The 115,343-nt window shown below is 66.9% G+C and carries 104 protein-coding genes and 1 pseudogene (2 of these 105 running past the window's edge); 55 read left to right on the forward strand and 50 right to left on the reverse strand.

Annotated elements, in window-relative coordinates; genetic code table 11:
- Positions 1-1,392, forward strand: the 3' portion of a protein-coding gene (locus OSB52_RS05550) for a class I adenylate-forming enzyme family protein (protein WP_266060621.1). 309 nt of this gene lie to the left of the window's left edge; 1,392 of the gene's 1,701 nt are visible here — the last part of the coding sequence; the start codon falls outside the window, past its left edge; it ends in the stop codon at positions 1,390-1,392.
- Here OSB52_RS05550 and OSB52_RS05555 read toward each other — a convergent pair.
- From OSB52_RS05555 to OSB52_RS05575, 5 genes are all read right to left on the reverse strand, one after another.
- The gene (locus OSB52_RS05555; RefSeq protein WP_266060623.1) at positions 1,367-2,518 is read right to left on the reverse strand and encodes an acyl-CoA dehydrogenase family protein; all 1,152 of its coding nucleotides are present in this window, start codon (positions 2,516-2,518) and stop codon (positions 1,367-1,369) included. The two genes, OSB52_RS05550 and OSB52_RS05555, sit on opposite strands and share 26 nt — an antisense overlap.
- A 45-nt stretch (positions 2,519-2,563) precedes the next feature.
- Positions 2,564-3,226, reverse strand: coding sequence for a TetR/AcrR family transcriptional regulator (locus OSB52_RS05560; protein WP_372512336.1), 663 nt, complete (start codon positions 3,224-3,226; stop codon positions 2,564-2,566).
- Complete coding sequence (locus OSB52_RS05565) at positions 3,219-4,412, reverse strand: thiolase family protein (RefSeq protein ID WP_266060624.1); 1,194 nt, start codon at positions 4,410-4,412, stop codon at positions 3,219-3,221. Before OSB52_RS05565 ends, OSB52_RS05560 begins: the two co-directional genes overlap by 8 nt.
- Positions 4,413-4,553: 141 nt before the next feature.
- Positions 4,554-4,874 carry a putative quinol monooxygenase gene (locus tag OSB52_RS05570; RefSeq protein ID WP_235722952.1) on the reverse strand — a complete coding sequence of 107 codons (321 nt, stop codon included), beginning with the start codon at positions 4,872-4,874 and terminating at the stop codon, positions 4,554-4,556.
- Between the two features lie 106 nt (positions 4,875-4,980).
- The gene (locus tag OSB52_RS05575) at positions 4,981-5,601 is read right to left on the reverse strand and encodes a TetR/AcrR family transcriptional regulator (protein ID WP_266060626.1); all 621 of its coding nucleotides are present in this window, start codon (positions 5,599-5,601) and stop codon (positions 4,981-4,983) included.
- A 54-nt stretch (positions 5,602-5,655) separates the two neighbouring features.
- On the opposite strand from OSB52_RS05575, the gene OSB52_RS05580 reads away from it, so the two are divergent.
- From OSB52_RS05580 to OSB52_RS05600, 5 genes are all read left to right on the forward strand, one after another.
- On the forward strand, positions 5,656-5,946 hold the full coding sequence (locus OSB52_RS05580) for a hypothetical protein (protein ID WP_235722950.1): 291 nt from the start codon (positions 5,656-5,658) through the stop codon (positions 5,944-5,946).
- Between the two features lie 87 nt (positions 5,947-6,033).
- Complete coding sequence (locus OSB52_RS05585; protein WP_235722949.1) at positions 6,034-6,654, forward strand: hypothetical protein; 621 nt, start codon at positions 6,034-6,036, stop codon at positions 6,652-6,654.
- A gap of 57 nt (positions 6,655-6,711) precedes the next feature.
- A complete protein-coding gene (locus OSB52_RS05590) occupies positions 6,712-7,734 on the forward strand; it encodes a Rieske 2Fe-2S domain-containing protein (protein ID WP_266060628.1) in 1,023 nt (340 codons plus the stop codon).
- Positions 7,734-8,822 carry an NAD(P)H-dependent amine dehydrogenase family protein gene (locus OSB52_RS05595; RefSeq protein ID WP_266060630.1) on the forward strand — a complete coding sequence of 363 codons (1,089 nt, stop codon included), beginning with the start codon at positions 7,734-7,736 and terminating at the stop codon, positions 8,820-8,822. Before OSB52_RS05590 ends, OSB52_RS05595 begins: the two co-directional genes overlap by 1 nt.
- Positions 8,823-8,844: 22 nt before the next feature.
- Positions 8,845-9,330, forward strand: a complete 486-nt coding sequence (locus OSB52_RS05600; protein ID WP_266060632.1) for a PPOX class F420-dependent oxidoreductase — start codon at positions 8,845-8,847, stop codon at positions 9,328-9,330.
- A gap of 3 nt (positions 9,331-9,333) precedes the next feature.
- Here OSB52_RS05600 and OSB52_RS05605 read toward each other — a convergent pair whose 3' ends face one another.
- Positions 9,334-9,897 carry a type 1 glutamine amidotransferase domain-containing protein gene (locus OSB52_RS05605; RefSeq protein ID WP_235723048.1) on the reverse strand — a complete coding sequence of 188 codons (564 nt, stop codon included), beginning with the start codon at positions 9,895-9,897 and terminating at the stop codon, positions 9,334-9,336.
- 105 nt (positions 9,898-10,002) lie between these two features.
- Here OSB52_RS05605 and OSB52_RS05610 point away from each other — a divergent pair, with 105 nt between their 5' ends.
- Positions 10,003-11,094, forward strand: coding sequence for an NAD(P)/FAD-dependent oxidoreductase (locus OSB52_RS05610; RefSeq protein ID WP_266060633.1), 1,092 nt, complete (start codon positions 10,003-10,005; stop codon positions 11,092-11,094).
- 31 nt (positions 11,095-11,125) lie between these two features.
- Here the strand turns inward: OSB52_RS05610 and OSB52_RS05615 are convergent, their stop codons facing one another.
- A complete protein-coding gene (locus OSB52_RS05615) occupies positions 11,126-12,346 on the reverse strand; it encodes a PucR family transcriptional regulator (protein WP_266060635.1) in 1,221 nt (406 codons plus the stop codon).
- 109 nt (positions 12,347-12,455) lie between these two features.
- On the opposite strand from OSB52_RS05615, the gene OSB52_RS05620 reads away from it, so the two are divergent.
- The gene (locus OSB52_RS05620) at positions 12,456-13,967 is read left to right on the forward strand and encodes a flavin-containing monooxygenase (protein WP_266060637.1); all 1,512 of its coding nucleotides are present in this window, start codon (positions 12,456-12,458) and stop codon (positions 13,965-13,967) included.
- 12 nt (positions 13,968-13,979) lie between these two features.
- Here the strand turns inward: OSB52_RS05620 and OSB52_RS05625 are convergent, their stop codons facing one another.
- Positions 13,980-14,519 carry a hypothetical protein gene (locus OSB52_RS05625; RefSeq protein ID WP_235722942.1) on the reverse strand — a complete coding sequence of 180 codons (540 nt, stop codon included), beginning with the start codon at positions 14,517-14,519 and terminating at the stop codon, positions 13,980-13,982.
- A 29-nt stretch (positions 14,520-14,548) separates the two neighbouring features.
- Here OSB52_RS05625 and OSB52_RS05630 point away from each other — a divergent pair, with 29 nt between their 5' ends.
- The 3 genes from OSB52_RS05630 (at position 14,549) to OSB52_RS05640 (ending at position 16,671) form a co-directional block, all read left to right on the forward strand.
- Complete coding sequence (locus tag OSB52_RS05630) at positions 14,549-14,845, forward strand: hypothetical protein (protein WP_235722941.1); 297 nt, start codon at positions 14,549-14,551, stop codon at positions 14,843-14,845.
- An 86-nt stretch (positions 14,846-14,931) separates the two neighbouring features.
- Complete coding sequence (locus tag OSB52_RS05635; RefSeq protein ID WP_235722940.1) at positions 14,932-16,257, forward strand: NAD(P)/FAD-dependent oxidoreductase; 1,326 nt, start codon at positions 14,932-14,934, stop codon at positions 16,255-16,257.
- 93 nt (positions 16,258-16,350) lie between these two features.
- A complete protein-coding gene (locus OSB52_RS05640) occupies positions 16,351-16,671 on the forward strand; it encodes a hypothetical protein (RefSeq protein ID WP_235722939.1) in 321 nt (106 codons plus the stop codon).
- Positions 16,672-16,693: 22 nt separating this feature from the next.
- Here the strand turns inward: OSB52_RS05640 and OSB52_RS05645 are convergent, their stop codons facing one another.
- Both OSB52_RS05645 and OSB52_RS05650 read right to left on the reverse strand, forming a co-directional pair.
- On the reverse strand, positions 16,694-18,706 hold the full coding sequence (locus OSB52_RS05645; protein ID WP_266060640.1) for an HNH endonuclease signature motif containing protein: 2,013 nt from the start codon (positions 18,704-18,706) through the stop codon (positions 16,694-16,696).
- A gap of 567 nt (positions 18,707-19,273) precedes the next feature.
- Positions 19,274-20,053 carry a sulfite exporter TauE/SafE family protein gene (locus OSB52_RS05650; RefSeq protein ID WP_266060642.1) on the reverse strand — a complete coding sequence of 260 codons (780 nt, stop codon included), beginning with the start codon at positions 20,051-20,053 and terminating at the stop codon, positions 19,274-19,276.
- A gap of 67 nt (positions 20,054-20,120) precedes the next feature.
- Here OSB52_RS05650 and OSB52_RS05655 point away from each other — a divergent pair, with 67 nt between their 5' ends.
- From OSB52_RS05655 to OSB52_RS05670, 4 genes are all read left to right on the forward strand, one after another.
- Positions 20,121-20,543, forward strand: coding sequence for a CoA-binding protein (locus tag OSB52_RS05655; protein ID WP_266060644.1), 423 nt, complete (start codon positions 20,121-20,123; stop codon positions 20,541-20,543).
- 18 nt (positions 20,544-20,561) lie between these two features.
- Complete coding sequence (locus OSB52_RS05660; protein WP_266060645.1) at positions 20,562-21,326, forward strand: hypothetical protein; 765 nt, start codon at positions 20,562-20,564, stop codon at positions 21,324-21,326.
- Between the two features lie 131 nt (positions 21,327-21,457).
- Entirely contained in the window at positions 21,458-21,937 is a 480-nt protein-coding gene (locus tag OSB52_RS05665; RefSeq protein ID WP_266060646.1) for a hypothetical protein, read from the forward strand.
- A 22-nt stretch (positions 21,938-21,959) separates the two neighbouring features.
- Positions 21,960-23,363, forward strand: a complete 1,404-nt coding sequence (locus OSB52_RS05670) for a ClC family H(+)/Cl(-) exchange transporter (RefSeq protein ID WP_266060647.1) — start codon at positions 21,960-21,962, stop codon at positions 23,361-23,363.
- 11 nt (positions 23,364-23,374) lie between these two features.
- Here the strand turns inward: OSB52_RS05670 and OSB52_RS05675 are convergent, their stop codons facing one another.
- Positions 23,375-23,902: a DUF1697 domain-containing protein gene (locus OSB52_RS05675; protein WP_266060648.1), complete on the reverse strand. Its 528-nt coding sequence runs from the start codon at positions 23,900-23,902 to the stop codon at positions 23,375-23,377.
- A gap of 50 nt (positions 23,903-23,952) precedes the next feature.
- Between OSB52_RS05675 and OSB52_RS05680 the strand changes: the two genes are divergently transcribed.
- Positions 23,953-24,111 carry a hypothetical protein gene (locus OSB52_RS05680; RefSeq protein WP_235722931.1) on the forward strand — a complete coding sequence of 53 codons (159 nt, stop codon included), beginning with the start codon at positions 23,953-23,955 and terminating at the stop codon, positions 24,109-24,111.
- A 133-nt stretch (positions 24,112-24,244) separates the two neighbouring features.
- Here OSB52_RS05680 and OSB52_RS05685 read toward each other — a convergent pair whose 3' ends face one another.
- Complete coding sequence (locus OSB52_RS05685; protein ID WP_266060649.1) at positions 24,245-25,471, reverse strand: glycoside hydrolase family 183 protein; 1,227 nt, start codon at positions 25,469-25,471, stop codon at positions 24,245-24,247.
- Positions 25,472-25,620: 149 nt separating this feature from the next.
- The gene (locus OSB52_RS05690) at positions 25,621-26,745 is read right to left on the reverse strand and encodes a citrate/2-methylcitrate synthase (protein ID WP_266060651.1); all 1,125 of its coding nucleotides are present in this window, start codon (positions 26,743-26,745) and stop codon (positions 25,621-25,623) included.
- A 94-nt stretch (positions 26,746-26,839) separates the two neighbouring features.
- Between OSB52_RS05690 and OSB52_RS05695 the strand changes: the two genes are divergently transcribed.
- The gene (locus OSB52_RS05695; protein WP_266060652.1) at positions 26,840-28,072 is read left to right on the forward strand and encodes a citrate synthase; all 1,233 of its coding nucleotides are present in this window, start codon (positions 26,840-26,842) and stop codon (positions 28,070-28,072) included.
- 21 nt (positions 28,073-28,093) lie between these two features.
- Here the strand turns inward: OSB52_RS05695 and mgtE are convergent, their stop codons facing one another.
- Positions 28,094-29,431: a magnesium transporter gene (mgtE, locus tag OSB52_RS05700; protein ID WP_372512338.1), complete on the reverse strand. Its 1,338-nt coding sequence runs from the start codon at positions 29,429-29,431 to the stop codon at positions 28,094-28,096.
- Positions 29,432-29,551: 120 nt separating this feature from the next.
- The gene (locus tag OSB52_RS05705; protein WP_266060653.1) at positions 29,552-30,319 is read right to left on the reverse strand and encodes a methyltransferase domain-containing protein; all 768 of its coding nucleotides are present in this window, start codon (positions 30,317-30,319) and stop codon (positions 29,552-29,554) included.
- A gap of 179 nt (positions 30,320-30,498) precedes the next feature.
- Between OSB52_RS05705 and rnhA the strand changes: the two genes are divergently transcribed.
- The 3 genes from rnhA (at position 30,499) to OSB52_RS05720 (ending at position 32,198) form a co-directional block, all read left to right on the forward strand.
- Positions 30,499-30,939 carry a ribonuclease HI gene (gene rnhA, locus OSB52_RS05710; protein ID WP_266060881.1) on the forward strand — a complete coding sequence of 147 codons (441 nt, stop codon included), beginning with the start codon at positions 30,499-30,501 and terminating at the stop codon, positions 30,937-30,939.
- Positions 30,936-31,868 carry an NAD(P)-dependent oxidoreductase gene (locus tag OSB52_RS05715; protein ID WP_266060654.1) on the forward strand — a complete coding sequence of 311 codons (933 nt, stop codon included), beginning with the start codon at positions 30,936-30,938 and terminating at the stop codon, positions 31,866-31,868. Before rnhA ends, OSB52_RS05715 begins: the two co-directional genes overlap by 4 nt.
- Positions 31,869-31,991: 123 nt before the next feature.
- Positions 31,992-32,198: a cold-shock protein gene (locus OSB52_RS05720; RefSeq protein WP_266060655.1), complete on the forward strand. Its 207-nt coding sequence runs from the start codon at positions 31,992-31,994 to the stop codon at positions 32,196-32,198.
- A gap of 82 nt (positions 32,199-32,280) precedes the next feature.
- Here OSB52_RS05720 and OSB52_RS05725 read toward each other — a convergent pair whose 3' ends face one another.
- Positions 32,281-32,418, reverse strand: coding sequence for a hypothetical protein (locus OSB52_RS05725; protein ID WP_266060657.1), 138 nt, complete (start codon positions 32,416-32,418; stop codon positions 32,281-32,283).
- Between the two features lie 293 nt (positions 32,419-32,711).
- Here OSB52_RS05725 and OSB52_RS05730 point away from each other — a divergent pair, with 293 nt between their 5' ends.
- Both OSB52_RS05730 and OSB52_RS05735 read left to right on the forward strand, forming a co-directional pair.
- Entirely contained in the window at positions 32,712-33,503 is a 792-nt protein-coding gene (locus tag OSB52_RS05730) for an SDR family oxidoreductase (RefSeq protein ID WP_266060658.1), read from the forward strand.
- Between the two features lie 70 nt (positions 33,504-33,573).
- The gene (locus OSB52_RS05735; protein ID WP_372512339.1) at positions 33,574-34,260 is read left to right on the forward strand and encodes a hypothetical protein; all 687 of its coding nucleotides are present in this window, start codon (positions 33,574-33,576) and stop codon (positions 34,258-34,260) included.
- A 9-nt stretch (positions 34,261-34,269) separates the two neighbouring features.
- Here the strand turns inward: OSB52_RS05735 and OSB52_RS05740 are convergent, their stop codons facing one another.
- From OSB52_RS05740 to OSB52_RS05775, 8 genes are all read right to left on the reverse strand, one after another.
- Positions 34,270-34,908 carry a potassium channel family protein gene (locus OSB52_RS05740; RefSeq protein WP_266060660.1) on the reverse strand — a complete coding sequence of 213 codons (639 nt, stop codon included), beginning with the start codon at positions 34,906-34,908 and terminating at the stop codon, positions 34,270-34,272.
- Positions 34,909-34,933: 25 nt separating this feature from the next.
- Positions 34,934-36,292: a TrkH family potassium uptake protein gene (locus OSB52_RS05745; protein WP_266060662.1), complete on the reverse strand. Its 1,359-nt coding sequence runs from the start codon at positions 36,290-36,292 to the stop codon at positions 34,934-34,936.
- A gap of 30 nt (positions 36,293-36,322) precedes the next feature.
- Positions 36,323-38,299, reverse strand: a complete 1,977-nt coding sequence (locus OSB52_RS05750) for an ABC transporter ATP-binding protein (protein WP_277614936.1) — start codon at positions 38,297-38,299, stop codon at positions 36,323-36,325.
- Complete coding sequence (locus OSB52_RS05755; RefSeq protein ID WP_266060663.1) at positions 38,296-40,029, reverse strand: ABC transporter ATP-binding protein; 1,734 nt, start codon at positions 40,027-40,029, stop codon at positions 38,296-38,298. The genes OSB52_RS05750 and OSB52_RS05755 overlap by 4 nt, the downstream gene beginning before the upstream one ends.
- A gap of 222 nt (positions 40,030-40,251) precedes the next feature.
- Positions 40,252-41,061, reverse strand: a complete 810-nt coding sequence (locus OSB52_RS05760) for a family 1 encapsulin nanocompartment shell protein (RefSeq protein ID WP_266060664.1) — start codon at positions 41,059-41,061, stop codon at positions 40,252-40,254.
- A 45-nt stretch (positions 41,062-41,106) separates the two neighbouring features.
- The gene (locus OSB52_RS05765) at positions 41,107-42,132 is read right to left on the reverse strand and encodes a Dyp-type peroxidase (protein ID WP_266060666.1); all 1,026 of its coding nucleotides are present in this window, start codon (positions 42,130-42,132) and stop codon (positions 41,107-41,109) included.
- 41 nt (positions 42,133-42,173) lie between these two features.
- Positions 42,174-43,835 (reverse strand): FAD-binding dehydrogenase, encoded by a 1,662-nt coding sequence (locus tag OSB52_RS05770; RefSeq protein WP_266060667.1) that lies wholly within the window; start codon positions 43,833-43,835, stop codon positions 42,174-42,176.
- Positions 43,836-43,902: 67 nt separating this feature from the next.
- Complete coding sequence (locus tag OSB52_RS05775; protein ID WP_266060668.1) at positions 43,903-45,390, reverse strand: amidase; 1,488 nt, start codon at positions 45,388-45,390, stop codon at positions 43,903-43,905.
- 328 nt (positions 45,391-45,718) lie between these two features.
- On the opposite strand from OSB52_RS05775, the gene OSB52_RS05780 reads away from it, so the two are divergent.
- Positions 45,719-46,681: an alpha/beta hydrolase gene (locus tag OSB52_RS05780; protein ID WP_266060670.1), complete on the forward strand. Its 963-nt coding sequence runs from the start codon at positions 45,719-45,721 to the stop codon at positions 46,679-46,681.
- Between the two features lie 111 nt (positions 46,682-46,792).
- Here OSB52_RS05780 and OSB52_RS05785 read toward each other — a convergent pair whose 3' ends face one another.
- From OSB52_RS05785 to OSB52_RS05820, 8 genes are all read right to left on the reverse strand, one after another.
- Positions 46,793-47,779, reverse strand: a complete 987-nt coding sequence (locus OSB52_RS05785) for a type IV toxin-antitoxin system AbiEi family antitoxin (protein WP_266060672.1) — start codon at positions 47,777-47,779, stop codon at positions 46,793-46,795.
- Positions 47,780-47,840: 61 nt separating this feature from the next.
- Positions 47,841-49,292 carry a cell envelope lipid trafficking protein PgfA gene (pgfA, locus tag OSB52_RS05790; protein WP_266060673.1) on the reverse strand — a complete coding sequence of 484 codons (1,452 nt, stop codon included), beginning with the start codon at positions 49,290-49,292 and terminating at the stop codon, positions 47,841-47,843.
- 108 nt (positions 49,293-49,400) lie between these two features.
- A complete protein-coding gene (locus OSB52_RS05795; RefSeq protein ID WP_277614963.1) occupies positions 49,401-50,792 on the reverse strand; it encodes an ABC1 kinase family protein in 1,392 nt (463 codons plus the stop codon).
- Positions 50,793-50,848: 56 nt separating this feature from the next.
- Positions 50,849-51,670, reverse strand: a complete 822-nt coding sequence (locus OSB52_RS05800) for a metal ABC transporter permease (protein ID WP_372512350.1) — start codon at positions 51,668-51,670, stop codon at positions 50,849-50,851.
- Between the two features lie 38 nt (positions 51,671-51,708).
- Positions 51,709-52,491, reverse strand: coding sequence for a metal ABC transporter ATP-binding protein (locus OSB52_RS05805; RefSeq protein WP_266060677.1), 783 nt, complete (start codon positions 52,489-52,491; stop codon positions 51,709-51,711).
- Complete coding sequence (locus tag OSB52_RS05810) at positions 52,478-53,422, reverse strand: metal ABC transporter substrate-binding protein (protein WP_266060679.1); 945 nt, start codon at positions 53,420-53,422, stop codon at positions 52,478-52,480. Before OSB52_RS05810 ends, OSB52_RS05805 begins: the two co-directional genes overlap by 14 nt.
- Positions 53,423-53,592: 170 nt before the next feature.
- Entirely contained in the window at positions 53,593-53,958 is a 366-nt protein-coding gene (locus OSB52_RS05815) for an ArsR/SmtB family transcription factor (RefSeq protein WP_266060681.1), read from the reverse strand.
- A 44-nt stretch (positions 53,959-54,002) separates the two neighbouring features.
- Entirely contained in the window at positions 54,003-55,274 is a 1,272-nt protein-coding gene (locus tag OSB52_RS05820; RefSeq protein ID WP_266060683.1) for an MFS transporter, read from the reverse strand.
- A gap of 185 nt (positions 55,275-55,459) precedes the next feature.
- Between OSB52_RS05820 and OSB52_RS05825 the strand changes: the two genes are divergently transcribed.
- The 24 genes from OSB52_RS05825 (at position 55,460) to OSB52_RS05940 (ending at position 80,899) form a co-directional block, all read left to right on the forward strand.
- Positions 55,460-56,503 carry an NAD(P)-dependent alcohol dehydrogenase gene (locus tag OSB52_RS05825; protein WP_266060684.1) on the forward strand — a complete coding sequence of 348 codons (1,044 nt, stop codon included), beginning with the start codon at positions 55,460-55,462 and terminating at the stop codon, positions 56,501-56,503.
- An 11-nt stretch (positions 56,504-56,514) separates the two neighbouring features.
- The gene (locus OSB52_RS05830; RefSeq protein ID WP_266060685.1) at positions 56,515-57,309 is read left to right on the forward strand and encodes an alpha/beta fold hydrolase; all 795 of its coding nucleotides are present in this window, start codon (positions 56,515-56,517) and stop codon (positions 57,307-57,309) included.
- A gap of 190 nt (positions 57,310-57,499) precedes the next feature.
- Positions 57,500-57,844, forward strand: a complete 345-nt coding sequence (locus OSB52_RS05835) for an NADH-quinone oxidoreductase subunit A (RefSeq protein WP_235723042.1) — start codon at positions 57,500-57,502, stop codon at positions 57,842-57,844.
- Entirely contained in the window at positions 57,835-59,031 is a 1,197-nt protein-coding gene (locus OSB52_RS05840) for a hypothetical protein (RefSeq protein WP_266060687.1), read from the forward strand. The genes OSB52_RS05835 and OSB52_RS05840 overlap by 10 nt, the downstream gene beginning before the upstream one ends.
- The gene (locus OSB52_RS05845) at positions 59,024-59,959 is read left to right on the forward strand and encodes a complex I subunit 1 family protein (protein WP_235722902.1); all 936 of its coding nucleotides are present in this window, start codon (positions 59,024-59,026) and stop codon (positions 59,957-59,959) included. Before OSB52_RS05840 ends, OSB52_RS05845 begins: the two co-directional genes overlap by 8 nt.
- A gap of 2 nt (positions 59,960-59,961) precedes the next feature.
- Complete coding sequence (locus tag OSB52_RS05850; protein ID WP_266060690.1) at positions 59,962-60,525, forward strand: NADH-quinone oxidoreductase subunit J family protein; 564 nt, start codon at positions 59,962-59,964, stop codon at positions 60,523-60,525.
- Positions 60,522-60,824 (forward strand): NADH-quinone oxidoreductase subunit NuoK, encoded by a 303-nt coding sequence (locus OSB52_RS05855; RefSeq protein ID WP_266060692.1) that lies wholly within the window; start codon positions 60,522-60,524, stop codon positions 60,822-60,824. Before OSB52_RS05850 ends, OSB52_RS05855 begins: the two co-directional genes overlap by 4 nt.
- 7 nt (positions 60,825-60,831) lie before the next feature.
- Positions 60,832-62,679 carry a proton-conducting transporter transmembrane domain-containing protein gene (locus tag OSB52_RS05860; RefSeq protein ID WP_266060694.1) on the forward strand — a complete coding sequence of 616 codons (1,848 nt, stop codon included), beginning with the start codon at positions 60,832-60,834 and terminating at the stop codon, positions 62,677-62,679.
- A 2-nt stretch (positions 62,680-62,681) separates the two neighbouring features.
- A complete protein-coding gene (locus OSB52_RS05865) occupies positions 62,682-64,187 on the forward strand; it encodes a complex I subunit 4 family protein (RefSeq protein ID WP_266060696.1) in 1,506 nt (501 codons plus the stop codon).
- 15 nt (positions 64,188-64,202) lie between these two features.
- Positions 64,203-65,597, forward strand: coding sequence for an NADH-quinone oxidoreductase subunit N (locus OSB52_RS05870; protein ID WP_266060887.1), 1,395 nt, complete (start codon positions 64,203-64,205; stop codon positions 65,595-65,597).
- An 89-nt stretch (positions 65,598-65,686) separates the two neighbouring features.
- Positions 65,687-67,315 (forward strand): L-aspartate oxidase, encoded by a 1,629-nt coding sequence (gene nadB / locus OSB52_RS05875; protein ID WP_266060698.1) that lies wholly within the window; start codon positions 65,687-65,689, stop codon positions 67,313-67,315.
- Between the two features lie 76 nt (positions 67,316-67,391).
- Positions 67,392-68,273: an alpha/beta fold hydrolase gene (locus tag OSB52_RS05880; protein WP_266060700.1), complete on the forward strand. Its 882-nt coding sequence runs from the start codon at positions 67,392-67,394 to the stop codon at positions 68,271-68,273.
- A 214-nt stretch (positions 68,274-68,487) separates the two neighbouring features.
- On the forward strand, positions 68,488-69,471 hold the full coding sequence (locus OSB52_RS05885; RefSeq protein ID WP_266060702.1) for a hypothetical protein: 984 nt from the start codon (positions 68,488-68,490) through the stop codon (positions 69,469-69,471).
- 121 nt (positions 69,472-69,592) lie between these two features.
- The gene (locus OSB52_RS05890) at positions 69,593-69,886 is read left to right on the forward strand and encodes a metal-sensitive transcriptional regulator (RefSeq protein WP_235722894.1); all 294 of its coding nucleotides are present in this window, start codon (positions 69,593-69,595) and stop codon (positions 69,884-69,886) included.
- Positions 69,887-69,997: 111 nt separating this feature from the next.
- Positions 69,998-70,201 (forward strand): heavy-metal-associated domain-containing protein, encoded by a 204-nt coding sequence (locus OSB52_RS05895; RefSeq protein ID WP_235722893.1) that lies wholly within the window; start codon positions 69,998-70,000, stop codon positions 70,199-70,201.
- On the forward strand, positions 70,198-70,362 hold the full coding sequence (locus OSB52_RS05900) for a hypothetical protein (protein ID WP_266060703.1): 165 nt from the start codon (positions 70,198-70,200) through the stop codon (positions 70,360-70,362). Before OSB52_RS05895 ends, OSB52_RS05900 begins: the two co-directional genes overlap by 4 nt.
- Positions 70,363-70,368: 6 nt before the next feature.
- Entirely contained in the window at positions 70,369-72,627 is a 2,259-nt protein-coding gene (locus OSB52_RS05905; protein ID WP_266060704.1) for a heavy metal translocating P-type ATPase, read from the forward strand.
- 145 nt (positions 72,628-72,772) lie between these two features.
- Positions 72,773-74,248, forward strand: a complete 1,476-nt coding sequence (locus OSB52_RS05910; protein ID WP_266060705.1) for an FAD-binding protein — start codon at positions 72,773-72,775, stop codon at positions 74,246-74,248.
- A 52-nt stretch (positions 74,249-74,300) separates the two neighbouring features.
- A complete protein-coding gene (locus OSB52_RS05915) occupies positions 74,301-75,854 on the forward strand; it encodes a molybdopterin-dependent oxidoreductase (RefSeq protein ID WP_266060706.1) in 1,554 nt (517 codons plus the stop codon).
- A gap of 410 nt (positions 75,855-76,264) precedes the next feature.
- The gene (locus OSB52_RS05920; RefSeq protein ID WP_235722888.1) at positions 76,265-77,347 is read left to right on the forward strand and encodes a Re/Si-specific NAD(P)(+) transhydrogenase subunit alpha; all 1,083 of its coding nucleotides are present in this window, start codon (positions 76,265-76,267) and stop codon (positions 77,345-77,347) included.
- Complete coding sequence (locus OSB52_RS05925; RefSeq protein ID WP_160902001.1) at positions 77,347-77,652, forward strand: NAD(P) transhydrogenase subunit alpha part 2; 306 nt, start codon at positions 77,347-77,349, stop codon at positions 77,650-77,652. The genes OSB52_RS05920 and OSB52_RS05925 overlap by 1 nt, the downstream gene beginning before the upstream one ends.
- A complete protein-coding gene (locus OSB52_RS05930; RefSeq protein ID WP_235722887.1) occupies positions 77,649-79,178 on the forward strand; it encodes an NAD(P)(+) transhydrogenase (Re/Si-specific) subunit beta in 1,530 nt (509 codons plus the stop codon). The genes OSB52_RS05925 and OSB52_RS05930 overlap by 4 nt, the downstream gene beginning before the upstream one ends.
- A gap of 170 nt (positions 79,179-79,348) precedes the next feature.
- Complete coding sequence (locus tag OSB52_RS05935; RefSeq protein WP_266060709.1) at positions 79,349-79,774, forward strand: DoxX family protein; 426 nt, start codon at positions 79,349-79,351, stop codon at positions 79,772-79,774.
- An 84-nt stretch (positions 79,775-79,858) separates the two neighbouring features.
- Positions 79,859-80,899 (forward strand): YdcF family protein, encoded by a 1,041-nt coding sequence (locus OSB52_RS05940; RefSeq protein WP_266060889.1) that lies wholly within the window; start codon positions 79,859-79,861, stop codon positions 80,897-80,899.
- A gap of 46 nt (positions 80,900-80,945) precedes the next feature.
- On the opposite strand, the gene OSB52_RS05945 is transcribed toward OSB52_RS05940, so the two are convergent.
- Positions 80,946-81,704: a metallophosphoesterase gene (locus OSB52_RS05945; RefSeq protein ID WP_266060711.1), complete on the reverse strand. Its 759-nt coding sequence runs from the start codon at positions 81,702-81,704 to the stop codon at positions 80,946-80,948.
- Between the two features lie 214 nt (positions 81,705-81,918).
- On the opposite strand from OSB52_RS05945, the gene OSB52_RS05950 reads away from it, so the two are divergent.
- The gene (locus OSB52_RS05950; RefSeq protein ID WP_266060890.1) at positions 81,919-82,944 is read left to right on the forward strand and encodes an alcohol dehydrogenase catalytic domain-containing protein; all 1,026 of its coding nucleotides are present in this window, start codon (positions 81,919-81,921) and stop codon (positions 82,942-82,944) included.
- A gap of 20 nt (positions 82,945-82,964) precedes the next feature.
- On the opposite strand, the gene OSB52_RS05955 is transcribed toward OSB52_RS05950, so the two are convergent.
- Complete coding sequence (locus OSB52_RS05955; protein ID WP_266060712.1) at positions 82,965-83,681, reverse strand: dienelactone hydrolase family protein; 717 nt, start codon at positions 83,679-83,681, stop codon at positions 82,965-82,967.
- 55 nt (positions 83,682-83,736) lie between these two features.
- Positions 83,737-86,118, reverse strand: coding sequence for an ATP-dependent DNA ligase (locus tag OSB52_RS05960; protein ID WP_266060714.1), 2,382 nt, complete (start codon positions 86,116-86,118; stop codon positions 83,737-83,739).
- 71 nt (positions 86,119-86,189) lie between these two features.
- Here OSB52_RS05960 and ku point away from each other — a divergent pair, with 71 nt between their 5' ends.
- Complete coding sequence (ku, locus tag OSB52_RS05965; RefSeq protein ID WP_235722882.1) at positions 86,190-87,164, forward strand: non-homologous end joining protein Ku; 975 nt, start codon at positions 86,190-86,192, stop codon at positions 87,162-87,164.
- A 19-nt stretch (positions 87,165-87,183) separates the two neighbouring features.
- Here the strand turns inward: ku and OSB52_RS05970 are convergent, their stop codons facing one another.
- The gene (locus tag OSB52_RS05970) at positions 87,184-88,371 is read right to left on the reverse strand and encodes an MFS transporter (protein ID WP_266060716.1); all 1,188 of its coding nucleotides are present in this window, start codon (positions 88,369-88,371) and stop codon (positions 87,184-87,186) included.
- 152 nt (positions 88,372-88,523) lie between these two features.
- On the opposite strand from OSB52_RS05970, the gene OSB52_RS05975 reads away from it, so the two are divergent.
- Together OSB52_RS05975 and OSB52_RS05980 are read left to right on the forward strand one after the other, a co-directional pair.
- Positions 88,524-89,576: an alpha/beta hydrolase gene (locus OSB52_RS05975; protein ID WP_266060892.1), complete on the forward strand. Its 1,053-nt coding sequence runs from the start codon at positions 88,524-88,526 to the stop codon at positions 89,574-89,576.
- A gap of 209 nt (positions 89,577-89,785) precedes the next feature.
- Complete coding sequence (locus OSB52_RS05980) at positions 89,786-94,048, forward strand: non-ribosomal peptide synthetase (RefSeq protein ID WP_266060717.1); 4,263 nt, start codon at positions 89,786-89,788, stop codon at positions 94,046-94,048.
- Positions 94,049-94,068: 20 nt separating this feature from the next.
- Here the strand turns inward: OSB52_RS05980 and OSB52_RS05985 are convergent, their stop codons facing one another.
- Complete coding sequence (locus OSB52_RS05985) at positions 94,069-94,305, reverse strand: CDGSH iron-sulfur domain-containing protein (protein ID WP_235722879.1); 237 nt, start codon at positions 94,303-94,305, stop codon at positions 94,069-94,071.
- Between the two features lie 89 nt (positions 94,306-94,394).
- On the opposite strand from OSB52_RS05985, the gene OSB52_RS05990 reads away from it, so the two are divergent.
- Complete coding sequence (locus tag OSB52_RS05990; protein ID WP_266060719.1) at positions 94,395-95,411, forward strand: iron-containing redox enzyme family protein; 1,017 nt, start codon at positions 94,395-94,397, stop codon at positions 95,409-95,411.
- On the opposite strand, the gene OSB52_RS05995 is transcribed toward OSB52_RS05990, so the two are convergent.
- The gene (locus OSB52_RS05995; RefSeq protein WP_235722877.1) at positions 95,338-96,027 is read right to left on the reverse strand and encodes a phosphatase PAP2 family protein; all 690 of its coding nucleotides are present in this window, start codon (positions 96,025-96,027) and stop codon (positions 95,338-95,340) included. The genes OSB52_RS05990 and OSB52_RS05995 overlap by 74 nt on opposite strands.
- 154 nt (positions 96,028-96,181) lie before the next feature.
- Here OSB52_RS05995 and OSB52_RS06000 point away from each other — a divergent pair, with 154 nt between their 5' ends.
- Entirely contained in the window at positions 96,182-97,627 is a 1,446-nt protein-coding gene (locus OSB52_RS06000; RefSeq protein ID WP_235722876.1) for a sensor histidine kinase, read from the forward strand.
- Here OSB52_RS06000 and OSB52_RS06005 read toward each other — a convergent pair.
- Together OSB52_RS06005 and OSB52_RS06010 are read right to left on the reverse strand one after the other, a co-directional pair.
- A complete protein-coding gene (locus OSB52_RS06005) occupies positions 97,588-98,277 on the reverse strand; it encodes a response regulator transcription factor (protein ID WP_235722875.1) in 690 nt (229 codons plus the stop codon). The genes OSB52_RS06000 and OSB52_RS06005 overlap by 40 nt on opposite strands.
- A 43-nt stretch (positions 98,278-98,320) precedes the next feature.
- Positions 98,321-98,800: a DUF2231 domain-containing protein gene (locus OSB52_RS06010; RefSeq protein WP_266060721.1), complete on the reverse strand. Its 480-nt coding sequence runs from the start codon at positions 98,798-98,800 to the stop codon at positions 98,321-98,323.
- Positions 98,801-98,896: 96 nt separating this feature from the next.
- Here OSB52_RS06010 and OSB52_RS06015 point away from each other — a divergent pair, with 96 nt between their 5' ends.
- A complete protein-coding gene (locus tag OSB52_RS06015; RefSeq protein ID WP_266060723.1) occupies positions 98,897-100,195 on the forward strand; it encodes an MFS transporter in 1,299 nt (432 codons plus the stop codon).
- A gap of 38 nt (positions 100,196-100,233) precedes the next feature.
- Here OSB52_RS06015 and OSB52_RS06020 read toward each other — a convergent pair.
- Together OSB52_RS06020 and OSB52_RS06025 are read right to left on the reverse strand one after the other, a co-directional pair.
- Positions 100,234-102,120: pseudogene (locus OSB52_RS06020) on the reverse strand (alkyl/aryl-sulfatase).
- Between the two features lie 87 nt (positions 102,121-102,207).
- Positions 102,208-103,125 (reverse strand): LysR family transcriptional regulator ArgP, encoded by a 918-nt coding sequence (locus OSB52_RS06025; protein WP_266060725.1) that lies wholly within the window; start codon positions 103,123-103,125, stop codon positions 102,208-102,210.
- A gap of 80 nt (positions 103,126-103,205) precedes the next feature.
- On the opposite strand from OSB52_RS06025, the gene OSB52_RS06030 reads away from it, so the two are divergent.
- The gene (locus OSB52_RS06030) at positions 103,206-103,826 is read left to right on the forward strand and encodes a LysE/ArgO family amino acid transporter (protein ID WP_266060727.1); all 621 of its coding nucleotides are present in this window, start codon (positions 103,206-103,208) and stop codon (positions 103,824-103,826) included.
- A gap of 19 nt (positions 103,827-103,845) precedes the next feature.
- Here OSB52_RS06030 and OSB52_RS06035 read toward each other — a convergent pair whose 3' ends face one another.
- From OSB52_RS06035 to OSB52_RS06070, 8 genes are all read right to left on the reverse strand, one after another.
- Positions 103,846-104,859 (reverse strand): AraC family transcriptional regulator, encoded by a 1,014-nt coding sequence (locus tag OSB52_RS06035; protein WP_266060730.1) that lies wholly within the window; start codon positions 104,857-104,859, stop codon positions 103,846-103,848.
- 10 nt (positions 104,860-104,869) lie between these two features.
- The gene (locus OSB52_RS06040; protein ID WP_235722870.1) at positions 104,870-105,538 is read right to left on the reverse strand and encodes a hypothetical protein; all 669 of its coding nucleotides are present in this window, start codon (positions 105,536-105,538) and stop codon (positions 104,870-104,872) included.
- A 60-nt stretch (positions 105,539-105,598) separates the two neighbouring features.
- Positions 105,599-107,008, reverse strand: a complete 1,410-nt coding sequence (gene gad / locus OSB52_RS06045; RefSeq protein WP_266060732.1) for a glutamate decarboxylase — start codon at positions 107,006-107,008, stop codon at positions 105,599-105,601.
- Positions 107,009-107,092: 84 nt separating this feature from the next.
- Positions 107,093-109,057 (reverse strand): YhgE/Pip domain-containing protein, encoded by a 1,965-nt coding sequence (locus OSB52_RS06050; protein WP_266060734.1) that lies wholly within the window; start codon positions 109,055-109,057, stop codon positions 107,093-107,095.
- A gap of 1 nt (position 109,058) precedes the next feature.
- Positions 109,059-109,814: an ATP-binding cassette domain-containing protein gene (locus tag OSB52_RS06055; protein WP_266060736.1), complete on the reverse strand. Its 756-nt coding sequence runs from the start codon at positions 109,812-109,814 to the stop codon at positions 109,059-109,061.
- 823 nt (positions 109,815-110,637) lie between these two features.
- Entirely contained in the window at positions 110,638-111,912 is a 1,275-nt protein-coding gene (locus OSB52_RS06060) for a threonine/serine exporter family protein (RefSeq protein ID WP_266060738.1), read from the reverse strand.
- A gap of 4 nt (positions 111,913-111,916) precedes the next feature.
- Entirely contained in the window at positions 111,917-113,155 is a 1,239-nt protein-coding gene (locus OSB52_RS06065) for a metal-dependent hydrolase family protein (RefSeq protein ID WP_266060739.1), read from the reverse strand.
- Positions 113,156-113,455: 300 nt separating this feature from the next.
- Positions 113,456-115,343, reverse strand: partial view of an MMPL family transporter gene (locus tag OSB52_RS06070; protein WP_266060740.1) — the 3' portion only. 353 nt of this gene lie beyond the right edge of the window; the window shows 1,888 of its 2,241 coding nt (coding positions 354-2,241); its start codon lies beyond the right edge, outside the window; it ends in the stop codon at positions 113,456-113,458.

Genomic DNA, 115,343 nt, shown 5'->3' on the forward strand with positions numbered 1-115,343 from the left:
GCGATCAGTCCGATGAGCAAGGTGGACGAGTTCACCTGGTTCCTGCAGCGTTACCGGCCGGCGGCGTTGCTGGCGCTCGATGATCTGTACCTCGAGGTCGTCCGGCCCGCGATTGCCGATGACCCGGGCATCGCGGTTCCGGTGGTGGTGACGGTCAGTGGGTTGGACGGACAGACGCGCGACGATCCGCGGCTGTTCGCGGGTCGGCGTCGCCATCGGCCCCCGGACACGATCGACCTCGCGGCACTCGTCGCCGGGTTCGATGGTCCGGCACCGCGGCGGCGACCCGTGGGTCCGGCCGATGTCGCCGCGCTGTTGCCGACGTCGGGCACGACCGGCTTTCCCAAAGGCGCCCGGATCAGTCATGCCAATCTGACGTTCAACACCCAGATCTACCGCGAATGGACCGGAGTCGACGTCGGGGAGCCGATTCTGGCGCTGGCGCCGGTCTTTCACGTCACCGGTCTCGTGGGAGCGGTGACCCTGGCGATGCTGCTCCGGTCGCCGGTCGTGGTGACCCATCGCATCCTGCCGGCCGTGATGGCCGACGCGATCCGCGAGTGGCGGCCGGTGTTCGCGGTCGCCGCGATCACCGCCTACATAGGTCTTGCCGACGAGTCCGACATCACGCCGGCGGAAATGTCCTCGCTGCGTTTGCGTTACTCGGGCGGCGCGCCGATCGAACCTGCGGTGGCGGAGCGGCTCGAGGAGGCCCTCGGCGGATACGTGCACAACATCTACGGACAGACCGAGACGACGTCACCGTCGCACATCGTGCCACCGGAACTGCGTTCGCCGGTCGACGAGGAGACCGGGGTGCTGTCGGTCGGGGTGCCGGTGTCGAGCACGGTGGTGCGGGTGGTCGACGACGACGGCCGCGATCTTCCGGTCGGTGAGATCGGCGAATTGGTGACGAGCGGACCGCAGGTCATCGACGGCTACTGGGACGACCCGACGGCCACTGCGGCCGCACTGACCGGCGGCGAATTGCGTACCGGCGATATCGGTTTCATGGACGATGCCGGCTGGTTCTATGTCGTCGACCGCAGGACCGATGTGATCAACGCGGCGGGCTACAAGATCTGGCCGCACGAGGTGGAAGCGGTTCTGGCCAAGCATCCCGATGTCGCGGAAGCGGCGGTCGTCGGCATCCCGGACGACTATCGCGGTGAGTCGGCGAAGGCGTATGTGGTGTTGCGCGCGGGCTCGCCGACGACCGAAGCCGATCTCGTCGAGCACTGTCGCGTCCGGCTTGCGGCCTACAAGTATCCGCGGGAGATCGAGCTGGTGGGTGCGCTGCCGCGTTCGGCGACCGGAAAGTTGTTGCGACGCGAGTTGCGTGGTCAGGCTGCGGTGCGACCGCGATCTACAGACCCAGATCCCGGCCGATGATGTCCTTCATGATCTCGGTGGTGCCGCCGAAGATCGTCTGGATACGAGAATCGGTGTAGGCGCGGGCAACCCGGTACTCGTTCATGTAGCCGTAGCCGCCGTGCAGCTGCACGCACTGGTCGATGACGCGCTTACCCAGCTCGGTGCACCACCACTTGGCCTTGGAGGCGTCCACCGCGGTGAGCTCACCGTCGACGACGGCCTGCAGGCAGCGGTCGATGTACTGCTCGGCGATGTCGAGTTCGGTGGACATCTCGGCGACGACGAACCGGTTGTGCTGGAAGGTGCCGATTGGCTTGCCGAAGGCCTTGCGGTCCTTGACGTACTGCAGCGTCTCCTCGTACACGGCGCGGGCACCGGCGATGGCGCCGACGGCGATCGACAGCCGCTCCGAGGGGAGGTTCTGCATCAGGTGGTAGAAACCCTTGTTCTCCTCGCCGAGAAGATTCTCCCGGGGGACGCGCACGTCGTTGAAGTGCAGCTCGGCCGTATCGGCGGCCTTGAGGCCCATTTTGTCGAGCTTGCGTCCGCGCTCGAAGCCCTCCATGTCGCGCTCGACGACGAGCAGCGAGAACGCCTTGTGGCCGGCGGCCGGGTCGGGATTTGTGCGGCACACCACCACGACCAGATCGGAGTTGATGCCGGCCGAGATGAAGGTCTTGCTGCCGTTGAGGATGTAGTGGTCGCCGTCGAGCTTGGCCGACGTCTTGATGCCGGCGAGGTCGCTACCGGCGCCGGGCTCGGTCATCGCGACCGCGAGGATGGTCTCGCCGGTGGCCATCCCGGGCATCCAGCGCTTGCGCTGCTCGTCGTTGGCCAGGTGCAGGAAGTACGGGACCAGAACATCGTTCTGCAGGCTCAGGCCGGGTGCCGCACTGCCGAAACGCGCGAACTCTTCGACGACGACCGCGTTGAATCGGAAGTCGTCGTCGACGCCACCTCCGCCGAATTCCTCGGGGATGTTGAAACCGAGCAATCCGGCCTCGCCCGCTTTGGCATATGCCTCACGGTCGACCTGCCCTGCGGCTTCCCACTTCTCGACGTGCGGTGCGCACTCGCGGGTGAGGAACTCGCGTGCGGTCTGGCGGAGCTGTTCGTGTTCTGCTTCGAAGACTGTGCGCTTCATGTGGTGAACTCCTTCGTGATTCGGGTCTGGTGACGATCGGTTTGGTCAGGTCGCCGGGCGCGATCCCACCGCCCGCAGCGATGTCGCGGCGTAGGAGACCGCGACCTGTTCCGGGGTTCGTGGCCCGTCGGGCCGGTACCAAGTGGTGATCTCCTGACAGGCGCCGAGCAGATAACGCAACACTTCCCGAGCATCGCCCGGTATCTGGAAATCACCGGAGGCGATGCCGCGCTCCAAAACATCCGCCAGCAGGTCCTCCATCTCGGTGCGCATGCCCACGTAGTGCTGTCGATGCGGGTTGTCGGTGTCGAGATAGCGCAATTCGCGTCCGACGCTGGCGAGCTGAAGATCGGCCGTCATGTGCAGAACGATGGTCTCGATCGCGTTGGACAGCTGCTCGGACGGCGTGTCGCCGTCGGCGATGGCCGCGTGCACCCGGGTGAGGACCGACGACATGCCCGCCTCGAGCAGCGCGACCAGGATGCCTTGCTTGTTGTCGTGGTGGTAGTACAGCGTGGGGAGGGAAACGCCTGCACGCGAGGCGATGTCGCGGATCGACGTGCCGTGGAAGCCGCGTTCGTGGAACGCGTCCTTGGCGGCGACGAGGGTGATCGGCAGATGCAGGGGTTCCAGCTTGCGCCAGTCACCCGGTGCGGAGGTCGCCGCACCGGGCTCACCGGTCGCCGCGGTGGACACGGTCTCAGACACGCTCGATGATCGTGGCATTCGCCATGCCAGCGCCCTCACACATCGTCTGCAGGCCGTAACGGCCGCCGGTCGCTTCGAGGTGGGTGACCAGCGTGCTCAGCAGACGGGTGCCCGACGAACCGAGCGCGTGGCCCAGTGCGATGGCACCACCGCGCGGGTTCAGCTTGTCCGGGTCGGCACCGAACTCGTGGGCCCAGGCCAGCGGAACGGGCGCGAAGGCCTCGTTGACCTCGTAGGCGTCGATGTCGTCGATGGTCAGACCCGAGCGTTCGAGGATCTTGCGGGTCGCCGGGATCGGAGCGGTGAGCATGAACACCGGATCGTCGCCCGCCAGCGAGAACGAATGGAACCGGGCGCGCGGGGTGAGACCGAGCTTGGCGGCCATGGTGTCGCTCATGATCAGCGCTCCCGACGCACCGTCGGTGAGCGGCGAGGAGTTGCCGGGGGTGATGTGCCAGTTGATCTCCGGGAAACGCTTCGAGTACTCCTCGGAGTAGAACGACGGCTTCAGGCCGGACAGCCCCTCGGCGGTGGTCGAGGCCCGCACCGTTTCGTCGACGGAGTGCGTGATCGTCTGGCCGTCGGCGTTGGTGACGTCGATCGGGATGATCTCGCGGTCGAAGAAGCCCTCGGCCGCGGCCTGCGTGGCTCGGCGATGCGACTCGGCGGCGAAGTTGTCGAGGGTCTCACGGTCGAATTTCCATTTGGCGGAGATCAGTTCGGCCGAGATGCCCTGACCGACGAGTCCGTCGGGATAGCGGGCAGCGATACTCGGTCCGTACGGACTGCGACCCACCGTGGTGAACCCCATCGGCACACGGCTCATAGATTCCACACCGGCGGCGATGACCACGTCGTAAGCGCCGGCGATCACGCCCTGCGCGGCGAAGTGGGCGGCCTGCTGGCTCGATCCACACTGCCGGTCGACGGTGGTGGCGGGCACGGATTCGGGGAATCCGGCCGACAGCAGCGCGGTGCGGGAGATGTTGAGGGCCTGCTCGCCGGCCTGGCCGACGCAGCCGCCGATGACGTCGTCGACGAGGGCGGGGTCGATGTCATTGCGCTCGACCAGGGTGCGCAGCACATGCGCGAGAAGCTCGACGGGCTGGGTTTCCGACAGCGCGCCGCCGGGCTTGCCCTTACCGGAGGCGAGACGGGCGACGTCGACGATGACGGCTTCGGGCATGTGGGTCCTCCCAGGTGTGATGGTGAGTCGAATCGGCAGGTGACATTGCCTGAGTGCACCCCGATCTAACGCTCGTTCTACCTGTCTAGCACGCCGGAACCCGCCGGATCAACAGATCGGCGGGTTCGAGGGCGAACGTCGCTAGATGGCGCCCTGGTCCGCTTCGCCGGCAGGCGTCGCGGTGAAGGTCTTGACGTCGAGCGGGCCGGCAAGCAGATTGCCGATGGCCTTGCCGAGTTCGGCGAGCGCCTCGGCCTGGCCATGCGTGCCGAGCGCTTCCATCGATTCCCACTTCTCGATCATCACCAGGTCGGTCGAGTCGCCGGTGGCCTCGTGCAGTGCGTACTTGAGGCAGCCCGGTTCGGCATGCACCTTCGGGATGGCGGTGAGGACGGCCTCCTTGACGGCAGCTTCCTCGCCGGGCTTGGGGGAGATGGTGGCGACGACGATAACGGGCGACATGGCTGTCTGGCTCCTGAAAGTTGAGGGACGAAACGATCTCCGCTGACGTTAGGGCACGTGTGGCGCGGCGTGGCGGGCTTCGATGGAATCGGCGCTACCGCTTCTGTCAGGACCCGAGATAGGCGACGATGGCATTGGTCAGGCCGCGGCGCGCCTCGTCCAGGTCGGAATAGGTGCCCAACTGCGCCTCCGACACGAGCCCACGCATGGCGCCCGGGATGAATGCGGCGACTTCGCGCACCCGTGCCGGATCGACCTCGAGGTCGGCGAATGCCTTCTGGCAGGCGCGGGCCCAGCTGTCCTTCCACGAGGCGAGTTCGGCTGCGGTGTGCGGAAAGAGTCGTTCGAGTTCGGCGGGATCCCGCGGCAACGCGGCACGCAGCGCCTCGATGGCCCGGGCTTCGGTGGAGGTCAGCCCCGCGAACAGGGTGTCGACGATCTCGGCCACCCGGTCGGGCAGCGGCGCGGTGTTGTTCTCGCGGTAGGGCAGCTCTCCGCGATGCTCGGCGGTACGGCGCAACACTGCTGCCCACAGGCCGTCGACGTCACCGAACTGATACTTCACCGTGCCCCAGGTGGCGCCGATCTCCTTGGCGATCCGATTGGCCGACACCGAACCCGGCTCGCCCGAGGCCAGCGCGGTCACCGCCGCGTCGAGCATCGCCTCGCGGGTGGATCGTCCCCGACGGTTGGTACGCCGTCCGGAGGTGTCGGCGTCGGTGGTCATGACGCCTGATCCTAACGGGGATACCGTCGCGGTCTTGGTCCGTACGATCAAGGGATGAGGGAATCTGACGGCGAATACTACGTCACGGCCGACGAGCTGAAGGCGTTCTGGGAATCGGGCCGCAAGCACTGGTACATGCGCGAGGACGGGTCCACCGATCTGTACTCCGACGAACTCGACATCACCCACGGCTGGCCGATCTACCTGCGTGATCGCGACGAAGCGTGGCTCGCGAAGTGGGACGGCAACTTTCAGAAGGCGGTCGAGGAGGAGCTCAACCCCAACCTCATCCGGCACTTCGAAGAGCTGACAACCCAGGGAAACTGGCCGCACCAGCAGGACTGAGCGACTGGGCACCGGCCCACTTCGGTATCAAGTCAACTCCAAGTGGGGTGCGCGATGCTTCTCGGCACACACCACCGAGGAGAACCCATGACTGTCGCCGACCCGTCCACCATTCCCGTTCCCGCCCGTCGAGTGCCGACCACGGCTGCCGGTATCGCGCTCGCCTGCAGCGCCCCGATCTGGGCGATCAGCGTCGCCGCAGTCGGCGACCACGAAGGCTTCGGCGCAGCCTCGGTGTTCGGCGGTCTCGCCGCCCTCGCCTTCCAGCTATCTGTGCTCGCGCTGCTGTCGGTGCAGCAGCGTAGCCACGCGATGGGCGCGGGCCGGGTGGCCCGCGTGGGCTACCGCGTCGAGGTGGTGGTGCTCGGTGGTGCGCTGGTGTCGACGATCCTCGACATGTTCTGGCTGGTCCATGGGTCGGTCGTCTGGATGATCTTCGACATCTGCTGGCCGTTGTCGATGCTCGGGATGCTGATCATCGGCATTCGGGTCGCGATCGCGGACCGATGGACCGGTGCGCTTCGCTGGCAGACGCTGTTCGCGCAGAGCTGGCTGGTGTGGGCGTTGCCGCTCGGCGCCATCCCCGGTGTCGGGCTGTGGGGTGCCGTCGTGCAGACCATCCTCGGGTATGGCGGTCTGGGTCTGCTGCTCGCACGCAGGCAGGTGATCACGGCGTCGGCGCCGGTTTCGCAGAACCCCCTATCATAGTTACGTAGAACCCACTATGGTTCTTTCTCGGAGGGTGCGCGTCCGGAAGGAGAACCGATGGCCAGGACCCCGTTGTCGATGGAGCCGACCGGGTGGTTTCAGGTCGCGTGGTCGGCCGAGATCCGGGTCGGCGCGGTGCGCAAGATGAAGTACTTCGGCCGGGAGATGGTCGCGTGGCGCTCGGCGTCGGGAGTTGTGGCCGTATTTGATGCTTACTGTGAACATCTCGGCGCGCATCTCGGTTACGGCGGACGGGTGGACGGGGAGAACCTCGTCTGCCCGTTCCACGGGTGGGAGTGGAACCGTGATGGTCGCAACGTCTGCATCCCGTACGAGAAGCATCCCAACAAGGGGCGTCGCATCCGCAGCTATCCGGTTGTCGAACGCAACGAGGCGGTCTGGATCTGGTACGACGTCGAGGGGCGACCGCCGACGTTCGACGTCCCGGACATCTTCGGCGACTTCGACGACGACCGAACGGCTGATGATTACTATCCGCCGATCGCGGCGGCCACGCTCTTTCGCGAGGGCCTCGAGATCCATCCGCAGTACATCATGGAGAACGGCGTCGATTTCGCGCACTTCAAGTTCGTGCACAAGACGCCGTTCATGCCGGAACTCACCCGGCACGACTTCAGCGGTCCGGTGTCCTATGTCGACTTCACGATCGCCTTCGATGAGGGAGCAACCCTCGAAAATGCCACCAGCGGGGTCGAATCCATCAATGCCGGCCTAGGCTGTTCGGTCACCAAGAGTTGGGGCATGGTCGACAACCGGACGATGCCCGCGGTCACCCCCGTCGACGACCACACCTCCGATGTGCGGTTCACGGTGTGGATCGGACGCAAGCCTGGTGAGGAATCCGGTCCCATCACCGACTACGGCAAGACGATGGCCGACTTTGTCATTGAGCAGTTCGAGGCCGACATCGAGATCTGGGCGCATCAGCGGTATTCCGACCCGCCAGCGTTGTCTCGCAAGGAATATCAGGGCTTCACGGCACTGCGCGCCTGGGCTACCCAGTTCTATCCGGACGGTCCGACGGCACCCGTCGGCTCCGATGACCGAAAGGCGATGTGATGACGGCTCCCGCACCGAGAATCCGCGTGTTCCAGGTGGCCACCGGCAACGTCGGTACCGAGATGATCGGCCGGATCGCCGGCCACCCTGACCTGGAATTGGTGGGCCTGCACTGTTATTCACCGGACAAGATCGGACGCGATGCCGGTGAGATCGTGGGCGCCGACCCGATCGGCGTCATCGCGACGGGAACCGTGGCCGAGATCATCGCGGCGGCGCCCGACGTGCTGACCTTCCACGGCGTCTTCCCCGACGAGGAGCTGTATGTGCAGGTGCTGGAGGCCGGCATCAACATCGTGACCACCGCGGACTGGATCACCGGCTTCCACCGCAACACCAATCACCCGCATCCGAGCGGCCGCAAGACCACCGAGATCCTCGCGGAGGCCTGCGAGAAAGGTGGTTCCACCTTCTACGGCACCGGTATGAATCCGGGTGCCGCGCAGGTGATCGCGGTGGCGCAATCAATGGATGTCGCCGATATCGAGAATGTCACGGTCACCGAGTCGGTGGACGTGTCGTGTCACCACTCGGCGGAGACCTGGCAGGCGGTCGGCTACGGCCGTCGGGTCGACGACCCCACCATCCCGGACTCTTTGCGCCGCTACACCGAGGTGTTCGCCGACTCGGTGTACCTGATGGCGGACTGTTTCGACCTCGAACTCGACGAGGTCGCCTTAAGCTACGAGCTCGGCGCCTGCACCAAGGATGTCGATCTGGGGTGGTACTTCCTGCCGGCGGGATCGCTGGGAGCCAACTACATCAAGTATCAGGGCATGGTCGACGGCGTGGCGCGCGTGGAGACCCACCTCGAATGGCAGATGACGCCCTTCACCGATCCGGCGTGGGACATCAAGGGCTGCTACATCACCCACATCACCGGCGATCCGTCGGTCTACTCCAAGCACATGATCTTCCCGAAAGCCGGTGTGGACCTGTCGGACCCGTCGTCATTCGCATCGATCGGCATGACGGTGACGGGTATGCCTGCGCTGAACGCCATCAGCTCGGTGGTAGCGGCCCGGCCGGGCATCCTCACCAGCGCCGATTTGCCGTTGCGTGGCTTCGCGGGTCGGTTCAAGCGCTGAACTCGCGCGTATGGTTGACGCCATGGCCAGAACAGTTGCGAAAGCCGATGCCGTCGACCGCACCGAACTCCTGGATTTTCTGCGGTCACGTCACCAGATGATCCTGAGCACCGTTCGTGCCGACGGGACCCCGCAACTCTCGCCGGTCACCGGCGGCGTCGACCAGGACGGTCGCATCGTCATCTCCACCTACCCGGGCCGGGCGAAGGCGGTCAATATCCGTAACAACCCGGTGGCCAGTGTGTGCGTGCTGTCCGACGAGTTCAACGGGGCGTGGGTACAGGTGGACGGGCACGCCAAGGTACTCGACATGCCTGATGCCGAAGACGGCCTCGTCGACTACTTCCGATGCATCTCCGGAGAGCATCCGGATTGGGACGAGTATCGGGCCGCGATGCGGACCCAGGGCAAGTCGCTGATCCGGATCCGGCCGACCCGCTGGGGACCCATCGCCACCGGCGGCTTCCCGGCCGATGTCGCCGAGCGTCTCGACGCCCAGGACGGCTGAACCTCAGGCAGGTGTCTTGGCGAACTCGATGGTGAGTTTTGCGTTGAACGCCGGGAGGTCGTCGGGATTGCGGCTGGTGATCAGCGTGTTCGGCCCCGATCGGCACACCACAACTTCCTCGTCCTGCCAGGTGGCTCCGGCATTGCGGAGATCGGTCTGCAGGCTGGGATAGGAGGTCATCGTGCGACCGCTCACCACGCCGGCCTCGATGAGGGTCCATGGGGCGTGGCAGATCGCCGCCACGGGTTTCCCGGCGTCGAAGAACGCTTTCACGAACGCGACCGCGCTCGCATCGGTGCGCAGGAAATCGGGATTGGCCACGCCGCCGGGCAAGACGAGCGCGTCGAAATCGTCGACGCGGGCGGTGTCGGTGGTGGCGTCGACGGTGAAGGTGTCGCCACGGTCGAGGTGATTGAACGCCTGCACCTCGCCGTCGGAGGTCGACACCAGTGTGGGGTTGCCGCTCACCGCCTCGACCGTCTTCCACGGCTCGGTCAGCTCCACCTGCTCGGCACCCTCGGGTGCGACCAGGAAGGCGATGGTGGTACCGGCGAGTTCCTCGGGCATGTCGGTTCCTTTCTCGACGATGGTCGAAATGGTCTGTGGCATCGGGTACCCGGGTGGACGAGCGCGCAAACCACGCAGGCGGGGTGGCGCGGGTAGCCTCAGGTCATGTCCGTCACGTCCGACGTTGCCGTCATCGGGGCCGGGATCATCGGCCTGTCGACGGCCTATCAGCTGTCCCGCCAGGGGTATTCGGTCACGGTGTATGAGGCGGGTAGGCCCGGATACGGACAATCCGCCGGGCAATCGCGCATCTTCCGCCACGCCCACGACGATCCGCGGTTGATCCGCCTAGCGGTGCGGGCGCGTGATCAGTGGCACGGGTGGTCCGACGACCTCGGTGTCACCACGGTGTCCGACGACGGTGCGTTGGCGTTGGGCGAGACGGCGGGACGTCGGCTGCCGTTGCTCCGTGAGGCCGGCGTGGCGGCGGAGGCGATCGATGCCGATGCTGTGGCCGAGCTGCTGCCGATGCTCGGCGCGTACGAGGGCACCGCGGTGTTCGACCCGGGTGGCGGTTCGATCGACACTCGGGCCGTCATCTCCGCGTTGGCGAGTCGGGTTGCCGACAGCATCGTCGGCGAGCAGGTGATCGCGACACATCGAGACGGCGACGGGATTGTCGTGCGAACGCCGACGACGCGGGGTGGTCACGGGTCTGTGGTGATCTGCGCGGGACGCGGCACCGCCGCCTTGGCGCGCGGAGCAGGGATCGCCGTGCCCGTACGTCTCGGAGCTCATGTGCGCGTGTCGTTCTCGGTGCCAGGCGAGACATCACGACTGCCGACGCTGCAGGACGGCAGCGGCCACTTCGGAGCCACCGGCGTATACGCGGCCGCCTATCCTGACCGTTCGGGATACGGTCTCGGATTGTCCGATCACGTCGACGCCAATGACGACGGCGCCATCGTCGACGGTGCACGTCTCGGTGAGTTGGCGGACGCGGCAGTCGAGTACGTAGGTTCGGCGTTGCCGGGGTTGGACCCCACGCCGCGTGAGATCGTGCACTGCTGGGTGACCACGTTGCCGTGGGGCGATGACGGGATGGCGATCTGGCGGGACGGTCCGGTCGTCGTGATGGCCGGGCACAACCTGTTCAAACACGCGCCGGTCATCGGCGAAGCGCTCACCCAGACGGTGATCAACGCAGCGGTACCGCACGACTTCAGGCCCGATCAGCTTCTCGGTGCCGCGGGTTGAGGCCGACCTCCCGCTTCGTCCATCGGTGACATCACCGATGTTCGACCGGGCGCCACCGCAGGATCTCCAGGGCTGCCGCCACATCGACCAGGTTCTCCGCCAGCGGGCGAGGCAGCAGCGTGTCGGCCCGTGCGATACGGCGGATCACCGTGTTGCGGTGGGTGTAGAGACGAGCCGCGGTCCGTGAGGTGTTGCATTGCTCGGCGATCCAGGTGCGGACCGTATCGACCGTGTCGCGGTCGGCGGAACCGAGTTCGCCGAGTGTGTCGGCAAGGAACTCGTCGGTGGCGACGTCGTCGGTGGTGAGCAAGGACACGAGCCGCAGGTCGTCGTAGTTCGCCACCTGGTGACCGTCGGGGTACCGGGCCATCAGGCGTTGGGTGGCCAGCGCCTGGAAGTGGCTGCGGCGGAAGCCGTCGAGGGAATGACCCGGCAGTCCGACGGCGATCCGCACTCCCGGGTGCTCGGGCAGTTCGCGCAGGTCAGGTGTCCGCGATTGCGGTAGCCACACCCACAGGGTCGAGGCGCTCGCCATGACGGTGAGGCGGTCGCGGCTGTGGTTCGACTTGGTCAGTGCGTCGGCCGCCGCCTCCAGGTCACGAGCGGCCGCGGCCCCCGGGTCGCTCCAGATGACCGCGGCCACCTGCGGTCCGTCGAGTCGGTGCCCGAGCTGGGATTCGGCGCGGGTCAGTGGGATCGGCGCTCCCTCCAGCAGCAGCGCGACGGTCTGTCGGCGCTCCGCGTGGGTGCCGCGTGTGAGGTCGGCGCGTTCGGCGGCCATCCGCTGCGACATGGCGCCGACAGTGTCGTCGATGAATGTCGAGATCGACAACGACGACACGTCGAGGAGCGCGCGGAGGTCGGCGGGATCGTCGGTGAGGTCGAAGCAGATCTCCATCCAGCGTCGCCACGCGACGCTCTGCGCCGTGCGGTAGGAGTCCAGCGATGACTCGCCGAGACCGCGTCGCACCAGGTCGCGGGCAGTGTCGAGGACCTCGCCACCGAGATTGACCGGTACCCGGCGTCCGGGATCACGCACGTTGGCCGCCGCCCAGTGCAGCATGTTGGCGCTGTTGGTGCGGCGGGTGGCTTCGGCGAGCACCGGGTCGTCGGCGACAGCGGTCATCCGCACGCCGCCAAGTGCGGCGTCGTGCATCTCGCGAACCCACGAGTCGGGTGGGTTCAACGCGATCTCCGCGCCGCGGCGCAGCAACTCACGCACGCGGGGCGATATGTGTGGCCACTCGGACATGGCAACATTTTGCACCACTGAATGACCTGTGGAGTTGCAGATTGACCCTGGCGGTGTGGTCGTCGACTGAGCATGCTGGTAGCAACGCCTACGAGTACAGGAGCATCAGGTGACCACATCGAGCCCCGTCGACGGTGCCGCCGCCGTCGACACCGTCGACGTCCTCATCATCGGAGCCGGGATATCCGGTGTCGGCGCCGCGCGCTACCTCACCACCGAGCATCCCGCGAAGTCCTTCGCGATCGTGGAGGCGCGGGATGTCGCCGGTGGTACCTGGGATCTGTTCCGTTACCCGGGTATCCGGTCGGATTCCGATCTGTACACCTTCGGCTACGAGTTCAAGCCGTGGCGTGACAAACAGTCGATCGCCGATGCGCCGCACATCCTGGACTACCTGCACGAGACCATCGACGAGAACGGTCTCACCGACCTCATCCGGTACCGGCACAAGGTAATAGCCGCGGCATGGTCGTCGGCCGATGCGCGCTGGCTGGTCGACATCGACCGCACCGACACCGGCGAGCGGGTACAGATCAGTGCGCGCTGGATCTTCTGCGGTTCCGGCTATTACGACTACGACGACGGGTTCAGCCCGGACTTCGCCGGGCGGGAACGCTTCACCGGCCAGATCGTGCATCCGCAGCATTGGCCGGAGGACCTCGACTACGCGGGTAAGCGGGTGGTGGTGATCGGCAGCGGGGCGACTGCGGTGACCCTGCTACCCGCCATGGCCGACGACGCCGAGCACATCACGATGCTGCAGCGCACGCCGACCTACATCATCCCGTTGCCGCGGGAGGATGCGCTGGCCAACACGCTCAAGAAGGTGCTCGGTGACGAACGCGGCTACGCCCTGACCCGGCAGAAGAACGTCGCCCAGCAGCGGTTGATATTTGAACTGTGTCAACGATTTCCGAAGGCCGCCCGGCGTGTCATCCGAAGGATCAACGAGTCGCAGCTGCCTGACGGTTTCGACGTCGACAAGCACTTCAATCCGCCGTACAACCCGTGGGATCAGCGGCTGTGCGTGGTGCCCGATGCCGATCTGTTCCGCACCATCCGCAAGGGCAGAGCGTCGATCGTCACCGACCGGATCGACACGTTCACCGAGAACGGCATCCTGCTCGAGAGTGGTGAGGAGCTCGAGGCCGACATCATCGTGACCGCGACCGGCTTGAACATCAAGGTGATCGGTGGGATCGACCTCAGCGTCGACGGCCGGCCGGTGGCGCTGCCGGACACGGTGGTCTACCGCGGCATGATGCTATCGGGGGTACCCAATTTCGCGCTCGCGATCGGCTACACGAATGCCTCGTGGACTCTCAAGATCGGCTTGCTGTGTGAGTACTTCTGCAAGCTCCTCGGATACATGGATGCGCACGGCCACGACAGCGTCTGGGCCGTCGCCGATCCTGATCTGCCGACGCGCCCGCTGCTCGATTTCGGCGCCGGCTACGTGCAGCGCGCTCTGGACACGCTGCCGAAGCAGGGGCCACAGGCGCCGTGGGTGATGTCGATGAGCTACTACGCCGATCGTCGGCTGTTGCGTGGTGATGTGGCCGACGACAATCTGCGGTTCGCGAAGGCGACCGATCGGGCCGGCGTGGCCGCCGGTGTCTGACGCACCGACGGCTCAGTGACTGTGTGCGAGTACCTGGATGCCGAGCACGATGAGACCGATCAGGACGAGGGTGATCAGGGCGGCGAGCTTCTGTAGCCAGGTGATCTGGGCCCGGCGTACCGCCAGCCAGCCGACCAGGCCGAGTACACCGATGTAGACGAAGCCCGCGATGAGCAGTGCGGTGTCGAGTTCCAGAATCCCGATCCAGGCGGCCACGATGAGCCCGAGAGGGATCGTCAGTGTGCCCAGCGCGTTCGTCGAGATCCGGACCAGGGTGCGGAAGTCCCTGCCGTGCGGGAATTGCCGGTGCACGGCGAGGTGGGCGATGCCGTCGGAGGCGAAACCGGCCAGCACCACAGCCAGGACGCCCAGCGCCAGGATCTCGAAGGCGTATGCGGCGCTGTGGTGCCCGGCGCCGTTGTAGAGAACCAGCACGATGGCCAGTCCGGTGAAGCTGGCGTAGACCCGTTCCTTGAGGTACATCGTGGCGATACGTTTGGGGTTGGTGAGGTCGTCGTCATCGATCGGATCGGCGGTACCCGTAGAGCTCATGTGCCAATTGTGAGCCTATTGTGGCCGTCATGCGCCTCAACCCCACAGTTCCGGTCTCTTCCCTCGGTTTGATCGGCGGCTATGCGGCCGCTCGATTCACCGGACGGCGTGAGCTCGGCGGCGTCGTCCTCGCCGCTACGGGCGCATGGTGCGCGCGGGAGTGGAGCCAGCAGGGGCCGGTGGTGACGGCAGGCCTGCTGGGCACGTACCTGGGCGCGTTCGGCGCCTCGCATCCGCTGGCGAAGAAGATCGGGGCATGGCCGTCTGTGGTGGCGGTGGCTGCCGCGACTGCCGGAGTCGCCTACGTCGCGACCCGGGAGTCGTGATTGGACCGGGTCGGCTGCGCTGGTGACACGCACTGGCGGCCCGGTTGGGCGATATCGTCGCGTGCTGTCTGGAACAATCGGTAAGCGTGTCTCGGCAGACGAACGCGACCAGTAAGCCTCATGTGGTGATTGTCGGTGCGGGGCTGGGTGGCCTGCAGGCGGCGCGCCGGCTCAAACGGGCCGATGTCCAGGTCACCGTGGTGGACCGCGGCACCAGTCATCTGTTCCAGCCGTTGCTGTATCAGTGCGCCACCGGTCTGCTGTCCGAGGGTGCGATATCGAGTCCGATCCGGCATCTGCTGCGGCGGCAACGAAACGCGAGCGTCGTCCTGGGCGAAGCCGATGCCGTCGATGCGCAGGCTCGCACGATTTCGGTGTGTCGACCGGATGAGTCGACGATGACGATCGACTACGACTACCTCGTGGTCGCGGTGGGTATGCGCACGGCCTATCACGGCAATGACTCGTTCGCGCAGTTCGCGCCGGGGATGAAGACTCTTGATGACGCGCTGGCGATCCGGCGGCGGATCATCGGTGCGTTCGAGGTCGCCGAGACGTTGCCCGACGCAGCGCAACGCCGGCCGTGGCTCACGTTCGCGGTTGCCGGTGGCGGGCCGACCGGTGTCGAGATCGCCGGCCAGATCCGTGAGCTGGCCACCCTGGCGTTGGAGGACGAGTTTCGGACCATCGATCCCACCGAGGCGCGAGTGTTGTTGCTGCACGGGGGTGATCGCGTCTTGCCGTCGTTCAGTCCGAAACTGTCGGAGCGTGCCCAGCGAACCCTGGATGAACTCGGGGTGGAGACGGTTCTGGGCGTGCACGTGACCGATGTGACCGCCGAGGACGTCGAGACCACCAGCAAGGCCGAACCCCACGAGGTGGTGCGCTACCCGACTCGCACGACGCTGTGGACCGCCGGCGTCGAGGCGGTTCCGTTCGCCGGTGTGGTAGCTCGAGCCCTCGACGTCGAGCAGGACCGTGGCGGGCGTATCCCGGTCGAGGCCGATCTGTCCGTCGCCGGTCATCCGGAGGTATTCGTGGTGGGGGACATGAGTTCTCGCGACAAGCTACCCGGGGTGGCGGAGGTCGCGATGCAGGGTGGACGTCATGCGGGGGCCGTGATAGCGCATGCGGCGGCGGGAGGTACCGAACGGGAGCCGTTCAAGTACCGCGATTTCGGCAGTGCAGCGTATATCGCCCGCAGACATGCGGTGGTGGAGACCGGGAAGCTGAATCTGTTCGGCTATCTGGGTTGGGTGGCCTGGGGCGTCATCCACATCGCGTTCCTCGCCGGGATGCGCAACCGACTTGGCACAGTGATGAGTTGGAGTGCGACGCTGTTGACCGACTCGCGTCGGGAACGGGCGATCACGTTCGGGGACCCGGAGACCGCTCGGCAGCCCTATCGGTGAGGTGCTGCTGCTCGGCGATTACCTCTGAGGTAGTGGTTTTCAGCCCTCGGTGAGCGGAGGATGGAGGCATCCGGTAGCTAGGAGGTTCCCGCGATGTCCCAGAGGTCGGTTCCTGTTCCCGCCCACGCGCCGACACCATCGAGCCCGCGCTGGCTGACGATCGTGATGCGTTGTGACCGTTGGGGTTCGTACTGGTACATCGCTGTCGGCTTCTTGTTCGCGCCGGCATTGCTGATCCTCGACCCGTGGCCCGGCGCGGTGATGGTCGCCTGGGTGCTCATCTCATCGGCTGGTCTATGGCTGGGTCTGTTGGGGATTCTGATGGCATACGGACTCGCGAAAGTTCTCCGCGCGGGAGAGGAGATCTCCGAGGAATTCTGGTGGTCGCTGCTCGGGCGGCCACCGGGAGGCTGAGGCTTGATGGGCCCCTGCCCGGTCAGCGCGGGTAGGTGACGATGGTCTGTCCGGTGCGGGCGTTGCGCCAGGTGATGGTGCGGTCGGTGTGCATGGTCGGTATCCACGGCCCGTCGTGTTTGCGGTCGTGGTCGGGTCGGCATAGGGGTGCGAGGTTGAAGGCCACGGTCCAGCCACCGGCCAACGGGTCGGCATGGCAGAACTTGTGTAGGTGGTCGAGTTCGCATTCCTCGGATGGTCGGCCGCAGTAGGGGTAGCGGCAGCGCCGGTCGAGTTGAATGATTTCCGCGCGTAGCGCGGCTGACGGTTTGTAGGTCAGTGCTCCGGGTGGTGGGGTGGCGAACCCACCGTGCCCGGTCGGGTCGATCGGTGGGGCCGGTGTGCGGCTGCCGAAGATGATCAGTCCGCTGGCGGTGCGGGTTTCACTCGGTCGGGCGGTGACGGTCGTGGCGTGCGGTGCGATCCGCGCGGCGTGGGCCGGATCGATGGCGCCGTAGCCCATCAGGCGGGTCGGGTCGAGACCGGTGGGGTCATGGAGCAGGGTCAGGCCGGGCACGACGAGGCCGGGATCGGCGTCCGCGTCGGAGTCGGAGTCGCTGTCGGTTTCGACGGAGTCGTCGGCCGGTTCCGCATCGGCAACATCGGTGTCGTGCTCGGCGGGTGGTGCGGTGATGAACTCTCGTCGCGGCTCTGGAGAGGGCGCGGCATCCTGAGTGGTGTCAACGGCATGGGTTCCGGTGCCGGATTGGCTACTCTCGCCGTTGTTGTCGATGTTCGAGTCGCTATCGCTGTCGCTGTCGACGGCAGTGTCGTCGTCGAGGTCGGCGAGGGTGATCGGCTGTTCTTCTGCCGAATCAGGCCCACCCGTCTCGGGTTCGTTGGCGGTCTGGCCGGATGCGCTGGCGTCGTCAGCCGTGCTGGTGTCGACCGACGAGTCGCGCTCACTGTCGGTGACTGAACTCGGGGTGGCATCCGTGGTCTGCCCCCGGTTGCTGGTACGAGTCTGGCGGGCGGGGCAGGTGTCGTCGCCACAGTGGCAGCGCAGCTTCGCGCCGGGGGCTTTGATGATTTCGGCGAACGCGGCCACGCGTTGGGCTTTGATGCTGCGCCCATCACGGCGGCAGACCCGTCGTCCGATGAGGGCGCTGATGCGGTCGCGCAGGTGTACGCCGTGTTCGGCGGGGATGCAGGCATCGACGGTCATGTGCCCGAACGCTTCGTTACCGATCGTCACATCCCCGAACAGGTCGGTGATGTCATCGCGCGTCTCGGCGGCTCGATCGGGGTCGAGGCTGATGATGATGGCGTCGAGATCATCTCGCAGGGCGGTGTCGGTGGTGGGTCGGCTGGCCAGATCGAGCACCACATCGTCGAAATCCCACGGCTCATCCTCGTCGGCATCGTCGGCGGCGGGATCGTCGGTGGCGGCAGGGTCGGTCTCGGACGCAGCCTCATCGGAGCCGCCATCATCAGTGCCGTCGCCGTCGGAGCCGTCACCGTCGGTGCCGGGATCGAGGTCAGCTTCGGGGTCGTCGAGGTCGAGGGTGAGTTCCTCGTCGACATCCTTGCTGTCGGTGTCGGGTTCGTCGGTGGTTTCGGCGTTGTCGGCGAGTTCGCCCAGTCGTGCTCGCAGATCGCCGGTGGGGCCGGTGGCGGCGCCGCGGATGGCCACACCCAGCCGGTGAGGTCTCAAATCTCCGGCGCGGAAGGCGTCACGGATCTTGGGGTGTTCGTCGAGTAGTTCGTCGAGACTGACCCATTCGCCGGCTTGACGTCTAGAAATACCCAACTGCAGCGAGATTTCGCCTTTCGCGGCCTTGTCGGCGGCGTTGCGCACTCGGTTCGGAACGAAATCGTTGTACCCGGCCAGGCGCTCGTTGTAGGTGGATTGCCCGATCTGGCGGGCGATCTGCATCGCGATGGCTTGAGCTTGATTACTCAACCGCAACAAATCGCGACCATGCTGCGCCAACTCATCGAGACTACTGGAGGCCAGCAGAGCGTCGTCGGCGGCACGGTCGGTGAAGGTGAACACAAGACGCTCCTTTCCAGCGAAGACAGTCTCTGAGGTCGGGATGGGTTGGCGGGGGATCGAACTGCTATCAGACTATCGGGTGGGTCTGACAACTTTGGTGCGCTGCAAGTGGGCTGTGGATGGACTTGTTCGGCGACGTGTTGGGTTCAGGATAGCGGCGGGGTGTGACAGCTTTTCGTGGGTGAGTGTGGTTGCGTGGGTGGACCCTTCGTGACGCGGCCTCGCAGGCTCGGACGCTCCTCAGGGATCAGGGGGCATCGCTTGTTCGTCGCTGCACTCTTCGTGATTCATGGCTAGGGCGTCCTCTCCGATTCTCTAGTGTTCGGGAAGCGCTGGTGGGGAATCGAACTGCTAACAGACTATCGGGTGGGTCTGACAACTTTGCGGCGCTGCAAGTGGGGTGTGGATGGACTTGTTCGGTGAGGTGTTGGGTTCAGGATAGCGGTGGGGTGTGACAACTTTTCGTGGGTGAGTGTGGTTGCGTGGGTGGACCCTTCGTGACGCGGCCTCGCAAGCTCGGTCACTCCTCACGGGCTAGGGGTAGGTGCGCACAGGGGCACCTGCGGCTCACGCGAGCAGTCTCCAGAGGCCGACGAGGCCGACGACGACGATCACGCCGCGCAGCACGGGCGGGGACAGGCGTCGACCGTAACGGGCGCCGATGAATCCACCGATCAGCGATCCGATGGCGATGACAGCGGCTGCCGCCCAATTGATTCGATCGAACGCGACGAGACTGTAGACCACGCCGGCAACGATATTCACCACCAGTGACAGCAGGTTCTTGGCGGCGTTCATCCGCTGTAGGTGGTCGGGAACCACCACACCCAGCACGCCCATCAGCAGAATGCCTTGCGCTGCAGTGAAGTAGCCGCCATACACACCGACGGCGAAGGTGGCGATCGCCATGGTCGCGATGCGTGGGCCACTCAACGGGGCCGGATGATCGGCGGGGCCGACCGAACGTCGACCGACCCACTTCTGAATCCATGGCTGGGCCACCACGAGGATCAGGGCGGCGACGAGAAGCACGGGGACGACCGACTCGAAGACCGTCTCGGGCAAGTGCAGCAGCAGCCAACAGCCCAGAATCGCGCCGGTGAACGATGCCGGGATCTGCCACCGCAACTGGCTCCACTGGCCCTCCAGCTCCCGGCGATACCCCCACGTCCCGGACACCCCGCCGGCGACGAGTCCGACCGCATTGGACATCGTGGCGGTGACCGGTGGCACGCCGAAAGCGACGAGGGTGGGGAAGGTGATCAGCGTGCCGCTGCCGACCACCGCGTTGATGGCGCCCGCGCCGACACCGGCGAGCAGCACGGCGAGCAGTTCCCATGTCGTCACACCTCGAGCCTGCCCGATACCCGCACGATCGCCCTGCGCGGGTCCTGGGCACCACTAAGCTCGACGTATGAGCACAACCGATGAGGTAGTCGAACAGATTCTGAGTCGCTACGACACCATCACCGTGGTCGGCGCCAGCGCCAATCCGGCGAAGGCCGCCAACGAGGTGCCGGCGTACATGCAGCAACACGGCTGGCGCATCATCCCGGTGAATCCGCACGCGGACGAGATCGTGGGCGAGAAGGTGTACCGCACTCTCGCCGATGTCCCGGAACAGGTGGGTCTGGTCGATGTGTTCCGGCCGTCGCAGGACGCCCCCGAGGTCGCCCGCCAGGCAGTCGCGGCCGGCGCCACCGCCCTCTGGCTGCAACTCGGTATCGCGTCCGCAGAAGCACGTGCCATCGCCGAAGACGCCGGACTGCTCTACGTCGAGGACCGCTGCCTCATCATCGAACAGCGCCGTACCGGTCTGGTACCCGCGACTTCCTGATCGCCCGCGCCGACCATCGTGCATCTCGATATCGCGGGCGCGGCCAGCGGTAGTCACCTTCCGCTGTTCTTGCTGTTCCTGGCGTTCTCGCTGACCTTCCTCGTCACCCGGACCATCACCCGGCTGATCCGCGCCGGCCGTGGCCCGTTCCGCAACAACGTGCGCGGTGGAGTCCACATCCACCACGCGGTGCCGGGGATCATCCTCACCGTCGTGGGTGCGTTCGCGTCCGTCGCCGCCGACGGCGCATCCCCGGGTGCGGAGATCAGTGCCGTGGCCATCGGGATCGGGACATCGCTGGTGCTCGACGAGTTCGCGCTCATCCTTCGCCTCGAAGATGTGTACTGGTCGCGCGAAGGCCAGTTGTCGGTGCAGGTGGTGTGCCTGACGGTCGCCGGACTCGGAATGGCCGTGTTGGGCATCGACCCGCTGACCGAGGTCGACACCGGCGATTCCTTTCGGATCGGACCGATCGCCTTCTCGATCCCGTTGGTCCTACATCTCATCTGTCTGCTGGCATGCGTGGCCAAAGGCAAGTACTCGACGGCCGCGATCGGCGCCTTCATCCCGCCGGTCGCCTGGGTGGGCGCGATACGTCTGGCGCGGCCGGGATCGCGCTGGGCGCAGCGGCGCTACTCGCCGGCCAAGACGGCTCGCGCACGCAGTCGCGCCCAGAGGTTCGACTCCCGCTACGGCGCCTGGGGGCTGGATGTGGAGGACCTCGTGGCCGGACGACCCACCAACACCGGCACAGATACTGCCGGAGAGACTGCCGCCCACTAGTGCCATCGGTGCCCCGCACCGGGCGGATTCGCGACCGGAACTCGCGGCCGGCCCTGCTGGGGATAGTCTCGAAGAATGGCAGAGCACACCACGCCGAAAGGGCTGACGACACCGAGAGCGAGGTGCGCGGCATGATTGCTTTCGTGGTCATCGCGATCACGGTCGTGATGGCACTGTTCATACTCGTCGGCGCGGCCTGGTTCGCCTGGGACTCCGACAAAAGGGTCAAGAGGTTCGCGCGGTCCACCGACCTCGTCCCGGGCAAGCCCGGCCGCGCGCCCGCATCCTGGACGACGACGACGTCGACGGAAGCGCTGCTGCATCGGCGAATTCGCTACGCCATCGCCGACGTCCACGCCAATCCGGCGATCCCGCACTACCCCGATCTCGTCGCCGCGCGAGATCGCCTCGACGACGCGGTGTTCGGTCTCGACGACAAACTGATCGCCGCCTCCGATATCGCAGATGACGAGGAGAAGACCGCGCGCTTGTCGTCGGCCGAATCGGCGGTGGTAGTCCTCGAAGAACTGCCCAAGAAGCTGTGGGAGGCACCCGAGGACAGCCAACTCGCGGATATGGAGAAGGTGACCTCCGCGCTCGAGCGCGCATGACCGGCCCGGCAGGAGTCGTTTGATGACCCCCGACGACGATCGGCGGCCCGACGACCCACCTCATGAGCACAGCGTCGAGGAGGAAGTCGACGGTGACGCCGGCGTCGACGACGCCATCCTCACCGGTCGCACGTTGTGGGTCATCCTGTTGCTGGCCGCCGGTGCCGGCGCCGTGGCCGGCTTCCTCGGTGGAGCCTTTCGGTGGACCCTCGACCTCGTCGACGACTGGCGCGCCGAACTCATCGAGTGGTCGCACACCCATCCGGGGTGGGGGTGGCTGATCCCGGTGGCCGTCGCCGGTGTGGCCGCAGCGGCCGCCGCCGGCATCGCGCGATGGCAACCGTTGTCGGCCGGCAGCGGCATTCAGCACGTCGAGGCCGTCGACCGCGGCGAGGCCGACCCGCCACCACTGTCGGTGGTGCCGGCGCGTTTCGTCGGCGGTGTGTTGTCGATCGGTGCCGCCGGCATGGTGCTCGGTCGAGAAGGACCCACCGTTCACATGGCCGCGGCGGTCGGTGCGGCCGCGGGCCGCCTGGCCCGATTGGCCGCCGAGGAGATCCGGCTGCTGCAGACGGTGCTGTCCGGCACGGGCCTGGCGGTCGCCTTCAACGCGCCGATCAGTGCGGTGTTCTTCATCTTCGAAGAGGTCACCAAGACATTCCGGCTCCGCGAGGGCATCGTCACCATGGTCGCGGTCGCCATCGGTGTCGGTGTCAGCCGGCTGGTGCTCGGCGATGAACCGGACTTCCGGCACGTCGCGTCGGTGTCGTCGCCGCCGCTGACCACCGTGCCGATCTTTGTGGTCTTCGGCCTGGTGGTGGGTCTGATGGGGGTGCTCTACAACCGCCTCATCCTCGCCTGCCTCGACCTCTTCGACATCATCAGTCGCGTACCCGCAGTGGTGAAGGCGGGCGTGGTCGGCGCCGTCGTCGGGTCGCTGCTCATCGCGGACCCGACCGTCGGCGGTGGTGGTGAGGCGCTGGCCGGACTGATCCTCACCGGACAGCAGTTCGCGCTACCAGTGGTGATCCTCTACGTCGTGGTGCGATTCATCGCCGGCCCGATCTCGTACTCGGTTGGCACCCCCGGCGGCATCTTCGCACCGATCCTGGCACTCGGTGCGCTCGTCGGGCTGGTCGCCGGCCGGGTCACCCAGGTGATCGTGCCGGGTCTCGACGAGGATCTGACCATCGCTTTCGCATTGGTGGGGATGGCCACCCTGTTCGCGGCAATCGTGCGCGCCCCGTTCACCGGGCTCGTGCTGGTCATCGAGATGACGGCCGTCACCTCGGTCACCATCCCGATGCTGGTGTCGGGGGCGATGGCGGTGGTCGTCGCCTCCGCGTTGCGGTCGCCGCCGATCTACGACGCGTTGCGGGTGCGGATGCTGCGCAAACACGAACAAGCCGAGCGCGCACCGGGATAGCGCCTCGCCGGTCAGTCGTCGGCGAGTTCGATCAGTTGCCCGATGGTCTTCAGGTTGCGGCCGGTGGCCTGCACCCCGAGTCCCTTGGCGATGACCGGCGCGGTGAGCTTGGAGACGCCCGCACCGTCGGCATAACGGATGTGCAGGTCGTCGCCGATGACGCGGAATTCGTCGGAGCCGAAGGAACGTTCGGCGAAGGCATCCACCTTGTCGGGTTCGGGCTTTCCGGTCAAGCAGTAGACGTAGGAGTACTTGGCGTCGACGATCTCGAATGGATGGGCGTCGAGGGCGCGCACCAATTCGTCCCGGGACCTGCTGATGACCTCGCGGAAATAGCCGAAACGCTTGGTGATCGCTTGCTCCAGCGCCCGGTCGAAATCGCCGGGTTGACCGGGTGGACAACAGATCAGATTGCCGGATGCGATGTAGGTGCTCACCTCGGTGGCGCCGAGTTCGGTGGCCATCGTCCGCAGATCCGCCATCGGTAGTTTCGCGCCACCCACGTTGATCGCGCGGATCAGCACCACCCGAGTCGACATCACACTCCTGTTCGCAGAACCGGTGTCCCGCGTGAGACGCTCGGTGTCAGATGACCGTCGGTCGCGGTGGTGGTTCCGGTTCCGGCGGCCCGGGCTGGGGAATGGGTTCCGGCTCGGGCACCGGGATCGGTGGTTCGGGTGGCGGCTCGGGGATGGGTTCCGGTGCCGGAACGGGTTCCGGGGGCGGTGGCGGGGGTGGAACCGGTTGATTCATGGTCACTCCTCAGCGTGAGAGGATGCCGAACTGACTGGTGACGTGCCGCGTGCTGGACGTGCCACACGCTCGACGTTACGCCGATGCCCCCACCCCGGCCATGCGATCGGTCGAGTCGCCGTCGGTTGTCAACGGACCTTCGCGAGATCGGTGCGGATCAGCATCACGTTGTAGTCGTCCCATCGGGACGCCACGAAATACAGCTGCTGTCCGGTCGCACGAGGATGGATGTAGGGCGCGTACAGGCCCTTGGTCTGAGCGGCGGGCACGATCACCTTCGGACCGCTCCACGGGCCCACCGGCGTCGGCGCGGTACGCATCATGACGCTGCCGACCTGCTCGGTGAGCATCACGAATCGTTTCAGGAAGGTGTTGTACGCCACCGACATCTCGCTGACCGGCTGGCGGACGATGGGCGCCGCGGCGGCCGGCTCCGCCGACCACGTCCCGCCACCGCGGTAGTACTGATAGCGGCTCAGATCGAGGATGTCGGCGGGACGGACCCGGGCGACGAAGGCGGCGCCGAATCGTCCGCTCGGAGTGCCGTACTGATAGACGTAATCACCCGACCGCAGGAATGCGCCCATCTGGAAACGCCCGTGCCCCGCAGCGATCTGACGAACCCCGGGAACGGTCACATCGGCGTTCATCCGAATGGTTCGATTGTCGGTGACCCAGGTCTGGCCGTTGTCACGCGACACCGCGATCGCCGAGTACCCGGTCGCCCACCGGCCGGGCGACAGCCACCGACGGATGGACATGTAGCTCATGTACTGGACGCCGTTGATCGCGATGCCGCCTGTCGGGATCTTGCCGACCTCGATGTTGCGCACACCGATCGCGTTGAGCATGGGTTGGGCGAATGTCGGATGCTGGGGTGTCACCGACGCTCCCGAACGCACCGACCCGGGGATGGCATCCGGGAAAGTGATGCCCTTGTCCAGGTTCGCGTCTGCGTCGCTGCGCAGCAGGGTGTTGTGGCGCCACACCATTTGCCCCGCGCACCGACCCCACGTGTCGCCGAAGGCCATCAACACCTGACCGGACCCGTTGTCCCACGGCACCCCGACGTCGGTGGCGGTGATGGAGAACCGCTGATCGGTACGGTTGCGGCTGCGCGGTCCGGTGACCCACGCGACGGCGGTGCTGGCACCCCGCAATCTGGCCAGCGGTCCTTGTGGTTTCTTGCCGTTCGCGCGGTAACTGCCGAAGTCGGCACTGCCGAGGCCGATCTCACCGGAGCCACTGCTGCCGGTGCTGCCGACGTCGCCGCCGTGGAATCCGACGGCACTGCAGATCGATGCGTGCGCGGGCGCAGCCGGACCGACGGCGATGGCGCTCACTGCGAGCGCCATGACCACCGGCCCGGTGACAAGTACATGTCGGCTGACCATGAGACCCCCTGCACACCCGGCGACTGTGGTGCCAGTGTTACAGATGTTGATCGAGGTCCACAGATCCCGAGCCGAACCGAGATGTAGGCGTGACCGAAAGCTGCCGCAGGTCAGCGGGGCGCGGGACCCACATACCGCGCGCGAGGCCGGATGATCTTGCGCGAGCGGGCCTGCTCGGCGATGTTGGCGCACCAACCCACCACCCGGCTGACGGCGAAGGTGGGCGTGAACATGGACCTGGGGACCCCGCAGGCATCCATCACGACGCCCGCATAGAACTCGACGTTGGCGTACCGGGGTTGGTCGGGGTGCGCTTCACGCAGGACGTCGACCACCTGACGCTCCACCTCGACGGCTCGTTCGACGGTGGGGCCGCCGAGGCCGAGGGCGATCTCGCGCAGCAACTCCGACCGCGGATCGACCGTGCGGTACACCGCGTGGCCGAAGCCCATGATGCGGCGGCGGTCGGCGATCTGTTCCCGCGCCCAGGCGGTGGCGTCACCGTGGCGGGCGATCTCGTCGAGCGAATCCAACGCCCGGTCGGGTGCCCCGCCGTGCAGCGGACCCGAGAACGCGCCCAGCGCACCACAGACGGCCGCGTGGACGTCGGCACCGGTGGATGCGATGACCCGGGCAGTGAACGTGGAGGCGTTGAACCCGTGATCGATCGTCGCGATCAGATACTGCTCGACGGCCCGCACGTGCTCGTCCGGGGCGCGGCGTCCGGTCAACTGGTACAGCCAGTTGGCGGCGACCGGCAGCTCCGGGTCGGGTTCGACCGGGTCCTCGCCGCTGCGAATCCGGTGCAGCGCAGCCAGGATTGTCGGTGTCATCGCTGCCGCCCGCATCGAGTCGTGGCGGATGGAATCGGCATCGCTCTCCCACAAGGGCGCGACCCCGAGTGCGGGACCGGCCGCCGACAACACCGTCCGCAGGCCCGCGAGGGTGTCGCGGCCGTCGCCGAGCAGGGCCGATGCGCGCAGCAGGCCGGCCAACTCGTCCGGGAGTGGACGCAATTGCGCTGTCGTGTTGCGGAACTGCGTGAGCTGATGTGCATCGGGAAGTGCGCCGTGGACGAACAGGTACCAGACCTCCTCGAATGACCGCGTCCGCGCGAGGTCGATCGCCGAATGCTCACGGTAGTGGTAGAAGCCCTCGTCGCCGCGGACGTCGCCGATCTCGGTGTCGGCGACGACCACATTCGCCAGGCCTTCGGGGGCGATCAGTTGGTTCATCGTAGGTCTCCGTTCGTGTTCGGCGAGTCGAGGTCGCCTCACCTGCCACGATGCGAGTATTGATCGATAGGGTCAATGTTGATTTCATCAATGTATGGCGCCTCGGACCCACACCCGCCGATTCCCGAAGCCGATCCGGCACGATGGCCGCGACTACCTGACCACCGAGCAGGTCGCGAAGCTGCTCGGGGTCAAGACGGCCACTGTGTACGCCTACGTGAGTCGCGGTCGGATGACCAGTGTGCGCATCGACGGAGTCGACGGGAGCGTGTTCGGCGTCGACGAGGTGGAAGCACTGATGTCGGGGCGGGTGCGTAGGGCGCCGGCGGGGGTCGTCGAACGTATTCGCACACAACTGACCCTGCTGCAGGACGATGACCTGTACTACCGCGGGTGTGACGCGGCCGACCTTGCGCGGACCGTGTCATTCGAGAAGGTGGCGAACATGTTGTGGGACAACGAGGTCGACTGGGATTCGTTGTCCCGAATCGACTCGGCGGCAAGGGATTCGATCGTTTCCCTCGCCGGTCCGCACGCCCGCGGGCTCGACCTGATCCGGCTCACCACCGACGTCTTGGGTGCGCGCGACGCGCAACGTCACGACCGGGCCCGGTCCGCGGTGACCACCGCCGCAGCCACCACCATCGCCGCCGCGGTCGACGTGCTGTCGCCCGGCAGTGTGTCGTCGAACGGCGCTCTGGCCCAACGGCTGTGGCCGTGTCTCACCGCCGAGCCGGCCACCGCCGAGACGATCCGCGTGCTCGACGCCGCACTGGTGTTGCTCGCCGACCACGACCTGTCGGCGGGCGCGGTCGCGGCCCGCGTGGCGGCCAGTGCGCGCGGCAACGTGTACGCGGTCCTGAGCGCGGGGCTCGGGGCATTCGATGGGCCGATACACGGTGGCGCAACGACATTCGCCTACCGGATGCTGGCCGGCGCCGTCGCTGATCCGCGTGCGGCGATGGCCGACCAGATGTATCTCGGCGGCCCGATCCCCGGCACCGGACACATCGTGTACCGCCGTCGTGATCCGCGCGCCGACGTGCTCATCGAGATGCTGTGCACCTCGTCGACCGCCGATCCGAGGGTTGTCGATGCGCTCGAGGAGATCGAGCGTCGCCTGCCGTCGGATACATTCGTGAACTCGGATCTGGCGCTCGCAGCACTCGCACTTGCCCATCGGATGCGGCCCGACGCCGCCGAGGCCATCTTCGCGGTGGCTCGGATGGCCGGTTGGACGGCACACGCACTCGAGGAGTTTCACGAAACCCGGCTGCGGTTCCGGCCCGAAGGGGTCTACACCGGTGTTCGCCCGACGAAGTACTGAGCGTCGCCGGACTCGGCGCCCTCAGATGCCCAGCACCGACTTGGCGATGGTGAAATAGATGATGAGTCCGGTGGCGTCGCAGAACGTGGAGATGAACGGTGTGGAGAACACCGCGGGATCGACCCGACAGATGCGGGCGATCAACGGCATGATCCCGCCGACCGTGGCCGCCAGCGCGCAGATGGCGAGGATGGTCGTGCCGATCACGATGCCGATGTCGAGACCGTAGACGGCCGCGGCGACCGCGAAACCGACTGTGCCCAGGAATGTCCCCAACGTGACGCCGACCCGGATCTCCTTACCTGCGACGCGCAGGACATCCCGCGGTGCGAGCTCGTGGACCGCCAGCGCACGGGTGATGGTGGTGGCGGCCTGCGACCCGGTATTGCCGCCGATTCCGGTGAGCAGCGGGATGAACAGTGCCAGCGCGACTTCCTGTTCGAGGGTGCCCTCGAAGATCTCCAGCACATTGACGGTCAGAATCGCCGATACCGCGAGCACGAACAGCCAGACGATGCGTGCCCGCGTGATGCTGAGGATCGATGAGACGAGGTAGGGTTCCTCGAGGCGTTCGCGGGCACCGCTGCGCGCCTCGTCGACATCGCGCGCCTGTTCGACGACGTCGACGGCATCGTCGATGGTGAGGACTCCCACCAGGCGGTTCTCCGAATCCACCACCGGCATGGCCAGGATGCCCCGCTCCACACATCGGAACGAGGCGGGTTCGGCGTCGTCGAGCGCGTGCGCGTAGATCGGTTCCGACATGTGTTCGCCCGGCTGCGATTCCGGGTCGGCGAGCAGGAGATCACGCAGGGAGAGCATGCCGCAGAGTCGGCGCCCGCGGTCGACGACCGGCACGGCGTAGATCGTCTCGGCGTCGCGGCCGTTCGTGCGTATCCGATCGAGCGCCTGTGCCACGGTCTCGTCCGGGTATGCGTGGACGAACTCCGGGCTCATGCGGCGGCCGACCGACCCGCGCGGGTACCCGAGGACGATTCCGGTGATCTCCCGCTCGCCGGGCGACAGCCCGCGCACGAGCGCCTTGGCGACCGATGCAGGGAGTTCGTCGAGGAGTTCTGCGCGGTCGTCGGGATCGAGTTCGCGGAAGGCCGAGGCGACCTCGGCGGTCCCGAGTTCCTCCACCAGGCCACGCTGGAATGGCGGGGGAAGTGCGTCGAAAACGGCGTTGGCGGCCTCTTTACCGAGCAGTCGAAAAGTCACGCCGCGGTGCCGCCGCGGGAGTTGTTCGATGAGGGCGGCCACGTCGTCGGATGGCATGGCCTGTAGATCCGCCGCGACGGCCGGGAGGTCGCCGGCTCGGACGAGGTGGCCGATCCGATCGGCAGCTGTGGTGATCACGCACCGCAACGTATGGCTGTGGCGTGTACGGACGGTTGCCGAGGGGTGACGTGTCCCGTCGCCGCCGCACAGTTGTCACGATTTCGACGACGCCGTGTCCATTGTCGGCACCAGCGCGGCTCAGAACGGCGTGGCGACCGCGAAGGTCCGCTGGAACGGCAGCACCGTGCCCACCGATTGCGGTGGGTAGGCGTCGCGCAGGCGCTGCTTGTACTCGGCCATGAAGGTCTCGCAGTCGTCGTCGTCCAGGGCGGTCAGGTAGGGCCGCGCGGTGCTCCCCGCGCTCCAGTCGTACACGGGGTCGTCGCCGTGCAGCACGTGCAGATACGTGGTCGACCACGTATTGGTGGTGAAGCCACGCTCGGTGAAGAAGGCGAGCAGGTCGGCCGGGTCGAAACCGGGCATCCGCCGCACGTCGTGCAGTTGTTCGGCGAAGCGGGGGTCGTCGGCGAGGTCGCGGAGCTCGCGGTGCATCGGCGAGCTGGTGTTGTCCGGGACCTGGACCGCGAAGACGCCGCCGTCGTTGAGGTGGCCGAGCAGGCGGTCGATGACCGCCATCGGGTCGGGCAGCCACTGGAACATCGCGTTGGACACGATCAGATCGACCGGCTGATTGGGCGACCAGTCGGCGGCATCGGCGATGTCGTAATTCGCATGTGGATCGGTGTTCTCGCGGAAGGCTTTCTCGATCATGCGCGGCGACGAGTCGATCCCCAGGATCTGGGATTCGGGCCACAGAGCTCGTAGGTGGCGGGTCAGGTGGCCGGGTCCGCAGCCGAGGTCGACGATGGTGGTCGGTGCGGTCGGTACCTGGGCGATGAGATCGAGGAAGGGGCGGGCACGAGCGTCGGCGAATTGCAGGTAACGGTCCGGATCCCAGGTCTGCATGCTTCAAGACTAGGCGTCAGCGCGCGTCGGCGGCAGGCCTCGATGACCGTCAAACTCCTCGGCACGGCCGCTGGCACCCGTGCAGTACCCTTCGGTGAGTGACCGACGCCCTGTTCGAACCCACCCCCGACGAACCGTCCACCGACCTTCTCCCGTCGGAGACGACCGAGCCACACGACGTGGTCGAGATCTCCACCGACGGTGCATGCCTGGGTAATCCGGGCCCCGGTGGTTGGGGAGCCATTCTGCGTCACCGCGGACGCGAGAAGCGACTGTCCGGGGCCGATCCGGCCACCACCAACAACAAGATGGAGCTGACCGGCGCCATCGAGGGGCTCGCGGCGCTGACCCGGCCCTCCACGGTCATCATCTACACGGACTCGAATTATGTGCGTAACGGCATCACCAAATGGGTGGCCGGCTGGCAGCGCAACGGGTGGAAGACCTCCGACAAGAAGCCGGTGAAGAACGCCGACCTGTGGCGCCGCCTCATCGAGGAGGAGAAACGCCACGAGGTGACGTGGAAATGGGTGAAGGGACACTCGGGGGACCACTACAACGAGATCGCCGACGAACTGGCCACCTCCGCCGCCCGCGGGATCGTCGAGGCGCGCAAGTGAGCCCCGCAAAGACCGACGCCGCCGCGATTCCGGTGGCGGTCGAGCCGAACCGTGACGAGCACCTGGTGTCCGCCGTGGAGTCGGCCGGCGGCCGCGTGGTGGATCTCGCCGATGCCCGGGTGCTGGTGTGGATTGGCGCGGTCGCCGACTTTCCCGACCTCGACGACGACATCGAGTGGGTCGCGCTCAAGACCGCAGGTATCGAGGAGTACGTCGCCGCCGACGTCATCGACGATCGCCGGGTGTGGACCAATGCCTCGGGCTTCTACGCCGACAACGTCGCCGAGCATGCGCTTGGCCTGCTGTTGGCCGGGCTGCGCCAGATCAATACGGCGGTACTCCGGCACTGGGACAAAGAACGCATCGACACCTCGGTCCGGTCCCTGCACGGGTCCACGGTGGCGATCATTGGGGCGGGCGGGATCGCCGCGTCGCTGATCCCGCGACTGTCGGCGTGCGGGGCTCGCTCCATCGCCGTCAACCGCTCCGGCCGGCCGGTCGAGGGCGCCGCGCTGACCGTGGCGTCCGATCGCACCGACGAGGTGTGGGCGCAGACCGATCACGTCGTCCTCGCCGCGCCCGCCACCGCTGCGACCCATCACCTGATCGATGCGCAGTCGTTGGCCGCATTGCCCTCCCATGCGTGGATCGTCAACGTGGCGCGCGGACCGCTGGTGGATCAGGTAGCCCTGATCGAAGCGTTACGCACCGGCGAGATCGCCGGTGCGGCGCTCGACGTCACCGATCCCGAACCCCCGGCGGCCGACGACGCACTGTGGTCGCTGCCCAACGTCATCATCACTCCGCATGTCGCAAATCCGGCTTCAGGGCTGACACGCGCAATGGCGCCGTGGATGGCCGAGAACCTCCGGCGGTATCGGTCCGGGGAGGACTTGCTGGCGGTGGTGCGTCCGGGGCAGGACTACTGAGCTACTCCGTGCGTGGGCGAGAGGTGTCGTCGACCGATTCCGGGAAACGGTGGTTGATGTGCCACAATGGTCGCTCGGGCGCCGACTGGCGCCCGACTGCATATAGAGAGAAGTACCCGCATCATGGCACAGGGAACCGTCAAATGGTTCAACAGCGAAAAGGGCTTCGGCTTCATCGCTCCCGACAACAGCACCGACGGTGACGTCTTCGTTCACTACTCGGCCATCCAGACCAGTGGATTCCGCACCCTCGACGAGCAGCAGCGTGTCGAGTTCGAGGTGGAGCAGGGACCCAAGGGGCCGCAGGCCACTTCGGTGACCACCCTCTGACGAGCACCGCTTTCGTACCGACGCCGCCCGATCAACTCGGGCGGCGTTTGTCGTCTCCGAGCCGGTCGCTTGCCTCGGCGGATTACTCGGCGCTGTGCCCACCGCTGGTCTGTTGCGTAGTGGTGGCCGAGAAGAACAGGTCCGTGGTGGCGGTGGTCTGCGGGTCCGAGGCGTTGGTGGTCTCGGAAGCATGTGAGAAGAGCGGGTCGTAGTCGTTCATGTCCGTCCGTTCACGAGGGTTCGACCGGGGCCGGCTGGCCGAGGTACGGGTCGGTGCGGTCATCGCCGTGCGACTGGCGGGCCCGATCATCTCGGTACATCTGGGACGAGCGGACACGTGAGGAGAGTGCGTTCCGCCCGAATCGGGTAACGGATGACTATGCCGTGCGACGCGATGAGAGTGGTTTCAGTGTAGGGCACAGCATGGTGAGCGCAGCGCACACACGCGGCAGACCCCACATTTCGAAGTAGAACGTGTTCTCATTTTGGCGGATAGGTGGCATCCTCGAGGGCGTGATCCTCGACAGATTCCGTATCGAAGACAAGGTGGCGGTCGTGACGGGCGCCGGGCGTGGCCTGGGGGCCGCGATCGCGGTCGCCTTCGCCGAGGCGGGTGCCGACGTGGTGATCTCGGCACGCAGCGAAGGCGAACTCGACAAGGTGGCCGCTCGCATCCGCGAGGTCGGACGCCGCGCCACGGTGGTGGCGGCCGACCTGTCCGACCCCGACACCGCCGCAGGCCTCGCGCAGACCGCCGTCGACGATCTCGGACGGCTCGACATCGTCGTCAACAACGTCGGTGGTGCGATGCCGCGGCCGTTGCTCGACACCAAGCCCAAACATCTGACGCAGGCCTTCGACTTCAACGTCACCAACGCGCACGCGCTGATCCTGGCGGCGGTCCCGCATATGCTCGACAATGCCGACGGCGGTGCGGTCATCAACATCACCTCGACGGTGGGGCGGGCCCCCGGCCGTGCCTACGCGGCGTACGGAACGGCCAAAGGTGCACTGGCCCAATACACCCGACTCATCGCGATGGATCTCAACCCGAAGATCCGGGTCAACGGCATAGCGCCGGGCGCGATCCTGACGTCGGCCCTCGATGTGGTCGCCGACGACGAGAACATGCGCACCCAGATCGAGTCGACCACGCCGCTACACCGGCTCGGCGAGCCGGAGGATGTGGCGGCCGCCGCGCTGTTCCTCGCCTCGCCGGCCGGGTCGTATCTGACCGGCAAGATCATCGAGGTCGACGGCGGAATCGTCACTCCGAACCTGGATCTGCCGATCCCGGATCTGTAGTACGAACCGGGCGGATTTCGCCGGTTCGTACTACGGATCGCGGGTCACGGGCGGTCGGTAGCATTGAACCGTGGGTGGCTTCATGGGCTCCATCGGCGATTTCTGGTGGCTGATCTTCCCGATCGGCGGTGTCGTCGGGGGCTGGGCCGCCCGAATTGCCGCATACAACGAGAAGCGTCGCCGCGACAAGATCGAACTCGAGCGGATCAGGGCGTCGTCGCGGGCCGAGGAACTGCGGATCACCCAGATGAGCACCGCCGCCATCGCCAAGGCCCTCGCCCGGCACGACGACGTGAACGATCGCTGGTTCGGCTACGAACTCGACCTCGCCACCCTCATCGAGTACCCGATGATGACCGATCTGCGCGAGCCGTTGACCCTGGCGTTTCACCGCGCCAAGGTGCGTGCCGATGATCTGCGGCCGGCCGATCCCGATGAACTGCTGGAACCCGCGGCCTTCGCGGAGTACCGCGATGCCGTGAGCGACTACGCGACCGCCTTCGACGCCGCCGAGCGGGAGGCGCGCCGCCGCCGACAGTCCGACTTCACCCCGTTCGAACGAGAGCGCCTGGAACGGGCCCGTCGGCTGGTGGCGGTGGCCGCTGACGCCGGGGCGACTGCGGCCGAGCGTCAGGCCGCCTATCGCAAGGCGCGCGACGAACTCGAGGGTCTGATCGTGGTGCCGCCGGCCGCAGCGCAGCAACTCGAACGGCGGATCGCCGGCGCGTTGGAACCGGGGCACGGCCACTCGGACTGAACTGTCGGGTCACGCCAGATCGGCGAACCTCTCCACTTCGGCGGTGCGCCCGGCCACCACCAGCATGTCACCCGCCGAAACCGCACTGTCCTCGGTCGCATAGGTGAATTCGGCGCCGGGACGCTTGATGGCGACCACGGTGATGTCGAATTTGGTGCGCAATCGGCTCGCCGACAACGTCTTTCCGGTGATCGCCGACGGCGCGAGTGTCTTGACCATCGCGAAATCCTCGTCGAACTGGATGAAGTCCAGCATCCGGCCGGTCACCAGATGTGCGACGCGCTCGCCCATGTCGTGTTCGGGCAGCACCACATTGTGGGCGCCGACCCGTTCGAGGATGCGCCCGTGCTGGCGGCTGGTGGCCTTCGCCCAGATCCGCGGAATTCGGAAGTCGGCCAACAGCGATGTGGTCAGGATGCTGGACTCCAGGTCGGAGCCGATGCCGACCACAGCGAGTCGGAATTCGGGTACACCGAGCTGATCGAGGGCCTCGCGGTCGGTGGTGTCGGCGACCGCCGTGTGCGTCAGATCGTCGGCGCACCGTTGGACATTGCGCGGGTCTGCGTCGATGCCGAGTACTTCGGAACCCTGCTTGACCAGTTCGCGCGCCAGCGATGTGCCGAACCGTCCGAGGCCGATGACGGCCACGCGGGTTCCGTGTCGAGTCTTGCTGTTAGCCAACGATCGGCCTTTCCTCTGGGTACTCGTACCGGCGGGTGCGTTCACGCAGGGCGAGTGCGGTGGCGAGTGTGATCGGTCCGAGCCGGCCGATGAACATCAACACTACGAGCAGCACCTGTGCGCCGGCGGGCAGGTCGGCGGTGATGCCGGTGGACAGGCCGACCGTCGCGAATGCGGAGACCACCTCGAACATCACGACTTCCAACCGATATTCGGTCATCAGCATGATCGCCAGAGTGCCGACGATCACCGCGCCGGCGCCGAGTAGCACCACCGTGATGGCCTGGCGCTGCACCGCCGGTGCGAGTTTGCGACCCACCACGTGCACGCTCGGTTCACCGCGCACTTCGGCGATCACCACGAAGGCCAGCAGTGCGAAGGTGGTGACCTTGATGCCGCCGGCGGTGCCGGCGCTGCCGCCGCCGACGAACATCAGCATGTCGGTGATCAACAGGGACGACGGATGCATCGCGCCCACGTCGATCGAGTTGAAACCTGCGGTACGCGGCGACAGCCCGGCGAACACGCCGGTCACCAGCTTGCCCACACCGTCCAGCGGCCCGAGCGTGGCGGCATTGGACCATTCGATGGCCGTGATGGACACCGCCCCCAGCAGCGCGAGGCCGGCGTAGGTCCACACGGTGATCTTGGTGTGCAGCGACCATCCGGTGATGCGCTCTTCGGCACGGCGCAGCCAGTGCAGTAGGTGTCGGCCGGCCTCGAACATGACAGGGAATCCCAGGCCGCCGAAGACGAACCCGACGACGATGGGTGCGATGATCCACAGATCGGTGGCGAAGGGGACCAAGCTGTCGGGATACAACGAGAACCCGGCGTTGTTGTACGCCGAGACCGAATGGAAGATCCCGAGATACAGGGCTCGTCCGAAGCTCTCGTCGTATCCGGTCAGAAACCGGCCGGTGAGCACTGCGGCGATGACCGCCTCCACCGCCAGGCTGAGCGCGATGACGCCGACGACGACCCGTTTGCTCTCGCCGAGGCGTAGGGATTTGGTCTCGGCCTGCGCGACGAGTTGCATCCGCAAGCCCATCCGGCGGGCGACGAGCAATCCGAGTAGTGACGCGAGGGTCATGATGCCCAGACCGCCGACCTGGATGAGGGCGAGGATGACCAGCTCACCGAAGGTCGACCAGTACGAGCCGGTGTCGACCACGACAAGCCCGGTCACGCACACCGCCGAGGTCGCGGTGAACAGCGCGGTCACCGGTGGGGCCGAGTCGCCGCTCTCGGTGGCGATCGGCAACATCAGCAACACGGTGCCCACCGCCACCGCGAGGGCGAATCCGATGGCGACCAGGCGCGCCGGATGCTGCGGCGTCAGCAGGCGCATCGTCGGCCCCGACGACGTCGGGCGGGCCGCCTATCCGACAACGGAGTCATCCTCGAGGACCTCGTCCTCGAGCGGACCGGCGAACTGACTGTTGTAGAGCCGGCAGTAGGCGCCACGAGCGGCGAGCAGTTCGTCGTGGCTGCCCTGCTCCACGATGTGGCCGTCTTCCATCACCACGATCACGTCGGCGTCGCGCACGGTGGAGAGTCGGTGCGCGATGACGAAACTCGTGCGATCGGTGCGTAGGTTGGCCATCGCCTGCTGGATCAGCAATTCGGTGCGGGTGTCCACCGAACTGGTCGCCTCGTCGAGGATGAGGATCGTCGGCTTGGCCAGGAAGGCGCGGGCGATGGTGATCAACTGTCGCTCACCTGCGCTGACGCCACCGCCCTCGTCATCGAGCACGGTCTCGTAGCCGTCGGGCAGGGTGCGGACGAAGTGATCGACGTGGCTGAGTTCGGCTGCCTCGATGACCTCCGCACGGCTCGCGGTGGGATCGCCGTAGGCGATGTTCTCGTAGATGGTGCCGCCGAACAGCCACGAGTCCTGCAACACCATGCCGGTGCGTTCCCGTAGGTCGTCGCGGGTCATCCGGCGGGAGTCGACGCCGTCGACCTTGATCATGCCGGAGTCGACGTCGTAGAAGCGCATGATCAGGTTGACCAGCGTGGTCTTGCCCGCACCGGTGGGCCCCACGATGGCCACCATGTGTCCGGGCTGCGCCACCAGCGAGAGGTTCTCGATGAGTGGCCGGTCGGCGACATACCGGAACGAGACGTCGTCGAACTCGATCAGACCGTGCCCGTCGACTGGCGTCTGGGCATCGACGGGGTCCGGGGTCTCCTCGTCGGCGTCTAGGACGTCGAAAATGCGCTCGGCCGACGCCACCCCGCTCTGCATCAGGTTGAACATCGACCCGATCTGGGTGAGTGGCTGGGTGAACTGGCGCGAGTACTGGATGAAGGCCTGCACCTCGCCGAGGCTCAGCGAACCCGACGCCACCCGCAGTCCGCCCACCACGGCGACCGCCACATAGTTCAGGTTCCCCAGGAACATGATGGTCGGCATGATGATCCCGGAGATGAACTGGGCGCGCCAACTCGACTCGAAGAGCTTCTGGTTGCGCTCGTCGAAGGTTGCCTCGATCTCGGATTGGCGTCCAAAGGCCTTGACCAGTTCGTGGCCGGTGAACGCCTCCTCGACCTGGGCGTTGAGCTTGCCGGTCGACGACCACTGGGCCATGAAATGCGGTTTGGATCGTTTCGCGATCTGCGCGGTCGCGATGAAGGCCAATGGAACGGTGAGCACCGCGATCAGCGCCAACAGCGGCGAGATCCAGATCATCATCGCCAACAGCGCGATCACCATCAGCACCGAGTTCAGGAACTGCGCGATGGTCTGCTGCAGGCTCTGCGACAGGTTGTCGAGGTCGTTGGTGACACGGCTGAGCAGATCACCGCGCGCGGCCTTGTCGTAGTAGCTCAAGGGCAACCGGTGGACCTTCTGCTCCACATCGGCGCGCAGGCGTCGGATGGTGCCCACCACGACGATGTTCAGCAGGTAGGCTGCCAGCCACGCCAGCGCCGACGACAACACGTAGAGCACCAGCACGATCAGCAGGACCTGACCCACCGCGGTGAAGTCGACGCCCACACCGGGCGTGACGTCCATCGACGACACCATGTCGGCGAAGGTGTTCTGGCCTTGTTCGCGCAGACCGGCGACGGCCTGCTCTTTGGTGAGTCCGTCGGGCAGGGTGGTGCCGATGACACCGTCGAACACCAGGTCGGTGGCGTGGCCGAGGACGCGTGGCGCGACCGCAGACAGGATCACCGAGATGACGATGGAGGCCAACACGGTCACCGTGAACGCCCGGTAGGCGAGCAGCAGGCGGATGAGTCGTTTGATGGAGGGACCGAACGAGCGTGCCTTTTCGGCGGGGCCGGCCATCATCGGAGGACCGACCGCGCCGCCGCCCGGTCGCCCCGCACCGCCGGGCCGGGTCATGACGCGTCCTGGATGGCGAGCTGGGATTCGACGATCTCGGCGTAGGTCTCGCAACTCTCCACGAGATCGTCGTGGCGTCCGAGCCCGACGATCCGACCGCGGTTGAGCACCACGATCTGATCGGCGTCGACGATGGTCGAGATGCGTTGGGCCACCACGATCACCGCGGCGTCCCGGGTGGCCGGGCGCAGTGCGGCACGCAACCCGGCATCGGTGGACAGATCGAGTGCGGAGAACGAGTCGTCGAACAGGTACACCGAGGGGCGTCGAATCAATGCCCGCGCGATGGCCAGCCGTTGGCGCTGGCCGCCGGAGACGGTGGTGCCGCCCTGGGCGACGGTGGTGTCGAGGCCGTCGGGCATGCGAGCCACGAAATCGTCGGCCTGCGCGATCCGCAGTGCCTCCCAGATCTCCTCATCGGTGGCGTCGGGTTTGCCGTGCCGGATGTTGGAGGCGATGGTGCCGGAGAACAGGTACGGGCGTTGGGGGACCAGGCCGATGGCCGAGCGCAGCTGATCGGGGTCGAGGCGTCGCACGTCGGTGCCGCCGACGAGGACCGCGCCCGCGGTGACGTCGATGAGTCGTGGGATCAGGCCGAGCACCGTGGTCTTGCCCGACCCGGTGGAACCGACGATCGCGGTGGTGGTGCCCTTCTCGACTCGGAAGCCGATGTCGCGCAGCACCGGGTCGTCGGCGCCGGGGTAACGGAACTCTGCGCCGCGGAACTCGACGGTGGACGGCTCGGTGGCGAATCCGACCGGGTCGGTGGGGGAGACCACCGAGGTGTCGGTGTCGAGCACCTCCCAGATCCGCTCGGCGCAGACGGTGGCGCGCGGCGCCATCATCGCCAGGAACGACGCCATCATCACCGACATCATGATCTGCATGGCGTAGCTCATCATCGCCGTCAGTGCGCCGATCTCCACCGACCCGTCGGACACCGCATGCCCACCGAACCAGATGACCGCGACGATGGTGACGTTGGTGATCAGCATGACCAGCGGGAACATCAGCGCCATCAGCCGACCGACCCGCAAAGTGGCGTCGGCCAGATGATCGTTGGCGCGCCCGAAACGATCGATCTCGTGGCGTTCCCGGACGAAGGCCCGCACCACCCGGATACCGGTGATCTGCTCGCGCAGCACCCGGTTGACGGCGTCGATCCGTTCCTGCATGGCCCGGAAGCCGGGGATCATCCGCGCGATGATCAAGGCCATGGTGAGGCCGAGGATGGGGACGGCGATCGCGAGCAGCCACGAGAGTCCCGGCGCCACGTGGATGCCCATCGCGATGCCGCCGATGCACATGATGGGTGCCATCACCAGGATCGCGGTGCTCATCACCACCAGCAGCTGCACCTGCTGCACGTCGTTTGTGGTGCGGGTGATCAGCGACGGTGCACCGAACCGGCCCACCTCCCGCGCGGAGAAGGTGTTGACCCGATGAAGGAGGTCGTGGCGAATGTCGCGACCGACGCCGAGCGCGGTGCGCGCGCCGAAGTACTGGGCGGCGATCGTGCAGATCACCTGCACCACACTGACCACCAGCATCCACCCGCCGATACGCAGGATGTAGTCGGTGTCGCCCTCGGCCACGCCCTTGTCGATGATGTCGGCGTTGAGCGTGGGCAGATACAGCATCGCCGCGGTGGCGACGAACTGAAGGGCGACCACAGCTGTCAGGTACCCGCGGTAGTTTGTGAGATATGTCCGGATGAGGCGGCTCAGCATCGCGCAATCACTTGGTAGACGCTAGCAATTCACCCCGACAGTGCGCGATGTGATTAAGGGCGCGATGTGATTACGCGCGCAGCGCGGGTCATCTGGTCTCGATACGCCCTCGGCTAGCGCCTCGGACTACTCGACCGGCGGGGAGCCGGCGTCTGGCACTGCTCTGTGGATCGAGTAGGGGCCGAGCTTGCGAGGCCGCGTATCGAGATCGACCAGCGGTTCTCACCCTGCGTAGGTGAACGGGACGACAGCTTCGGGGGTGTAGGTGAGATAGGTGAAGGACTCTTGGAAGTACAGGGTCACGGTGTCGGCGTCGTGATGGTCGTAGCCGATGGACACGTCCTGACCGATGCTCATCTCGAAGTCACCGCCCCGGGTGCTGAGCAGGAACGCGCCGGAAATGGCGGGCGCCCACACGATGTCACCGCCACCCACGAGCAGGCGCTGCAGATGATCTCGGATGGGGACACCGTGGTTGGAGGTCTCGTTGACCAGCGTGTACACGTCCTTGGACAGCGCCAGCGAGTACGGACCCTCGACTGAGGCCAGCCGCAGCGCGGTCGTGGCCTGAGACAGCGCCTCGGCGTAGTCGCGCACGTCGGCCGGCAGGGGAATCGGGGTCGCCGACGCAGCGGGCCGGATACCGGTGATCCCGCCGGCCGGGTATCCCTCAAAGATCGCCCGGTCCTCGGCCCTGGCCAACTCGGCCGCGGCATCGCGCACCGGGTCCCAATCGGAATCCTGGGCTCCCCGGTCGACGTCGTCGATGGCCTCGCGGCTCACGGTGAACGGCACCTTCAACTCCACCAGCGGCTGTGCCTGCCGCTGATGGGCGACGATGCCGTCGGCCGGCGGATCGATCTTGCTGCGATGGCCCAGGGTGACCGAGGCGATGTCCAGGCCGAGCGGGCCGTTGACGTCGACGAGGCGCCGCGCGGCGCTGTTGCGTTTGAACGCGCGGGTGGCTTCCTCCTCGATCTCGGCCCACGCGGCGTCGGAGATGGGTGCGAGTTCGCGGTGCAGGTTGTTCATGCTGCCTCCTGGGAGAGTGGGTGGCCGGGTGGGTGATCGGATGAATCAGTGCAGAGAGCCGATGCCGAGGGAGCCGTCGGTGGGGGTCTGGGGATCGGTGGGCTCGCTGGCGGTCGCGAGATCAGCGGTGGAGGATGCCGCAGGCGGGTCCGGCAGGTCCTCGAGGAAATCGATGGTCGGAGTGAAGAACTGCGAACCGGTGACGGCAGTGGTGAAGTCGAGGAGCCGGTCGTAGTTCCCGGGCGGATCGCCGATGAACATCTTGCGCAGCATCTCTTCGGTCACGTCGGGACCGGCGGAGTAGGCGATGTAGAACGTGCCGCGTTCGCCGGAGCCGGAGGCGTCGCCGTAGGGCATGTTGTCGCGAACGACGTCGATTTCCTCGCCGTCGGCGTCTTCGACCACGTTCAGCGCGATGTGCGAGTTGGTGGGCTTCACGTCGTCGTCCATTTCGACGTTGTCGAACTTGGTGCGGCCGATCGCGTTCTCCTGCTCACCGACACTCAGTGCATTCCACGCCTCCAGATCGGTGACGTAGCGCTGGATGGCCACGTAGCTGCCACCGGCGAACGCCGGGTCCTCGTCGCCGACCGTGATCGCGTCGATCGCCGCTTGCCCGACCGGGTTCTCGGTGCCGTCGACGAAGCCGATGATGTCGCGGAGATCGAAGTAGCGGAAACCGTGCACCTCGTCGACGACGGTGACCGCGTCGCCGAGCGCGTCGGTCACCAGTCGGCCCACTTCGAAGCACAGGTCCATCCGATCCGCTTTGATGTGCACCAGCAGGTCTGCCGGCGTGGCCGGAGCCGTGTGGACCTGGCCCTCGTAGACGACGAACGGCCGCAGGGAGCGAGGACGCGGACCGTCGAACAGGCGGTCCCAGGCGGCCGAGCCGATCGACGCGATTGCGGCCAGCGCGGCTTCAGGCGCGCGGGACGAGACCGCCCGGGTCAACGTGGGCAGGTCGCCCAACACGTCCCGGACCGCGCCCTCACCGCCGTCGTCGATGGTGAGGACCAAAAACAGCGCCGAGGTGGTCTTCCGCGTCAGGATCGTCTGGGGGATCGGCACGGGACACACTGTAGCCCACCGCGACCGGGCGCATCGGAGTGTCAGTCGCGCGCGATCGCCCGTCCGGCGGTACGTCCGGAGAAGATGCAGCCGCCCAGGAAGGTTCCCTCCAGGGCGTTGTAGCCGTGCACCCCGCCGCCGCCGAATCCGGCGACCTCACCGGCGGCGAACAGCCCGTCGAATGCGGTGCCATCGGGTCGCATGACCTGCGAATCCAGGTTTGTCTCCAACCCGCCCAGGGTTTTCCGGGTCAGGATGTTGAGGCGCACGGCGATCAGTGGGCCATGCGCGGGGTCGAGCAGCCGATGGGGTTTGGCCACGCGGACCAGCTTGTCGCCCAGATACTGTCGGGCATTGGTGATCGCCATCAACTGCGCGTCCTTGCCGAACTTGTTGTCGATCTGCGCGTCGCGGGCGGAGATGACCCGCTCAAGATACTGCAGGTCGAGTTCGGGTCCCCGGGTGATCGCGTTCATCCCGGCCACCAGATCGGGCAGATTGTCGCGCACCACGAAGTCGACCCCGTGCTCGGCGAAGGCGGCCACCGGGCCCGGCGCACCCTTCGCCAGTCGGCTCTTGGCGGCGAACTTGAGGTCCTTGCTGGTGATGTCGGGGTTCTGCTCCGAGCCCGACAGCGCGAATTCTTTCTCGATGATGCTCTGAGTGAGGATGAACCACGAGTAGTCGTAGCCGGTGTCGAGGATCGCCTTCATCGTCGAATTGGTGTCGAAGCCGGGGAAATTGGGTGGTGCCAGTCGATTCCCGTTGGCGTCGAGCCATAGCGAAGACGGGCCCGGGATGATGCGGATCGCATGATCGGGCCATATCGGATCCCAGTTGTGGATGCCTTCGGTGTAGTGCCACATACGATCCCGGTTGACCAGGCTGGCGCCGGCATCCTCGGCGATGCCGAGCATGCGGCCGTCCACGTAGGCCGGGACCCCGGAGATCATCGTCTCCGGTGCGGACCCCAGCCGTTCGGTCGGCCAGTTCTGCCGGATCAGGTCGTGGTTGTGGCCGATGCCGCCGGTCGTGACGATGACCGCGCCCGCACGGATCTCGAAGTCGCCGGTCACGTCGCGCGACGAGGCCACCCCACGATCGAGGTCGGTGGGCGCCAGCACCGAACCGCGCACACCGACGGCGGCCCCATCGTCGACGATGAGCTCGTCGACGCGGTGGCGGAAACGGAATTCCACCAGTCCGCGTTTCTCCGCCTCCAGCACGGGCTCGGCGAAGACGCGTACCACTTCGGGCCCGGTGCCCCACGTGAGATGGAAGCGGGGGACCGAGTTGCCGTGCCCGTCGGCGAATCCGCCGCCACGTTCGGCCCATCCGACGACCGGGGTGATGCGCAATCCGAGGTCGTGCAGATACTGCCGCTTCTCGGTGGACGCGAAGTCAACGTAGGCGCGGGCCCACTGGCGGGGCCAGAAATCCTCGTCGTCGCGGTCGAATCCGGCCGACCCCATCCAATCGTGCAGTGCCAGCTCGGCGGAGTCCTTGATGCCGAGGCGTCGCTGCTCCGAGGTGTCGACCAGGAACAAACCGCCCAACGACCAAAACGCCTGACCACCGAGATTGTTGCGATTCTCCTGATCCACGACGACGACCTTGCGTCCGGCCCGGGTGAGCTCATAGGTCGCGACCAACCCCGCCAATCCCGACCCGACCACCACCGCGTCGGCCTGTTGCTGGCTCACACGCCCTCCTCATCCCCTCGCCTGGATCGACCTTAGCTCTCGCCCGCTACCGCCGGGGTCACCTGGCTCAGACCGAGATGTCGGCGTACCGATGCGCCCACGGGGCGGCCTGTTCGAGTTGCGCGGCCAACGCAAGCAGTGTGTCGTCGGCGCCCAGTCGCCCGACGAACTGCACCCCCAGCGGCAGTCCGTCGCCGGTCCAGTGCAGCGGCACACTGATGGCCGGCCGTCCGGTGAGGTTGGCGAGCTGGGTGTAGGGCACCCAGCCGAGGCTCTGTTCGATGAGGTCATCGAGAATACCGGTGCGAGCCAGTAGCTTTCCGGCGTGAATCTTGGCGATCACCCGCGAAGCACTCTGCAGCAGCGGGGGTGTGGTGGTGGCACCCACCCGGAGCGGCGGGGTGGCCAGCGTCGGGGTGAGGAACAGATCGTGCGTGCGGTGGAACTGCGCCAGCGCCAGCACGTGCTTGTTGACCTCGTCGAGTGCCGCCAGCGCGGCCACCACCCCGGCCGACCTTCCGAGTTCGGCGAGCGCGAGGGTGTCGGCCTCGAAGTCGCGGTCGGTGGCACCGGTGAGGGTGCGCGTGGCCTCGACATCGGTGGCCAGGGATGCGAACCAGATGGTCAGGAAGTCGCGAGCCAGCGCAGCATCGTCCTGCGGTGGCGTCACCTCCTCCACGTGGTGGCCGAGTTCGGTGAGGACCGTCGCGGCGTGGTCGACCGCGGCGATCGCCTCGGGGTGCGGGCGCGGGTTGATCGCCGAGACCGTCGAGTAGCCGATGCGCAGCGGGGCCGGCGGGGAGCCGATGACGGTGGCGAACGGGGTCGGCGGGACCGGGGTGGGGTACACCGAACCGTCCGTGGCGCCGACGATCGCGTCATAGAGTGCGGCGGCGTCGCGCACGGTGCGCGACACCACGCCCTGCACCGCCATCCCGAACTTGGGTTCGCCGGTGACCGGGCCGAACGGCGCGAGCCCTCGGGTCGGCTTGAGCCCGACCAGGCCGTTGCAGGCGGCCGGTATCCGGATCGAGCCGCCACCGTCGTTGGCGCCGGCGGCCGGCACGATCCCGGCGGCCACCGCGGCGCCCGATCCGCCCGACGACCCGCCGGGCGTGTAGTCGGTGTGCCACGGGTTGCGTGCCGGTCCCCAGAACTCGGGTTCGGTGACGCCCTTGGCGCCGAATTCGGGGGTGTTGGTCTTGCCGAAGATCACCAGCCCGGCGTCGAGGAACCGGCGAACGACCGTGGAGTGGTCGGTGGCGACGTGACGCGACAGTGACCGCGACCCGAACGACGTCGGGTAGCCGCGATAGTCCTGGGCGAGGTCCTTGATGAGGAAGGGCACCCCGGCGAACGGCCCGGACAGCGTGGGGTCGGCGGCCCGGGCGTCGGCGGCGGCGTCCATACGCGCAACGATCGCGTTGAGCGCGGGGTTGACATCGTCGGCGCGACGTCGTGCCAGGGACAGCAGTTCGGCGGCGGTGACCTCGCCCGCGGCGACGAAGCCGGCCAGGGCGGTGGCGTCGTGGCGCAGGTACTCGCGGAGCTCCATCGTGCTCAGCGTACGTATCGATACCTGAGTGTCACCGTTCATCGAGCAAACCGATAACGGCTCGGTGACGCGCAACGACGGTTTCGTGAACAGGCGGAGCGGGTCTCGAGCGCGCTGCGATGTTTGCCCAGGTCGTCCGTGTGAGGCATCGGGCCGGGGCATCCCCGCAGGTCCGGGGCGTCGCGTTCCTGGCTTTGCCGGAGTGTTATCGAGCCGTTACACTCGCTCCCGACGGGTATGCGTCGGCCCCTTGCGCCATAGAATCCCGTGAGAACGCCCTGAGAATGACCTGGCCCGACTCGAGGTCAAGATCGATAAGGACTTGTGAATGCTGACTCGCGCCCGTAAGCGCCTGGTCGCCGGACTCGTGGCACTTGTTGCCGCCACGGGCGCCGCAGCGGTCGCCGCGCCCGCAGCCCACGCGGCCAACGGATGCACCGTGGAATCCGTCTACTCCAACGCGATGCACCGCAGCGTGCCGGTGTGCATTGTCTCGGCCGGCGGCGGCGGACCGAAGCCCACGCTGTACCTCCTCGACGGCCTGCGTGCCCCGAACGACAACAGCGGCTGGCTCATCGAGACCGACGTCGCGCGCTACATGAACGGCAAGGGCGCCAACGTCGCCATCCCGTTCGGCGGCGGTGGCAGCTTCTACACCGACTGGGAGCGAACCGACCCCAAGCTGGGCGTCAACAAGTGGGAGACCTTCCTGACCCGCGAGCTGCCGGCCTACATGGCGCGCAAGCACAACAGCGACAACCGTCGTAACGGTGTCGCGGGTCTGTCGATGTCGGGTACCTCGGCGCTGAACCTCGCGTCGCGTCACCCGGGCTTCTACCAGGCGGTCGCCTCCTACAGCGGCTACCCGACGGTCACCATGCCGGGCTTCAACCAGGGCATCCAGGCCTCGGTGATCGAGATGGGCGGCAACCCGGTCAACATGTGGGGCGTGTGGCCCGCCGGTCAGTGGGCGGCCAACGACCCGTTCCTGTCGGCCAACAACCTCGCCGGTCACCACGTGTACGTGTCGTCGGGCACCGGCGTCGGCAGCAAGTACGACACCTCGGTGAACCCGTCCAGCGCCAACTTCGACCCGGTCAAGTTCGCGCAGATGGTTCCGCTCGAGGTCGCTGCCTCCACCAGTAGCCAGCTCTACATCGGCCGCCTCGCCGTGGTGCCCGGCGTCAAGCTCACCACCCACATCACCCCGGACGGTGTGCACTGGTGGGACTACTGGCAGAACGACTTCAAGCAGTCGTGGAACACCACCTTCGCGCCGGCGTTCTTCTGATCGGCTGACGTACGGCCCACGGCCGTCACCCCTTCTCGACGAATCCACCTTGGGACCATCCCAAGGTGGATTCGTCGTTTCGGGGTATCTGCGCTTGCGGGTGTCGAGGGGTTACGCGGCCGGCCGCGCAAGCAGGCGGCGGACGCGCTCGGCGAGGCCATCGGCGTCGTCGACGTCGGACCATCCCCAGTGGATCGCGCGGTTGTCGGCCTCGACGATGGCGTCCGAGCGGCCCTTCTCCTTGCGGAGCACCGCGACGCCAGATTCGCCCGCGTACTTCGACTCGCCGTCCGCTTCGCCGACGGTGCGTTGCTCGCGCCAGTAGAAATCGACCCGGGCGATCCAACGTCCCCAGCTGTCGTACAGGTCGATCTGGAGTTCCGGCATCCGAATCCCGCGGTCGGTCAGCTCGATCCGGCTGCGGGACTCCAGGACGGATTCGGCCAGCCCATTCAGTTGCGACACCACCAGCCGCGCCCGCGCCGCGCCGGACATCTTCGCGATGAGGTCCAGTTCGTTCTCGAGATCGCTCATGGTGCAGAGACCGTCGTGTAGCGCGGCGTCGCCGACAGCGATCGCGGGTATCCGACTCGAACTGCGCGCGATGTCGATGACGGTGCGGGCCGGGGCTGTAACGAGGCCACCGTCGACGACGGTCGTTGCCGCCGGGCGTTTGTCGGTCACGAGGCGGATGCCCCCGGTGGAGCGTGAACCCGGCGACCGGGAGGGGTCGACCATGACCACCTGCTGCGTGGCGAGTCCCCAGATCGGCAGACCGAGCACCGACGCGGCCGACACCGAGGCCAACGCGCGGCCGGAGGTGCGCGATGTCCGCAGACGCGCGACGGCGATTTCGCGGTGGCGCTGCTCGCGGCTCCCGTCCAGGTACTGCGGGGAGATCAGCAGGCCACGGGTGAGCAACTCGAGGTGGCCCGCCCGTTGTGCCAAGTGAATGTCGTGGTCGGTGTGGCCACGCGCGTGTAGTTCGTGCCGGGTTGTCGCGTGTTCGATGCGGTGCAGATCGTCCATACCCATTGGACGCGGCAGGCCGACGAATGGCTCCACCGAATCACGCGCCACGGCAGATACCCCGAACACACAACACCACCTTGAGTCGGTTGCAAGGTGATGTTGGCTTTCCGAGGTATCTGCCGTCGGTCTACTCGGAGGGGGGACGGCGGAAGTGCTGCGTCTCGTCGTCGTCCGGCGGCGTGTACGCCTGCGTGGCGCTGTCGTTGTCGGGCGCGCTCTCGACGCGCGGGATCTGCTCCGTCGGCTGATCCCACGGGTCGGCAGCGTGTGCCCCGCCGGCGCGCCCATCGGCAGCTCCGGCACCCGCAGCACCGGCAGCACCCGCGACACCACCACCGGCCGCATCATCGGCCGCCACCGTCGGCGAATGCTCACCGCGCGACTCACCCAGCCACGAGGTCGTCGCCGGATCGTCGGCGGGCGGGGTGGTGTCGTGGTCGCCGCGGCGGCGTCCCCGCCACCACATCAGCGCCCACACGCCCAGCAGCACCACACCGACGACGGCGAGGATCAGCGGCAGCCAGAAGTTGCCGAGCCGCAGCTGGCCCATGTAGTCGTCGGCGCGGGCGGCCTGGTTGGAGACGGTCTCATCGGTCCACTTGAACCGGGCTTTCAACACATCCATCTGGAAGTCGCGGATCGGTGCCGGGGTGTCGTCGCTCTGATCGGGTGAGCGGAAGTACTGGTGCTGGTCTTCCATCCCGTCGACGATGGTGCCGGTCTCGGGCTCCACCCACACGGTGCGGGTGGCCGTCGCATACCGGTGCATGGTGACCTGGTCGCGTGGTTCGACGCCCCGGCCGGAGATCCCCCACCAGCTGGCCGGCATGGTCAGGATGGTGCCCAACGCGGCCTGTCCCTGGGCGTTCGGCAGGCTCGACACATCGGTTTCGGGGACCTCGCCGCTGAACTCGTAGACGGTGACGCCGTCGATGGTCTTCTCCCCGACGAACTCGACCGGGATGTCCTGGCGGGTGTTGGTGTCGTAGTAGAGGTAGGAACGCTTCTGCACATCGAACCCGAACTTGTACTGGAAGCCCTGCCGGTCGGGCAGCTCCACGGACACGTCCTGCGGGTTGACGCCCTCGGGTGCGGCCTCGAGCTGCAGCGAGCTGACCGTCCCGTTGGGCACCGAGCTCTTGCGGTTCACCGACACCCGGTCGATGTTCGCGGTGAGCAGCCCGTCGTTGCACTCGCGGGCTGCGTCCGCCGCCGCCATCGTGGGTTCGGTCTCCTCGCCGTCGGCATCGCGAAGGCGGTCGATCTGCACGGTCTGTGCGGACTGCAGGGTCGCCTGGCGGCGGTCGGACGGGTCGACGATCACCGACCGGCGCTGCTGACTGAGATGAGCGTCGTCGACCTGCGCGCGGCGTTCGTTCACCGAGCAGCGGTCGAAGACCCGCGCCGGAAAACGATCACCCGTCGAGCCGTCCTCGGACACGGTGGTCGCCTCCGAGGTGATGTCGAGGTCGAGGGGCACCACCCGCAGCTGGGGCACCAGGAACAACGGTATGGCGATGGCGGCGGCAATACAGGCGGCGCCGAGGAACGCCGGCAGCGCCAGCCAAAGTCGTCTCATTCTCCACTCCCAGAACTCACAGGCTCCACGCCCAGAAACCACACGGCCCGCCACACGGCAGGACTCAACGTCCCACCCTATCGGCGCGTGGTCGACAACTGTCGGAGGTCAGCCGGATGCGGCCCGATCGTCGCGCCGGTCCCGCTCGGCCTCCTTCATGATCCCCGCCATGTATCCGTAGATTTCTTTGTCGGCCATTGCCTTCCACCGCGGGGCCAGGAGCTTCATGTACTTCTCGACGTAGAGCAGCTGCTTGCCCACCAAGACCAGCTCCCGGGGCAGCCGGGCATCGTGGGCCTTGGCGACAGCGGCCAGCTGCCGGCCCAGGTCGGTGTAGGACATCGAGGCCAGGTCGGTGGCGCCCAGCGGCATGGCGACTTTCTTGATGTCCTCGGCCCCCTGCGCAGTCGAGCCTGGCTTGTGGACGGCGCCGAGCAGGAAGATGGCGCGACCTGCGGCCTCGTAGTCACCCCGCACGATCAGGTCGACGACGAGCTGCCGCAGGATGCGCCGGGTGCGCTTGGAGAAGCGCCCGACGATGCCGAAGTCCAACAACACCAACGTGCCTTCGGCGTCGACGAGCACGTTGCCGGCGTGCAGATCGCCGTGGAACAGGCCGCCGTGAAAGGCCGACTCCAGCAACGAGAGCAGCAGGTTGCGGCACAACGCCACCCCGTCGTGGCCGGCGGCGCGCACGGCGTCGGCGTCGTCGATCCGGATGGCGTAGATGCGTTCCATCGTGAGCACCCGGGAGGTGGTGAATTCGTCGTACACCTGCGGCACCCGTACCCGAGCGCCGAACGGCCCCTCGCGCAGGCACTCGTACCATTCGCGCATCGTGGTCGCCTCGTTGCGGAAGTCGAGTTCGTCGTCGAGGCCGTCGGCGAAGTCCTCGACGACGTGTCGGGCGCTGAGCATGCGGCCGTATTCGGAGATCTCGGCGAGCCCCGCGAACCGTTCGAGCAGTGCAATGTCGGGGGCGAGGCGTTCGGTGATCCCCGGCCGCTGGATCTTGACCACCACTTCCTCACCGGAGTGCAGGGTGGCGGTATGGACCTGGGCGATCGACGCCGACGCGATCGGGTGAACGTCGAAAGCGGCGAACACCTCTTCGGGAGGTCGGCCGAGTTCGGCGATGAACAGCTCGCGGATGGCAGCCGGATCGGCCGGCGGCACCCGATCGAGCAGTGACTCGAACTCGGTAGCAAGGGTCTCGGTGAACACACCCGGGCTGGATGCGATGAGCTGGCCGAGCTTCACGTAGGTGGGGCCGAGATGTTCGAAGATGGTTCGGATCTCATGAGCGACGAGGGCGGCGGTCGGTGTTCTGCCGTGCAGCAGGCCCTGTGCACTGTGGAACACGAAACGCCCGACTCCCGCCGCGGCATGTGCCGTCGCCGCGCCGAACCGGGTGATCTCGGTCAGCGGCGACACCGTGGGCAGCTGCGCGCGGAGCTCGGGACCGGGAGCATTGCGGCCGTCGTCAGCGGAGTTCTGCATTGTCACCATCGGCAAGTGTAACGATCACGACCGGTGGATCCCAGGTGACGAGCCGATCAGACCGTCGCGATTGCCGTCCGGCGTCGGCCGTACCAGCTGGTCACGAGGCCGTTGCGGGGTGCGAAAAGGTAGATCGCGGTGAACATCACACCCTGGGTGACCACCACCATGCCGCCGGGCGAGACGTCGGCGCCGTAGCTGACGTAGATGCCCATCACGGTGGCCCCGACGGCCAGCGCGGGGGCCAGCAGCAGCATGTGTCCGAACTTGTCGGTCAACAGATGCGCGGCGGCGCCGGGGATGATCAACATCGCCACGACCAGGATGACGCCGACGATCTGTAGGGCGACGACGCAGGTCGACGCCAGCAGCCCCAGGAGCAGGGCGCCCAGCCACCGGCGCGACAACCCGATGGCATGCGCGTGCACCGGGTCGAAGGCGAACAGGGTCAGGTCGCGGCGTTTGGCCACCAGCACCGCGGTGACCACGGCGCCGAGGATCACCAGCTGCCACAGCGCGGACCCGCTGACGCCCAGCACGTTGCCGAACAGGATGTGTCCGAGGTCGGTCTGGCTGGGGGTGGCCGAGACCAGCACGAGGCCGAGGGCGAACAGGGTGGTGAAGACGATGCCGATCGCCGCGTCCTCTTTGACCCGACTGGTGTCGCGGATGGTGCCGATGAGTGCGACGGCCAGGAACCCGAAGATCACCGCACCGATCGCGAACGGCACCCCGACGATGTAGGACAACACCACCCCGGGCAGCACTGCATGCGACACCGCATCGCCCATCAGCGACCAGCCGATCAGCACGATCCAACAACTGATCAGGGCGCACACGGCCGCCGCGACGGCGCTGGCGAAGAAGGCGTCGCGCATGAACGACAGCGTCCAGGGCTCGATGAGGAACTCGATCATCAGCCGACCTCCGCATCGGTGCGCGGCGCGCGGCGTTCGGTGACGTCGACGCCGAAGGCCAGCGCCAGGTTCTCCGGCCGCAGTGCCTCTTCGGGGGTGCCATGGATCAGCACTCGCTGCATCAGCAGGACCGCTTCGTCTGCGAAGGAGGGAAGGGTGGACAGATCATGCGTGGAGATCAGCACGGTCCGACCCGTGGCGGCGAGCTCGGTCAGCAGGTCGATGATCGTTGCCTCCGAACGTTTGTCGACGCCGGCGAACGGTTCGTCGAGCAGCAGGATCTCGGCCCCCTGCGCGATCCCGCGTGCGACGAAGGCGCGTTTGCGTTGGCCACCGGACAGCCGCCCGATCTGTCGGTCGGCCAGGTCGGTGAGTCCGACCTGGGCGAGCGCGGCGTCGACGGCCTCGTTGTCGCGAGCGGTGATGCGCCGGAAGAGGTTCTGTCGTCCGTAGCGACCGGTCATCGCCACTTCGCGGACCGAGATGGGGAACTGCCAGTCCACGTCCTCGGCCTGGGGGACGTAGGAGACCAAGCCGCGAGCGCGGGCACGCGAGGTGGCGTGCCCGGCTATCGTCACCCGCCCCGAGGTGGGTCGCACCAACCCCATGATCGACTTGAACAGCGTTGATTTGCCGGATCCGTTCATGCCGATCAGGCCGCAGATGCGGCCGGGGAGGACCGTCATGGACACATCGTCGAGCGCGGTCACCGGGCCGTATCGCACGGTGAGTCCGGAAATGTCGAGAGCTGGAACCTGTTGTGCGGTATCAGGGTTCGGCACGGTCGAGGTCCTTTCCGGTGAGTCCGGCGACGATGGTGGAGATGTCGTGGCGCAGCAGGTCGAGGTAGGTGGGAACCGGTCCGTCGGCCTCGGACAGCGAATCGACGTAGAGGGTTCCGCCGTAGCGCGCGCCGGTGTCGGCCTGCACCTGCCGCATCGGTGCGTCGTTGACGGTGGATTCGCAGAACACCGCCGGCACGTCGCGAGCGCGGACGAATTCCACGGTCCGGCGCATCTGTTGGGGAGTGGCCTCTTGTTCGGAGTTCACCGGCCAGATGTAGTGCTCGGTGAGTCCGGTGTCGCGGGCCAGGTAGCTGAATGCACCTTCGCACGACACCAACGCCCGCTCGTTATCCGGGAGCGTGGCGACCGCATCGATCAGGCGTTGCTGCTCGGCGTCGAGTTGGCGCTCGTACTTCGCTGCGTTGCGCCGGTAGTCTTCGGCGTGCTCGGGGTCCACCCGCGCGAGGCCGGTCGCGATGTTGGCGGCGTAGATCTTCGCCGCGGTCGGTGACATCCAGGCATGCGGGTTGGGTCGGTCCGCATCGTCGGCGGCCGCGCCTGGAATCTCGCTGATGTGCATCGGCTCGATCCCCTCGCTGGCGACGATTCGCGGAACATTCATGTCGGCGAGGAACCGCTCGAACCAGTCATCCAGATGCAGCCCGTTGACCACCACCAGCGACGCATCCATTGCCTTGTGCAAGTCTCCGGGAGTGGGCTCGTATCCGTGGATCTCCGCGCCGAATTTGGTCAGCGACACGGCCTCGGCGTGCGATCCGCCGACGTTGCGCGCGATGTCGGCGAGCACGGTGAACGTGGTGAGCACCTTGGGGCGGTCACTCTGCGTCCCGGCAGAACCGCATGCGCCGAGGGCCGTGACGAGCAGCACGACGGCCGCGATGAACGCACCGCGCCGGACCTGTGACATGCGCATACCGTAGTTTCGGGTTACCGAACTTGCAAGTTAGCCATGCCTGACTCGGTGGCGTCGCGGTTCCTCCCCCGGGGTAGTGCCAGACTTTCCGCGCGTTTGTGGGGGATGACCGGAAGTCAGGGGAAGGAACCGGGGCGGGTGGTGGTCGCCGCCGCCCGGCGAGCTCACGAATGGGTGGGTTCGCCGGTCACCTGATGGTCAGCGAAGTTGAGCGCTTCGGCAACCAGCCGGCGCAGATGGCCGTCGCGGATGCGGTAGATGACGCGGCGGCCGTCTTTGCGGGTGTCGACGAGGCCGGTGAAGCGCAGTTTCGCGAGGTGCTGGCTGACCGCGGTCCGGGACGCGCCGGTGGCCTCGGTCAGAGAGCTGACGTCGGTTTCGCCGTCGGCGAGCAGGGACACGATGTGCAGTCGCGTCGGTTCGGCGAGCATGGCGAAAACCGAGGTCGCGGCAGCGAGCAGCGCGGGGTCGGGATCGACGAAGTGATGCAGGCTGCGGGAGTCGCGTGGCAACGCGGTCTCGTCGGTCATCTGCCAGACCTCCTCGCGGGATCGGCGTGGCCTGCTCGACGGACTCAGCCGGTCACTGCCTCGGATGTCATCGTAGGCGACCGGTGCGCGCGCACCGGTCGTGCCGATGTCGCACGTGTCCAGGTGCGTCGGGCGAGGAGGCCGGCGGTCGCCGCCATCGCGGCCATCGCCAGGGGCATCACCCAGGGGCCGACCAGGGCGGGACCCCAACCGGCGAGCGGATACGTCACCAGGAACGCGGCGTGCGACGAGGAGAACTGCGCGGTGAAGACAACGTCCCGGTCGTCGTCGTGGGTGTGGTCGCGCAGCAACTGGGTGGTGGCCATGGTGATCAGCGAAGTCCCTGCGCCGAGGACGAACCACAGAATCAGCAGCGCCGCCGGCGTCGGGCGGGTCGCGGTCATCGCGGCGACGCCGGCCAGCGCGGCTGCACACAGCATCGCGGCATGCCCGACGACTCGTCGGACGCCACCGAGGGCCCGCAGCAGACGCCGCAACGCGACGGCCGCCGCGATCGACCCGGCGCCGAAGACCGCGAGCGAGACCGCGAGCATCGAATCGCCGAGACCCAGCGTTGCGCGGACATAGACCACTGAACCGACGACCACCACCGCGGTGGCCGCGGCGGCGGCCACATTGGCCCACAAGATTCCGCGAAAGACCGGGCGCTGCAGCATGATGCGCAGGCCTGCGGTCGTGTTGTCCCAGAGGTCGCCGACCGAGCGCACAGTGCCGGACCGGCGGGGCGATCCGTGCAGCCCGGACGTCAGCACGAACGTGGCCGAGCCGACGAATCCGATTGCGGTGCCGACGAAGAGATACGAGTAGCTCATGAGGCCGAGTAGCGCGGCGGCGATCATCGGGCTGACCACCGATTCGAGGTCGTAGGCGACCCGCGATGCGGATATCGCACGGGTATAGGTGTCGCGATCGGTGACCACCGTCGGGATCACCGAGCCGAACGTGGGGGTGAACGTCGCCGACGCCGATTGCAGTGCGAACACCAGCAGATACACCTGCCACACCTCGCCGAGGAAGGGCAGCGCGGCCGCCATCACCACGCGCACGACGTCGGCGCCCACCAGCACCGAGCGCGCCGAGAAGTGACTGCACACGGCGCGCATGATCGGCGCCATCACGACGTAGGCGATCATCTTGATCGCCAGCGCGGTGCCTAGTACGGCTCCCGCGTCGGTGCCCGCCAGGTCGAACGCCAATAGTCCCAGCGCCACGGTCATCAGGCCGGTCCCGAGCAGCGAGACGACCTGGGCGGCGAACAACCGCCGAAACACCGGGATGCGGAACAAGCTGACCACGAATCGATAGTAGACATAGGTGCGCATATGCGCACATAAATATTCCGTGATGTGACGAACTCGCTCGTCGGCACACTCGGCGCCGGTTCTGCGGAACACTGGAACGAGCGCGGGGAGGTCCGCAGCGGGATCGACGAGCTCGACTCGCATCCCGCGAACCTGACGTCGAACAACAGGGAGCATCCATGCCCACCACCGTCAACGCCTACATCGCCACCGCCGCCGACGCTCCGCTGGAGCCGGCCACCATCGAGCGTCGCGATCCGAAGCCACATGACGTGGTCATTGACATCGCGTACGCGGGAATCTGTCACTCCGACATCCACACCGCCCGCGGGGAGTGGGGGCGTACCGCCTTCCCGGTGGTGCCCGGCCATGAGATCGCCGGCATCGTCTCGGCGGTCGGCTCCGAGGTCACCCGGTACTCGGTCGGTGACCGGGTGGGAGTCGGCTGCTTCGTCGACTCCTGCCGAGAATGCGAGCCGTGCCAGGCCGGCGACGAGCAGTACTGCGAGCGCGGCATGACCGGCACCTACAACGCCGTCGACCGTGACGGCGAGCCCACCCACGGCGGCTACAGCAAGGCCATCGTGGTGGACGAGAATTACGTGTGCGGCATCCCGGAGGGCATCGGGCTCGACGAGGCCGCGCCGCTGCTCTGCGCCGGGATCACCCTCTACTCGCCGCTGCGGCATTGGAACGCCGGTCCCGGCAAGAAGGTTGCGATCGTCGGGCTCGGCGGACTGGGGCACATGGGTGTCAAGATCGCCCACGCGATGGGCGCCGAGGTGACCGTGCTCTCGCAGTCGCTCAAGAAGATGGAGGACGGCCTGCGTCTGGGCGCCGATCACTACTACGCCACCAGCGACCCGGATACGTTCACGAACCTGCGCAACGAGTTCGACCTGATCGTCAACACCGTGTCGGCGAATCTGCCGATGCAGAAGTACCTCGGCATGCTCGCCCTCAACGGAACACTCGTCGAACTCGGGCTGCCCGAGCATCCGATCGAGGTACCCGCGTTCGCGGTCGCGGCGAATCGCCGCAGCTTTGCCGGCTCGATGATCGGTGGCATCGCAGAAACCCAGGAGATGCTGGACTTTTGCGCCGAGCACGGCATCGGCTCCGAGATCGAGGTGATCGGCGCCGACAAGATCAACGAGGCGTACGACCGCGTCGTCGCCAGCGACGTGCGGTACCGGTTCGTCATCGACACGGCGACGCTCTAGCCTTCTCCGCGGTGACCCCGCCGTTCCGCTTCGCCGACATCCGCGGTGCCCGACTCGCCTGGAACCAGACGGGTCGTGGACCGGCGGCGGTGTGGGCGCATGGAATGAGCTCATGCTCCTACGGCCCGGAGTCGTCGGGTCAATTCGATTGGCGTGCAGTGAGTTCAACGCATCGGCTGATTCGGTATGACGCTCGGGGGCACGGTCGCTCGAGTGGTGGGCGGACCGCGGACGAGTACACCTGGCCGGAACTCGCAGCCGATCTCCTCGCGCTGCTCGACATCGCCGCGCCCGGCGAACGTGTGCACGCCATCGGCGCCTCCATGGGAACTGCGACGATCCTCTGCGCGGCCCTCGCTGCGCCCGAACGATTCGACCGGCTCGTCCTCACGACGGCGCCGACGATCTGGGATTCCCGGCGTGCCTTGACGCCCCTGCGTGTGTCGGATGCCGATGCGATCGAACGTCGCGGGTTGGCTGCGTATTTGCGAGCGGCCCCGAATGTTCCCGCGTCTCCCGCGCTGGTCGAAACCGAGCGCTACGTCGGTCGGGTTGCGGTGCGCTCGTCGATCTATCCTTGGGTACTGCGCGGTTCGGCCATCACCGACCTTCCACCGGCCGATGAGTTCGGTGCACTCACCCAGCCAACGCTCATCCTGGCCTGGACGGGAGACCCGGCGCACCCGGTCAGTAGCGGCGAACTGCTCGCCGAAGCGCTACCGAATGCCGAACTGCGCGTGGCGTCGACGCCGGACGCTCTGCGTTCCTGGTCCGATGCGGTCGCAGGGTTCCTCGTTACGACTTGACTGGCTCGACGCCAGGGTATCGCCAGCCGTTCTGGCGGCCAGAGCGATTGCGGCATCAGCGACTGTTGACTAATACCCCATAGGGGTATAGACAGAGTGGGCGGTGTTTGAGGCGGACCTCATCGGGCAACTCGCCTGGAACGCGGTGACGGCAGTGATCGTGCGGTACGGCGACCGGAGGAGGTGCGTCATCTACGCCGGGGTGGGAGCGATGCTCACGGTGGCCCTCGGGGTCATAGTTGCGGTTCTCGCGCTGCACCGCCTCACCGCGGTGGCGCGCTCATCGCTGACGGTAATGCCCTTCCAGTCGGGTTGGGCGCCTGCCGAGCACGCCCTCTCGCGCTATCACGCACGCTGGTATCCGGTGACGCTGCTGTTCTTGGCCTTCGACGTTGAGATGTTGTTCATGTACCCATGGGCAGTGGTTGTCGCCGATCTCGGGATGTCGGCGGTCATCGAGATGTTTGTCTTCCTCGCGGCACTGTTCGTGGTCGTCGCCTGGGCGTGGCGAGAAGGCGTGCTGCGATGGGCGTGAAGTCGCTGCTGGCTCGGCTGGCTGTACGCCGCGTCCATGTGCTCGTTGTGGCGGCTGCAGGGAATCGCATCCTCGAGGTCGTGGTCGACGCCAAGGTGCGGGAGCGTGGATGGGTGGTTGCGGAGTCGCCGGCCGACGCCGACGTCCTCGCCGTCGTGGGAACGTCCGGTCCACGGCTCACCGAGGCGATCGAGCAAGTCTGGCAACAGCTTCCGGGCCCGAGAGTGCGCATCCAGGTGGACGAACGCAGCCAGGTGGATCCCGCCTTCGACCAGGCGGTCGTGGAGCTGTCCGACATCGATCGGCAGCGCGACGATGCGCGCCATCGACACGACAAGGGCGACGACGGTTCCGCGCGCCACTCCGACGACGCCGAAGAGCATGCCCGGATGCACCACGGCGGAATGGGCCACGGTCAGATGGGCCACGGTCAGATGGACCACGGTCAGATGGACCACGGCGGCATGGACCACGGCGGCATGGACCACGGGTCGATGGCACCGGCCGGGATTCCACTCGCTGAGGGTGCCGACGATCGCGACGGCCTCGAGATGGACGTCCTGCATCTGCCGCTGGGGCCGATAATGACTCACTGGCCGGCCGGGCTCGTCGTCCAATGCACGCTGCAGGGTGACGTCGTGGTCGATGCGCAGGTGGATGTGCTCGACGCAGAAGCGCTCGTTGCGTCCGGGGCCGACTCAACTGTCGAAGCGGTGAACCACTGTTCGGTTGTCGTCGATGTGTTGGCTCTAGCCGGCGCGGAAAACGTTGCAGCGCAGGCGCGTGCGGTGCGCGCACTGCTCGTCGACGATGAGCTGGAGCGGGCGCGGGCAGAACTTGGGCCGCTGTATCGGCGGATTCGGCGGTCGTCGCCCCTGCGGTGGTCGCTGCGTGGTCTCGGTGTGCTGGATCATGATCGGGCTGAGGAACTCGGTGTCGACGAGTACCTTCCGGCACTGACCGGCGACGTGCACGACCGAATGCTGGCGCGGCTCAGTGTGATTGGGGGAGCCGATGGTGAGGAGGGGGGACCCTTCGTGACGCCCCTGCACTGGCGCTGCGGGGAGTTACTGATACCGGAACTGATCGTCGGGCTCGATCTCGCGGCCACGCGGCTGGTCATCGCCAGTCTGGGTATCGATGTCGCGCAGATGGTCATTCCCGCGCCGGGAGAACAGCATGGGTGAGTCGACCATCGCCACCGTGCCCGCGATCTGGGCGCCGGCCGCCGCGGCGATCCTCGGGGTGTTCGCGCTGTACGCCGCCGGGGTCGATAGAGTGCTCGCGGCTCCGCGCGGCGCTCATCTGAGCGCGGCGGCCAGTCCTGTGCACGAGACCGCCCGGCTGCTTCGGCAACGACGCCGAGTACCCGTGAAGGCTGACGAATTGCTCTGGCGTGCAGGTGCATACGGGATGCTCGTCGCCGCTCTGTTGATGATCACCGTCGTACCGCTCGGCTCGTGGACCTTGTTCGACCTCGACGTCGGCATCGTGTGGTTCAACGCAATGGACGTGATGATCTGGGCGTTGGTGTGGCTCACTGGCTGGGGTGCCAACTCGGCGTACGGACTGGTGGGCGGGTACCGTTTCCTCGCACACGGTCTGGGCTACGAACTGCCACTGATGTTCGCGCTGGTTGCTCCCGCGATCGCCGCAGAGAGCCTCCGCGTCACCGATGTCGTGGCGGCACAACAGGGACTTTGGTATGTCGTGTGGATGCCGGTGGCGTTTTTGGTCTACTGCCTTACCGTGACGGCGTTCTCGGTGTGGGGTCCGTTCGCCGCGGCCGCCGGCCGCGACCTCGCCGGCGGAGTGACCGCCGAACTGTCCGGGGTGGACCGTCTGCTCTTCCAGGGTGGGCGCTTGGCGCTGCTCGCGGCGGGCGCCGCTTTCGCCGTCCCCATGTTCCTCGGTGGTGGTGCCGGACCACTGTTGCCCGACTGGCTGTGGGTGCTGGTGAAGACGACGATCGTGCTCACCGCACTGGTGTGGCTGCGCCGCCGACTGCCGATCCTGCGCCCGGACAAGTTCATGGAGATCGGCTGGGTGATCGCGCTCCCGCTGGTTCTGATCCAAGACCTAGTGGTTGCCGTCATCGCGGCCGGGAAGGGCTGAACATGCTGACAGAGATCATCTTCTGGGTGTGCGCGGTCATCACGGTGGCCGCCGGGGCCGCGGTGTTCTGGGTGGACTCGATGGCGCGGGCCACCTACGCGCTGGCCATCTCGTTCGTCGCCGTCGGAGTGGCATTGCTGTTGTTGCAGCAGAACTACGTCGGCGTCATGACCATCCTGATGATGGTCATGGAGATGGCGGTAATGGCTGTCTACATGGTGATGTTCATGGGGATGAACCCGGCACTCATGCCCATGAGCATGGTGCACGACAAACGGTGGGCGCTCGCGGCGTCGATCGGGACCTTCATGTTGCTCGCCGCGGGAATCCTGATGGCCGACTGGCCGAGCCGGCGCGGTACGCCGTCGGTCGATGTCACTCGCGCCCTCGGCGAGGAACTCATGGGACCGAAGATGCTCGCGATGATCGTCATCAGCCCGGTGATGGTCGCGACCATGGTCGCCGGCATCGTGCTCGCGGTGCAGCGCACTCGCTACGACCGATTCGGCGACGACCTGAAGACCCGACCGGGCCGCGATCCGCAGCCGGGAGGAGTGGGCCGATGACCCTGCAGACCGTGCTCCTCGTGGCCGCCGCGCTGTTCTGCGTCGGCCTGTACGGCGCACTGTCCCAACAGGTGGTGGTGATGGTGATGATGGGCCTCGAACTCATGATCAACGGCGTCATTTTGGCCGCCGGGGCGATGTGGTGGTTCCTCGCCCCGGACCCGTCGGGGCAGGTGTTGCTACTTGTCATCATCGCCGCGATGACCGTGGAGATGGCCATGGGATTCGCGGTGGCCACCCTCCTGCACCGACAGCGACGAGCCGACATGACCGACATGGCCGACGAACTCGCCGAGTGAGCCGCCGATGAACACCCTTGTCGCGACCGCGATGTGGTCGCTGTTCCTGGTGCCCACGGTGGCCGGCGGCATCCTCGCGCTGGCCCCGCGTGCCGATCGTTTCGCCGCCGCCACCGGGATGTCCGTCACCGCAGTGGTGTCGGCGCTGGCGGTGGTGGTGGCAATCGAACGTCCCACCGTGTCAGTCCCGTTCATCGCCGGCGCCGACTTCGCGCTGACGGTCGATGACCTGTCCGCCTTGGTGATCCCGGTGGTCGCCATCGTCGCGCTGCTGGTCGTCATCTTCGCTGCCGCCGACATCACCACAACTCCGGCCCGATTTCACGGGCTCATGCTGCTGTTCGTCGCGTCGGTGATGGTCACCGCGAGTGCTGCGACGGTGCCCACCTTGCTGCTCGCGTGGGAACTGATGGGCGCGATGTCGTATGCGCTGATCGGCTTTCATTGGCAGCGCCCCGACGCGATGTCGGCCGGATCGGTCGCGTTCGTCACCACGCGGACCGCCGACCTCGGGCTGTACCTCGCTGCCGGAGCGGCGCTCGCCGGGGGCGCGGGCATGGCGCTGGCAGACCTGCCCGCGGCGAGCGACGGATGGCGGCACGTGATCGCAGCCGGGGTTCTGGTGGCCGCGCTCGGCAAGGCGGCCCAACTGCCGTTCTCGTTCTGGCTGTCCCGGGCGATGGAAGGCCCCAGCCCGGTCAGCGCGCTGCTGCATTCGGCGGCCATGGTGGCGATGGGTGGGTACCTGCTGCTGCGGACCGCGCCGCTGCTCGACGTGACCGGCTGGGCCGGGCCCACCGCCGCATGGATCGGCATGGCGACCGCGGTGGTCCTCGGTGTGGTCGCGGTGGCGCAGCGAGATCTCAAGCAGCTGCTGGCGGCGTCCACCTCCGCGCAGTTGGGTTTCGTGGTCGCGGCCGGTGGTCTCGGCGCGGTCGCGGGCGGCTCCGCGCAGCTCGTCGCGCACGCGTTCACCAAGGCCGCATTGTTTCTCGCCGCTGGTGCGTGGCTGACCACGCTCGGTACCAAGGATCTCGGCAGGCTCGGCGGCGTGGCGCTTCGGTGGCGCGTGCTCGGCGCCGCCGCCGTCGTCGCGACACTCGCACTGGCGGGCGTCGCGCCACTGTCGTTGTGGGCCACCAAGGACACCGTTCTCGCCGCGGCACTCGACCACTCGCCGCGGCTCTACGGGGTCGGCCTCCTGGCGTCGGTGCTGTCGGCCGTCTACGCGGCGAAAATCGTTGCGGTGGTGGCCCGACCGGGTATCCGGCGCGTGTCGGCCTCGTTCGAGGTGTCACCGCCCCGCGGTGCGGTGGCCCCGGTGTTCGTACTCGCGATCGGAGCGGCCGTCGCCGGTGTGCTCGCGCTGCCGCCGGCGGGTACCGCCCTGGCCGACGCGCTCGACGACGGGTCGGTCGCCACGTCCACGGCGATCGAGCTGGCCGTGTCGGCGGTACTCGCCGCCATCGTCGTCGCTCTGGTGTGGTGGCGTGGGGTGTCCGAAACGTTGTGGTCCCGTGAACTTCCCTGGGCTGCAGACTGGTTGGTCCTGGAACGCGGTGTTCGTGCGGTTGTCGTCAGGCCGGCGCTGCGGCTGGCGACTGCTCTTGCCCGCGCCGACAAACGGCTCGACGCCGCTGTCGAATCCACCGCGGCCGCCACCACCCGGTTCGCCCGCCGCACCGCCCGCATCGACTCCGACGGCGTCGACGGCGCGGTGGAGGGGGCTGCCAGACTCGCGGGGCGGCTCGGCGTGCTCGCCCGCCGCCCCCAGACCGGCCAACTCCACCAGTACTACTTGCAGATCGTGATCGTCCTGGTCCTTGCCGTCGTCGTACTCGTGTTCGTGAGGTGATCGTGCCCAGCCAGATAGTCCTCAGTCTGATCGTCTTCGTGCCGTTGGCGGCCGCGGCGGTTCTGCTGGTTCCCGGATGGACCGGCCAAGCGATCCGATGGCTGTGGGTCGCGGTCACCACCGTCGACCTCGCGCTGGTCGGGTGGGCCTGGTGGATCTACGATCGCCCGGCCGGAGGCGAGCTGGCCCTCGACGCGCAGGTTCCCTGGATTCCCGGAGTGGACAGCAGCTATCACGTCGGCGTCGACGGCCTGTCGCTGCCGGTGATCGCGATGACGGCGGTGATCTTCCTGGCCTGCGCGATCTATGCGCTGCGCGACACCGACGACCGGCCGCGCGCGCAGGTGGCGCTGTTCCTGTTCCTGCAGAGCGTCAGTCTGGGCTTGTTCGTCGCCGCCGACCTCATCCTGTTCTTCGTCTTCTTCGATCTGTCGATCGTCGCAATGTATTTCGTCATCGCCGGTTGGGGGCACGGCGATGCCCGACGGTCTGCGCTCAAGTTCTTCCTGTACACCTTCGTCGGGTCGCTGGTCCTGCTGCTCGGATTCATCGGGCTCTATGTGGTCGCCGACCCGCACACCTTCGACATGGTGGAACTCGCGGCGCAGTCGCCGTCGGCCGACGGGACGGTCACCGGTGGTCTCATCCTGGCGGCGATCCTACTGGGGCTGGCCATCAAGACACCGGCCGTCCCGTTCCACACCTGGCTGCCGCCCGCCCACACCGACGCCCCGGCCATCGGTTCGGCGGTGCTGGCCGCGGTGCTTCTGAAGATGGGTACCTACGGTTTCGTGCGGGTGGCGATGCCGATGCTGCCGGGCTCCTGGCAGGACTGGGCGCCCGTCGTCATCGCGGTCGGCGTGGTGTCGGTGATCTACGGTGCGCTCGTCGCGCTGGCACAAACCGACCTCAAACGCATGATCGCCTACACGTCGGTCAACCACATGGGCTACGTGCTGGTGGCCGTCGGCGCCGCGGGTGTGGTCGCGGCCGATACCGCCGACGCCCGGTCGGTGGCGGTGACCGGCGCGGTCACCCAGATGGTCAGCCACGGCCTGATCACCGGTGCGCTGTTCCTGCTCGCCGGAGTGTTCTTCGCCCGCGCCGGCAGTTATGACCTCGACGGCTACGGTGGGCTGGCGTCGTCGGCGCCGAGGTTGGCGACGCTGTTCGCGCTGGGTGCCTTCGCCTCCCTCGGCCTGCCCGCCTTCTCCGGTTTCATCGCCGAGTTCCAGATCTTCACTGGCAGCATCGCCGCGGTTCCGGTGACCGCCGTCGCCCTGGTGGGCATCCTGCTCGTTGCGGGGCTGTTCCTGTGGGCGTTGCAACGCATCTTCACCGGGCCGGTCGCAGGCCGGTCGCCGGAATTCGCGGACCTGCGCGTCACCGAAACTGCGGCAGTCGGGGTGCTGATCGCACTGTCGATCGTCATCGGGGTGATGCCACGTCCGCTGCTCGACGTCATCGAACCGGCCGCCACCACCCTCGTCGACCTGGTCGGGCGGTAGTCGGTGGACGACATGATGCGCCCGATGGTCATGCTGCCGGAGATCTTGATCTTCGCCGGCGGTCTGGCGGTGCTGATCTGCGGCTCCTTCGTGCCGCGGGCCCGTCAATGGTGGACACGCCTCCTCGCGGCGGTCGTGCTGGTGGGCGCCGTGATCGCAGCCGCGGTCGCGTCGGCCGGCGCCACGACCACGGCGTTCGATGGTGCCGTCGTAGTCGACACCGCCACCGGGGTGGTACGCATCGCGGCCGGCGTCGGGGCCCTCGCCGTGCTCGCCATCGCGGGCGGTGAGATCGCCGGATCGGACCGGGAGAGCGAGACCTACGCGCTGATCCTGTTCGCGACGGCCGGCACCCTCGTCGTCGCCGGGGCGCAGGATCTGCTGGTCCTCGCGCCCGGTTTCCTGCTCGCCGGTATCCCGCTGTACGGGCTGATCGGTCTGCGCCGCGATGGGGCGAGCGCGGAGGCGGCGATGAAGACCTACCTGCTCGGTGCCTTGTTCGGGATCGTGATGCTCGCCGGCATCACCCTGCTGTACGGCGTCACCGCGGTGACCGATTACCCGGAACTGGCCCGCCGCCTGCCCGACGCGCCTGCAGCCGTGGTCGCCGCGGGTCTGCTCGGGGTCAGCGCGGCGCTGCTGTTCAAGGCCGGCGGCGTGCCCGCCCACTTCTGGGTCCCCGACGCCGCGCAGGGATCGCATGCCCTCGTTGCCACCTTCGTGACGACGGTGCCCAAGGTGGGTGCACTGGTCGCCCTCTACCGACTGGCCCAGATCGTGCCCGACACCGTGGCGTGGGCTGCAGCGCTCGCCGTGTTGGCGGTCGCCGGCATGGTCCTGGCCACGCTGGCCGCATACTGGCAGGACGACCCGCGACGACTGCTCGGCTGGTCGACGGTCGCGCAGGTGGGGTTCCTGCTGGTGCCGGTCGTGGTGATCGGCGACAGCGAGTTCGCGCTCCCCGCGCTGCTGTTCTATCTCGTCGGCTACACCGTCACCAACGTCGGTGCGTTCGCGGTGTCGGCGGCGCGACCCGACCTGCGGACGCTGGGCGAATACCGTGGTCTCGCGGCGACCTCACCCATGCTTGCGGGCAGCCTGGTGGTGGCCTTGCTCGGTCTCGTCGGCACCCCGCCGACCGCGGTGTTCGTCGGCAAACTGACCGTCGCCACCGCTGCCTGGGACGGCGGATGGGTGTGGCTCGCGGTCGCGCTGGTGATCGCCACCGTGCTGAGTCTGTTCTTCTATCTGCGCTGGTTGGCGCCGGTCTTCGGGCGCACTGTGCCCGGTCGCTCCGACGATGTGCCCCGGGCCGAACCATGGGCGGCCGCGACGGCGGTCGTCGCGGCGGCCGCATCGCTGCTGCTCGGTGTGGCGGCCGGGCCGGTGTGGAATCTGCTCGCGGGCTGAGGGCACCGGACCATGAGCCATGTTCTCATCGCATCGACAGGCGTACAGTTTTCGACTGGGGATCGAAAACGTGGCCGAAGAGGTGCGACATGCAGACGACCGAACGCGACGAGATGCGCGCCGACCTCGTGGTGGTCGGGGCCGGGGTGGCCGGGCTGACGGCCGCGCTGACCGCGGCGGAGGCGGGGTTGCGGGTCGTCGTCCTCACCAAGGGCGCGGCCCGGCCGGCCGGCCAGGCCGAGCAGTCGACGGCGACGTTCTATGCCCAGGGCGGCATCGCCGTGGTGAACCCGGAGGCGACCGACGATTCCGTGGACCTGCACCTGGCCGACACAATCGCCGCCGGTGCCGGCCTCACCGACCCGGTCACGTCGCGGCCGATCCTCACCGACGGTCCCGGCGCGGTCTCCGGGCTGATCGGTTGGGGTGCCGAGTTCGACCGTTCCGCCGACGGTGAGCTGGCGCGCACCCGCGAAGGTGGGCACTCGGTGCGTCGCATCATCCACTCCGGCGGAGACGCCACCGGTGCCGCGGTGCAGTCCACGCTGAGTCATCGGCTGCGCGCCGCTGCGTCGAGCTCGCCCATCGTCTGTCTGGATCACTCGATCGCCACCGACATCCTGCGCGCCGGTGGCCAGGTATCCGGCGTGGCGTTCCGCACGCGCGACCGCGACCGGGTCGTCCACGCGCCGACCGTGCTGCTTGCCACCGGCGGCAGCGGCCACCTGTACGCGGCGACCACCAACCCGGCCGGCGCCACCGCCGACGGCATCGCGCTGGCGCTGCGGGCCGGGGCGGTGGTCGCGGACATGGAGTTCATCCAGTTCCACCCGACGATGCTCTACGTCGACGGCGCACGCGGGCGGCGCACGCTGATCAGCGAGGCGGTGCGGGGTGAGGGGGGACGACTCGTCGACGCCGACGGACGATCGGTCACCGACGGCGTGCACCCGCGCGGCGATCTGGCGCCCCGCGATGTCGTCGCCAACGCCATCGAGACCCGGATGGCCGCGACCGGTGCGCCGTCGGTGTACCTGGACATCCGTGACGTGTCCGACTTCGATCGGCGGTTCCCGACCGTGACCGCCGGCGTCGTCGGCGCCGGGCTCGATTTGTCCAGCGGCCGGATCCCGGTGGTGCCCGGCGCGCACTACCTGTGTGGGGGAGTGCTGACCGATGTCGACGGCCGCACCGCGGTCCCGGGACTGCTGGCCGCCGGTGAGGTGGCCCGGACCGGACTGCACGGCGCCAACCGGCTCGCCTCCAACAGTCTTCTCGAAGGACTCGTGCTGGGGCGGCGCGCCGCCGCCGTGGCCGTCGCCCGCCGGGATCGACCGGTCGTGGAGGTCGACCCGACTCCGTGTACTGCCCTCGCTGCGACGATGCCGCGGCGTGAACTCCAGGATCGGATGACACGGTCGGTGGCATTGCGCCGCGACGCTGCCGGTCTGGCCGCGGTCGCCGCCGACCTCGCCGGCGCGACAGCCCGGCCGGTGCGCACCGTCGCCGATGTCGAGGATGCGGCGTTGACCCTGGCCGCGCGGGTGGTGGTCGTGGCGGCGACTGCGCGCACCGAGTCGCGGGGATGTCACACCCGCACCGACCACCCGCACACCGATCCCGTTGGCCGGACCCGATGCTTCGGCCTCATCGACGGTGAGATCAGCGACTGCGCGGCCGGCGACGCGATCAGCGACGTCGCGACACTGGTGTCCTGACGACGCCCGCCGGGGCGGCGCCAGGGAGCACCGTTGCGCTCCGCCGCGCCACGTCGGGGGCGTAACGTCGGCGAGCATGACCGCGCCCGACCGGCTCGACGTGGATCTCGGCCACCTCCGTCTGCACGCGCTCACCTGGGGAGACCCGTCGGCCCCGTTGGCGATCTGCCTGCACGGCTTCCCCGACTCGGCCTGGACGTGGCGACATCTCGGGCCGGCACTGGCCGAGGTCGGCTACCGCGTGGTGGCCCCGTTCACTCGCGGCTACTCGCCGTCGGAGGTCCCGGCCGACGGCGACTACCACGTCGCCGCACTGGCCTACGATGCACTCGAACTGCACCGAGCGCTCGACGGTGATGACCGCGCGGTGCTGATCGGGCATGACTGGGGTGCGATGACGGTGCATGCGATCGCCGCGCGCGCCGACCACCCGTTCCGCCGACTGATCGCGCTGGCGGTGCCGCCGATCGCGGCGATTCGGGAACGCTCCGTCGGCGCACGGCTCCGGCTGCTGCCCGGCCAACTCGCCAAGAGCTGGTACATCGGGTTCAACCAGATCCCGGTGCTGCCCGAGCGGGTGCTGGGGCGGATGATCCCGATGCTGTGGCGGCGATGGGGCCCGGCCCCCGACGCGGCGGACGTCGACAATGCGTTGGCCGCCCTGCCGTCGACCGCACATCGCACGGCGGCTCTCGGCTATTACCGCGCGCCGCTGCGCGCCCGGGTCGCGCCGCGATACGCCGACGATTCCACGGCATGGCTGCGGCTGCCCATCAGCCCGATGATGTACCTGCACGGCGCGGCCGACGGATGCATGCACAGCGGTTTCGTCAAGGGATTGGCGGAGGTACTGCCCGCGGGAAGTGTCGTGACGCAGATCCACGGCGCCGGACATTTCCTTCAGCTCGACGCCCCGGATGTCGTCGGACAGCACGTGCTGGAGTACCTCGAAGGCTGAGCGCGACGCAAGAGTTGTCGGGTTTCGGCCGACACCCGGGCCGCGACCCTGGCGGGGACGGGTGGATCCTTCGTACACTTGCCGCCGGGGAGGGCACCGATCGGTCATCAGACGCAGTCGGGGGCGTCGTATGGCGGGTGCTGCGCAATCAGGCGCGCCCCGAGTCAGAAATGATCGACCACTGCATGTGCGTGATGCCCGAAGGAGTGACCGGATGAACGGCGAAGGCTGCTGGTCGACGGTCGTGTGCACACCGCAGGAACGCACCGCGTTGGGACTGACCGGTCAGTCGGAGTGGCTGCTGCATTGCCGGCTGGCCGCGGGTCATCGCGGGAACCATGCCACCGATGCCAGCTCGCATCCACGGGTCGACCGTCGACTGTGGTTGGAGTGGAACGACTTCGATGACCACGCCCAGTCCCTGATCGAGCGCAATCCGTGCACGGCTCGCTCGCCGCAGGGCACCGGATGCCTGTTCTACGAGGGCCACGGCGGGGGGCACTTCTTCGCGCCGTCGAACGGCCACGCCCCCACGGCCGTGTCGACGCCGCACGCCGGGCCGCCGGCGGGCCCGGCTCCGCAGCGGCCCGCGCCCCCATCGCCTGCGCCTGCACCCCCGGCGCCCCCGCGGATGGCCGGCCCGCAGCAGCCCGCACCCCCGTCGGCTGCGCGCCAACCCGCGCCACGATCAGCAACGGGACCGGTACCTCAGCGGGCGCTCGACGATGCGGAGGCGCAGCGCCTTCGGCCCGGTCGGCCATCGCCCGAACCATCCGGCCCGATGCGTTCAGCCGCACCGCGCCCGCCCACCCCGATCCCGGCAGATCCGACCAGCCGACGTGAGACCACCGCCCAACCGGTCCGAGCACATGCCGGACACCAGGGTTACCGGCTCGGTCGCCGGTCCACCGACGCCGAACCACCCGCGGACATGACGCGGCAGGCGTCGAGCCGCCACCGCCTGCCCGACCCCGACGACGAGGCGCCCGCTTCGGCGCCGGTCGCTCCCGCGCCACCGGCCCGCCCGCCGCAGGCGTCCATGCCGAATCAAACGCTCGGCACGTCGGGGACCGGAAGTGCCCACGAAGCCGACGGCCACGGTGCCGAGATCGCCGCGGCGTTGCGCGACGTCGCCGCAGCGCTGGAGAAACTCGCGGCCGCGATGCGTCCCACGGAGGGTCCGGCAGTCCGCAAGTAGGGCCGTTGTGAATTCTGTCGAGTGAGCTACTCGACAAAACTGCTGTTCAGTGTGGGTTTCGGTCATGGCCTGCGATGTGTACCCTAGGGGGGTACCGGTATCTGAGGGCAGGATGGAAGACATGGACACCGCATCGCACGGCTACATCAGCAGCAAAGACGACTACCTCAAACGGCTTCGGCGGATCGAGGGGCAGGCGCGTGGATTGCAGCGCATGGTCGACGACGAGGCCTACTGCATCGACATCCTCACGCAGGTCTCTGCGATGACCAAGGCGCTACAGGCCGTCGGACTGGGTCTGCTCGAGGAGCACATGAACCACTGCGTGATGCACGCCGCTCAGGAAAGCGACGCCGCCGGCCACGAAAAGATCGACGAGGCCATGGCGGCGATCACCCGGCTCGTCAAGTCCTGACACGGCCAATCCTGCCCCTCGGCGAACCGGCCGTCGGTGTATCCGGCCTGCTCGGCATGCACCACCACCGCACATACGTCGATTCGACGTCCAATGAAGGAGGAACGAACCATGACCACCGCCACCTACACCGTGACCGGCATGACCTGCGAGCACTGTGTGGCGTCGGTACGCGAGGAGATCGAGGAGATCTCCGGCGTCCACAGCGTCGACGTCACCCTCGACACCGGCGCCGTCGAGGTCACCAGTGACCGCGAACTCGACACCGCCGAGGTCGGCGCCGCGGTCGCCGAAGCCGGCTACCAACTGGCATGACCACCCCCGCCTATCGGATCGCCGCCTTCGTCGCCGCCCTGGCTGCCGTCTTCGGCATCGCCTTCGGTGTCGGCCGCGTGGTGGATCCGTGGGCCGGGGATGCCTCCCCGCCCGCGTCCGGCACTCATGAATCCGGGACCCATCAACAGCATTCGGAGTGATTTGAGATGACCATTGGCCTCGAGCAGGTCGACTTCGACATCGACGGCATGACCTGTGCGTCGTGCGCCAACCGGATCGAGCGCAAGCTCAACAAGCTCGACGGTGTGCGCGCGTCGGTGAACTATGCGACCGAGCAGGCGCATGTCGAGTATCCGGGCACACTGGATTCCGCCGAGCTGATCACCGTGGTGCGAGACGCCGGGTATGACGCGTCGCCAGTCGGCGGACCGGGCGACGACGAGCACGATTCATCGGACGAGCGCGGTGACGCCGAACTCGACGACCTGCGGCAGCGGCTCGTCGTCTCCGCGGTGCTCAGCGTTCCGGTGATCGCCCTGGCGATGGTGCCCGCCTGGCAGTTCACCTACTGGCAGTGGCTGTCGTTGACGCTGGCGGCGCCCGTCATCGTCTGGGGCGCCTACCCGTTTCACCGCGCCGCGTGGATAAACCTGCGCCACGGAGCCACCACGATGGACACCCTGGTCTCGATGGGAACGCTCGCCGCGTTCGCCTGGTCGCTTTACGCGCTGTTCTTCGGCACCGCCGGAGAACCCGGGATGCACCACGGCTTCGACCTGATCGCGTCTCGCGGCGACGGTGCCGCCAACATCTATCTCGAGGCCGCGGCAGGTGTCACCACGTTTTTGCTCGCCGGCCGCTACTTCGAGAAGCGCGCCAAGCGTCGTGCCGGTGATGCACTCCGTGCGCTGCTGGATCTCGGCGCCAAGGATGTCGCGGTCCTCGTGGACGGGAACGAACGCCGCATCCCGGTGGCCGAGCTCGCCGTCGACGATGTGTTCGTGGTGCGTCCCGGCGAGAAGGTCGCCACTGACGGGATCGTCCTAGACGGGGTCTCGGCCGTCGACGCGTCGATGATCACCGGCGAATCCGTGCCGGTGGAGGTCACCGCCGGTGACGAGGTCATCGGTGCAACCGTCAACGCCGCCGGGCGACTGGTCGTCCGCGCCACCCGGGTGGGTTCGGACACCTCACTCGCACAGATGGCGAAGATGGTGGCCGACGCGCAGGCCGGTAAGGCCGACGCGCAACGCCTCGCCGACCGGATCTCTGCCTACTTCGTGCCTGCAGTGATCACCATCGCTGTCGCGACGCTCGGCTTCTGGCTCGGAAGTGCAAGCATCGCAAGTGATTCCGGAGGTATCTCGGTAGCCTTCACCGCCGCGGTGGCGGTGCTGATCATCGCGTGCCCGTGCGCCCTCGGGTTGGCCACACCCACCGCATTGATGGTCGGCACCGGGCGGGGTGCCCAGCTCGGGGTACTGCTCAAGGGACCCGAGGTCCTGGAGTCCACCAAGCGGGTGGACACGATCGTGCTCGACAAGACCGGCACCGTGACCACAGGAGAGATGTCCCTGCAGTCGATGGTCGTCGTCGCCGACGGGCCGGGTGAGGAGCGGGCATTGCGCTCGGCGGCCGCGGTCGAGTCGGGATCGGAGCATCCCATCGGGCGTGCGATCGTGGCGGCCGCCGGACGTCGGTATGCGGGTCCGACGCCGCAGGTGACCGATTTCCGGGCGATCGAGGGGTCCGGCGTCGGGGGAGCCGTCGACGGGCTCCGCGTCGTCGTCGAGAAGCCGAGCAGCGACGTGGCGCTCCCGGAGTCCCTGTCGGCAGCCGTCGCCGAGGCGCAGTCGAGTGGCGCCACCGCGGTGATCGTGTCCTTCGACGACCGGCCGGTCGCCGTGCTCGTGGTGGGCGATCAGGTGAAGGACACCTCGGCTGCGGCGATCACCGAACTGCGCCGGATGGGCCTGACCCCCATCCTGCTCACCGGCGACAACACCGGTGCCGCCGAACACGTGGCGCGGTCGGTCGGTATCGAGCGGGTCGTCGCCGAGGTCACGCCGGCCCAGAAGCTGGCGACCATCGAGGAGTTGCAGGCACAGGGCCACTCGGTGGCGATGGCGGGCGACGGGATCAACGACGCCGCGGCGCTGGCCCAGGCCGATCTCGGGATCGCGATGGGTACCGGTACCGACGTGGCGATCCAGGCCGGTGACCTGACCGTGGTCAGCGGCGACCTGTGGGCGGTGGTCGACGCCATCCGCCTGGCCCGTCGCACCCTGGCCACCATCAAGGGCAACCTGTTCTGGGCGTTCGCCTACAACGTCGCGGCGATTCCGATCGCTGCTGCCGGACTGCTCAACCCCATGCTCGCCGGCGCGGCGATGGCGTTGTCGTCGGCCTTCGTCGTGGCCAACAGCCTGCGGTTGCGGCGGTTCCGGGCGCATTCGCGCTCGTGAGGGGTCTGGCGCAAGCGCGCACTCGTCACGCATCCGCGCACGTCGCGACGTGCGCGGATGCATGGCGCGTGCGCGGTTGGCATTTCGCTGACCCTCATCGCACCTGAACTAGAACATGTTCTAGTCCATCGTCTACCCTGTGGGCATGGCAGGAACTGAGGTCCCCGACACCATCGCGCTGGACTCCGTCGAGTCGTTCTCCGACGAGGTCGACGTGCTGGTCATCGGGTGCGGGGTGGCCGGCGGCAGCGCGGCGGTGGAAGCGGCGGCCGCGGGCGCGAAGGTACTGGTATTGGAACGCGCGGCCGCTGCGGGCGGCACCAGTTGCATGGCCGGCGGACACTTCTATCTCGGCGGCGGTACCGCGGTGCAGGAGGCGACCGGGCACGCGGACTCCGCCGAAGAGATGGAGAAATACATCACCGCGGTGTCCCGGGACCCGGAGCCGGACAAGATCCACGCCTACTGCGTCGACAGCGTCGAGCACTTCACCTGGCTCGAGTCGCTGGGGTTCAGTTTCGAGCGCAGTTTCTATCCGGAGAAGGCGGTGATCCAGCCGCAGACCCAGGGGCTGATGTTCACCGGCAACGAGAAGGTGTGGCCGTTCAAGGACATGGCCGTCCCCGCGCCGCGCGGCCACAAGGTGCCGGTGCCCGGCGACACCGGTGGTGCGTCGATGGTGGTCGATCTCCTGGTCAAGCGTCTCACCGAACTCGGTGCGGAGATCCGATACGAGACCGGCGCCCGGCAGCTCGTCGTCGACGACGCGGGTGGCGTGGTCGGGGCGTCCTGGCGCACTCCTGAGGCTCACGGCGTCATCCGCGCGGCTTCGGTGATCATCGCGGCCGGTGGTTTCGTGATGAACGAGGAGATGGTCGCGCGGTACGTGCCGCATGTCGCCGAGAAGCCGTTCACCCTCGGCAGTACCTACGACGACGGGTTGGGCATCCGCCTCGGCGAATCCGTGGGCGCCGCGCTGCGGCACATGGACCAGGCGTTCGTGACCGCCCCGATCTACCCACCGAGCATTTTGCTCACCGGCATCGTGGTGAACAAGGACGGTGATCGCTTCGTCGCCGAGGACTCCTACCACTCGCGAACCGCGGGTTTCGTGATGGACCAACCGGATTCGACCGCCTTCCTCATCGTCGACGAGGCGCATATGGAGCGTCCGGAGGTTCCGTTGATCAACCTGATCGACGGGTGGGAAACCGTCGAGGAGATGGAGTCGGCACTCGGAATCCCGGAGGGGCGCCTGCAGAAGACCCTCGCCGACTACAACGCAAACGCCGCTCGCGGAGAAGATCCCGATTTCCACAAGTCCGCGGAGTTCCTGGCCCCGCAGGACCACGGCCCCTGGGGGGCCTTCGACCTGAGTCTCGGCAAGGCGATGTACTCCTGTTTCACCATGGGAGGCATGGCCACCTCACTCGACGCCGAGGTGCTCCACAACGACGGCACACCCATCGCCGGGCTTTATGCGGCCGGCGCGTGTGCCGCCAACATCGCCCAGGACGGAAAGGGCTACGCGAGCGGAACGCAACTCGGCGAGGGCTCGTATTTCGGGCGTCGCGCGGGTCGGCATGCGGCACAGCGCTCGTCAGTTGTGACCGAAGGGTGACGGTGCACGCCGGGCGCCCCGCCGCAGCGGGGTGGTGGGGTATCAAGGGGATGTGACCTCCCGCGTCGGTACCCGTAGTCATCTGTTCGCCGCGGCCGCGGCAGGACTGGTGGCCGTCGGCGCCGGACTCGCGGTCGGTGAGATCGTCGCCGCGTGGATCGACACCGGGTCGTCACCCTTCTTCGCCGTCGGCGCAGCCGTCGTCGACCATGCGCCGACCTTCGGTCGTGAGTTCGCCATCGGTACCTTCGGCACCGCCGACAAACCCGCTCTCTACATTGGCATGGGAGTGCTGATCGCCCTGATCGCGGCTGCGTGCGGCATCGCCGAGCATCGTCGGCCGCCGATCGGCGCGGTCGTCGTCGCGGTGTTCGGCGTGGTGGGTGTGCTGGCGGCGTGGGATCGGCCCGACTCGCGGTGGACGTTCGTGCTGCCGTCGCTTCTCGGTGCAGCGGTGGCGGTGCTGGTGTTGCGCCTGCTGGTCTCGATGCTGCCCGAGGAGCAGGCAGGCCCCGACGATGATCCGGCCCCGGCCGGGCGCCGCGTGGACCGCCGATTCGTGCTGACCGCCGGCGGTATCGCGGCGGTGGCGGTGGTGGTCGGCACCGTCGGACGACGCATGCTCGCCGACACCGCCCGCACCGTGGCCGACCGCACCAAGCTCATCCTGCCGTCGCCACGCACGCCGGCACCGCCGATCCCCCCGGGCGCCGACCTGGATCTGCCCGGCGCCACCCCGTTCGTCACCGCCAACGCCGACTTCTACCGGATCGACACCGCGTTGCAGGTCCCCAACCTGACCACCGAGGGATGGTCACTGCGTATTCACGGCATGGTCGACAACGAGATCCGCATCGGCTGGGATGAGCTCGTCGCGATGCCGATGACCGAACGCGTCGTGACGTTGACCTGCGTGTCCAACGAGGTCGGGGGCGACCTCATCGACAACGCGCGCTGGCTGGGTGTGCCGATGGCGACGTTGCTCGATCGGGCGGGTGTGCGGCCGGGCGCCGACATGCTGCTGTCGACCAGCGCCGACGGGTGGAACTGCGGCACCCCGGTGTCCGCGGTGACCGACGGCCGCGACGCGCTGCTGGTGATCGGCATGAACGGGGAGCCGTTGCCGGTCGAGCATGGCTACCCGGTGCGACAGGTGGTGCCGGGCCTGTACGGCTATGTGTCGGCCACTAAGTGGGTCACCGACTGGGAACTCACCACCTTCGCCGACGCCAAGGCGTACTGGACCACCCGCGGATGGTCGGCACTCGGGCCCATCAAGCTGTCCTCGCGCATCGATCGCCCCACGGATTCACGGATCGAGGCGGGCGAGGTCATCATCGCCGGAACCGCCTGGGCGCAGCACACCGGGATCGCTGCGGTCGACGTGCGCGTCGACGACGGAGGGTGGCAGCGCGCCGAGCTGGCCACCGAATACTCCATCGACACCTGGCGGCAGTGGCGCTTCGCGTGGGATGCGACCCCGGGTGAGCACACCGTGGAATGCCGCGCTATCGACAAGGACGGCAACCAACAGGTCGAGGCCTACGCGTCGCCGATTCCGGAAGGGGCCACCGGCCTGGATGCACGTCGGTTCTCGGTGTCCTGAGCCGGAGTGTCCGTGCGGATCACCGCAGGGGACTCTCGGATGGATTATCCGGCCCACGGCTCCGTGTGGTGATGCCGGCGGACATTCCTCCGCGAACTTCTGCCGCGGACTCCGGTCCGACCGGTGCGGCGAAACTCGACCTGCAAGCACGGCCACTGCCAGGCATCTCGGACAGCTGAATAGACAACTGTCCAGAATTGATAGAACATGTTCCGTCAAGGGTTGAGTGACCAATCCGACTGACCGAACCCTTGCGCGTGACCTCGTGCTATGTTCGTCGCACGTTTTTGTGAGCCGGGCGACAATGCACTGCCACCCGGCACATCGCAACCGCGATCCGAATGCGATGTGGGGCGACCGAGGGGTCCGGTCAGCCAAGTGCGACCTGTCCGAAACCAAAGGTGAGAACTATGAGTGTGGGTGTCGTGCGCGAGTCCGCCGAGGGCGAGCGCCGAGTGGCGCTGGTCCCCAAGGTGGTGGGCTCGCTGGTCGGGAAGGGTGTCCCGGTGATCGTCGAATCGGGCGCCGGTCTGGGAGCGTTGATTCCAGACGAACAGTATGTGGACGCGGGTGCGACGATCGGCGACCCGTACTCCGCGGATGTGGTGGTCCGGGTCGCCCCGCCGACCGACGCCGAGATCGGCAAGTTGCGCAGCGGCCAGAAGCTGATCGGTTTTCTGGCGCCGCGCAACGCCGACAACCAGATCGGCGCGCTGAAGTCCGCAGGCGTCGAGGCCTATGCGGTGGAGGCGATTCCGCGTATATCGCGGGCCCAGGTGATGGATGCGCTGAGTTCGCAGGCCAATGTCTCCGGTTATAAGGCGGTCGTGGTGGCCGCGGACCTGTCGACGCGGTATTTCCCGATGATGACCACCGCCGCGGGCACGGTGAAACCGGCCACGGTGCTGGTGCTCGGGGTGGGGGTCGCCGGACTGCAGGCGTTGGCCACCGCCAAACGCCTCGGCGGCCGGACCACCGGCTATGACGTGCGGCCCGAGGTGGCCGAGCAGGTGCGTTCGGTTGGTGCGCAGTGGCTCGATCTGGGTATCGACGCCGCCGGTGAGGGCGGATACGCGCGCGAACTGACCGACGACGAGCGCGCCAAGCAGCAGCAGGCGCTCGAGGACGCGATCAAAGGTTTCGACGTGGTGATCACCACTGCGTTGGTGCCGGGGCGTCCCGCGCCACGGTTGGTGACCGCGGCGGCGGTCGAGGGGATGAAGGCCGGCAGTGTGGTGATCGATCTGGCGGGGGAGACCGGCGGCAACTGCGAACTGACCGAGCCGGGGCAGACCGTCGTCAAACATGACGTGACGATCGCCTCGCCGCTGAATCTGCCGGCGACGATGCCCGAGCATGCCAGCGAGCTGTACTCGAAGAACCTGCTCGCCCTGCTCGAGTTGATGCTCGACGACAACGGTGCGTTCACACCGGATTTCGACGACGAGGTGCTGGCTGGTGCCTGCGTGACCCGAGAAGAGGTGTCGGCCTGATGTACACCGGACTGCTGGCGAACATCGCGATCCTGGTTCTTGCCGGGTTCGTGGGCTTCGCCGTGATCTCCAAGGTGCCCAACACCTTGCACACCCCGCTGATGTCGGGAACCAACGCCATCCACGGCATCGTCGTGCTGGGCGCGCTGGTGGTGCTGGGCAAACTGCCCGCCGACGCCAACTGGGGCATTCGGATCATCGCGTTCGTCGCGTTGGTGTTCGGCACGCTCAACGTGATCGGTGGCTTCGCGGTCACCGACCGCATGCTGGGCATGTTCAAGGGTAAGAAGGAGGCGGCCAAGTGACCGCGGACCTGGTGCTGGCGGCAGACGCCCACACCCCGAGTCAGGGCATCTCCTATCTGGTGATGGCCCTCTACATCGTGTCGTTCTCGTTGTTCATCTACGGCCTGATGGGCCTGACCGGGCCGAAAACCGCGGTGCGCGGTAACTGGATCGCGGCAACCGGTATGGCGCTGGCGGTGGCCGCGACCCTGCTCTACGTCTACAACGAGGGTGCCGTCGGTGACGACGGACATTCCACCGTCGGAGTACCCACGATCAACTGGATTCTGATCGTCATCGGTCTGGTTCTCGGTGTGGTGCTGGGCATCCCGCCGGCGCTGCGCACCAAGATGACAGCCATGCCGCAGCTGGTGGCGCTGTTCAACGGTGTCGGTGGCGGTACCGTCGCGCTGATCGCGTGGGCGGAGTTCCTGGAGACCTCCGGCTTCGGCGAGTTCCACAACACCGAACCGGCCTCGCCGCTGGTGATCGGGTCGTTGATCGCCGCGATCATCGGTTCGATCTCGTTCTGGGGTTCGCTCGTCGCGTTCTCCAAGTTGCAGGAGATCCTGCCCAAGGGGCTGGAGAAGCTGTTCGTCGGCAACGCGCGGCTGTTCCAGCTCGCCAACATCGTGCTGCTGGTGGTGGCGCTGGCCATCGCGATCTACCTCGGTATCAATGCCGCCAATGGCGGGGGCGCCAGCGGCTGGTGGATGCTCGGCCTGCTCGTCGCGGCCGGCGTGATGGGGCTGTTCGTGGTGTTCCCGATCGGCGGCGCCGACATGCCGGTGGTCATCTCGCTGCTCAACGCGATGACCGGGTTGTCGGCGGCGGCCGCGGGTATCGCGCTGGACAACACTGCGCTGATCGTGGCCGGCATGATCGTCGGCGCCTCGGGTTCGATCCTGACCAACCTGATGGCCAAGGCGATGAACCGCTCCATCCCGGCGATCGTGTTCGGCTCCTTCGGTGGTGGTGGCGACGCCGCAGCCGGTCCGGGCGGCGCGGCCGGCGGCACGGTGAAGGCCACCTCGGCTGCCGACGCCGCGATCCAGATGGCGTATGCCAATCAGGTGATCGTCGTCCCCGGTTACGGTCTGGCCGTTGCCCAGGCCCAGCACGCCGTCAAGGAAATGGCCAGCCTGCTCGAGGGCAAGGGCGTCGAGGTCAAATACGCCATCCACCCGGTGGCCGGCCGGATGCCCGGACACATGAACGTGCTGCTGGCCGAGGCCGACGTCGAGTACGACGCCATGAAGGAGATGGACGACATCAACGGTGAGTTCAACCGCACCGACGTCGCCATCGTCATCGGTGCCAACGACGTCACCAACCCGGCTGCGCGCAACGACCCGAGCAGCCCGATCCACGGCATGCCGATCCTCAACGTCGACGAGGCGCGGTCGACCATCGTGCTCAAGCGGTCGATGAGTTCGGGCTACGCCGGCATCGAGAACCCGCTGTTCTTCGCCGACGGCACATCGATGTTGTTCGGCGACGCCAAGAAGAGCGTCGACAGCGTGATCGAGGAGCTCAAGGCGCTGTAGCAATTCTCGGTTCTTCCCCCGGGTATCGCTTCTTAGGCTGACTGCAGTCGACCGAAGAAACAACACCCGGGGGAAGAGTCGTCTTCGGGGTCTGGCGCGGCGGGCGATGAGTTTCGTGGTGAGTGGTGGTCTATTTACGCACAAACCACCCATCGCCACCGGAGGACATCATGACCAGCCACACCGTCGCCACCGAAACCGACCGAACCACCACCCGCCGAAATTGGCGGCACACAACAGGAGTCGTCATCAGCGTGCTGCTCGGCGCCTTCCTGGTCTTCGACATCGTCGGCAAGCTGACGCAGCCCGAAAGTGTCGTCGAAAGCACCGCCGAGCTCGGCTTCCCCATCGACCAGACCTACATCATGGGCACCGTGTTGCTCATCTGCCTTGTGGTGTTCGCAATCCCGCGGACCGCGGTGCTCGGCGCGGTGGGCTTGACCGCCTACCTCGGTGGCGCGGTCACCGCCAACATGCGTATCGAGGCGCCGCTGCTGGACCACACCCTGTTCGCCGTCTACTTCGGTGTCTTGCTGTGGGTCGGACTCGTGCTGCGTCGCCCGGAGTTGCTGAAGGTGGCCGGAATCCGGCGCTGATGGATTCGGTGGGTGTTATCGAGTTGGGATCGGACGGGTGCTGCGGCGTGAGGTTCCCAGCCTACTGTTACGCAAGTGACTCGTGTGACGAGAGTGAAACGTGCACGCCTGGCCGCTGTCGGCGTGGTGGCGACCGCGGCCGTCGGTGGTCTCGTGATCGGCGCGCTGCCGGTCGACCATTCCGCGCAACCGGGCGTCCGCCCGGCGGTCACCGCGATGGACCCGTCCACGTTCTACAACTCGGCGCAGCAGAAGTTCGCCGCCGGTGACGTGACCGGTGGGCTCGAGTCGTTGCAGCAGATGCTCAGCGTGGTTCCGGTGGACCCGTATGCACTTGCGCTGCAGGCCATCTGGTCGGCGCAGGTCGACGATGCCGCCGGAAGTGATGCAGCGCTGGCGAAGCTGAACGGGATCAACCGGACGTTGCACACGACCGCGCGCAACATCATCGCCGGGGTGGATGCCGCCGCGCAGATCGTGCCGGACACCTCCCCGAAAACCGTGACCGGCCGGACGGCGATCGTCATTCTCGGATACGGGCTCAACGGCAATGGCAAGATGGCGCCGGAGCTGATCCGCCGCGTCACCGCCGGCAAGGCGCAGGCCGAGGCCGCGGCATCCGCGCCGATCGTGGTGGCAGGCGGCGCCCCCAAGAAGGGCATCACCGAGGCGGCCGCGATGAAGAAATGGTTGGTGGCCAACGGCGTCGACGCCGGACGCATCACCGAGGAGGGGCGCTCGGGATCAACGGTGGCCAACGCGCAGAACACCGCCGAGATCCTCCGCGGGCAAGGCATCAATGACATCATCCTGATCACCTCACCCAACCACATCCGGCGCGCGGCAGCCGACTTCGCTGCGGTGGGACTGCGGTCGGTGGCCACCGTGACCACCGCGACCGAACTCGACAAATATCGCGAACCGCTGACCCGCGACCGGCAGAAGGGAATCCGGCTCGAGGCCACCCGCGCGGCCGAGATCCCGGCGACACGCACGGCCGGGCTGCCGTTGCCCGACAATCTGCCCGACACCGGGCCGGGCCTGATCCCCGAGTTCGGTGAGAAGCTGCTCGAAAGTCTTCTCGACGCAGGGTCGTCGGCGATCGATTCGCTGCCCGCCGAGTGAGTCGAACGTAGCGGTTTTCGGCACGTTCGTCGCACTCGCCCGAGTTCTAGAACATCACCGACCGATAGTGAGTGATCAGCCGCCAGGCGTCGGGTCCGTCGTCGAGACCGGACACCATGTGGAAGGCGATACCGGGCGGTTGGCCGCGGTTGATGATCTCGGTGCCCTCGAACGGGAGGTTCAAGGTGGAGGCGACGCCCGGCGCGATCGCCAGTGGTCGGCCGGCAAACATGGTGACCGCCGGGGTGTGCGCATGCCCGCAGACGAAACCCACGATGTTCGGATGCTCGGTCACCAGTGCCGCCAGTCGTTCCTCACCGGTTTGCCGGATCGAATCCATGAAATCCATGCCGAGGGTGGTCGGCGGGTGGTGGAACGCCACGATCACCGGAACCCGTGGACCGGCAGCACTGATCTGCTCCGACATCCAGCCGAGGGTCTCGTCGTCGAGGTGGCCATCGTTGCGGCCGGGAATGGAACTGTCGCAGACGACGAACAGCACCCCGTCGATCAGTTCGGAACGGTTGACCGGCGCGCTGCTGCGGTGACCGAGCAGACCGTCGTTGAAGCGTTCCCGATGATCATGGTTGCCGGCGGTGATCAGCATCGGCAGCGGGCTGTACAGCGTGCCGTAGGCCTCCCGGTACTCCGACTCACTGCCCTCGTCGGTGATGTCGCCGGTGACCAGCAGAGCGTCGATGCCGGCGGCGCGGGCGTGGATGTAGTCGAGCGTCGCTTCGATCCGGCGGCGGTTGTACCGCGTGCCGTTGAAATGAAGGTCGCTGATGTGGGCGACGACGAACACTCACGCTCCTTGCTCACTGACTAACCTGAGGCTAGTCAAGCAACCCGTCCTCGGCGCGACGAGGGCCGTCGTCGCCGCGCAAAAAGCCACGAGCGGCCGCGTCGGCTGCCTACTGTGTACCGATGAACGCGGCAGGGTCGGGGGACCCCACACCTCAACGATGGCCACATCTTCGATGGCCGCCGTCGACCGCGGGTGCTGGAGGGATCTGCTGATGCGAAGCGTACTGATCGAGAACCCCGGTGAGGTCAGGGTCGACACCGTCGACGACCCGGTCCTGCCCGGCCCCGACGGCGCGATCGTGCAGGTGGAGCAGACCGCGATCTGCGGGTCCGACCTCCACTTCTATGAAGGTGACTACCCGCTCATCGCGCCGATCTCCCTGGGGCACGAAGCCTTCGGCACCGTCGTCGAGGTGGGGTCGCAGGTGCGCGAGCATGCCGTCGGCGACCGGGTGGTGGTGTCGTCGGTGGCCGGTTGCGGTGCATGCGATGGATGTTCGACGCTGGACCCGGTTACCTGTGTGCAGGGGCCGGTCATCTTCGGATGCGGCGTTCTCGGCGGTGCCCAATCCGAACTCCTCGCGGTACCGGCCGCGGACTTCCAACTGCTCTCGATGCCCGACGATCTCGGCGCCGAGGCGGCGCTGCTGCTGACCGACAACCTGGTGACCGGCTGGGCCGGCGCCCGGCGCGCCGACATCCCGGCCGGTGGTAGCGCAGTCGTCATGGGGTTGGGGGCGGTGGGTCTGTGCGCGGTGCGCAGCGCCCTGGCGCTCGGTGCCGAGACCGTCTACGCCGTCGACCCGGTGGCCGGTCGTCGTGCGACGGCCGCCGCGAGTGGTGCGGTCGGGCTGGACCCTTCGGAGTTGGGGGTCCTGACCGAGCAGACCGGTGGACGGGGGCCGCACGCGGTGATCGACGCGGTTGGCAGCGACACCACCATGAGCAGCGCGTTGTCGCTTGTTCGGGCTGGCGGCACGGTGTCGGTCGTCGGCGTGCACGACCTCAACCCGTTCCCGTTCCCCGCGACCATGGCCCTGATCCGTAGCGTCACCCTGCGATCCACCACCGCACCCATCCAGCAGGCCTGGCCGGAGCTCCTGCCGCTGGTGCGTTCCGGCGAACTGTCCACCGACGGGATCTTCACCCACCGCATGCCGTTGGAGCACGCCGCGGCAGCCTACGCGCGCGTCGCGGAGCGTTCCGCCGACTGCGTGAAGGTCATCCTCGAGGTCTAGGGTCCCGCACCCACCGCGCGTCAACGAAGTGTTCGGGTGAACAGCTCGTCGAGTCGCTCGAAGTGTTCTTCGGACGCCGCCGGGTGGTACACGGCCGTGTCGGCCATGGTGAACCCGTGGTGGGCACCCTCGTGGACCCAAGCCGAATGGCTGACCCCACATGAGGTCAACGCGTGCTCGAACTCGGCGACGGCCTCCGGCGGCAGCGAACGGTCCTGGTCTGCGTGAATCGCCAGAACATCAGCTCGGATTCTCGGCAGCAGGCGATGTGGGCTGTCCGGGTTGTCGGTCACGAGGCCGCCCGTGTGAAACATACCGATCGCACCGACCGCGTCGGGGCGGGTCGCCGCGGCCAGCAACGCCAGTCGGCCGCCCATGCAGTAGCCGGTGACACCGATGTCGCTGTGGCGGACGTCGTCGCGCCCGCGGAGGGTGTCGATGTAGACCGACAGGTCACGCTCGGCGAGGTCGTTGGTGAGTGCCTTCACCCGCGACATTGCCTCGGACATGAACGTCGCACGGTTCTCCGGCTCGGTCAGGTCGCCGACGGGTTCCAAAGTGGGAGCGGTCCCGTCGCGGTAGAACACGTTGGGCGCCAGTACGACATAGCCCCAGGACGCGATCCGATCGGCCATCGCCTTTGTCTGCGGACGTAAGCCGATTGCGTCGACGATGAACAGCACACCGGGCATGGGGCCGGGCACGTCGTCGGGAGTGGTCACATAGGCATCAGCCACGCCGTCGGGAGTGCTGATGGCGATGAGTTCGTTGGACGTGGGTCCTCCCTTCTCCTCACAGGTCGCCGGGCAGTTTGTCCCGGCGGATGCCGCGCCAACTGGGATGGCGCAGGTGGCCGGTGGTGGTCCAGTCCATGAACCGGACCTCGCCGACGATCTTGGGTAGCACCCAGACGGCGCTGGAGGCCACCGGTCGGTCGAGCTTGTCGACGAACGGGCAGCGGTTGATCCGCAGGGGCTCGAGTTCCTCGGCCAGGGACCGCAATTGGGCGTCGGTGAAGCCGGTGCCGACGCGGCCCACATACCGCAGCCCGTTGTCCTCGGGGAGCCCGAGCAATAATGAGCCGATGGTGTGCGCCCGATTGCCCCGGCCCGGGCGGTAGCCGCCGACCACCACCTCGATGTCGCTCCAGTTCTTGTGTTTGAGCCACTGGGTGGTGCGACGACCCTGCTGATATGTCGACGTCCGGCGCTTGGCGACGACACCCTCGTAGCCCTGTTCGCGGCTCTCCTCGACTGCCGCGCGGCCTGGCCCTGGTAGCAACGCCGGAACCTCGGCGTAGGCCGAACGGGCGAAGGCCGGCGCAAGTTCGGTGAGCAGCTCACGACGCTGCGACCACGGCCTGCGTAGCAGGGAAGTCCCGTTCAGGTAGAGGATGTCGAAGATGTAGAACTTCAGCGTCAGCTCCTCGTCGGTGTTGTTGCGCGCCGACAGCAGGGTGAAATTGGTGCGGCCGCTGGCGTCGAGGGCCACCACCTCGCCATCGAGGACCACGTCGATGAGCCCCAGATCATCGGCAATGGACTGCAATTCGGCGAAGTCGGCGGTCATGTCGATGCCCGATCGGGAGGTGAGTCGGAAGTTCCCGTCGATGTAGCGCAACAGGATTCGATAGCCATCCCATTTACCCTCGAACGCCCAGTCTCGCCCGTCCAGGTTCTCGATCGATTCGTCGGTGGCCAGCATCGGCCGCGGATCACGCAGGCTGTCGGGCAGGATCGGTCGCGGCTCGTCGCTCATCAGATGTGCGAGCCAGTTCTTGTCACCGGTCTTGATCAATGCGTAGCGGCCCTGGATTCGGTTGCCATGCAACCGCACGATGACCTCGTTGTCGCGCCACTTCTCCGTCTCGTAGGTGCCGCGATCCCAGATCTCCACGTGGCCGCCACCGTATTCGCCGGCCGGGATGTCACCTTCGAAGTCGGCGTAGTCCATCGGGTGGTCTTCGGTGTGTACGGCCAGCCGATTCTGACCCGGGTCGTCGGGCAGGTTCTTCGGCACCGCCCAGGACACCAGCACACCGTCGCGTTCGAGCCGGAAGTCGTAGTGCAGGCGCCGGGCGTGGTGTTCCTGGATGACGAAGATCGGGTCGCCCGGGGTGTCTTCGGACTGTGTCCGTTCGCGATGGGCGTCGTCGCCGAAGGGTTCGGGGGTTTTGTCGGCGTCACGTTTGCGGCGGTACTCGCCGAGGCTGACGACGGGATTCGGTTCGGGGGCCCAACGTGGCGACCCTCCGTTGGCGCTCCGGGTCTCCGCTGGGGGCGGGGAGGCGTCATCGAGTTCGGGCAGCTCGTCGAGGTCGGCGAGGAGATCGCCGACGGAGTCGACCCATTCGAGGACCTCGTTGAACAGCAACTGCGCGAGATCGGGCTCGCTGAGTTCGGTCCAGGTGCGCGGTGCGGCCACCCATGGTTGCTCGCGGCCACGCATCGAGTAGGGCGCGAGGGTGGTCTTCGATCCGCTGTTCTGGCTCCAGTCGATGAACACCTTGCTGGTACGGACGGATTTCGCCATGGTCGCGGTGATGTCGTCGGGATGTGCGGCCGCCAGGGAGGTGGCGATCTGCTTGGCGACCGTGCGGGCGGAATCGGGGGAGACGGGCCGATCGAACCGGGCGTACAGGTGCATACCCTTGCCACCGCTGGTCACCGGGAATGCCGTCAGCCCGGCCGCCTCCAGCATGTCGCGAATCATCAACGCGACCTGAGCGCACTGCGTCAGCGGCACCCCCGGCCCGGGGTCGAGGTCGAGGACCAGGCGATCAGCCTTGGGTGCTGCCTCGTCGGCCGGCACGCGCCACTGCGGGGTGTGCAGTTCCAGCGCGGCCATCTGCCCGAACCACACCAGGTCGGCCCGCGACGTCGCGAGCGGGTAGGTGATGACGCGTTTGCTGTGCTGTTCGCCGAACCGTGCGAGCCAATCCGGCGCCGATGACGGTAGATCCTTCTCGAAGAACGGCATCGACTCGACCCCGTTCGGCCACCGCTTGCGGGTGATCGGACGGCCCGCCAGGTGCGGCAACATGACTGCCGCGATCCGCGAGTAATAGTCGATGACCTCGAATTTCCGGGTCCCCGTGGCAGGAAACAGCACCTTGTCGAGATTGGTGATGGGGATACGCCGGCCGTCGATGTCGAGGCTCTCACCACCACCCATGACGTCCATTGTCCACGCCCGACTTGTCGTCGGGGCCGAGGATCGCGCGAATGGGTGGCACAATGGGGCGCATGCGCTCGATCTGGAAGGGCGATCTGAGCTTTGGCCTGGTCAACGTGCCGGTCAAGGTGTACTCCGCCACGGAAAGTCACGACCGGAGGTCGTACCAGGTCGATTCCAAGGACGGCACGCGAATTCGGTACCGCCGGGTGCGGGAGGGCACCGACACCGAGGTGGACTACTCCGACATCGCCAACGCCTACGAGACCGACTCCGGCGAGACGGTGATCCTCACCAAGGAGGACCTCGCGACGCTGCCGGTGCAGAAGAGCCCGGAGATCTCGATCCTGGAGTTCGTGCCGACCGAACAGGTCGACCCGATCTACTTCGACAAGCCCTATTACCTCGAGCCATCGTCGAAATCGCCGAAGGCGTATGCGTTGCTCGCGCAGGCGCTGCAGAAGACCGAACGACTCGCCATCGCCCAGTTCACGTTGCGTAACCGCACCCGGTTGGCTGCGTTGCGGGTGGTGGACGGCGTGATGACGCTGCAGACGTTGTTGTGGCCCGACGAGGTGCGTGCCGCGGACTTCCCGTTCCTGGAGGAAGACACCGAGATCCGCCCGCAGGAGCTCGACATGGCGGCGTCGTTGATCGAGACCATGGCCAAGGATTTCGACCCGTCGGAGTTCGAGGACCGCTACCAGAACGAACTGTCGAAACTCGTGGAAGCCAAGGCCGATGGTGCCGAGGCGTTCCCGGAAAGTGACGAGGAGCCCGAGGCCGACGAGGACTCCGAGGTGGCCGATTTGCTCGCCGCGCTGCGAGCATCGGTGAAGGACAAGGACTCCGGCGGTGGATCCGACGACGAGGAGTCCACCGCGAAGAGGACACCGGCCAAGAAGGCGGCGGCGAAGAAAGCACCGGCAAAGAAGGCGCCGGCGAAGAAAACCGCGGCCAAGAAGACCACCGAGAAGTCGACGGCGAAGAAGACGGCCGCCAAGAAGACCACGGCAAAGAAGACCGCTGCCAAGAAGTCTGCGTAGCGGCCGCGCCATCGGCGTATCAGGTGCGGGCGGTTGTCGCGGTCAGCAGCAGGGCGGTCAGTACCCCGACGGCGACGACGACCGCCACCCCCAGCACCACGATGTTTGAACGTGTGGCGGCGACGATCGCGCCGGCCGCCAGTCCTGCCTGCTGCGCGGCCCCGAGCGCCGCGGCCCGCCCGACCGGACGTGCGCCTGCGGTGTCCAGGGTGCCGTGATTGGCGACGGGGAACACCACCCCGATACCGAGACCCACCGGGATCGTGATGAGGAGCAACGTGATCGGCGTGCTCGCAACGGTCGCCGACAAGATGCAGGAACCGGCGAGGACGAACATGCCGACAATCAACGGCAGGCGCACCGAGCTCGCCGCGCCGACTCGAGCCACCGTGAGGGCACCGAGCGCGGCGGCACCGTTGAGCACCAGGAACCCCCAGCCCATCTGGGTGGGCGACCACCCGTGATCCTGCTGGAGCTCAAAGCTCACACTGATCACGGTGAGTGCGAGCACGGCGTTTGCTCCGATGACGGCCGCGAATGTCCACGCGGTGAGATGGTCTGGCCGCGGTGGCACGTCCCCGGACAGTGCGGGGTCGGGCGCATCGGGCGACTCCGGCGACAATCGCCGGAGTCGCCGCGACACCGCCATCCATGCGCCGGCGCACCCCACGGCCCCTACGGCGACCGCGACGAAACACCAGCGCCACGACGCGCTCGCCAAGGGTGCGATCAGCACCAGCGCGGAGACGGCCCCGGCACCGGATACCAGCGAGAACACGGCGAATGCGCGGACCCGCAGCGGGTGCCCGGACGTGACCAGATGCACAGACGCGAGCAGGCACGTTGCGCTGACCGCCGCGGCCGCACCCTGCGCAGCCCGTGCCCCGACGAGTTGCGGGAGGTTCTGTGCCGCAGCGCCTGCGCCCGCGGTCAGCGCGAAGGCGATCGCTGCCGGGATCACGGCGGCCCGCGGGTCGGCTCGCCGAAGCAGTGCTCCGGTGAGTGGCAGCGCACAGACGAATGCCACCGCGAACGGGGTGATCAGGACATGTCGGGCTTCGGCTCCGAGATGCAGGTCCCGCGCCATCACCGGGCCGATGATCGAGACCGCGGTCTCATCGACGATGATCACGAACTGGGTGAGCGCGAGCACGGTGACGCCCAACATCACGGGCCGGGCGTTCTGCGCTGATCCGCGGCCGGTCATGTCACCTCCTGGACGTTTGACCCAATGCGCTCCGGGTAACACCGGCCCTGTGCCTACTATGGCATTGTCCGGCGGCCGATCCCGGGCACTCCGCGACCCGAAAGGGCCCCATGCCACAGTCGATTCGAGTAGTGACCCGCAGTGCCGCGGCCATGTTGCTGGCGCTGTCCGCTGTCATCGGAACCGCGGTCGTCGCAGGTCACACCCCGGCACGCGGGGACACCCTGGACGGTGTTCGGTACGCACACGCCACCTCGGCCGCGCCCTACCGAGAGACGCGGACGTCGCCACGCAACTTTGTGGCCTCGGTGTGGTCGCCGTCGATGCACACCCAGGTCCCGGTGCTGGTGCAGTCGCCGGCCAACAACAATCCGGGTGCGCCTGTGATGTATCTGCTGAGCGGATCGACCGGCGGCGAGAAGGACGACGACTGGACGCACGCCACCGACGCCAACGCCTTCTACGCCCGCAAGAACGTCTGGACCGTCACCCCGATCGGCGGCGCCGCGAGTTACTACGCGGACTGGCGGCGTGTCGATCCGGCTGCGAACTTCCGCTTCGGGGTCACCACGAATCGGCCGTTGCGGTGGGAGACCTTCCTGACCTCCGAGTTGCCCCGGGCGTTCGAACGCGCACACGGCGGCGTCACTGGGCTCGCTCGGTCGCGGGGGATTGCAGGGATCTCGATGTCGGGGACCGCGGTGATCCGGATCGCCGAGAACCATCCCGGAATGTACCGCGCTGTCGGTGCGTACTCCGGGTGTGCGGACACCGCTTCTCCCCAGGGGCAGCTCGCACTTCGGTCCGTCGCGTTCTTCCCGGGCGGTGCCGACGCGAGCAACATGTACGGTCCGCCGGGAGACCCGCAATGGACCGCACAGGACCCGGTGGTGAACGCCTACAAGCTGCGCAATCGCACACCCGCACTCTGGATCAGCGCCGCGACCGGTCTACCCGGCGCGCATGACACGCTGAGCGACCGCAGGATCGGTGGGAACGTCGGGGCACTGGCCGACCAGGTGGCCGTCGGCGGTGTTTCCGAGGCGGTGTCGCGATACTGCACGCAGACCCTGGCCGGTCGGCTGGCGGCACTACGCATCCCGGCGACCGTGCGTTTCCCGGCCGCCGGTACGCACTCCTGGGGATACTGGCAGGACCAGATGCACCAGTCCTGGCCGATGTTCGCGCGGGCGCTCGGGGCCTGACCCGCGGGTTCAGCACCCTTTCAACTTCTGCACCATAGGTTGGCGGTATGAGTACTCACTGGGGCGGCGGGAACCGCGGCGACCGGACGGTCGCCGAAGTCCTGTCGGGTCGTAACCCGACGACAGGTGGTACACACAATCGGCAATGACCTCGCGGCCATCGGAACGTCTCATCGAGCGTGCATCTCGGCGACAGGGCCGGTGCACCGGTGACGGTCGCCCGACGAGCGCTCTGGTTGGCGCAACTGTTTCGGCCCCAGGTCTCGCATGTGGTCGCCTTCCGCGTCACCCTCGTCGGACCCCTCGACACCCGTCGCCTCATCCGGTCGACCCGGGACGTGCTCGACCACATCGGTTGGCACGACGTGCACATCCCGCCCGAACTGTCTCCCGCGGACCCCGACTGCGCGCAGCCGCTGCGGCCGGCAGGCTCCGGGCGGGCCGTGGTGGAACTCGTGGATCTCTCTGGCGAGCCCGACCCGGTGACCGCCGGCGCTCTGCGCGCCGACGAGTTCATCGATGCGCTCGACGGCGCCGATCTCACCACACCGTTGTGGCGCAGCGAATTGCACACCATGCACCCGCAACTGCATCACTGGGTGGTACGCGTCCACCATGTGCTGACCGACGGTGCCGGCGCCTGGCGGGTGATGGGACACATCGCCGATGTGTACGGCGGAACCGCGTGTGCCGGCGATCTACGCGTACCGAGCGACGCAGACATCGACCGCGCTGACGCGCGCTACCAACAGTCTGATCGGCACGATACCGACGCGTCGTACTGGGCAGACACTCTGGCCCGCCACGAATCATCGTTTCTCGCCGGCGCGCCGACCGTCCCGACCTCCGCCATCACCCGCGTCACGAGGCAGGTGACGGGCGAACGGTCGCCGACATCCACCGAGACAGTGGCCGCCTTCGCGACCTTCTGCGCGCGGATGCTCGACACTACCGACGTCGGATTGTCGCTGCCGGTCGCGGCCCGCACATCAGGTGTGCGCAAGCGGACTGTCGCACCCCTGTCGAACGTGATTCCACTGTCCCTCAACGGGATCGGCGATAGGCCAGTGCGTAGTGCCGTCACGCAGGTCGCCACCACCGTGGTGGGAAGCCTGCGCCACCAGCTGTTCCGGCGTGAAGAGATGATGCGTGCGCGCGAGGACATCACCGACTTCGGTGCGGTGGTCAACCTCCTACCTGCGGTGAGCCGGCCCACCGTGGACGGGGTGCACTGGCAGATCGAGGTGCTGCGGACCGGACCGGTCGGCGATGTGGCGGTCACCCTGCACCCGGCCGATCACGACGGACTGCGGGCGATCACCTGGGAGGCGCCGTCCGAGCGGGTCGACTCGGATGGGTTGGCGACGTTGGCTGCCCGATTCGACGGACACCTGGCTGCGACGCTGGACGAGATCGACGGGCACGAGCCGGTGTCGGACAGGTCGATCTTCCTGCCCGGCGAGTGGGGCCGTTTCCGTTGCCGCAGTGGGCCGCCGGCGCCACCGTTCGTACCGACCGCGGGAATGCTCGAGCACCTTCGCGCGCACCGTCCGGCGGAGCCGGCGATCCTTGACGGTGATGTCGTACTCACTCGAGGCGACCTCGTGGCCGCCGCCGATCGTGGTGCCCGGGCGCTCATCAGCGAGGGGGTGGGACCGGGGGACGCGGTGGCGGTGTGCGTCGACCGGTCGGCGACGTCGGTCGTGGCGTTCTGGTCGGTGGTCCGGGCCGGCGCAGTGTGGGTGCCCGTCAATGATCCATTCGCGCCCGCAAGCCGGACGCGGGAAATTCTGGCGCGCACCAATGTCCGAGTGGGTTTGTGCGCCCCGGGCCGACCGGGTCCGCCGCCGGTGCGTTGGGTGGAACTCGACATCACCGGCATCGACGAGTCCACATCGGACACCACCGACGAACCCGCATGGCAACCCCCCGGGATCGACCGCGGTGCCGACGACCGCGCATACCTACTGTTCACCTCCGGATCGACGGGTCAGCCGAAGGGTGTGGACATGCCACATCGCGGAATTCCTGCGCTGGTGGCAGAGATCCGGCGGTCATATGCGCTCACACCGGAATCCCGGATGCTGCACGCATCCGCGCCCACCTTCGACACCGGAATCGTCGAGATGCTGTCTTCGGTGGCCACCGGCGCTGCCCTGGTCGTCGCACCGACGACGGCGCACGGCGGTGACGCGCTCGCCGCTGTGATCGACGAGCGCGACGTCACCCACATCATCGTGACGCCGTCGGTACTCGACACCCTGCCCGTCGGTGTCGCCGACCGACTTCAGCACGTGGTGCTCGGTGGCGAAGCCATCCCGGCCCGGCTGGTGGCAACCTGGGGCGACCGCGTGAGGATGCGCAATGCGTACGGGCCCACCGAAACCCGGTGCAGCATCAACTTCTCCGGCGAGCTCGTTCCGGGCCGACCGGTGACGGTCGGACCACCGATGGTCGGGGTGACCGAAGCGATTCTCGACCGCCGAGGACGGCCCCAACCACCGGGCGCGCTCGGTACCCTGCACTGCTCGGGTCCCCAGGTGGCTGACGGGTACCTCGACGACCCAGAACAGACCGCCGCCGTCTTCGAGGCGTGCACGTTCGCCGACGACCCGGTGATGTACCGAACCGGTGATCTCGCCACGTGGACCGACGACGGGGAGGTACACATCCTGGGGCGCCGAGATCACCAGGTGAAGCTGCGCGGACTGCGCATCGAACTCGGCGAGATCGATGCCGCGCTGAGCATGGCCGACGCAGTGCGGCACAGCGCCACAGTCCTGCGTGAACTGCCCTCCGGCCGAAAGGCGCTGATCTCCTTCGTGGTACCCGAATCACCCGGTACGTCACCGGATGCCGGCGATCTGCGCAGCCATCTCGCGCGGAGTCTGCCGACCTACATGATCCCGTCGTGGATCGTCAGTCTCGACGAGCTGCCCCGAACCGGCAACGGCAAGCTCGACCGGCGGGCGCTCGATGCGCACCACCTGCCCGAACAGCCGGCGCTTCGTCGGCCCCGGGAGGTACGAGAAGAGCTGGTGCTCGAGGCCGTCGTTGACGCGGTCGGCGTGACGTCGATCGATCTCGATCGCAGCTTCCTCGACAACGGTGGCGACTCGCTGGCGGTGATACGGGCCGCCCGGGTACTCGCCGCCGCCGGATATCCCGAGGTCACCGCCAACGACCTGCTCACCGCACCCGCTCTGGCCGAGGTCGCCGCCCGGATGTCGGACACACCCCGGCAGCCCTCGCGACCGTCGCCCTCGCCGAGCGAGCGGCAGTGCGAGCGTTCTCTGTCTGCCGCCGAGCGCACCGTGTCCCGCGAACCCGGTGATCGGGCCGCGCAACTCATCCGCATCGCGTGGGTACCCGAGTCTGCAGCCGCGGCCGAGCCGGCCGACGTGCGTTCTGCGGTGCAGACACTGCTGGACCGACACCCGTTGTTGCGCTCCAGCTTTCCCGACACCGCCGACGGTCCGGTCGTGCACACCGAATCGCACATCTCGGTGGACGCGGTGCTGTCGGTGACCGAGTCGCCGGCGACGCCCGGACGCACCGATCTGGAGCTGATCGCTGCGGAACTCTCGGTAAAGCTCGACGTGCGAACCGCTCCTCCGGTCGCTGTCGCGATGGTCACCGGCCCCGCCGGCACCGTGACGGCGGTGGTCATCGTCGCGCACCACATCGCTGTCGACGGGCAGTCGCTGGCGATCGTGGCTGCTGAGGCGACCGCGCTGATGCAGGGTCGGCGCCTGCCGCCGGCGCCGACCGGGCCGTGGCACTGTCCGACCGAGTCGAGTGGAGACCCTCGCCACGCCGACATCGTCTCTGCCGCACCGGATGCGGCGTGGACGCTGGCCGGCATCACGCCCGCCCACCTGCCGATCGCCGCGGCAGTTCGCGCCAGGACCGTGATCGGTGTGCGATTCTACGAGCGTTTTCTTGAGGACGCCGCCGCCCGGGGCATGACACCGTTCGAGGCGTTCCGGGGCGTCGTCGCGGCGGCGCTGGCCGATGTCACCAGCGATCGACACATCATGTCGGCAACCCCGATCTCCCGACGGCCGGCCGGCTCCGAGGACGTCGTCGGCGATTTCGTCCTCAGCGCGCTGATCCCGCTCGACGCCGATGCCGATCATCGGTGTGCCACCGAGGTCGCCCGAGCATGTATCGACGCGACCACGCAGCCCATGGAGGACGTGCTGTGCGCTCTCGGGCGTCCGGCGGTGGACGGCCACCTGTTCGCGGTGCCGCTGCTCATCGGGTGGACACCGGCGATCGATACTGCCGCCTACCCCGGTCGACTCCACGTGTTCCCGCCTTCGCACACACGGTGGCTGCTGCAGGTGGAAGGCTCACCGACCCGTGATGGCGGTCTCGTCGTGCGGATGACAGGCAGCGCAGAAGCATTCGGCCACTGCGAGATCGACGCGGTGTCGACACGCATCGTGCAGCGCGTGGAGTCGATGTGACCCGGCAGCCTCGACGCCACTCACTCGCCGCGGATGGGGGAACGACCAACCGCGTGACTCCCGTCGCAGTACGGCTGGATCGCCGACCGGCCACACCGGCACAGGGCCACCGTGGCGCGGCGCCGCGGCACCGGATCGCCCAGGGTGTCGACGATCTCGACGTCGCCACGCACCACCAGGGGGCCACCGGGGGTGACCGTGATGCGCGCGGGGGCGCGACGCGCACTGCGCGGGTTCTCGAACTGAGCGGAATCCATATCACCATGGTGCGCCACGAGGCGGCCGGACGCGAGCGAGTTGACGAACGCAGCCGCCGACCGGTGGCCGAACGTGGGTGGATGGCGACGTGACCACGGAAACCGTTGGGGCCGGGCGCTGCCCGATGGTCGAGCCGTGCGGTGACCTCGGTCGGGCCCTGGCCGAACTGCTCGACGGCAACCCACACGACCCACGCCGCGGCCTGGCGGTCGGCGATCAGGCGCTGTTGACGCTCCCTCACGATGCAACGCTTCTCGACAACCTCGACGCACAGCGCACATGGTTCTTGCTGGCCGAGCTAGACGGTCGCGGACTGGCCGGTGTCGACGACCGTTGGAACGAACATCCCGCGGTGGCCGATCTGCGGTGGCGGTTGGGTGGTGCACTCGAGGCCGCGATCCGGGATCGGACAGGTCCGATCGTGGCGTGTACCGCCGCCGAGCTGCCTGATCGAGTGCGCGCCGAGCTCGCCGCCGTGGACTCACCACCGCTGTCGGTGCACCTTGCGACGAACGGGACCGTCGAACACTACCAGGACCTGCTCCGGCATCGGTCGCTCTACCACCTGCGTGAAGCCGATCCGCACACCACCGCCATCCCGCGGTTGACCGGCCGCGCCAAGGCCGCCCTGGTGGAGATCCAAAGCGACGAGTACGGCGGCGGACGTCACGAGTGGATGCACTCGACGCTGTTCGCTCGGACAATGCAGGCACTCGGGTTGACCACCGACTACGCCCTCTACGCCAGCGGGCTGCCGGCCATCACCCTGGCATGGTCGAATGCGTTGACATTGTTCGCTTCACGGCGTGAACTGCGGGCGGCGGTCGTCGGCCACCTGCTGGCACTCGAGTGCACCTCGTCGATCCCGAACAAACGCAACGCACAAGGTCTTCGACGACTGGGTTACGGCGATGCCGCGACTGCATTCTTCGACGAACACGTCGAGGCCGATGCCGTGCACGAGCAGATCGCTTTGTACGACATGGCCGTTCCGCTGCTGGAAGCCGAGCCGACGCTGTCGATGGATCTGCTCACCGGCTTTCGTGCCGCCCTTGCGCTGGATGCCGATGTCGCGCAGTACCTGTTGCGGCAATGGGGAATCTGAGAACGACGCCGCGAACCGCAACCGGTACGGTGAGCGCTGCTGCGCCGGCGAGCGCCACCGCCGCGGAGACGTCGGTGAGCCAGTGCGCTGCCATGTACAGCCGAGTCGCCGCAACCACCGCGGTGAGCGCGAGGGCCGAGATGATCGCGATCGATCGCGTGAGCGTGGTATGGGTGATGATCACGGCCAACACCAGGAGCAGGGCGGCTATGCCCGTCACATGTCCCGAGGGGTAGGAATTGACGGTCTCTACCGTGGTGATCTGATCGATTGCCGGTGGCCGCGCTCGGTGTACGACAACTTTGAGGATCTCGCAGATCCCGCCTGCTGCGCTGACGGTGGCGACGATGGTCAGCGCACGAACCACGGTGCGGTCGGCGACGAATGCGACTCCCGCTGCTGTCATCGTCATCACCGCGACCCACAGGGGTCCGAACAGGGCGGTGACCAGGACAACGATGCCGCTGCGCGTGGGGTCCCGGTGATCGAGCACGAATTGGAGAGTGGACTCGTCGAGCGCTTCCAACGGCTGGTGTCGGGTCATCACGCCCACTCCGTACGCCAACACGAGCAACAGTAGGACGGTCGCGATCATGAGGGCCGAGAACCGCTTCATGAGGCCAGCATGTGGCTAGGCACCTGTGGGACTGCTGTACGCCGCTGAATGCCGGCTGAAAGTGACAGGTGCCCGCGCGGGTGCGCACCGGCGCGGACGTTGCCGGTCTCTGCGGGCCGTTCGGGAAGGCGTCGCGACGACGTACATTCGGGGGATGCCCAAGCGGTCGCGCCGACGTCACCCGTCGGGTCGTGGTGTGCGGCAGCGGCGCACCAGTGTGCGCACGCGGCTGACCGTGTTCGGCGCAGGCATGCTGACGTTGGCTCTGGCCATCGCCGGCGGTGTGGTGCTGTTCGTGCTGTATCACTCGCTCACCTCCTCCGCGGATGCGGCGACGTCCTCGCGTGCCACCGAGATCGCCGACTCGGCCGCCACGGACGGTGTGGGTGGGATCGATCCGGCGCTGCTCGTCCACACCGACACGATCGACCTGGTCCAGATTCTGGATCCGGCTGGCAGGGTCGTTGCCGCCAGTTCGGGTGACCAGCAAAGCCGCGGCATCGTGGGGCCGGTGGCGGCCGATCAGCGTCAGACCGTCGTCGACGCCGCGTACGGCGATGATGAGCCCGAATATCGCGTGACGGTGCAGGGCGTCGCGACCCCGGACGACGAAACGGTGACCGTTGTGGTCGGCGCCGCGGAAGGTCCGATCCATGCCACGGTATGGACGGTGTTCGCGGTGCTGTGCGTGGTTTTCCCGATCATCGTCGCCGCATCCGTCGTCGCCACCCATTATCTGGTGGGCAGGGCTTTGCGGCCCGTGGAGTCCATCCGCGCAGAGGTGGCGGCGATCTCGCGCTCGGGCCGCGCGCAGCACATTCCCGTGCCGGCCACCGAGGACGAGATCGCAACCCTGGCCACCACCATGAACGAGATGTTGGACCGGCTGGCCTTCGCCCGGGAACAACAGGTGCGCTTCGTGGGCGACTCGTCACACGAGTTGCGCAGCCCCCTGGTTACGATTCTGGGACTGCTCGAACTCGCACGCCGAACCGGCGAGCCGATCGACCACGCGACGGTGTCGACTCTGCTTCTGCCGGAGGCACATCGATTGCGTGATCTGATCGACGACATGCTGCTGCTCGCCCGTGCCGATGAGTTCGGGATGACTCCCGAGTTGGCCGATATCGACCTCGACGACCTCGTCAACGACGAGATCACCCGGCTTGACCTCACCACCGACCTGACGGTCACCGCCACCGTCCTCCCGGTACGTCTGCGCGGGGATCGGGGCCAGATCTCTCGGGTTCTGCGCAATCTGAGCGACAACGCTGCCCGTCACGCCCGAACGTCCGTCGATGTCTCGATGGCGATCTGCGGTGCCACGGCCGAAGTGTCGGTGGCCGATGACGGTCCAGGAATTCCGGAGCCGGATCGCGCACGCATCTTCGAGCGATTCGTGCGGCTCGACCCGACCCGCACGCGTAGCGTCGGCGGGGTGGGACTGGGTCTGTCGATCGTCGGTGAGATCGTCCGGGCCCATCACGGAACCGTCGGAGTCACCGAGACCCCCGGCGGCGGTGCGACCATCACTGTGTCACTGCCACTACCGGAAACGGATCAGGCAGTCGAGTCGCCGCCGTCCTCGGCAAGTCGGTAGCCGGCGCCGCGGACAGTGAGGATCGACCGGCGACCGTAAGGCGTGTCGATGCGCCGACGAAGGTAACCGACGTAGACCTCGACGATATTGTCGTCGCCGCGGTAGTGGGCGTCCCATACCGACGCGATGATCTCGGCCTTGGAGACCACCGATCCCTTGTGACGCATGAAGTATTCGAGGACGGCGAACTCTCGAGCGGTCAACTCGATGAGCTCGTCGTCGCGCCGAACCTCACGCCGGGCGGGGTCGAGACTGAGCGAACCGGCGCGGAGGATCGCGGGCCGCTCCGGTGCGCCGCGGCGCACGAGAGCTCGGAGCCGGGCGGACAGGACCACGAAGGAGAAGGGTTTGACGAGGTAGTCGTCGGCGCCCAGGTCGAACGCATCGGCCTGGTCGTAATCTCCGTCCTTGGCGGTGAGCATCATGACCGGAGTCCACACGTCGCGCCGGCGGAGCTCGCGGACCGCTTCGTAGCCGTTGAGCACCGGCATCATGATGTCGCAGACGATGACGTCGTAGGTACGCACACATGCGGTCTCGACACCCTCGGCGCCGTCCTCGGCGACATCCACCGCCCAGCCATCTGCCGTGAGCGTTCGCCGTAACGTCTCGGCCGCTCGCGGGTCGTCTTCGATCACCAACACGCGCATGAGATCAATGTCCGTGCGGCTCGGGCGCTGTTCGGTTCATAGGCTACCCCCATACCGCCTGGGCGCCACTGTCACCGATGCGGTACACCATCACGATCGATGCGATGGCGACGGCGAGAATCGCCACGGCCAGCACGATGTCCACCACACGCCGGGTCAGGCCGGTCATCGACGGCACTCGGGTCTGTACCGCAGCGACGATCCGCTCGTTGTGCAACGCCCACCACAGCACGGTGAGGCCGAACAGTGGCCCGGACCAGTAGATCATCTGCTCGCCGAGTTCGGCGTGGTGCTCGATGAACGGCGGGTTGCCCAGCTGCTGCTGGAGTGCTTCGCCGGCGCTGGTGGTGATCGGTATCGCGATCAGGGTGGCGAGGGCGAACAGCGGCACCAAGATTCCCAGCCGGCGCTGTGCCGCCGGCCACAACACGACAACGATGGCCATGAGAGCCGTCAAGGGCACGAAGACCACCGGGATGTGCACGAGGAGCGGGTGCGCAGGCAATCCGTTGAGAGTATCCACACAGCGAAAGTAGCGAGCTTCGGTTGAAGAAGCGCTGAAATGCGGGTGAAAGAAAATCGTTGGCTTGCTGACCTGCATATCCGGCAAGCTGGGTAGGTGAGCGTGTCGGCCGGAAACCAACTGCCCGCGGCGTTGAAACCCTTCGCGCTGCGGCAGTACCGGCTGCTCGTTCTCGGGTTGATGTTGGCGATGTTCGCCGACGGCGTGTGGACGGTCGGGGTGGTATGGCAGGTCATCGAACTCGGCGGTGGCCCCGGGCAGCTCGCCGTGGTGACCGGCGTCGCCGCGGTGGGGATGGTGGTGTCCACCCTGGCGGGTGGCATCCTCGCCGATCGGGTGTCGCAGCGGCGCATCATGATCGGGCTGGAACTGGTCAAGCTCGCAGCCTTCGGCATCGTCGGTGTCGCCGGCTTGCTCGGCGTGTTGTCCCTGCCGGTGTTGATCGGCGCATCGCTGCTCGGCGGCATCACGATGGGCATGTACTACCCGGCCTACTCGGCGCTGCTGCCCAGCGTGGTGGAAGCCGCACAGTTGCAGGCGGCCAACGGGATCGAGGGGTTTCTGCGGCCGGTGATCTTTCAGGCCATCGGGCCCATCGTGGCCGGCGGCGCCATCTCGATGGCCTCACCGGCGGCGGCCATCGTACTCGCCGGCGTTGCCAGCGCGTCGTCGGCGTTGGCGTATGTGGCGATGACGCCGGTGACGGTGCGACGGGATCTGACCGCGACCACGGCGCATCCGGTGCGGTCGGTTGTCACCGATCTGCTCGAGGGGTTCGCGTACATGTGGCGTACCCCGTGGTTGTGGGCGACGCTGTTCTTCGCGTGCATTCTCGTTCTCGCGGTGATGGGGCCGATCGAGGTGTTGGTGCCGTTCGCGTTGCGTGAACTCGGCGCCGGCGCATCCGATCACGCGCTGGTGTTGACTGGGTTCGGGATCGGAGCGGCGTCGGCCTCGCTGGTGTTCGCGTCGATCCCGATGCCGCGACGGTACCTGTCGGTCATGTTCGGCATCTGGAGCTTCTCCAGTGTGCCCCTGGTGATCATGGGTGTCGCCGACGCCACGTGGATGTTCGTCGCCGCCGGCCTTCTGATGGGCGTGATGTTCGACGGCCCGATGGTGTTGTGGGGCACGCTGTTGCAGCGGCGGGTGCCGCCCGAACTACTGGGTCGGGTGGCCAGTCTCGACTTCTTCGTGTCTGTTGCGTTGATGCCCGTGTCGATGGCGGTGGCCGCGCCGATCAGCCATGCCATCGGGCTCACCGCCACCTTCGTGCTGGCCGGACTGTTGCCGGTGCCGGTGGCCGGCGCCTTCTACCTCGCCGCCCGACTGTGGCGCGACGAGATCGAGCATCCGTTGCGGGTGGTGCTGACGGACGTGACGGCAATCAACTGAATGCGGTGGGTCCGACGGTATGGCGGACCCACCGCCCCTCACGGCATGACGATGTCGAAGTCCGGGTCGGGCGCATCGATGTAGCCGGCCAGCCGACCGAGGGCTGCGGGGTCACCGCTGACCTGCGCACCCGCGTCGGTGGGATCGGCGGCGGTGAGCGCCGTGAACAGGCGGTTGGCCGGCACAGTGATGGTTACATCGGCGGGGTTCGCGGCCGGTGCCGCGGTGTGGGTGAGCACGCCGTTTCGCAGCAGCACCCGATAGGTCGTGTTGGTGTCGGGCAGCACGACGTCGAGATTGATGGTGTCATCCCACGAGCGGGGTCCGTCGATCTGGACCGCCAATGCGTCGAAGATCTGCGGTGGTGTGAGCTGGGCGAGGGTGTCGGCCGACCGACTGGAGACCGGGGTGCCGAAGTTGCCGCGGCGCAGTTCGTAGGCGCCGGCGAGGTAGATGTTGCGCCAGGTCCCGTTCTCTGCGCAGTACCCGAGTTGTTCCAGCGCGTCGGCGAGTAGTTCCTTGGCCTCGGTGTTGTCCGGCTCGGCGAACACCACATGACTGACCACCTCGGCCACCCAGCGCAGATCGCCGTCGTCGAAGGACTTCCGGGCGCGCTCGAGGACCGCGGCAGCGCCTCCCATGTATTCCACGTACCGTCTGCCCTGCTCCTCGGGGGGGGATGCTGCCACAGGTGTGCCGGATTCCCGTCGAACCACCCCATGTAGCGCTGGTAGATGGCCTTGACGTTGTGGCTCACCGAGCCGTAGTAGCCGCGTGCGTGCCAGGCCTTTCTCCAGGGCGGGCGGGAGTGTCATCATTTCGGCGATTTCGATGCCTGTGTAGCCCTTGTTCAGCAGCCGAAGAGTCTGATCATGCATGTAGGCGTACAGATCTCGCTGCAGCGACAGGAACTCGACGATCCGCTCATTACCCCACATCGGCCAGTGGTGCGGCGAGAAGATTGTTTCGGCGGTGTGGCCGAACATGTCGATTATCTCTTGGACGTAGTGCGCCCACGCGTGCGCGTCACGCACCTCGGCGCCGCGGAGGGTGAGTAGGTTGTGCTGGGTGTGCGTGGCATTCTCTGCGACGCATAGCGCTTGGTGGTCGGGCAGATAGAAGTGCATCTCCGCCGGGGCCTCGGTGCCCGGCGCAAGCTGGAACACGAGCCGAAGCCCGTCGACAGTGTGTTCCTGCCCGGTGTCGGTGATCTCGATCGTCGGGTTGATCAGGGTGATCGATCCGGTCGAATTCGTCTGTCCGAGAACGACACCCACCTGTCCTCGAGGGTCACGGTCGACCACGGTGCCGTACATGTAGCTGATGCGTCGTGCCATCGCCCCACCGGCGTAGACCCACTCGGTAACGAGGTGTTCGACGAATTTCTCGGGTGCGATCACCGCGCACCGGCCGGCGTCGACGTCCTCTTGGGTGGTGACGCCTCTGACGCCGCCGTAATGGTCGGCGTGGCAATGGGTGTAGATGACGGCGGTGACGGGACGTTGTCCGCGGTGTTCGCGGTAGGGGGCCAGGGCGGCCGCTGCGGTCTCGGCGGAGACCAGCGGGTCGACAGCGATCACGCCTTCGTCGCCCTCGATCAACGTGAGGTTGGAGGCGTCGAATCCGCGCACCTGATATACCAGATCCGGGATGACCTCATAGAGGCCTTGCATCGAGGTCAGCGTCGATTGGCGCCAGAGGCTTGGATTGACAGAATCCGGCGCCTCACCGGTCACGAAGGCATACGAGTCGTTGTCCCACACCACGCGGCCGTCGTCGTTGCGGATGACACATGACTCTGCCGACGCGATGAATCCGTGCTGCGCATCCTCGAAATCTGTTGTGTCGCCGAATGGCAATCGGTTCAAAACCTCGCGGTGCTGCGACACAATGGATTCGATCGGATCTCGCGGCTCCTGGGTCAGGGGTCATTAGATCGGTGGTGGTGCGTCGAGTCAACCAACGAGTCATCAACCGCTGTCTAACCTGTCGTGCGAGTTGGTCGATCGCGTTCAGTGGTTTGGTTGTCTCGTGGGCACGAGATGCTCGGCTGCCGCCGCCACCGTCAGCGCCGTCAACGAATCCAGCACCGGGGAGCTCAGCTTCCAGTACTGCCAGAACAATGGGACGTCCGCGTGGTCGTCGACGATCCGGACTACCCGGCCCGACCGCAGGGCGTCGGCGATCTGCACCTCGGGGACCGCGCCCCACCCCATGCCGAGTTCGACGGCGCGATGGAACTCGGTGGACGCCGGTACGTAATTGATCGGTGGCGAGACAGGCCCGTCGGCCAGTCGGGTCAGGACGTCGCGCTGGATGTAGTCGTTGCGATCGAACAACACCATCGGCGCCTGTGCCAGCGCATCCGTCGTCGGCCCGTCAGGCATCCATCGGGTGACGAAGTCCGGCGTCGCGACCGGCAGGTATCGCATTGCTCCGAGGGGGCGGATGGTGCAGCCCCGGATGCCGAGCGGGTCGGAGGTGATGGCGCCCAATACTTCTCCCGACCGCAGGAACCGGCTGTTCTGGCTTTCGTCGTCGCGGAGCACCTCGATGGCGACCGGGTGCCGGGCGTGCATCCGGGCGATCACGGGCAGAAACCAGGTCGCCAGCGAGTCGGCGTTGGCCGCGATCGGAAGATGTATGCGTGGACCCCGCGGGTCGGCGGGATCGCCACCGAGCAGCTCCGCGCGCGCCTCGGCCGTCAGCAGATCCCACTGTTTGGCCAGTCGCACCAGGACCTCACCGTCGGGTGTCGCGGTGGCGGGTTTCGTCCGGCGCACCACCACCCGGCCCACCGACGCCTCGAGTGCCTTGATCCGCTGACTGACCGCGGACGGGGTGATGTGCAGCGCGCCGGCCGCACCGTCGAAGGTGCCCTCCAGCAAGACTGCGGCCAGCGTCTGCACACCCTCTTGGCTGATCTCCATTTCGGAATCATAAGTCTGATTCATGATTCGTGAAAAACATTCGTTGGACTGTTGATGCGGTGCCTCCTAACTTCGTAGTCGTGACGACCTACGTTCTTGCCGCCGTAGCCGGCCTGTTGACCGGCGCCGGGCTGATCATCGCGATCGGTCCGCAGAACGTGTTCATCCTTCGCCAAGGGGTTGCGCGAGCGCATGTGGTGCCCGTGGTGGTGGTGTGTGCCATCTCAGACGTGGTGCTGATCGTGGCTGGGGTGGCCGGTCTCGGTGCGTTGGTGGCCGCTCATCCGTCGGTGGTCAAAGTCGCCAAGATCTTCGGCGGCGGCTACGTGATCGTGCTCGGGCTGATGGCGGCGCGGCGTTGCCTACGCAGTTCCGAGGCGATCGTCGCCAATGCCGGGGAGGCCGCGACGCTGAGCCGGTGGGCGGCCATCGGCATGACTCTCGCCTTGACCTGGCTCAACCCGCACGTCTACCTCGACACCGTGCTCACCATGGGTGCGATCGCGAACAGTCACGGACACGCGAAGTGGGCGTTCGCGGTGGGTGCGTGCCTGGCCAGCCTGCTCTGGTTCGCGACGTTGGGCGGTGGCGCCACCAGGCTGTCGCGGTTCTTCGGCTCGCCCCGGTCGTGGCGCATCCTCGATGCCATCGTCGCCGTGGTGATGTTTGTGGTGGGGGCGGGGTTGCTGCTGTCGGTGTAGCGGACCGCCGGCGTGACAGTCATCGTTGCGGTTGCAGGACAGACTTTCGGTAATCTCGCGGTCCGATTCCGTAGTGCTGTCGGAATCGGTTTCTGAACGTGGCGACGCTGGGGAATCCGCATGCAGCCGCGACTTCCGAGATGGATAGTGCAGGGTTGGCTTCCAGGAGTTCGCGCGCGCTGCGGGCTCGTCGTGCCGCGATGAGACCCGCCACGGATTGCCCTGCGTTCTCGAAATGGCGGTAGATCTGGCGCCGACTCACATGGAGTTCTTCTGCGATCACGTCGGGGGAGAAATCGGGGTCGCGATGGTGACGTTCGATCAGGTCGAGCGCGGCCTCGTGAACGAACAGGGTGTTGTCCTCGAGGCGGTATCTCTCGACATTGAGTTCGGCCAGCGCCGCGGCGATCAAGTCCACGGCGGCCAGCTCGGTGTCGACAGGTGGGACAGGCCCGGACGAGAGCGCGGTGTCGGCAGCAAACCGTGTGACGAATCCCGCCGCTGCGCGCGCCAGGAGAGTTGATGACGCCCCGCTGCGTTCGGTCAGTTCTGCGGTCCTCCGCAGACGTCCCAGCATCTCGGTCGGGATGATTATGCCGGTGGGGTCGGTGACGGATTCGCAGTACTGGCTGTACGGGACGGCCAAGTTCACGAATACCAGTTGGCCTGGCCGATAGGCGACATCACGGGTTCCTTGTCGGACCGTTATGTGGCCGGGCATGGAGCTGACATGGACGACGACACTCTCATATGGCCTGGCACGCACCAACTGCGGCGTTCTCTCCAACAGCATCGGCGTGTGGAGTGCACAGTATGTGGTCAGCTTCGACAGGGTGCGCCGGTACAACATCGCCCCGAAGTTGTCGGGGTCTGGTGTGCTCACGTCGACCAGGGCGTTGTACTGGGTCATGCCGTCGGCCCCGAAGCGCCCGATCGGTGGTGTCGGGGGACTGGTTCCGGCGTAAGCCTCCAGCCGGGTCGTCCACTCCGAAACCAGGTCACAGGTCAGTCGCGTCGATGGCCTGTCCGTCATGATGCCCGTCCTACGCACTGGGCGTCCGCCGCCTGGGCAGCACGACGAGCGAAGCGAAGAAGAAGCAGAGCGCGCCGATGAACGTCCCCACCGTCGCCACTGTGGCGTCGACCGTCACCCCGTCGGGGGTGATGTAGGCGCCCACGGCCGACACGCCGAATGCCACGCACCCGATCCAGTTGATCTGCACCGACCACCAGTCGGCGCGCCGGGGTGCCCAGTTCGTCCCTGTCGCACGATAGTAGGCGATGTACGCGACTGCGCCGCTGACCAAGAAGGCCAATGACCCGCCGGCGTCGGGGCTCCATACGAGATGGCGCTGAGACGGGATCGAGTGGGCGGCTATGGCGGCTGTTGTGCTCACATTGAAGAGCACTGTGCCGAGCGATTGGGATGCAGCGGTCAACCACTCGGCTCGCACCATCCGGCCCGTCCCGTACGTCACCGGCGCGGTGCGGTCGCCGCTGCGCAACAACTGGATCAAGCCGGCGGTGGTGAAGAACCATGCGCCGATGAAGTAGCAGATGTTCGACGCCGCGGCACCGGCCCACTGTCCGAAGCCCGGAGCCGACCCCAGTGCGAACAATGCCGAGCCGATCATGAAGCCCCAGCACTGCTTCCGCAAGGTCGGGGCTAGCGCCGCACCGATCCGGTCGGCGCCGGCATCCGCAATACTCATCCCAACTCCCGTTTCGAACTGTCTGACCGGGGCGACGGACACGTCGCCCCGGCGGCGACCTCAGTGGTGGAAATGCGAGCCGGTTCCTTCCCGCGGCATCGGGGCGGAGAGGTTGTCGAGGAACGCGATCTCGCTCTCCATGTCGCGCAACAGCGCGTTCGCGAGGTCATGACTGAGACCTGCTCGAACGACGATCCGCTGCAGCGTCATGTCCGCGAGGTCGTCGGCCATCGGATACGCCGGAACCAACCACCCCTTCATCCGCAGCCGATCTGACAGATCGTAGAGCGTCCACTTGTCGGTGTAGCCGGACTTGAGTTGCCAGGCGAAGACGGGGATCGTGTCCCCCTTGCTCACGAGATCGAATGGGCCCATTGCTCCGATCGCGCTCGAGAGATGCTGCGCGACATCCAAAGAGCCCTGCTGCACCTGCCGGTAGCCCTCGCGGCCGAGGCGAAGGAAGTTGTAGTACTGCAACAGGACCTGTGCACCGGGGCGAGAGAAGTTGAGCGCGAGGGTCGGCATGTCGCCACCGAGATAGCTGCAGTGGAACACCATGCTCTCGGGCAGTGCCTCGACGTCGCGCCAGATGATCCACCCCAGACCGGGATAGACAAGGCCGTACTTGTGGCCGGAGGTGTTGATGGAGACCACTCGAGGAACACGGAAGTCCCACTCGAGATCCGGCTGGCAGAACGGGGCGATCATCGCGCCGGATGCGCCGTCGACGTGGATCTTGATGTCCAGGCCGGTCTTGTCCTGGATCTCGTCGAGCTTCGCGGAGATCTCCTTGACCGGCTCGTAGAGACCGTTGTAGGTGACACCCATGATCGCAACGACGCCGATGGTGTTCTCGTCGACGTACTTGTCCAGGTCGTGTCCGTCGAGGACGATGTGTTCGTCGCTGACCGGTACCCATCGCGGCTCGACCTCGAAGTAGTTCAGGAACTTCTCCCAACACACCTGAACGGCCGTGGACAGCACGAGGTTCGGCTTGTCGATCGGCTTGCCCTCGGCCTTCCGCCGGGCCTGCCAGTGGCGTTTGAGAGCGAGGCCGCCGAGCATCGCGGCTTCCGAGGAACCGATGGTCGATGTCCCGATCGAGTTCTCGACGTCCGGAACATGCCACAGATCGGCGAGGATCTTCCAGCACCGATCCTCGATCGCCGCGGTCTGCGGGTACTCGTCCTTGTCGATCATGTTCTTGTCGTAGGTCTCTGCGTACAGCTGCCTGGCTTCGTCGTCCATCCAGGTCGAGACGAAGGTCGCGAGGTTCAGCCGTGCATTTCCGTCGAGCATCGCCTCGTCGTGCACGATCTGGTAGGCGGTCTCCGGCAGACTCATGTCCTCCGGGATGGTGAACTTCGGAAGCTCGGTGGCTTCACCTGGACGGACGAAAACCGGGTTCAGAGTGAGACTGTCGCCGATATTCGTCGTGTGACGTGCATTGGTGTGCTTGCGCTCGGACATGGAAACTCTCCTCGTCAAAGATCAGGGGTCACTTCAGCGGGTATGCGTTACTCGTCGTGTCGGATATGGCTGTCGCGCGGCCTCCTACACCTCGACCGGCGGATACAGCCGATCCATGTTGTATTGCCGGTTGCGGCGGGCCGCCCAGGTCGAGACTGCGAGACAGGCGGCGGTCAGGAGTACCAGGACGGTGAGCGCGATCCAGAAGCGATGGTCGATCCCGCCGAGCGTGAGCTGTCTGAGTCCGGTGACCGTGTATGTCATCGGATCGACCCAGTGGATGTACTGGAACGGTTTTGTCGTCGTCGGGACCGGATATATCCCTCCCGCAGACGTCAGCATGATCATCAGGAATGCCAACGTGACGACCCTACCCACTGCCGGCCCGAAAAGGGCATTGAACATCTGGATCATGGCCAGGAACACTGCGACCATCAACAACATGAAGCCGAAGGTGGCCACGGGGTACATCGGGCGCAGTCCTACTGCGAAGACAACGACCAGGTAAAGTATCGCGGCTTGGAGTACGCCGACGAAGAACGTTGGCGCATAGGAGGCCAGGACCACGCGTAGTGAGCTGAGCCCCTGCGCAATCGGCCTCGACTGGAGCGGAGTGAACAGCATCCAGGCGATGATGCTTCCGACGAACAACGCCAATCCGAAGAAGAACGGTGTGAACCCGGTGCCGAAGGTCTTCGCCTCGTTGAGAGTGTTCTCCGTCAGCGCCACAGGTTTGGAGAGGGCGTCGGCCAGAGCGTTGCGTTGCTCACCTGACCATTGCGGGACCGCCTTGACTCCCTCGTCGACCTGAGTTGCGAGTTCCTCGGTACCCGAAGCCAGCTGTGTGGTGCCCGCCGCCAACTGATCGGCGCCATCACTGAGCTCGACGAGTCCTGAGCTGAGTTGATCTGCACCCGAGCTCAGTTCGTCGGCGGCGCCGCGCGCGGCGAGGATGTCCGAGCGCAGTCCACCGTTCTCCAGCAAGGCCATGGCCGTACGGGCAGGACTCTGCGGGTTGCCGAGTTGTTGTGACAGCGTCTTCGAGTCCTCGCGTACCCGGCTGATCGTATTGTCCGCGTTCGGTCCCAAGCCCTCGGTGGCCAGGAACTGCACCGCAGGTGTCAAGGTGTCGGCCAGCCGGCGGACGTTGGGATCAGAGTTCGCCCGTAGTTGTTCGACCACTCCGGAGACCAAACGGCTGGCCTGTGACTGAGTAGACGCGGCGGCCGAGAGCTGGGCGTCGAGTGTGGAGGCGTCGGAACCTAGGCGCTGAACCACGCTGTTGAGCTGGTTGGCGTCGAGGCCGGCGCCGCCGGATCGATCGAGGATGTTGAGAATGGGGTCGGTCGCCGAGGTGACCGCGTTGTCGAGTTGGGTGAGTCCACCCGCCAGTTCACCGGCCCCGTTGCGGGCCGTCACCAGATTGGTTGCCAGCTCCTGGGCACCGTTGTTGGCTGTCTCCATTCCGGCATTGAGTTCATTCACGCCGTCCTGCGCCTGCTTCAGTTTCGGCATGAGGCCGCTCACATCGTTGAGCACGATGTCAAACGTTTGCGCGCCGACCTGAGCGCCGACCTGGTTGACCACCTGCTCGGCCGCATCCTGCCCCATGACGGTCGAGAGATAGTTGTTGGCGTCGTTGTAGGTGAAGATCAGTTCAGCCGAACGGGGATCGGACCCGGTGGGTGACGCGACGGCCTCGCTGAAGTCTTCGGGAAGAGTGATGGAGAAGTAGTACTTCCCATGCTCCACACCATCTCTGGCGTCATCGGCCGAGACGGGATGCAGGTCCAGTTGCTTCGAATCGATCAGGCCCTGCGCAACCTGATCGCCTGCCTTGAGCGGTTCGCCCTCAACTGTGGTGCCGCGATCAGAGTTGACCAGGGCCACCGGGATCTTGTTCACCGCGTCGAAGGGATTCCAGAATGCCCACAGATAGAGAGCACCGTAGAGCAGCGGCATGAGGATGATGACGGCCAAAGCGAGTCGGGGCATGCGGCCCCGGTAGTAGCGTTTGAAATCGCTGCCCGGCGAGAATGCGGCAAGCATGTCAGATCCGATCGTGTTGTTCGAGCTGGACGAACTCGTCGTCTGTCAGGTTGTGAACGTCGACAACGTCCCGGACACCGTTGAGCCGGGCCCCGTTGACATCTGCGGTGATCACCGTCTGGTCACGTCCCAGGTCGACCAGGCGGGAGAGAAGTTTGTCGGCGCTCTCGATGCGAGTCAGCCGATCGACACCACCGACCACCAACAGCGGCGGCCGACGAATGTTCGCCATCGCGATTCGGAACAGCGCTGCGGTGAGCTCGGGGAGTTCTTCGACGTAGTCCTTCATCGCGGGCAACGCGAAGTTGCCGAAGACCGGCCCACACAGTCGCTCGAGGTCCTCCTGCCGTGACGGACGAACCCACCGGTACCAGGGCGCGGCCCACCGGATCTGTTCGGTCACAACATCACTGACTCGAATCGTCTGATCGATACCATCGACCTCGTCGATGTCGGCGATCGCGGCCTGCGAGAACAGATGGTGGGCATCGTTGGCGCGGCCAAACGCCGTCAGGGTGCCGGTGGACGGCCGCATGCGTCCGGCCAACGTGAGGAGCAGCGCGGTACGACCTCGCCCACCCGACCCCGCAAGCACTGTGACTCCGCCGGCGCGGACAGAAAGACTCGTGGGGCCGAATATGCGACCCCATGACGCCCGCACCCCGATCTCTTCGGCGTGCAGCAGCACATCACCTTCGTCGGCGATCGGTGCGATCTCCGTGGTGATCTCATTGCTGAACGAATTGTCGTCGGGCATCGTCTGTTCCCGTCGTCGGTGCCTGGCGGTCCGCGCCGCACGGCAAATCGAATGAATGGCGTTATCGACTCGGCGGGTTCAGTGGGCTGAACCTACCGACTGCGACTCTGTGATGATTGGTTACGGGTGCAGGGAAGGATCTCGTCTTACTCGGACCTGCGTCAGGTTGGTATCGGCGAACAAAAGAAACTATGCGACGCCGAGACTGGGCCGCTCCCACTTCAGCGCATTGTCGGTGCCGATGTTCAGGTGCACCGTGCAGACGGACAGGCGACGAACGCGTCAGATGTCGCAGTGGATGACCTGTCGAACATGCCATCAAGGCATGCGGCCTTGCGGAATGCGGTCCTGCGGGGATCAGGCGTGAAACTCATGGTGGAGAATCTAGCGCGAGCAAACGAAAGTTGTCGACCGCGGCCGAACCGTGGTGACACTGCGGCCGGCCGGTCGAAGTGACTGCAGGAGAACGCGATATAGCTGCCGGAAAGCTCGCTGCGGGGACGGTCGGCGCAGTAGAATACCGCAGCGGCGTTGTTTGTGTCCAGGTTTTCGGTCGGTCGTTGCGTATATGTGGAAAAGTGCGTGCCTTTCCGCACTTTCGGGTGGCGCGAAAGGCCCTGGCCGTCCCTGATTGTGGGCACAGAATTTTCATATGGATGGCACTTTTCTGCACTTTGTTGGCGCAGCGGTAGGGCGCGAGCGAGGAAGTGGGGTAAGAGTCGCTGTGCGGGGCAGCCGGCTGCGGCAGGAATGGGCAGGGAATTGTCGGCCGCCGGTGGGGTCGGCGAGTTCGATCAGCGGTGTGCTCGGCGATACCAGGTGTTTATCGGGTGTTCAGCAGCAGCTTCCATGTCGTCGGCCAGTGTTGGCGGGTGATGAAAGGGGCGATCACGCTGGCGATCATCATGGAGATCGCGATGCTCAGCACGGAGAGCGCGGCGTTTGTGCCCAGACTGTCGAGTTGGTGATCGGCGGTGATGGCGCCGCTGACCGCCACGAATCCCATCGATCCGGGAACGATGAGCCAGAAGGAAGGCAAGAACACCGCAAGCACGCTCGGTCGGCCCTTCGCATACGCGTTGATCGTCCACGCCACGAGCAGCGCGGTCCCGATGGCCACGCCACCGGCGAACGCCGACGAGATCGCATTCACCAGAAAGTGATTGAGCCAGAAGGTGCCGACAGTCAGAGCGAGCACCCACAGCCACAACCGCCGTGGCGTGCAGAAGTACAGCATCGTGCCGAGACCGAAGATCGGTGCTGCCGGCCATAGCACCCACGATGGTGCCTGCGAACTCGTCAGGTCCTGTAGGTCTGCTGACGTGAGTCCGACGATGTCGATCGCCAACGCCAATCCGAATGCCATGGACAGCAGAACGACGAGCGAATAGGCCAGACGTGTTGTGCCCGCGATCATGTCACCCGCGGTGATCTCGATCAGAGCGGTGGCCAGTGCTGCCCCGGGGATCAATGTCACGACCGGTATCACCGCCAGTCGAACCGGATCCGGCAATCCACCATGGACCGCCCACAACGTGATCACAAGCGCAGACAGAAAGGTCAACAGCACCGGCATCAATGCCGCCAGCGCGCCTTTGACGTTGGACCACAGCAGGATCGTCGCCGCCGGTATCGACACCAGTACCGCGGCAACGGTAGCCGCGGCACTCATCCGGAAGCAGAAGGCGAAGCCCAGCGCCATCAGCGCGTACCCGACGCCGCGGACGAGCGGATTCACCGGCGGCCGCGAATCGGCGATCGCACCGAACTCATCGATGGCCTGGCTGATCGGCACACCGGCCTCCCGCAGGCGGTGCACCAGTGCCTCGGCTTCGGCGATCTGGTCGAAGCGGTACATCGAACCCGTGTTGGCCATCCGCACCCGGCCGGCCGACTCGTCGAGCGCGATGATGTAGTTGGCGAACACCTGGGTCGCGATGTCGTGACCGTAGGCCGTACAGATGTCGTGAATCACCTGGGTGATCCGCGGGACCGGATACGACGATCTGTTGAGAGCGTTGCCGACCTCGACGATGAGGGTCAGCATCTCCGCGGTGTCTGGGCTGTCTCCGTGCTCGGCAGTGTGGTCTGACGTCATCGGGTCAGATCGAGAAACCGCCGCGGTTGATCGCCGACTTGCCCTCCTTGAGGACCAGCAGGATGTTGGCGTGGTCGGTGAGGGAATCGATGTCGGCGAGCGGGTCACCCTTCACGACGACGATGTCGGCGAGTTTGCCCGCTTCCAGGGTGCCCAACGTGTCGTCGACGCCGCACAGCTCGGCGGAGGTCTTGGTGGCCGCGACGAGCGCCTGCATCGGGCTCATGCCGCCGAATTTCACCAGGCAACCGAGTTCGCCGAGGTTGTCGCCATGATCGGGGACCAGCCCGGCGTCGGTGCCGACGGCGACCTTGATCCCGGCTTCCACCGACGCCTGGATCGACTCGTGGGCGAGCGCGTGCCACTTGGTGCTTTTGGCGACGGCCTGCGGGGTCGCAGTGTCGGGCTTGAGCGTCTCGATCAGCGTCGGAACCAGGAACTGTCCGCGCTGGACCATCTCGGTGCGCAATTCGTCGGTCAATGCGTAACCGTGCTCGATGCTGTGTGCGCCGCCCTGCACAGCGGCTTGGATGCCGGCGAGGCCGATGGCGTGGGCGGCCACCTTACGGCCTCCGTAGTTGGCGGCCTCCTCGACGAGCGCCGCGACGATCTCGGTGCGGGCACCAAGCCAGTCCGGGTCATCACTGGGGGAGGTGACGCCGCCACTGGAGGCGACCTTCAGCAGGTCGACGCCGTCGCGCAGGAGTGCGCGGGCGTGACGGCGTGCTTCGTCGACCGAGTCGACGATGAGTCCGCCGATCAGCCCGGTGCCATCGAGTCCGGACGGGATGTGGAAGTCGGCGTGGCCGCCGGTCTGACTGAACATTTTGTCCGCGACCAGCAGCCGCGGTCCTTCGATGATCCCGTGGGCGACCGCGTCGCGGACCCCGACGTCGACACCCATCAGGTCGCGGACCGTGGTGACGCCGGCACCGATGGTGGCGGTGAGGCGGTCCAGGATCTCGAAGTAGCGGTAGGACTGGGGGACCATCGCGGCCATGATCGGCGAGCCCTTGGTGCCGGGCAGCGACAGGTGGACGTGGCAGTCGAAGAAGCCGGGGGTGACGGTGTTCCCGCCGACGTCGATGCGGACGGGTGTGGTCGACTCGTCGACCTGTGGGGCGCTCGAATTGCTTCCGGCGTAGGTGATCTTCCCGTCGTCGATGACAACAACAGCGTCGGAGACGGGATCGGCTCCGGTGCCGTCGATGAGCCGGGCGTTGTGCAGGATTAGTGTCGTCACACCATCGGTGTACGCGATCGATGCAGAGATCTCAGCATCCGACGACACATTTCCGCCCGGTAGCCGATATCTGGCACAAAACAGACGTTCGTCGGCGCCGATCGACCGTCTGGGCGCCGGCCCCGAGCCGGCGGAACCTCGTCCGACCGAGGAGCCGCACCGGACGGCAGCGGCCCCCGGTCTGGGGCGAGCATGCGCCTCGTCTCGCGAGCCCACTTCTGCTCCTGCGAGTTCTCATCCGCTCGCGGGCGCCGAAATCTACTCGCGGACCGTTTGGCTTCCATCGGAGGAGGTCGGGGCTCACACTTTCGCCGGCTGCGGCTCCCACAGGTCGGGGTCGACCTTGTTCTCCAGCGGGATCTCTCGGATGGCGGTGCCCTCGACGTCGACGTTGGGCAGGATCTTGTCCAGCCACTTCGGTAGCTTCCAGGCGGTGTCGCCGAGCAGGGTTATCACTGCCGGTACGACGATCATCCGGATGATGAACGCGTCGAAGAACACCGCTGCGGCCAGCGCGAAACCCATCATCTTGGCGATGGTGTCGGGGGCGAGCATGAACGCCGCGAACACCGAGATCATGATGACCGCTGCCGAGGCCACGACGCGGGCACCGTGCTGGTAGCCGATGATCACCGAGTCCTTCGCCGACACCCCGTGCACGTATTCCTCGCGCATGCGGGTCACCAGGAACACCTGGTAGTCCATCGCGAGACCGAACACCACACCGACGAGGAAGATCGGCAGGAACGAGATGATCGGTTTGGTGTGGTCGATGATCCCGAAGTCGCCCTCCTGGAAGATCGCGACCGTCGCACCGAAGGTGGCGCACACCGAGAACAGGAAGCCGACGGTCGCGATCAGCGGCACCAGTAGCGAGCGGAACACGACCGTCAGGATGATGAACGCCAGGCCCACCACCACGATCAGGAAGGGGATCAGCGCCGAGCTGAGCTTGTCGGAGATGTCGGACATGATCGCGGTCTGACCGCCGACGTTGACCGTCGCACCGCCCGGATCTGTCGCGGCGAAATCGCGGATCTGCTCCATCAGCTCGTGAGTGGCCGGACCGCTCGGTGACTGCTCCGGCGTCACCGAGATCAACGCGGCAGTCGCACCCGACTGGGTGTCGGCCGGATTCTGGCCGTTGCCGACCCACGTGATCTGCGCCGGGTTGGCGACATTGTCGAGGGTCTTGACGTGCGCCACCACCTCGGCGGCGGCCGGGGCGACGTCGCCACCCTGGGCGTCGCTCACGGTCACCAACAGGGGCCCGTTGATCCCCTCACCGAATCCCCGCTGCAGCAACTGGGTGGCTTCGTACTCGCTGTCGGTGGTGGACTCCATGCCCAGTTCCATCTTCGTCATCGGGATCGCGGCGATGGCCAACAAGACCAGCCCGATGATGGCCACCGGCAGCGGATAGCGAGTGATGAACCGGGCGAACCGCAGACCGTTGGACGGCTGCGAGTCGGGCTCGTCGCCGTGCCGGACACCGGGAATCCGGGGTGTGAACGCGAACCGGCCGAATGCACCGAGCAATGCCGGGATGAGCGTGATCGCCCCGAGCACGGCGATGAACACCGCCACCGCGGCCGCCACACCCATCTGGGTGATGAACGGGATGCCGACCACGCCGAGCGCAGCGACGGCCACCATCACCGTCAGACCGGCGAACACCACCGCCGACCCCGCAGTGCCCACGGCCCGCCCGGCGGACGCCTCCCGATTGCCGTCGAGATTGAGCTCCGAGCGGTAGCGCGACACGATGAACAGCGCGTAGTCGATGGACACCGCGATGCCCAGCATCGTGATGATCGTCGTCGCGCTCTGCTGCACGTTGATGAGCTCGGCGCTCAAGGTGACCAGCAGCATGGTGATGCCGACACCGAGAATGCCGGTGACGATCGGGATGAACGCGGCGATCAATGCGCCGAACGCGACGATCATGATGATGAAGGCGACGGCGAAACCGAGCAGTTCCGAGGTGCCGCCGGCCTCGAAGACCTGCATCAGCGATCCGGTGCCCTCCACCTGCAGGCCATCGCCGCGGTGTTCGGCCAGCAGCTCCTTGAACTGCTCCATCTCGGCCGGCGTCAGGTCCTGCATGGGGATGTTCTGGCTGATCTGGATCAGACCGACCCTGCCGTCGTCGCCGAGCACCGCAGCCGCCATGGCGGGGTCCTGTTCG

It is taken from the genome of Gordonia aquimaris, from assembly GCF_026262595.1.
Classification (GTDB): Bacteria; Actinomycetota; Actinomycetes; order Mycobacteriales; family Mycobacteriaceae; genus Gordonia; species Gordonia tangerina.

Coding starts and splice junctions, on each gene's coding strand:
- OSB52_RS05555 (WP_266060623.1), bottom strand. CDS start 2,518: ATGAAGCGCACAGTCTTCGAAGCAGAACACGAACAGCTCCGCCAGACC.
- OSB52_RS05565 (WP_266060624.1), bottom strand. CDS start 4,412: ATGCCCGAAGCCGTCATCGTCGACGTCGCCCGTCTCGCCTCCGGTAAG.
- OSB52_RS05570 (WP_235722952.1), bottom strand. CDS start 4,874: ATGTCGCCCGTTATCGTCGTCGCCACCATCTCCCCCAAGCCCGGCGAG.
- OSB52_RS05575 (WP_266060626.1), bottom strand. CDS start 5,601: ATGACCACCGACGCCGACACCTCCGGACGGCGTACCAACCGTCGGGGA.
- OSB52_RS05580 (WP_235722950.1), top strand. CDS start 5,656: ATGAGGGAATCTGACGGCGAATACTACGTCACGGCCGACGAGCTGAAG.
- OSB52_RS05585 (WP_235722949.1), top strand. CDS start 6,034: ATGACTGTCGCCGACCCGTCCACCATTCCCGTTCCCGCCCGTCGAGTG.
- OSB52_RS05590 (WP_266060628.1), top strand. CDS start 6,712: ATGGCCAGGACCCCGTTGTCGATGGAGCCGACCGGGTGGTTTCAGGTC.
- OSB52_RS05595 (WP_266060630.1), top strand. CDS start 7,734: ATGACGGCTCCCGCACCGAGAATCCGCGTGTTCCAGGTGGCCACCGGC.
- OSB52_RS05600 (WP_266060632.1), top strand. CDS start 8,845: ATGGCCAGAACAGTTGCGAAAGCCGATGCCGTCGACCGCACCGAACTC.
- OSB52_RS05605 (WP_235723048.1), bottom strand. CDS start 9,897: ATGCCCGAGGAACTCGCCGGTACCACCATCGCCTTCCTGGTCGCACCC.
- OSB52_RS05610 (WP_266060633.1), top strand. CDS start 10,003: ATGTCCGTCACGTCCGACGTTGCCGTCATCGGGGCCGGGATCATCGGC.
- OSB52_RS05615 (WP_266060635.1), bottom strand. CDS start 12,346: ATGTCCGAGTGGCCACACATATCGCCCCGCGTGCGTGAGTTGCTGCGC.
- OSB52_RS05625 (WP_235722942.1), bottom strand. CDS start 14,519: ATGAGCTCTACGGGTACCGCCGATCCGATCGATGACGACGACCTCACC.
- OSB52_RS05630 (WP_235722941.1), top strand. CDS start 14,549: ATGCGCCTCAACCCCACAGTTCCGGTCTCTTCCCTCGGTTTGATCGGC.
- OSB52_RS05640 (WP_235722939.1), top strand. CDS start 16,351: ATGTCCCAGAGGTCGGTTCCTGTTCCCGCCCACGCGCCGACACCATCG.
- OSB52_RS05655 (WP_266060644.1), top strand. CDS start 20,121: ATGAGCACAACCGATGAGGTAGTCGAACAGATTCTGAGTCGCTACGAC.
- OSB52_RS05665 (WP_266060646.1), top strand. CDS start 21,458: ATGATTGCTTTCGTGGTCATCGCGATCACGGTCGTGATGGCACTGTTC.
- OSB52_RS05670 (WP_266060647.1), top strand. CDS start 21,960: ATGACCCCCGACGACGATCGGCGGCCCGACGACCCACCTCATGAGCAC.
- OSB52_RS05675 (WP_266060648.1), bottom strand. CDS start 23,902: ATGTCGACTCGGGTGGTGCTGATCCGCGCGATCAACGTGGGTGGCGCG.
- OSB52_RS05680 (WP_235722931.1), top strand. CDS start 23,953: ATGACCGTCGGTCGCGGTGGTGGTTCCGGTTCCGGCGGCCCGGGCTGG.
- OSB52_RS05685 (WP_266060649.1), bottom strand. CDS start 25,471: ATGGCGCTCGCAGTGAGCGCCATCGCCGTCGGTCCGGCTGCGCCCGCG.
- OSB52_RS05690 (WP_266060651.1), bottom strand. CDS start 26,745: ATGAACCAACTGATCGCCCCCGAAGGCCTGGCGAATGTGGTCGTCGCC.
- OSB52_RS05695 (WP_266060652.1), top strand. CDS start 26,840: ATGGCGCCTCGGACCCACACCCGCCGATTCCCGAAGCCGATCCGGCAC.
- OSB52_RS05705 (WP_266060653.1), bottom strand. CDS start 30,319: ATGCAGACCTGGGATCCGGACCGTTACCTGCAATTCGCCGACGCTCGT.
- OSB52_RS05720 (WP_266060655.1), top strand. CDS start 31,992: ATGGCACAGGGAACCGTCAAATGGTTCAACAGCGAAAAGGGCTTCGGC.
- OSB52_RS05725 (WP_266060657.1), bottom strand. CDS start 32,418: ATGAACGACTACGACCCGCTCTTCTCACATGCTTCCGAGACCACCAAC.
- OSB52_RS05745 (WP_266060662.1), bottom strand. CDS start 36,292: ATGCGCCTGCTGACGCCGCAGCATCCGGCGCGCCTGGTCGCCATCGGA.
- OSB52_RS05750 (WP_277614936.1), bottom strand. CDS start 38,299: ATGACCCGGCCCGGCGGTGCGGGGCGACCGGGCGGCGGCGCGGTCGGT.
- OSB52_RS05755 (WP_266060663.1), bottom strand. CDS start 40,029: ATGCTGAGCCGCCTCATCCGGACATATCTCACAAACTACCGCGGGTAC.
- OSB52_RS05760 (WP_266060664.1), bottom strand. CDS start 41,061: ATGAACAACCTGCACCGCGAACTCGCACCCATCTCCGACGCCGCGTGG.
- OSB52_RS05775 (WP_266060668.1), bottom strand. CDS start 45,390: ATGGAGCTCCGCGAGTACCTGCGCCACGACGCCACCGCCCTGGCCGGC.
- OSB52_RS05780 (WP_266060670.1), top strand. CDS start 45,719: ATGCTGACTCGCGCCCGTAAGCGCCTGGTCGCCGGACTCGTGGCACTT.
- pgfA (WP_266060673.1), bottom strand. CDS start 49,292: ATGAGACGACTTTGGCTGGCGCTGCCGGCGTTCCTCGGCGCCGCCTGT.
- OSB52_RS05795 (WP_277614963.1), bottom strand. CDS start 50,792: ATGCAGAACTCCGCTGACGACGGCCGCAATGCTCCCGGTCCCGAGCTC.
- OSB52_RS05800 (WP_372512350.1), bottom strand. CDS start 51,670: ATGCGCGACGCCTTCTTCGCCAGCGCCGTCGCGGCGGCCGTGTGCGCC.
- OSB52_RS05810 (WP_266060679.1), bottom strand. CDS start 53,422: ATGTCACAGGTCCGGCGCGGTGCGTTCATCGCGGCCGTCGTGCTGCTC.
- OSB52_RS05815 (WP_266060681.1), bottom strand. CDS start 53,958: ATGACCGACGAGACCGCGTTGCCACGCGACTCCCGCAGCCTGCATCAC.
- OSB52_RS05825 (WP_266060684.1), top strand. CDS start 55,460: ATGCCCACCACCGTCAACGCCTACATCGCCACCGCCGCCGACGCTCCG.
- OSB52_RS05840 (WP_266060687.1), top strand. CDS start 57,835: ATGGGCGTGAAGTCGCTGCTGGCTCGGCTGGCTGTACGCCGCGTCCAT.
- OSB52_RS05845 (WP_235722902.1), top strand. CDS start 59,024: ATGGGTGAGTCGACCATCGCCACCGTGCCCGCGATCTGGGCGCCGGCC.
- OSB52_RS05850 (WP_266060690.1), top strand. CDS start 59,962: ATGCTGACAGAGATCATCTTCTGGGTGTGCGCGGTCATCACGGTGGCC.
- OSB52_RS05855 (WP_266060692.1), top strand. CDS start 60,522: ATGACCCTGCAGACCGTGCTCCTCGTGGCCGCCGCGCTGTTCTGCGTC.
- OSB52_RS05860 (WP_266060694.1), top strand. CDS start 60,832: ATGAACACCCTTGTCGCGACCGCGATGTGGTCGCTGTTCCTGGTGCCC.
- OSB52_RS05870 (WP_266060887.1), top strand. CDS start 64,203: ATGCGCCCGATGGTCATGCTGCCGGAGATCTTGATCTTCGCCGGCGGT.
- nadB (WP_266060698.1), top strand. CDS start 65,687: ATGCAGACGACCGAACGCGACGAGATGCGCGCCGACCTCGTGGTGGTC.
- OSB52_RS05880 (WP_266060700.1), top strand. CDS start 67,392: ATGACCGCGCCCGACCGGCTCGACGTGGATCTCGGCCACCTCCGTCTG.
- OSB52_RS05885 (WP_266060702.1), top strand. CDS start 68,488: ATGAACGGCGAAGGCTGCTGGTCGACGGTCGTGTGCACACCGCAGGAA.
- OSB52_RS05890 (WP_235722894.1), top strand. CDS start 69,593: ATGGACACCGCATCGCACGGCTACATCAGCAGCAAAGACGACTACCTC.
- OSB52_RS05895 (WP_235722893.1), top strand. CDS start 69,998: ATGACCACCGCCACCTACACCGTGACCGGCATGACCTGCGAGCACTGT.
- OSB52_RS05900 (WP_266060703.1), top strand. CDS start 70,198: ATGACCACCCCCGCCTATCGGATCGCCGCCTTCGTCGCCGCCCTGGCT.
- OSB52_RS05905 (WP_266060704.1), top strand. CDS start 70,369: ATGACCATTGGCCTCGAGCAGGTCGACTTCGACATCGACGGCATGACC.
- OSB52_RS05910 (WP_266060705.1), top strand. CDS start 72,773: ATGGCAGGAACTGAGGTCCCCGACACCATCGCGCTGGACTCCGTCGAG.
- OSB52_RS05920 (WP_235722888.1), top strand. CDS start 76,265: ATGAGTGTGGGTGTCGTGCGCGAGTCCGCCGAGGGCGAGCGCCGAGTG.
- OSB52_RS05925 (WP_160902001.1), top strand. CDS start 77,347: ATGTACACCGGACTGCTGGCGAACATCGCGATCCTGGTTCTTGCCGGG.
- OSB52_RS05935 (WP_266060709.1), top strand. CDS start 79,349: ATGACCAGCCACACCGTCGCCACCGAAACCGACCGAACCACCACCCGC.
- OSB52_RS05950 (WP_266060890.1), top strand. CDS start 81,919: ATGCGAAGCGTACTGATCGAGAACCCCGGTGAGGTCAGGGTCGACACC.
- OSB52_RS05960 (WP_266060714.1), bottom strand. CDS start 86,118: ATGGGTGGTGGTGAGAGCCTCGACATCGACGGCCGGCGTATCCCCATC.
- ku (WP_235722882.1), top strand. CDS start 86,190: ATGCGCTCGATCTGGAAGGGCGATCTGAGCTTTGGCCTGGTCAACGTG.
- OSB52_RS05970 (WP_266060716.1), bottom strand. CDS start 88,371: ATGACCGGCCGCGGATCAGCGCAGAACGCCCGGCCCGTGATGTTGGGC.
- OSB52_RS05975 (WP_266060892.1), top strand. CDS start 88,524: ATGTTGCTGGCGCTGTCCGCTGTCATCGGAACCGCGGTCGTCGCAGGT.
- OSB52_RS05985 (WP_235722879.1), bottom strand. CDS start 94,305: ATGGATTCCGCTCAGTTCGAGAACCCGCGCAGTGCGCGTCGCGCCCCC.
- OSB52_RS05995 (WP_235722877.1), bottom strand. CDS start 96,027: ATGAAGCGGTTCTCGGCCCTCATGATCGCGACCGTCCTACTGTTGCTC.
- OSB52_RS06000 (WP_235722876.1), top strand. CDS start 96,182: ATGCCCAAGCGGTCGCGCCGACGTCACCCGTCGGGTCGTGGTGTGCGG.
- OSB52_RS06005 (WP_235722875.1), bottom strand. CDS start 98,277: ATGCGCGTGTTGGTGATCGAAGACGACCCGCGAGCGGCCGAGACGTTA.
- OSB52_RS06025 (WP_266060725.1), bottom strand. CDS start 103,125: ATGGAGATCAGCCAAGAGGGTGTGCAGACGCTGGCCGCAGTCTTGCTG.
- OSB52_RS06035 (WP_266060730.1), bottom strand. CDS start 104,859: ATGACGGACAGGCCATCGACGCGACTGACCTGTGACCTGGTTTCGGAG.
- OSB52_RS06040 (WP_235722870.1), bottom strand. CDS start 105,538: ATGAGTATTGCGGATGCCGGCGCCGACCGGATCGGTGCGGCGCTAGCC.
- gad (WP_266060732.1), bottom strand. CDS start 107,008: ATGTCCGAGCGCAAGCACACCAATGCACGTCACACGACGAATATCGGC.
- OSB52_RS06050 (WP_266060734.1), bottom strand. CDS start 109,057: ATGCTTGCCGCATTCTCGCCGGGCAGCGATTTCAAACGCTACTACCGG.
- OSB52_RS06055 (WP_266060736.1), bottom strand. CDS start 109,814: ATGCCCGACGACAATTCGTTCAGCAATGAGATCACCACGGAGATCGCA.
- OSB52_RS06060 (WP_266060738.1), bottom strand. CDS start 111,912: ATGACGTCAGACCACACTGCCGAGCACGGAGACAGCCCAGACACCGCG.